This window comes from Pseudomonas sp. Irchel 3H7, from assembly GCF_900187605.1.
Lineage (GTDB): Bacteria > Pseudomonadota > Gammaproteobacteria > Pseudomonadales > Pseudomonadaceae > Aquipseudomonas.
In genome coordinates this window covers 255,674-371,016 of record NZ_FYEA01000004.1, presented here as the reverse complement: position 1 = coordinate 371,016, position 115,343 = coordinate 255,674, and the positions used below count along the sequence as shown (strand labels likewise).

The window sequence follows — 115,343 nt, the reverse complement described above, 5'->3', positions numbered from 1 at the left end:
GGTCATGCGGGTGCTGGTGATCAGAGTGCCGCGTTTTTTCTCATCGGTGCGCTGTACGCGTACCGAATCGATCAGTTCAACTTCGGTACCGCCCGAGTTCACTTCGCCGCGTTCGCTGGTCACGTGCCAAGGGAAGTCGGTGCCGCGATACATGTTCAGGTCCGGCTTTGTGACCAGGGTGACATCGGTAGCCTTGACGTGCTCGGCCTTGTCGGAGGTCATTTCATACTGCACTTTGCCGTCCGGCAGGTATTGCAGGGTGTGCGTGTTGGTTGCATACCAGTCGATAGGCGTTTCGACCGACGTCACCGGTGGCTTGTCGAGGAAGCGTTCCGGACTGATGTTCCAGTAGCCCACCGCGGCAAATATCGCCGCGATACAGCCGAACAGCAGGAAGTTGCGAAATTTTTTGCTAAACATGGTTTGGCTCACAGGTACGCGGCGTTGGCCGCATCGAGGCGGCCCTGGGCGCGCAGGATCAATTCGCAGAATTCGCGGGCGGCCCCTTCGCCACCACGGGCGTGGGTTACGCCATGGGCGTGTTCGCGGACGAAATCGGCGGCGTTGGCTACGGCCATGCCCAGACCAACACGGCGAATCACCGGCAGATCGGGCAGATCGTCACCGAGGTAAGCGACTTCTTCATAGCTTAGGCCCAGTTGCTCAAGCAGACCGTCGAGAACAACCAATTTGTCTTCGCGGCCCTGAAACAGGTGGGGAATCCCCAGGTTTTTCGCTCGACGTTCAACGACGGGTGTCTTGCGGCCGCTGATGATAGCGGTCTGCACGCCGGCGTTCATCAGCATTTTGATGCCTTGACCGTCGAGGGTGTTGAAGGTCTTGAACTCGCTGCCGTCTTCAAGGAAGTACAGGCGACCGTCGGTGAGAACGCCGTCGACGTCGAAAACCGCCAGTTTGATCGCTTTGCCGCGTTGCAGCAGATCGTTGCTCATTACATGACTCCTGCGCGCAGCAGATCGGAGAGGTTGAAGGCGCCGACCGGGCGATCTTCCTCGTCTACGACTACCAATGCGTTGATTCGGTGATCTTCCATGATTTTCAGGGCTTCGGCGGCCAGCATTTCCGGGCGGGCAGTCTTGCCGTGGGCCGTCATTACCTGGTCGATGGTGGCGCTGCGGATGTCGATGCTGCGATCCAGCGTGCGGCGCAAGTCGCCGTCGGTGAAGATCCCGGCGAGTTTACCGTCCGTTTCAAGGATAACGGTCATGCCCAGACCTTTACGGGTCATTTCCATCAATGCGTCTTTGAGCAGCGTGCCGCGTTGGACTTGCGGCAACTCTTGTCCGGCGTGCATGACGTTTTCCACTTTCAGCAGCAGGCGACGGCCGAGGGCGCCACCCGGGTGCGAGAAAGCGAAATCTTCGGCGGTGAAGCCGCGTGCTTCCAGCAGTGCCACGGCCAGCGCGTCGCCCATGACCAGTGCTGCGGTCGTCGACGAGGTCGGTGCCAGGTTCAGCGGGCAGGCTTCGTGTTCGACGTGAACGTTGAGATTGACTTCGGCCGCCTTGGCCAGCGGCGATTGCGGGTTGCCGGTGACGCTGATCAACTGGATGCCCAGACGTTTGATCAACGGCAGCAAAGTCACGATTTCATTGGTCGAGCCGGAGTTCGACAGGGCCAGGATCACGTCGTCGCGGGTGATCATGCCCATGTCGCCATGGCTGGCCTCGGCCGGGTGCACGAAAAATGCAGGGGTGCCGGTGCTGGCCAGGGTCGCGGCAATCTTGTTGCCGATGTGCCCGGATTTGCCCATGCCAACCACGACCACACGGCCTTTACTGGCCAGAATCATCTCGCAAGCACGTACGAAATCGGCGTCGATATGGGGCAGCAAGCCTTGTACGGCTTCCACTTCGAGTTGGATGGTGCGTTGTGCCGATTGAATCAGGTCGCTGGATTGGCTCATGTCAGAAATCGTATAGCCCGATGAAAAGGCGGCGATTATAGCGGTTATGTTGCAAAGGCTCACGCAAGTTCGTCGTGCTTTGTCATTCCTCGTTACCAAAAGCCGGCAAAAGAGCCTGCGCACCTGTCATATCGCCGAACACAGGCTGGTACAAGCCTTGGGCGCTTAGCCTTTGCAGTGATATAGTTCGCCGCCAGTTCGGCCTGCCCGGGATGTACGTGCTTTTTAAGTAAAGACAGGCGTCCGAGTGAGAGGCTGCATCGCAAGGAGTTTAGATGAGTGCCGATAACGCCTACGCGGTCGAGCTGAAGGGAGTCTCCTTCAAGCGCGGTGCGCGCAGCATTTTCAATAACGTCGATATTCGCATCCCGCGCGGCAAGGTCACCGGCATCATGGGACCTTCCGGGTGTGGCAAGACCACGCTGCTGCGATTGATGGGTGCACAATTGCGCCCTGCCAGCGGCGAAGTCTGGGTCAACGGCCAGAACCTGCCTGCGCTTTCGCGCAGCGATCTGTTCGATGCGCGAAAGCACATGGGTGTGCTGTTTCAAAGCGGCGCGCTGTTCACCGATCTCGATGTGTTCGAGAACGTCGCTTTCCCACTGCGTGTTCATACCGATTTGCCGGAAGAAATGATCCGCGACATCGTCCTGCTCAAATTGCAGGCGGTCGGTCTGCGCGGTGCCATCGAATTGATGCCGGATGAGCTGTCCGGTGGCATGAAGCGCCGTGTCGCACTGGCGCGGGCGATTGCGCTCGATCCGCAGATCCTCATGTACGACGAACCGTTCGTCGGGCAGGATCCGATCGCCATGGGCGTGTTGGTCCGTCTGATCCGTCTGCTCAATGATGCTCTGGGGATCACCAGTATCGTGGTGTCCCACGATCTGGCTGAAACCGCGAGCATCGCTGACTATATCTATGTCGTCGGTGATGGTCAGGTGCTGGGTCAGGGTACGCCGGACGAGTTGATGAACTCGGACGAGCCGCGGATCCGTCAGTTCATGACCGGCGATCCCGATGGCCCGGTGCCGTACCATTTTCCAGCGACGGATTACCGCGCAGATCTTCTGGGGAAGCGCTGATGCGCAGAATTTCATTAATAGAACGCGTGCGCCGGTTCGGCGAGGCGGCGATCGACGCCGTCGCGGTGTTCGGTCGTGCGACGCTGTTTCTGTTTCATGCCTTGCTGGGGCGTGGCGGGATCAGCGGTGGCTTCAGCCTTCTGGTCAAGCAACTGCATTCAGTCGGCGTGATGTCGCTGGTGATCATCGTCGTTTCCGGGATCTTCATCGGCATGGTGCTGGCGCTGCAGGGCTTCAGCATTCTGTCGAGCTATGGTTCGGAACAGGCCGTGGGGCAGATGGTTGCGCTGACCCTGTTGCGTGAACTCGGCCCGGTGGTGACAGCGTTGTTGTTCGCCGGTCGTGCCGGTTCGGCGTTGACGGCAGAGATCGGCAACATGAAGTCCACCGAACAGCTTTCCAGCCTGGAAATGATCGGCGTCGATCCGCTCAAGTACATCATTGCCCCGCGCCTGTGGGCCGGCTTCATTTCCCTGCCAGTGCTGGCGATGATTTTCAGCGTGGTGGGCATCTGGGGCGGTTCGTGGGTGGCTGTCGACTGGCTGGGTGTGTATGAAGGCTCTTATTGGGCAAACATGCAGAACAGCGTGAATTTCACCAGTGACGTGCTCAATGGCGTGATCAAAAGTATTGTTTTCGCCTTTGTAGTGACCTGGATCGCCGTATTCCAAGGCTACGACTGTGAGCCCACTTCCGAGGGGATCAGCCGTGCCACCACCAAGACCGTGGTGTTTGCCTCGCTGGCAGTGCTCGGCCTGGACTTTATTCTGACCGCTTTGATGTTTGGAGATTTCTGATGCAAAACCGCACCCTGGAAATCGGTGTCGGCCTGTTCCTGCTGGCAGGGATCCTGGCTTTGTTGCTGCTTGCTTTGCGGGTCAGTGGTCTGTCTCCGACGTCGACCACCGACACCTATAAACTGTATGCCTACTTTGACAATATCGCCGGTTTGACGGTCAGAGCCAAAGTGACCATGGCCGGTGTGACCATCGGCAAGGTCACGGCAATCGATCTGGATCGCGACAGCTTCACCGGTCGGGTCACCCTGCAAGTGGATAAAAAGGTCGACAACCTGCCGACCGACTCCACAGCGTCTATCCTGACCGCTGGTCTGCTGGGCGAGAAGTACATCGGTATCAGCGTAGGTGGTGAAGACAAGCCGCTGAAGGATGGCGGAACCATCCACGACACCCAGTCGTCACTGGTACTGGAAGACCTGATCGGTAAATTCCTGCTCAATACCGTTAGCAAAGACGCCAAATGAGGAGCTTTTGAATGATCTCTATCTTGCGACGCAGCCTGTTGGTGCTGTTGGCGGCCTTGCCGTTGATGGGTAACGCCGTGGCTGCTGCGACTTCGGCACATGATCTGGTTCAGGACACGACCACCCGGTTGCTGGCCGACCTGGCTGCCAACAAAGAGAAATACAGGCAGGACCCGACCGATTTCTACACGGCGCTTAACAACATCGTCGGGCCGGTAGTGGATGCCGAAGGCATTTCCAAGAGCATCATGACGGTCAAGTATTCGCGCAAGGCCACGCCGGCGCAGATGCAGACCTTCCAGGAAAACTTCAAAAAAGGCCTGTTTCAGTTCTACGGCAACGCCTTGCTTGAGTACAACAATCAGGGCATCACCGTTGATCCTGCCAAGGACGAATCGGGCGATCGCACCAGCGTCAACATGACCGTCAAGGGCAGCAGCGGCGCGATCTATCCTGTGCAGTACACGCTCGAGAAGATCAACGGCGAGTGGAAACTGCGCAACGTGATCATCAACGGCATCAACATCGGCAAGCTGTTCCGTGATCAGTTCGCCGACGCGATGCAGCGCAATGGCAACGATCTGGACAAGACCATCAATGGTTGGGCCGGGGAAGTGGCCAAGGCCAAGGAAGCCACCGAAAAGAACCCCGCGCAATGAATGAGGCCGCAGTTCGTATGAGTGATGTCGACGAGCTTCTGCTCAGTGGCGTGCTGGACTATCGCACCGGTGCCGACCTGCGCAAGGAAGGCCAGGCGCTAATCAAGTCCAGCAAGGCTGCTTCGCTGGTGATCGATTGCTCGGCGGTGAAGAAGTCCAGCAGCGTCGGTTTGTCGTTGCTGCTGTGCTTCATGCGCGATGCGAATGCGGCCGGCAAGGCTGTCAGCATCCGTGCGATGCCCGAAGACATGCGCGAAATTGCTCAGGTCAGTGAACTGACCGAACTGTTGGCGCACCCCTGAACCCACATCTATAAAGAAGCCCCCCGTCAGAGTCCTGCCATGCGGGGTTCGCAGGCGCGGGGCTTTTTTGTATGATGTCCGACCCGTGCGCACAGGGCGCCGATTGAGGTTGAGCATGCAGGCCGTAGAAGTGAAGAGCTTCCTTGAAGGAAAGCTGCCCGGAACGTTGGTAGAAGTTGAGGGCGAAGGCTGCAATTTCCAGCTGAACGTGATTAGCGATGAACTGGCGGCGTTGAGCCCGGTGAAGCGTCAGCAGCAGATCTATGCCCATTTGAACCCATGGATCACCGATGGCAGCATCCATGCGGTCACTATGAAATTTTTCAGCAGCGCGGCCTGGGCCGAGCGCACCTGAGCCTAAGGGCGTCGAGATTCTTATGGATAAATTGATTATTACCGGTGGCGCTCGTCTTGATGGCGAGATCCGCATTTCCGGCGCAAAAAACTCTGCCCTGCCGATCCTGGCTGCCACCCTGCTGTGCGATGGCCCGGTGACCGTTGGCAACCTGCCGCACCTGCACGACATCACCACCATGATCGAGCTGTTCGGTCGCATGGGCATTGAGCCGGTGATCGACGAGAAGCTCAGCGTCGAAATCGACCCGCGCACCATCAAGACCCTGATCGCGCCGTACGAACTGGTGAAAACCATGCGTGCCTCGATCCTGGTACTGGGCCCGATGGTTGCCCGTTTCGGTGAAGCCGAAGTGGCACTGCCTGGCGGTTGCGCCATCGGTTCGCGTCCGGTCGACCTGCACATCCGTGGCCTCGAAGCCATGGGCGCGGTCATCGACGTCGAAGGCGGCTACATCAAGGCCAAGGCCCCTGAAGGTGGCCTGCGCGGTGCGCACTTCTTCTTCGACACCGTCAGCGTGACCGGTACCGAGAACATCATGATGGCCGCTGCTCTGGCCAAGGGCCGCAGCGTGTTGCAGAACGCCGCACGTGAACCTGAAGTGGTTGACCTGGCGAACTTCCTCAACGCCATGGGCGCCAAGGTTTCCGGCGCCGGTACCGACACCATCACCATCGATGGCGTCGAGCGTCTGGGTTCGGCTTTCTATAAAGTCATGCCTGACCGTATCGAAACCGGTACCTACCTGGTCGCTGCCGCTGTGACCGGCGGCCGCGTCAAGGTCAAGGACACCGATCCGACCATCCTCGAAGCCGTTCTGGAAAAACTCCGTGAAGCCGGCGCAGAAATCACCTGCGGTGAAGACTGGATCGAGCTGAACATGCACGGCAAGCGTCCGAAAGCAGTCAACGTGCGCACCGCGCCGTACCCTGCATTCCCGACCGACATGCAGGCGCAGTTCATCTCGCTCAACGCCATTGCCGAAGGCACCGGTGCGGTAATCGAGACGATCTTCGAAAACCGTTTCATGCACGTGTACGAGTTGCACCGCATGGGCGCCAAGATTCAGGTCGAAGGCAACACTGCCATCGTTACCGGTACTGAAGTCCTCAAGGGCGCGCCAGTAATGGCCACCGACCTGCGTGCTTCGGCCAGCCTGGTGATCTCGGCACTGGTTGCCGAAGGTGACACGCTGATCGACCGCATCTACCACATCGACCGTGGTTACGAGTGCATCGAAGAAAAACTGCAGATGCTGGGCGCCAAGATCCGTCGCGTTCCGGGCTGATTGCTGGATTGGGACACAGGGACGTGTCCACTGATTTTAAGAGTCGAGCCGGTTTCCGGCTCGATGTGTGTCCGGCGCCGATTGCGACCGGACATGAGTACCTTGATAAGGACTGACGTTTCCCATGTTGACCATCGCACTGTCCAAGGGCCGCATCCTTGACGACACCCTGCCGCTTCTCGCCGAAGCGGGCATCGTGCCGACCGAGAATCCGGACAAGAGCCGCAAGCTGATCATCCCCACGACGCAAGACGACGTTCGTCTGCTGATCGTGCGTGCCACCGATGTGCCGACTTACGTCGAGCATGGCGCGGCAGACCTCGGCGTTGCCGGTAAAGACGTGTTGATGGAATACACCGGCCAGGGCCTGTACGAGCCACTGGATCTGCAGATCGCCCAGTGCAAGCTGATGACCGCCGGCAAGATCGGCGCGCCTGAGCCCAAGGGCCGTCTGCGCGTGGCGACCAAGTTCGTCAACGTCGCCAAGCGCTACTACGCCGAGCAGGGCCGTCAGGTCGACATCATCAAGCTGTACGGCTCGATGGAGCTGGCACCGCTGATCGGTCTCGCTGACAAGATCATCGACGTGGTCGACACCGGCAACACTCTGCGCGCCAACGGCCTGGAACCTCAGGAACTGATCGCCACGATCAGCTCGCGCCTGGTGGTCAACAAGGCTTCGATGAAAATGCAACACGCCCGAATCCAGGCGTTGATCGATACCCTGCGCAACGCAGTGGAATCGCGACACCGCGGCTGATTTACCTGCGCGACCCCAAGTCGCGCCGTCTATCCGCCTCATAGCCAGAATTCTCAGGTGCCCAAGCGGATCGAATGATAGTTTCGGGCGCCTGAGTTTTTGCCATTCCTATGAGGCTCTCGCTATGACCGCACCGACTGCAATTCGCCGACTCAACGCTGCTGACCCGGATTTCGCGCATCATCTGGATCATCTGCTGAGCTGGGAAAGTGTGTCTGACGACTCGGTCAATCAGCGCGTGCTGGACATCATCAAGGCTGTGCGCGAACGCGGTGACGCGGCGCTGGTCGAGTTCACCCAGAAGTTCGACGGCCTCGAAGTCGCTTCGATGGCCGATCTGATTCTGCCGCGTGAGCGCCTGGAACTGGCGCTCACGCGCATCACCGTGGCCCAGCGCGAAGCACTGGAAAAAGCCGCCGCTCGTGTGCGCAGCTACCACGAAAAACAGAAGCAGGATTCGTGGAGTTACACCGAAGCTGACGGCACTGTACTGGGCCAGAAGGTCACGCCGCTGGATCGCGCCGGTCTGTACGTGCCGGGGGGCAAGGCGTCGTATCCGTCGTCGGTATTGATGAACGCGATTCCGGCCAAGGTCGCCGGCGTGACCGAAGTGGTCATGGTGGTGCCGACGCCACGCGGTGAAATCAATGAGCTGGTGCTGGCGGCTGCGTGCATCGCCGGCGTCGACCGGGTGTTCACCATCGGCGGCGCGCAAGCCGTTGCGGCGCTGGCCTATGGCACCGAAAGCGTGCCGCAAGTCGACAAAGTCGTTGGCCCGGGCAACATCTATGTCGCCACGGCCAAGCGTCACGTATTCGGTCAGGTCGGCATCGACATGATCGCCGGCCCTTCGGAAATTCTCGTGGTCTGCGACGGTCAGACCGATCCGGACTGGATCGCCATGGACCTGTTCTCGCAAGCCGAGCACGACGAAGACGCCCAGGCGATTCTGGTCAGCCCGGACGCCGAGTTCCTCGACAAGGTCGCCGCGAGCATCGATAAACTGCTGCCGACCATGGACCGCGCGACCATCATCGAAACCTCGATCAATGGCCGCGGTGCGCTGATTCACGTGAAGGACATGGCGCAAGCGATCGAAGTCGCCAACCGTATTGCCCCGGAACACTTGGAGCTTTCGGTCGCTGACCCGCAAGCCTGGCTGCCGCAGATCCGCCATGCTGGCGCGATCTTCATGGGCCGTCACACTTCCGAAGCGCTGGGCGACTACTGCGCTGGCCCGAACCACGTGCTGCCGACCTCCGGCACCGCGCGCTTCTCCTCGCCGCTGGGTGTGTATGACTTCCAGAAGCGTTCGTCGATCATTTTCTGCTCCGAGGCCGGCGCTTCCGAGCTGGGTAAAACGGCATCGGTATTGGCCCGTGGAGAATCGCTGAGCGCCCACGCACGCAGTGCCGAATACCGCATCAAAGACGAAGACTTTCTAAAAGGGCAGGGGAACTGAGCGATGAGTAAATTCTGGAGCCCGTTCGTCAAGGATCTGGTGCCCTACGTGCCGGGCGAACAACCGAAGCTGACCAAACTGGTCAAGCTCAACACCAATGAAAACCCGTACGGCCCGTCGCCAAAAGCCTTGGCAGCGATGCAGACCGAACTGAATGACAACCTGCGTCTGTACCCGGACCCGAACAGCGACCTGCTGAAAACCGCCGTCGCCCAGTATTACGGTGTGCAGAGCAATCAGGTGTTCCTCGGCAACGGTTCGGATGAAGTGCTCGCGCACATTTTTCACGGCTTGCTGCAACACGATAAGCCGCTGTTGTTCCCCGACATCAGCTACAGCTTCTATCCGGTGTATTGCGGTTTGTACGGCATCGAGTTTGATGCGGTCCCGCTGGATGCGCAGTTCCAGATCGACCCGGCAGACTATGCCAAGCCAAATGGCGGGATCATCTTCCCTAACCCGAACGCGCCCACCGGATGCCTGCTGGCGCTGGACGCGGTCGAGCAAATCCTCAAGGCCAGCCCGGATTCGGTGGTGGTCGTAGACGAGGCCTATATCGACTTCGGCGGCGAAACCGCGATCAGTCTGGTGGACCGTTATCCGAACCTGCTGGTGACGCAAACCCTGTCCAAGTCGCGTTCGCTGGCGGGTTTGCGCGTTGGTCTGGCGGTTGGGCATCCGGATTTGATCGAGGCGTTAGAGCGGATCAAGAACAGCTTCAACTCTTATCCGCTGGATCGTCTGGCGATTGTCGGTGCGGCAGCGGCGTTCGAAGATCGCGAGCATTTCGGCAAGACTTGCCGTCTGGTGATCGAGAGCCGTGAGTGGGTGATTGCACAGTTGCAGGCCAAGGGTTTTGAAGTATTGCCGTCGGCGGCCAACTTCATCTTCGCCCGGCACCCGCAGCATGATGCGGCGGGGCTGGCGGCTAAATTGCGCGAGCAGGGTGTGATTGTGCGGCACTTCAAGCAGGAGCGGATTGCGCAGTTTTTGCGGATTTCGATTGGCACGCCGGAGCAGAATCAGGCGCTGATCGATGGGCTTGGCGATCTATAAAAGCAAGAGCCCCTCACCCTAGCCCTCTCCCAGAGGGAGAGGGGACTGATTGGGGGATATTGCAGAGCTTCGTCGACGTGAAAGTGCTGTACCGAATCCATAATCGACTCGGTCTTTCAGGTCGACGTACTTCGCAAGACAACTCGGTCGGCCCCCTCTCCCTCCGGGAGAGGGCTGGGGTGAGGGTGTGCTTTTATTCGTGATGCGGTTCGCCAAGGAATGTTAGCGAACTGAACAACCCACGACTATCCACATCCACACTGTCCTTCACCGGCACCTCAACCTGCGCCGCAATCACATTCAACCCTTCATTCCTCACCAACACCTGCGCCCGACCATCCTTGTCAGTCTCGGTGCTCAATGTGTTCGGCGCGCTGCGGTAATCACCAATCAACTTCACCCCAGCCGCCGGTTTGCCATCGAGCAACACCCGCACCGGTAATGACTTGCCCGGCCCAATCGTCAGCGGATCAACCTCCGGCAGAATCAGCAGTTTGATCTGATCGAGTTTCGGCAACTTCGCACCCGGCTGATAAATCGCCAGGCTGTACTTGAACGTCTCCGTTGCCCCGACAGCGCCCGGCACTTTGCTGCGGCCTTCGTTGACCCACTTCTTGTCGGCCGTTTGCGACCACATGCCATTGTTCAATGCCACGGCCATCACCGCCGGCGACTTCAAAGGTTCCAGGCGAGCATGATCCGCCAGGCGCTCGACGCTCACCGGAATCATCTTGCCGGCAACGTCGTAGGCCCAGGCACCTCTGATCTTCTGCGCTTTGAACGCGTTGTCCTCGGCACCATGACCGTAGACCACTTCGATATTGCCGCGACGCTCTTCGGTCCATAGGCCATGAGCCGAGACTTCGCCTGCGAACAGCGCGGCGATGAGCACAAGGGTTTTGTCGTATTGCATGGTGACGTCCTTTTACAGATTGAGTGTCAGGCTGACGGTGAAGTTGCGCGGCTCGCCGGGGTTGACCCAGTAGTTGCTGTAGGAGCGCTCGTAATACTTTTCGTCGAAAAGGTTGTTCAGATTGAGGCCGACGGTGACCTTGTCGCTGGCCTTGTAATGCGCGAGCAGGTCGACGGTGTGATACGCCGGAAGTTCGAAGTCGCTGCCGGACTCTCCCGAGCGGTCGCCGACATAGGTAAACGCTGCGCCGACGTCCGAGCCGCGCAAATGGCCATCCTGAAACTCGTAAACCCCAAGCAGGCTGCCGCTGCGCTTGGCCACGCCGAGGATGCGGCTGCCGGTGGGAATTGCCGCGTCACCCTGGGTCACTTCGGCGTCGATGTAAGCGAACGCGCCGATCACCCGCACTGCGTCAGTCACTTGCCCGGTGACTTGCAGGTCGAAACCGCGACTGCGCGCCTTGCCCATCGCGCGGCTGGTGTCGCTGGCCGGGTCGAGGGCGAGGACGTTTTCCTTGTCGATGTGGAAGAAGGCGAGGGTGCTGCTCAGGCGCTCGTCAAACAGCTCGTTCTTGATCCCGACTTCGTAACCGACGCCTTCTTCCGGATCGAAGGATTTGCCGGAGGCATCTAGGCCATTGTTCGGTTTGAACGAGGTCGAGGCGTTGGCGAACAGGCCGGTGTTCGGCGTCAGTTGATAGAGCAGGCCGGCGCGCTGGGTGAGGGCGTCATGGCGCTGACTGCTCTTGGCGTTACGGCTGTGATCGTCGATGTGCTGGTCGAAATGTTCGAAACGTGCGCCGATCATTCCGCGCAATTTGTCGGTGAAGACGATCTGATCCTGCAGGTTCAGCGCATGACTTTCGACCTGTTCGAAGAAGTCAGTGCCCGAGCGTGCGCCATTGGGTTTTGGCTGGCCGTAGATCGGCTTATAGATGTCGATGGCGTAAGGGCCGCCGGCAATGGTGGTGACGCGTTCGTTCTTGCGGAAGTTTTCATACTCGGTGCCGATCAGCAGTTCATGCTGCCAAGGACCGAGGTCGAACAGACCGCGCAATTCCAGTTGGGTGATGCTGTCGTGCCAACTTGTATCGCGTTCGCGCAAGCGACGGTTGACCGTGTGGCCGTCGGCGTTCAGTGCCCGTTGTTCCGAGGCGTCGCCCCAGAGTTTGCCTTCCTTGTAGTGGCTGGCCAGGCGCAGTTTCCAGCTGTCGTTGAGGTGATGCTCCAGCGTGGCTTGAAGAAGATTGTTGTGATTGTCGATGTTGCCGTCATTGGGTTCGCCGAGGAAAGTCGAACGCGAAACACCGCTCCATTTGTTGTTGGGCGCGACGATGCCGCGATCGAACGTCGAGCTGTGACGGACGATTTCGCTTTCCACCAATAGCGACGTGTCCGGGTTCAATTGCCAACTGATCGAGGGCGCAACGAACACGCGTTTGCTGTCGACGTGATCGCGAAAGCTATTGTTATCTTCGACCGCGAGATTGATCCGCGACAGCACATCACCCTGATCATCCAGCGGCGTGTTGACGTCCAGTGCGGTGCGATAACGGTCCCAACTGCCGGCGCTGGTTTGCAGGGTGGTGAACGCTTCGGGCTGCGGTTTCTTGGTGACGATGTTTACCGTGCCGCCGGGATCGCCTCGGCCATACAGACTGGCGGCGGGGCCTTTGAGCACTTCGATGCGCTCGATGCTGGCCGCGTCGGGTGTGCTCGGATAACCGCGATTGGCGCTGAAACCGTCCTTGTAGAGCTCCGAAGTGGTGAAGCCGCGCACGCTGTATTCGTATAGCGTCAGGCCACCGAAGTTGTTCTGCTTCGATACACCGCCGGCAAAATCCAGTGCGCGCTCGACACTGATGCTGCCCAGATCCTTGAGCACGCTGGCGGGCACCACGCTGATCGCCTGCGGGATATCGCGGATCGCCGTGTCGGTCTTGGTCGCGCTGGATGAGCGCGTAGCGCGGTATCCCTTGACCGGTCCGGTCGGCGATTCATAGTCGGAAATGACGCTGATGGCGTCGAGTTCAATCGGTTCGGGTTCTTCGGCGAAGGCGGGCTCGACCAGCAAGCCGAGGCTCAGGCCGAGCAGGGAAGCCTTTGTTCGAGACGACATGTTATGTTGTTCCAATTCTTAGAATTGAAACAATATAACATGTCTGTTGAGAATGTCTTTTATCCGCGCATTCCGCGCGAGCAAAGTTTTATTCTTCTTTTTCTTTCACCGGTGCCGGTGGCGGACGCAGGCCGATTTCAGCGGTGAGCTTGATCTCTTTGCCGTTGCGCATCACCTGAATCGTCACTTTGTCGGTCGGCTTGATCCGCGCGACCTGGTTCATCGAACGGCGACCATCGCCGGCCGGCTCGCCATCGATACTCAGAATCACGTCACCCAACTGCAGGCCTGCCTTCTGCGCCGGGCCATCGCGGAAGATCCCCGCGACGACAATCCCCGGGCGCCCGGACAAACCGAACGACTCGGCCAGTTCCTGCGTCAGCGGTTGCACTTCAATCCCCAGCCAGCCACGAATCACCTGACCGTGCTCAATGATCGACTTCATCACTTCCATCGCCAGTTTCACCGGGATCGCAAAGCCAATGCCTTGCGAGCCGCCGGACTTGGAGAAAATCGCCGTGTTGATGCCGGTGAGGTTGCCGTTGGCATCGACCAGTGCGCCGCCGGAGTTGCCCGGGTTGATCGCCGCGTCGGTCTGGATAAAGTCTTCGTAGTTGTTCAGGCCCAACTGATTACGCCCGGTGGCGCTGATGATGCCCATGGTCACGGTCTGGCCGACGCCAAACGGGTTACCGATGGCCAGCGCGACGTCGCCGATGCGGATGTTGTCGGAACGGCCGACCGTGATCGCCGGCAGGGTTTTCAGGTCGATCTTCAACACCGCGAGGTCGGTTTCCGGATCACTGCCGATCACGCGGGCGAGAGTTTCACGGCCGTCCTTCAGGGCGACCACAATCTGATCGGCGCCGCTGGTCACGTGGTTGTTGGTGAGGATGTAGCCTTCCGGGCTCATGATCACGCCGGAGCCGAGGCTCGATTCCATGCGTTTCTGCTTTGGCGAGTTATCACCAAAGAAGCGGCGGAACTGCGGATCTTCAAACAGCGGATGCGCCGGTTTGTTGATGACTTTGGTGGTGTACAGATTGACCACCGAGGGCGCTGCGATAGTTACCGCATCGGCATAGGACACCGGCCCCTGCTGCACGCTGGTGGTTTGCGGGGCCTGTTGCAGGTTGACGTCGAGGCTCGGCAGCCCGACCCACTGCGGGTAACGCTGAATAATCAACAGAGCGATAAGCACGCCGGCCAACAGTGGCCAGCCCATAAAACGCAGCGCCTTGAGCATTAAGCACGTCCTGGAAGAGTTGCAGGCGGGGTCAGACCGCCCATAATGTCGCGCATTATACGAGGCCGCGCGCGCCTCTGAACGGGATATTTAGGAGTCTTTCATGGCCGTTGCCCTCAGCACCCTCGTCGAAGAAGCCGACCGTTACCTCGGCAGTGCGAAAATTGCCGATTATTGCCCGAATGGATTGCAGGTCGAGGGCCGTCCGCAAGTGATGCGCATCGTCAGCGGCGTCACGGCCAGTCAGGCCTTGCTGGATGCCGCCGTCGAGGCCGGGGCCGATCTGGTGCTGGTGCACCACGGTTACTTCTGGAAGGGCGAGAACCCTTGCATCACTGGCATGAAGCAGCGTCGACTGAAGACCTTGCTCAAGCACGACATCAGTCTGCTCGCTTACCACTTGCCGCTGGATTTGCATCCTGATGTCGGCAATAACGTGCAGCTTGCTCGGCAATTGGACATCACTGTTGAAGGCCCGCTGGATCCGGATAATCTTAAAATCGTTGGTCTGGTCGGGTCTTTGAAAGAACCGATGACCGCGCGCGATTTCGCCCGCAAGGTGCAAGAAGTCATGGGCCGCGAACCATTGCTGATTGAAGGTAATCCGATGATCCGCCGGGTCGGCTGGTGCACCGGCGGCGGTCAGGGCTATATCGATCAAGCCGTCGCCGCAGGCGTCGATCTCTATCTGAGCGGTGAGGCTTCCGAACAGACCTTCCACAGCGCCCGCGAGAACGACATCAGCTTCATTGCCGCCGGCCACCACGCCACCGAGCGCTATGGCGTACAGGCGCTGGGCGACTACCTGGCAAAACGCTTTGCCGTCGAACACATCTTCATCGACTGCCCGAATCCGATCTGAATCCACCGCAAATCCCCTGTAGGAGTGAGCCTGCTCGCGATAGCGGAGTGTCAGTCACCGTTATGTCGAATGTGACAAAGCTATCGCGAGCAGGCTCACTCCTACAGGGGGGGCATCGGCCGAACTGGTAGGCATATTCATATACCCTTTCGATCTAGTTGGCGTCCTGATTAGAAGAGGCCGCTGTGCTAGGATTCCCCGCTCGAACACGGCCCGCTGGCCGTTCATAAGAAAGTTTTCGTGAGTAGCCATGGTCGACAAACTGACGCATCTGAAACAGCTGGAGGCGGAAAGCATCCACATCATCCGCGAGGTGGCCGCCGAGTTCGATAACCCGGTGATGCTGTACTCCATCGGTAAAGACTCCGCCGTGATGCTGCACCTGGCACGCAAGGCGTTCTTTCCGGGCAAACTGCCGTTTCCGGTGATGCACGTCGACACCCGCTGGAAATTCCAGGAGATGTACAAGTTCCGCGACAAGATGGTCGAAGAACTGGGCCTGGACCTGATCACCCACATCAACCCCGATGGCGTGGCGCAGAACATCAACCCGTTCACCCACGGCAGTGCCAAGCACACCGACATCATGAAAACCGAAGGCCTGAAACAGGCACTCGACAAGCATGGTTTCGACGCAGCCTTCGGCGGCGCCCGTCGCGATGAAGAGAAATCCCGTGCCAAAGAGCGCGTGTACTCGTTCCGCGACAGCAAGCACCGCTGGGACCCGAAAAATCAGCGTCCCGAGCTGTGGAACGTCTACAACGGCAAGGTCAACAAGGGCGAATCGATCCGCGTATTCCCGCTGTCGAACTGGACCGAACTGGACATCTGGCAGTACATCTACCTCGAAGGCATCCCGATTGTGCCGTTGTACTTCGCCGCCGAACGCGAAGTGATCGAGAAGAACGGCACGCTGATCATGATCGACGACGAGCGCATCCTCGAGCACCTGTCCGATGAAGACAAAGCGCGCATCGTCAAAAAGAAAGTGCGTTTCCGCACCCTTGGCTGCTACCCGTTGACGGGCGCCGTGGAGTCCGAGGCCGAAAGCCTCACGGACATCATTCAAGAAATGCTCCTGACGCGAACTTCCGAGCGCCAGGGCCGAGTCATCGACCACGATGGCGCCGGCTCGATGGAAGATAAAAAACGTCAAGGCTATTTCTAAGGGGCTGTCATGTCGCACGTATCTGATTTGATCAGCGAGGACATCCTCGCCTACCTGGGCCAGCACGAACGTAAGGAACTGCTGCGCTTTTTGACCTGCGGTAACGTCGATGACGGCAAGAGCACCCTGATCGGGCGCCTGCTGCACGACTCGAAGATGATCTACGAAGATCACCTCGAAGCGATTACCCGCGATTCGAAGAAAGTCGGCACCACCGGTGATGACATCGACCTGGCGTTGCTGGTTGACGGCCTGCAGGCCGAGCGTGAGCAGGGCATCACCATCGATGTCGCCTACCGCTATTTCTCCACCGCCAAACGCAAATTCATCATCGCCGACACGCCCGGCCATGAGCAGTACACCCGCAACATGGCCACCGGTGCCTCCACCTGTGACCTGGCGATCATTTTGGTCGACGCGCGTTACGGCGTGCAGACCCAGACCCGTCGCCACAGCTTTATCGCTTCGTTGCTGGGGATCAAACACATCGTCGTCGCCATCAACAAGATGGACTTGAAGGACTTCGATGAAGGCGTGTTCGAGTCGATCAAGGCTGACTACCTGAAGTTCGCCGAAGGCTTGAAGATGAAGCCGACCAGCATGCACTTCGTGCCGATGTCTGCCCTCAAGGGCGACAACGTGGTGAACAAGTCCGAGCGCTCGCCGTGGTACACCGGCCAGTCGCTGATGGAAATCCTCGAGACCGTGGAAGTCGCGGGCGACCGCAACTTCACCGATCTGCGTTTCCCGGTGCAGTACGTCAACCGTCCGAACCTGAACTTCCGTGGTTTCGCCGGCACCCTGGCCAGCGGCATCGTGCACAAGGGCGACGAAGTCGTGGTGCTGCCGTCGGGCAAGAGTAGCCGCGTGAAATCCATCGTTACCTTCGAAGGTGAGCTGGAACACGCAGGTCCAGGTCAGGCGGTAACGTTGACCATGGAAGACGAAATCGACATCTCCCGTGGCGACCTGCTGGTGCATGCCGACAACGTGCCGCCGGTCACCGACAGCTTCGAAGCGATGCTGGTGTGGATGGCTGAAGAGCCGATGCTGCCTGGCAAGAAATACGACATCAAACGCGCCACCAGTTACGTGCCGGGCTCGATCGCCAGCATCGTCAACAAGGTCGACGTCAACACCCTCGAAGAAGGCCCGGCGAGCGCGTTGCAGCTCAACGAAATCGGCAAGGTGAAGATCGCGCTCGACGCGCCGATCGCCCTCGACGGTTACGAAAGCAACCGCACCACCGGCGCGTTCATCATCATCGACCGTTTGACCAACGGTACCGTTGGCGCCGGCATGATCGTCGCGCAGCCAGTGACCCACGGTACCGCCACCCATCACGGCAAACTGGCGCATGTTGCCACTGAAGAACGCGCTCAGCGCTTCGGTCAGCAACCGGCCACTGTGCTGTTCAGCGGCCTGTCGGGGGCGGGCAAGAGCACGCTGGCTTACGCGGTCGAGCGCAAGCTGTTCGACATGGGCCGTGCGGTGTTTGTGCTGGATGGCCAGAACCTGCGTCAGGACCTGAACAAAGGCCTGCCACAGGATCGCGCCGGTCGCACCGAGAATTGGCGTCGTGCCGCGCACGTCGCGCGTCAGTTCAACGAAGCGGGTCTGCTGACCTTGGCCTCGTTCGTCGCGCCAAGCGCTGAAGGGCGTGAGCAAGCCAAGGATCTGATCGGCAAGGATCGTCTGCTGACGGTCTACGTACAGGCCTCGCCGGCCGTGTGCGCCGAGCGTGATCCGCAAGGTCTGTATGCCGCCGCTGGCGACAACATCCCGGGCGAATCCTTCCCGTACGACGTACCGCTGAATGCCGATCTGGTGATCGACACGCAGACGCTGAGTGTGGAAGAGAGCGTCAAGCAAGTGCTGGATCTGCTGCGCAAGCGTGGCGCGATCTAAGCACTGAAGCAGCGACTGGCTTCTAGCTTCAAGCTGCAAGAAAAAGCCCGCCGATGAGTGATCATCGGCGGGCTTTTTTGTCGCTTTGAGAGTGTCAAAAGATCGCAGCCTTCGGCAGCTCCTGCATTGGATCGGCGTACACCCTGTAGGAGCTGCCGAAGGCTGCGATCTTTTGATCTTTAATTCGCTGGATATTCGCGGTGCATCTGTTCCAGCAGCGCATCCTTGTCCAGCCACAGCTGATTGATCCAGCCCTGAAACTGCAATCGATATTCGCCGTCCTGATCGTAATTCTTGCCAATGAACTGCTGCGGAATCTTCAGCTCCTCAAAGTGCACCACTACATCGCGCACATTGCCGCACAGCAGGTCCCAGAACCCGGGACGCCCGGCCGGGTAGTGGATCGTCACGTTGACGATCGACTCCAGCTGTTCACCCATCGCATCCAGCACAAACGCAATTCCGCCAGCCTTGGGCTTGAGCAGGTATTTGAACGGCGACTGCTGCTGCGCATGCTTGCCTTCAGTGAACCGCGTACCTTCGACGAAGTTGAAAATTCCCACCGGGTTATTACGAAACTTCGCGCAAGTCTTACGGGTGGTTTCCAGGTCTTTGCCTTTCTTCTCCGGGTGCTTGGCCAGGTACGTCTTGGAGTAGCGTTTCATGAACGGAAAGCCCAGCGCCCACCAGGCCAGACCGATCACCGGTACCCAGATCAGTTCCTGTTTGAGGAAGAATTTCAGCGGCTGAATACGGCGGTTGAGCACGTATTGCAGCACCAGAATATCGACCCAGCTCTGGTGGTTGCTGGTGATCAGATATGAGTGTTGATAGTCGAGGCCTTGCAAACCGCTGATGTGCCAGCGCGTGCGGCGCACCAGGTTCATCCAGCCCTTGTTGTTGCTGATCCACGCTTCATGGGTATGGCTCATCAGCCAGAGCGAAGCTCGCCGGGCGAAATCGAACGGCAACACTTTGATCAGCGCCACGCAGAACAGAAACGAGCACAGCAGAATCGTATTAAGTGCCAACAGCAGCGAGGCAATCACGCCGCGCAACGGTGCAGGTAGAAAATCCAGCATTTACACATCCATAGGTCGGTTGGCGGCTTGAATCGCGGTGAGGGCGATGGTGTAGACGATGTCATCGACCTGCGCGCCGCGCGGCAAGTCATTCACTGGTTTGCGCAGGCCTTGCAGCATCGGCCCGAGGCTGACGCAATCGGCGCTGCGTTGCACGGCTTTGTGCGTGGTGTTGCCGGTGTTCAGATCGGGGAACACAAACACCGTGGCGCGGCCGGCCACCTGACTGTTCGGCGCCAGTTGCCGGGCCACGTCGGCGTTGGCAGCAGCGTCGTATTGCAGCGGGCCGTCGATCAGCAGTGAATGCTGTTGTTCGTGGGCGAGCAGGGTGGCTTCGCGGACTTTCTCGACTTCTTCGCCGGTGGCCGATTCGCCGCTGGAGTAGCTGATCATCGCCACACGCGGAGTGATGCCGAATGCCGCCGCCGAGTCAGCGCTTTGCAGGGCGATCTCGGCCAGTTCGCTGGCGCTCGGGTGCGGATTCATCACGCAGTCACCGTAAACCAGCACTTCCTCCGGGAAGAGCATGAAGAACACCGACGACACCAGCGTGCAGCCCGGGGCAGTCTTGATCAACTGCAGGGCCGGGCGGATGGTATTGGCGGTGGTGTTGATCACGCCCGAGACCAGGCCGTCGACTTCATCCAGTGCAAGCATCATGGTGCCGATCACCACGGTGTCTTCCAGCTGCTGCTCGGCCATTGGTGCATTGAGGCTTTTGGTTTTGCGCAGGGCGACCATCGGCTCGACGTAGCGCTCGCGGATCAAATCCGGATCGAGAATCTCCAGCCCCGGCGGCAGCACGATGCCTTGGGCGCGAGCGACCGCTTCGACGTCTGCAGGTTTGGCCAGCAACACGCAACGGGCAATCCCGCGTTCCTGACAGATCGCCGCCGCTTGCACGGTGAACGGCTCGCTGCCTTCGGGCAGGACTATGCGCTTGTTCGCCGCCTGCGCGCGCTGAATCAACTGATAGCGGAATACGGCGGGCGACAGGCGCATTTCCCGTGGCGTGCCGCAACGCTGGTGCAGCCACTTGGCGTCGAGATGGCTGGCGACAAAATCAGTGATGATTTCCGCACGCTCGCGGTCGTCGATGGGGATTTCCTTGTTCAGGCCGTTGAGCAGGTTGGCGGTATCGTAAGAGCCGGTGCTCACCGACAACACCGGCAAACCGGCCTGCAACGCGCCTTGGCACAAGTCCATGATGCGTGGATCAGGCAAGGTGTCGCTGGTCAGCAGCAGACCGGCCAGCGGCACGCCGTTGATCGCCGCCAGGCTGACGGCGAGGATGATGTCGTCGCGATCACCCGGTGTCACCACCAGCACGCCGGGCTTGAGCAGCTCGACTGTGTTGCGCATGGTCCGTGCGCAAATGATGATTTTGGTCATGCGCCGGGTTTCGTAGTCACCGGCATTGAGCACTTGCGCGCCCATCAGGTCGGCGACGTCACGGGTGCGTGGTGCGTTGAGTTCAGGCTGGAACGGAATGCAGCCAAGCAGACGGAAATCACCGCTGCGCAGCAACGGCGAATGCTCTTTCAGACGCGTGGCGAAGGCGTCCATGCTCTCGTCGGTCTTGACCTTGTTGAGGATCACGCCGAGGACTTTCGGGTCTTTCGGCCCACCGAACAATTGCGCCTGCAACTCGACGCGACCGGACAGCTCGGCAAGTACTTCGTTTTCCGGCGCCGAAACCAGAATCACCTCGGCATCGAGGCTCTTGGCCAGGTGCAGGTTGACTCGCGCGGCGTAGCTGGCGCTGCGGGTCGGCACCATGCCTTCGACGACCAGCACGTCTTTGCCGATGGCGGCTTGCTGATACAGGGTGATGATTTCTTCGAGCAACTCATCGAGCTGACCGTCGCCAAGCATCCGCTCGACGTGGGCCAGGCCCAGCGGCTGCGGTGGTTTCAGGCCATGTGTGCGCGCCACCAGTTCGGTGGAACGTTCAGGGCCGGTGTCGCCGGGGTGCGGCTGCGCAATCGGTTTGAAGAAGCCGACTTTCAGGCCCGCTCGCTCCAGCGTACGCACCAGCCCGAGGCTGATGGAGGTCAGACCCACGCCAAAATCGGTGGGCGCGATAAAAAAAGTTTGCATGCGAATTCTCTAAGGGTGCATGGCAATGGCGATCATCTTTTACTGACAATCTGCCGAAATTCAGTCGCCAAGGTTATCGCTAACCGAGCCTTGTGCGCACCAACCGCAGGCAAAGGGTTGGCCTATTTTTTCAATACGTTGCGCCGGGTCGAGCACCCAGGCACGTGATTGCCAGGGCGGCTGATGGCGCAGGTGTTGGGTGTGGCCACAGGAAAGCTCGGCCACCCAATGGCCTTCTTCGTCTTGATGGAAGCCTGCGATCGTCGAAACCCGTTTGTCCGGGTTGTGTTCGCTTTCGCGCGTTTGCTTCGCTAAACTTGGCCTTTCTATATTCTTATGCAAAAGGTCTCGCCCCATGCTGATCGCCGCCAATAAGGCTGTCTCCATCGACTATACCCTGACCAACGACGCTGGTGAGGTCATCGACAGCTCCGCCGGCGGCGCTCCGCTGGTCTACCTGCAAGGCGCAGGTAACATCATTCCAGGCTTGGAAAAAGCGCTGGAAGGCAAAGCTGTTGGTGACGAGCTGGAAGTTTCCGTTGAGCCGGAAGACGCTTACGGTGAATACGCTGCTGAGCTGGTCAGCACCCTGAGCCGCAGCATGTTCGAAGGCGTTGACGAGCTGGAAGTCGGCATGCAGTTCCACGCTTCGGCGCCGGACGGCCAGATGCAAATCGTCACCATCCGTGACCTCGACGGCGACGACGTGACTGTCGACGGTAACCACCCACTGGCCGGTCAGCGCCTGAACTTCAAAGTGAAGATCGTTGACATCCGTGACGCCAGCCAGGAAGAAATCGCTCATGGCCACGTCCATGGCGAAGGTGGCCATCACCACTGATTTTCTGCGCTAAGCTTCGAGTACTGGAGAGGCGCCTGCGGGCGCCTTTTTAGTCCGCGGCTGTCCTTGGTGGCCTCGCCAAGTGGCTGTTTCGAGTAGAACATGGGAATCCTGGAGTTCGTCATGAGTGCTTTTCACGACCTTAAGTTGACAGCCCTGGATGGCCAGGAGCTACCGCTGGCGCCGTTCAAGGGCCAAGTCGTGCTGGTGGTCAACGTCGCCTCCAAGTGCGGCTTGACCCCACAGTACGCGGCGCTGGAAAACCTCCATCAGCAATTCAAAGGCAAAGGCTTCAGTGTGCTGGGCCTGCCGTGCAACCAGTTTGCCGGTCAGGAACCCGGTTCTGAAAAAGAAATTCAGGACTTCTGCAGCCTTAACTATGGCGTGACGTTTCCGTTGTCGAGCAAGCTCGAAGTCAACGGCCACGAGCGTCATCAGCTCTACCGTCTGTTGGCGGGCGAGGGCGCGGAGTTTCCCGGTGACATTACCTGGAATTTCGAAAAGTTTTTGCTCGGCAAGGACGGCCGGGTGTTGGCGCGGTTCTCGCCGCGTACGGCGCCGGATGATCCGACCATTGTGCATGCGATTGAAAAAGCGCTGAGCTGAAACAGCAAGATCAAAAGATCGCAGCCTTCGGCAGCTCCTGCAGGAGACCTCAAAACCCCATGTAGGAGCTGCCGAAGGCTGCGATCTTTTGCTTTGCGTCTTTTAATCCTTAATCACCCAAATCAATAGTGCTGTTCAAAGGGTTCGCGTCTCCATATTATCGCCGTCATAAAGCCTTCTCTGTGGAGCCCATCGATGCCCGTTCAAGCCTTGTTCAAACCGTTCCACCTCGGTGCCCTCGAACTGCCGACCCGCGTGGTCATGGCGCCGATGACTCGCTCCTTCTCCCCGGGCGGCGTGCCTAATTCGAAAGTCATCGAGTACTACCGTCGTCGCGCAGCGGCCGGTGTCGGCCTGATCATCACCGAAGGCACCACCGTCGGCCACATCGCCTCCAACGGTTACCCGAACGTGCCGCAGTTCTTTGGTGACGCGCCATTGGCTGGCTGGAAGAAAGTCGTCGACGCCGTTCACGCTGAAGGCGGCAAGATTGTTCCGCAGTTGTGGCATGTGGGCAGCGTGCGTCGCATCGGCACCGAGCCGGACGCCAGCGTGCCGGCTTACGGCCCGTCGGAAAAACTCAAGGACGGTCAGGTCGTGGTGCACGGCATGACCCAACAGGACATCAAGGACGTAATCGCCGCCTTCGCTCAAGCGGCCAAAGACGCACAAAGCATCGGCATGGACGGCGTGGAAATCCACGGTGCGCACGGTTACCTGATCGACCAGTTTTTCTGGGAAGGCAGCAACCAGCGCAGCGACGAATACGGCGGCAGCCTGGCCAACCGTTCGCGCTTCGCCATCGAACTGATTCAAGCGGTGCGTGCGGCCGTTGGCGAAGGTTTCCCGATCATCTTCCGTTTCTCGCAGTGGAAGCAGCAGGATTACACCGCGCGTCTGGTGCAAACCCCAGAAGCACTGGGCGAATTCCTCAAGCCGTTGTCCGACGCCGGTGTGGATATTTTCCACTGCTCGACGCGGCGTTTCTGGGAGCCGGAGTTCGATGGTTCCGAGCTGAACCTGGCAGGCTGGACCCGCAAGCTCACCGGCAAGCCGACCATCACCGTCGGTAGCGTCGGTCTCGATGGCGAGTTCCTGCAGTTCATGGTCAACACCGACAAGGTCGCGCAACCGGCCAGTCTGGAGAACCTGCTGGAGCGTTTGAACAAAGAGGAATTCGATCTGGTCGCGGTGGGGCGTGCGCTGTTGGTCGATCCGGATTGGGCGCAAAAAGTCCGCGAAGGGCGTGAACAGGATATTTTGCCGTTCAGCCGTGAGGCGTTGATGACGCTGGTTTAACCAGCGCCCTTACTGACGCCATCGCGAGCAGGCACACTCCTACAATTGGAATGCATTTCCCCTGTAGGAGTGAGCCTGCTCGCGATGGCGGTCTCCAAGTCGCCTGGATTCAAGGCAATGTCTGCGCATTCGGCACCACTTGCTCCCCCACACAAGCCCCGCGCAAATGCTTTTCAAACTGCTCGATAACAGCCGGCCATCCCTGGCGGCTCGCATGCTGCCGCGCATTCAAACGCACGCAGCGCAACGCCTCATCCTCTTCCAGCAACCACGCCGCCGCCTCGCAGAACGCCTGTTCATCACCGGGCATCGCCAGCACGCCGTTGTAACCATGGCGAATATGCTGCGCCGCTGCAGCTTGATCGTAAGCCACCACACCAAGTCCCGAGGCCAGTGCCTCCAGCACGACATTGCCGAAGGTTTCGGTCAGGCTGGGAAACAGAAATATATCGCCGGACGCGTAGTGCGCCGCCAACGCTTCACCACGCTGTGAGCCGCAGAAAATCGCCTCGGGCAAATCCTTTTCCAGCGCTAGCCGTTGCGGCCCGTCGCCGACCACGATCAGTTTCAGATTGCGCTGTGGATAAGTGTCCCGCAGTTTTTCGAAGCAGCGTTTGAGCAGGCCAAGGTTCTTCTCCGGCGCGAGTCGTCCTACGTGAATCACCGCAATGTCCTGCTCGGACAGGCCCCATTGCTCACGCAAGGCATTCAGCCGTTTGCTTGGATGAAATAGCTGGCTGTCGACACCGCGCGACAACAGCGCCAAGCGCTCGAAATGGCGTCGCTCCAGTTCCAGTCGCTGGCTGACGCTCGGCACCAGAGTCATGGCCGAGCGATTGTGAAACCAGCGCAAATAATGCGTCAGCATTCGCGTCAGCAGTCCGAGGCCGTACTGACTGGTGTATTGCTGAAAGTTGGTGTGAAACCCGCTGACCACCGAAATGCCCAAACGCCGCGCCGCACGCAGGGCCGATAAGCCGAGTGGGCCTTCCGTGGCGATGTACAGCACATCGGGACGCTGACGTTTCCAGCGTCGCAGCAGCTTGTGCATCGACGACTGACCCCATTGCAGCCCCGGATACCCCGGCAGTGGCCAGCCGCGACACAACAGCAACGCGTCATCTTCACTGCGCTGTGGATCACCGGCCTGACGCGGGCGCACCAGTTCCACTTGGTGGCCACGCGCGCGCAGCCCATCGCACAAGCGGCCAAGAGTATTGGCCACCCCGTTGATTTCCGGTGGAAAGGTTTCGCTGATCAGGGTGATGTGTAGAGCTGTCGTCATGGCCTCAGTGTCGACTGAGGCCATGTCGTGCTTGTGACGTTCGGATGATGGATTTGTGACGTGCTCAGCGTTGAGTGACGAGATTCTCAGCACCGCGTTCACGCACCCAAAACAACGTCGCCCCGGCCACCGCCGCCGGCATCATCAGAATGTTGACCACCGGAATCAGCAGCACCAGATAGACGATCCCGCCAAAACTCATGCTCTGCCAGCGCTTCTGCCGCAGCCAGGCGAGCATCTCGTTCCAGCCCAGTTTGTGGTTGTCCGCCGGGTAGTCGATGTACTGGATCGCCATCATCCACACGCCGAACAACAACCACAGCGGTGCGGCGATGATGTTTACCACCGGGATGAACGAGAGGATGAACAGACCGATCGCGCGGGGCAAGAAATAGCCGAGCTTGCGCATTTCCCGGGCGAGGGTGCGCGGGACCATCGCAATCAGTTCACCCCAGCTGAACGCCGGGAAATCATCAGTGCCGCGCACTACTACTTCGACTTTTTCCGCGAGGAAACCGTTGAACGGTGCGGCGATCACGTTGGCCAGCATGGTGAAGGTAAAAAACACCATCAGCGCCACCAGCACGACAAACAGTGGCCAGAGGATGTAGCTGAGGAAATTCAGCCATTCCGGCAGCGACGGCATCAGCGTATCGACCCACAGGCTGAACTGGTGGCCGGCCAGATAGATCAATCCGACGAACAGCACCAGGTTGATCACCAGCGGCAACAATACGAACAGGCGCAGGCCTGGGCTGAGGACCAGTTTCAGGCCTTCGCGCAGGTATTGCGGGCCGGACAGAACAGGGGCGGGCATAAGGTGCTCCGAGCAAGGGAAAACGCGCCGACCTTACCGACTTTGCAACGCCTGTGAAAGCGCGGCAGAGCGATCGACATTCACTGTAACAAAGACGTCCATCTCGTCAGTGTGTCGGCATAGAGACCACCTATGAGCTGGATTGTTAAACCGTATTTCCTTAATCTTGCCCCCCTCGATACGCTGCACCCAACTTTTTACAGGACTGTCGAGCTCAAGCCTTCCCCAAGGTTTTCCACGGTCCTTTTTTATTCCCGCCGGCAGTCCGGCGATCCGTGCCCGTTTTTCGGCCCGGTCAACAGGAGCAGGTCATGTCTGAAGTCCGTCATTCGCGAGTGATTATTCTCGGTTCCGGCCCTGCCGGTTACAGCGCTGCGGTATACGCGGCCCGTGCCAACCTCAAGCCACTGCTGATCACCGGCATGCAGGCTGGCGGTCAACTGACCACCACCACCGAAGTCGACAACTGGCCGGGCGATGTCCACGGTCTGACCGGTCCAGCCCTGATGGAACGCATGCGCGAGCACGCCGAGCGTTTTGAAACCGAGATCGTTTTCGATCACATCAACGCCGTCGACTTCGCTGCCAAGCCTTACACTCTGACCGGCGACAGCGCGACCTACACCTGCGACGCCCTGATCATCGCCACCGGCGCCAGCGCTCGTTACCTGGGCCTGCCTTCGGAAGAAGCGTTCATGGGCAAAGGCGTTTCGGCCTGCGCGACCTGCGACGGTTTCTTCTACCGCAACAAGCCTGTTGCAGTGGTCGGCGGCGGCAACACCGCTGTTGAAGAGGCACTGTACCTGGCCAATATCGCCAGCACCGTAACCCTGATCCACCGTCGCGAAACCTTCCGCGCCGAGAAAATCCTGATCGACAAGCTCAACGCTCGCGTCGCCGAAGGCAAGATCATCCTCAAGTTGAACGCCAACCTCGACGAAGTCCTGGGCGACAACATGGGCGTGACCGGTGCGCGTCTGAAGAACAACGACGGCAGTTTCGATGAAATCACCGTTGACGGCGTGTTCATTGCCATCGGCCACACTCCGAACACTTCGCTGTTCGAAGGCCAGTTGACCCTCAAAGACGGTTATCTGGTGGTGCACGGCGGCCGTGAAGGCAATGCGACTGCGACCAGCGTCGAAGGCATCTTTGCCGCCGGTGACGTGGCTGACCACGTTTACCGTCAGGCGATCACTTCGGCCGGCGCCGGCTGCATGGCGGCACTGGACACCGAGCGTTACCTGGACGGTCTGCAGAACGCTTCGTTCTAAGATCGCAGGCATAAAAAAACCGGCTTCGGCCGGTTTTTTTGTGCCCGTTACTCCTGCTCCAACGCAATTCATTGTAGGAGTGAGCCTGCTCGCGATAGCGGTGTACCGGTCAACATATGAGTCGACTGATACACCGCTATCGCGAGCAGGCTCACTCCTACAGGGGGGGCGTTGCAGCTGGAATCAGCGGCGAGTCAGGGGCTGTGCGGTGAATTTGACGCCGGCCAGGCCGTGTTTGATCAATGCACGGATATTGCCGTGATCACTGCCCTCAGGCGTCGCCACCACCGAACGGTAATGCTCGCCGAACGCCAACAGCGCTTCTTCATCGCTCAGACCTTCGAGCAACGCCAGACCCAAAGTCTTGCACGAACCTTCGTTCTGCCCGGCGGCGTTTTCCACACCACCGTTGTTGAAGGCTTGCGGCTGATAATCGTAACCGGCGGCGATGAACGCCAGGGTGTCGGCGAAAGCGTGTTCGCCGCTTTTGAGGCTGGTGCGCAGGGTGTTCAGGTCACTCATGGGTTTTTCCTTTGGCGAACGCCGCTTGCTGGTCGGCGTTGGCTTCTTGCTGATATTGGGCTTTCCACTCGGCGTATGGCATGCCGTAAACCACTTCGCGAGCATCGTCGAGGCTGACCTCGATCTGGCGCTCGTCGGCTTCGGCCTTGTACCACTTCGACAGGCAGTTGCGGCAGAACCCGGCGAGGTTCATCAGGTCGATGTTCTGTACGTCCTTGCGGCTGTCCAGGTGGGCGACCAGCCGGCGGAAGGCGGCGGCTTCGAGTTCGAGGCGTTGTTGCTCGGTCATGATGGGCTCTGTGCAGTCAAATCGTGGCGCGGATGATAAAAGTCTGACGGCCAATGCGCCAGACGCACTCAGCGGCTGGCGGCGAGTGTGATCGAAACCGACTCGGCAAATCGCAACGCATGGGGCTTGTCGACTTCGACTTCGGCGTACAGCACCGAACCGTTGCTCATCACCAGATCGAGCAATTCCTGAGTCAGGCGTTCAAGCAGCGCAAAGCGATTGCCCTCGACGTGGGCGATGATCGCTTTGGTGATCGTGCGGTAATTCAGTGCGTGATCAATGTCGTTGTCACGCACCGCTTCCTGCGCGGCATACAGAATGGTCAGGTTGATCAGCACATCCTGCTTGTTGAGGATTTCGTCCTCGTTGATCCCGATAAAGGTGCGCAAGCGCAGATCCTTGACCCGGATGCGCGCCATTCCCGGCTGAAGTTGTGGCATTTACTTGCTCCGTCCAATCAATTGCAGGAACTCCTGGCGGGTGTTGCTCGACTCGCGGAACGCGCCGAGCATGACCGAGGTGTTCATGGTCGAATTCTGTTTTTCGACACCGCGCATCATCATGCACATGTGTCTGGCCTCAATGACGACGGCGACGCCGGCAGCATCGGTGACCTGTTGCACCGCATCGGCAATTTGCCGGGTGAGGTTTTCCTGAATCTGCAGGCGCCGGGCGAACATGTCCACCAGTCGCGCGATTTTCGACAGGCCCAGCACCTTGCCTGTCGGAATATAAGCCACATGGGCCTTGCCGATGAAGGGCAACAGGTGATGTTCGCACAACGAGTACAACTCGATGTCGGCGACGATGATCATTTCGTCACTGTCCGAGGCAAACAGCGCGCCGTTAACAATCTCATCGACGCTCTGTTCGTAACCGTGACACAGGTATTGCATGGCCTTGGCCGCGCGCACTGGCGTATCGAGCAGTCCTTCGCGGTCGGGATCTTCACCGAGGCCGATGAGGATTTCGCGGTAGTTCTCGGGCAGTGAGCGGCTCATGGGCAGCCTCGCAGGCAGGTGTTATTTGACGTGCCTTCCGCCGTTGACGGTCAGGGTCGTACCGGTGACATAAGGGTTGTCGAGCAGATAGCGCAGGCTCTGATAGATCACTTCGCTGCCGGGCTCGATGCCCAGCGCGGATTTTGCCAGGGCCTTGGCGCGGTACGCCGCGTCGTCGTCGGGATTGAACAATAGCAGGGCTGGCGCGATGCCGTTGACCTTGATGGCCGGCGCATAGCGGGCGGCGAAGGACAGGGTCAGGCTGTCGAGCCCGGTCTTGGTCGCGCAATAGCCGATGTGCTTGCTGCTGCCTTTGCGGGTGACATCGTCGCTGATGTGGATGATGTCGGCGGGCGTCGAGCGTTGCAGCAATTCGCCACAGTGCAGGTTGATCAGATACGGTGCGAGCATGTGCAGATTGAACATGCGCGTGAAGGCTTCGGCCTCGCTGCCCGGAGTTTCGGCCAGCCATTCGGAAGCGTTGTGCACGATGGCGCGCAGGCTCTCGGTGTGGGTTTTCAGTGCTTCGATAAAGGCGAGAATCGCGGCCTCGCTGGAAAAGTCGGCGAACAGGCCGATGGCGCCCAGATCACGCAGCGTTTGCACGCCGGGGCGTTCGCTGCGGTAGGTGAAGATGACGCGATGGCCGTCTTCGAGTAACCGCTGCGCGCAATGCAGGCCGACACGCTGGCCGGCACCGGTGATGAGGATCGGAGCGGAAGAAAGGGTCATGAACGGCTCGCGTCGCGGCTGGAGCAAAAACTATAACAGCGACGAGCCTGAAAAGATCGCAGCCTTCGGCAGCTCCTACTCTGGTCTGTATTCAGTCCTGTAGGAGCTGTCGAGTGCAACGAGGCTGCGATCTTTAATGTTTCTGAGGTGCTGCCGAAACAGGCAGTCGCACCGGCGTGCTGTTCAGCCAGTTCGCCAGCAAGCGGGTCGACAATGGAATAAAGAAGTAAACCATCAGCGGCGTCAGGCACGCCGTGCTGATCAGCACGCGCGGCAACAAACTCATGTCGGCAAGCAACGGGCCGAGGACAAAGTTGAACAGCAGTGACACTGGAAAGAACGCCAGCCAGATCGCGACGGCCTGCTTCCAGCGCGGTGGACGCTGACCGACCGCGCCGAACCAACCTTCGATACCGCTGACCCGATGCTCTTTCGGGTGGGCAAACAGATCGCTGCCACGGCTCAACCACGCGGTGCGGGACGCCGAATGTTCCCACGCATGCAGCGTGTGTTCGTCGGCAAAGCGGAAAATGATCTGGAATTCGTTGTCGCCGGGGGGCGGAGCGAGCACGCCAGAGCCCAGGTAACCGGGGAAATCAGTGGCCAGTTGTTCGCCTTCGCGCAGCCAGGCGATCAAATCATGATAACGGCCGTCGGCGACGCGACGGGCAACCATCAGCGTGACGGGGGAAGTAGACATTTTGTATCTCCGTATTTCTAGTGCGTCACTCCGGGTAGGAATTTCGCCTGACGCAGGACCGGGGTAGAGGCCTGCGTTTTTCAGCAAGCAAGGATTATTCCGTTTTTTCGCGAATAAACCAGCGACTTTCGTCGCATTTCATCACTTGAAACCCAATGGGACATAAGCGTTAGAATGGGATCCAATTGAACCGACATGGAAGTTGAGCGCCATATGCCTGTGATCACCGACGCAAGCCCTGCTTTGGAGGCATCTGTTGCGCTCGAGCGCGCCGATCTGTTCCCGATCCGCGAGGTTGCGCGCCTCACCGGTGTCAACCCGGTGACCTTGCGCGCCTGGGAGCGGCGCTATGGTTTGATTCAGCCGACACGCACCGAAAGCGGGCACCGGCTCTACTCGATGACCGATATCGAGCGCGTGCGCGGCATCGTTGACTGGATTGATCGTGGTGTTGCCGTGAGTAAAGTCGGCAAGATCCTGGCTAAAACCGAACCGAAGAAAGTGCTGGCGCACATCATCCCCGATGATTTGGTGCAAGCCGATTACCTGCAATGGCAGGAGCAGATCCAGCAGGCGGTGAGTGCGTTCGACGACCAGCAACTGGACCGCGTCTATGGTCAGATTTTCTCTTCATACTCATTGCCGGTGGTGTTTCAGGACATCCTCATGCCGCTGTGGCTGCAATTGCTGCAGCGCCAAGACGCTTTCGGGCAGACCAGCGAGTGGCTGTTCTTCGACGGGTTCCTGCGGGCGCGGGTGTTGCAACGGATCGTCATGTTGCGTGGCACTCAACCGCGCCGGGTGATCGTCAGCGCGTTGGCCGGGCAATGTCGAGAGCTGGAATTGCTGGTGGCGGCGCTGTTTCTCAGCGATAGCAATTCCGGTGTTCGCGTGCTGACGACAGGTCAGCCGTTCGATGAGCTGACGTTGGTGTGCGAAAAGATCAAACCTGATGCACTCGTGCTGTTTTCCAATCACGCGCCCAGCACCGAATTGCCTCGACGTCTGAACCGGTTGGCATTGAGTCTCGATTGTCAGTTGATGCTGGCGGGCGATGCTTCAGATCTGGCGCAGGACAGCCTGGCCGGATCCTCTGTTGCTTGTCTGGGCAATGAAGGCGCAAACATGCGTCAACGCATGCTGCAGTTTCTGGCCGGCAATCTGGATACCTGAAACTCAGGTGTGAAGGGCAGGATGCGTGAGGCGGTGTTGCTGCAGGATGAACTGGCGCAGACGTTCGGTTTCGTCGGTATCGGTCTGGCTCAACTCGTAGGCGTAGAACCCGCTTTCGGTTTCCCGTTCGAAATTACCGCGCAATGAAATCCGCTCGTAACCCGAAGGGCTGAACCACAACGCGAAATGCTTGGGCGGTTTGGTCTTGTTGCGCACTTCCAGCAGCACACCTTTGTGCGAAACCTCGTGTACCCACAACATTCCTGGCTGACCTTTGGCGTTTTCCAGGGCTACCGGCTCTTCGAGCGTCAAGCGCCATGGCCGTACCATCGGGCCGTCTTCGTAAATACTCGGCACGCCGAGGCGCAGATGCAGTGCGTGAAACTCATCTTCCACCAGGTGCAACGGGAAGGTCATCTGCTGGTTTTCGAAGTTGGCCTGAATGGTCACTTGCTCGTGCGCGGCCAGGCGCGTGAGCAAATCGCGGATCTGTGAACCGCCGTTAACCAGCAGACTCGACGTCGCATCCCGCACGTTCAGTTGCGGGTTGTGCTGCATGGTCTGGATGAAATCCAGCTCATCCTGAGTGAGGAGGGCGTCGCGCTGCATGGCTAACTCGAAAGATATAGATACAAAGTCATTGGTGATTGTAGTTAATGACACTTAGTTCGCGATTTTGTTTTGACCGTTTGTCGCTTTCAGTGCAGCCAATTCTGCTTTGAGGGCAGCGACTTCAGCTTCCAGTTGAACAACGCGCTGTTGCGCCTTGACCTGAACGGTGACGTCCTTCTGCACGCCAACGAAATATGTTTGCCCGTCTTCGACGTTTTTCACCGTCGAAATCGACAGTTCATTCCAGAACGGCGTACCGTCCTTGCGATAGTTGCGCAGGATTTCCCGGCACGAGCCGCCGTTATCCAGCGTTTCGCGAATCAGTTTCAGGCTGTCCTGATCTCGGTCTCCAGACTGCAGAAAGCGGCAGTCCTGATAGAGGATTTCCTCACTGGTGTAGCCGGTCAGTCGTTCAAAGGCCGGGTTCACATAGATCAGGATATCGTTCTGTTCACCTTCCTTTTCGGCGACCACGATGCCGTCGTTCGACGCGTTGATTACCATTTGCAGCAGGCTGGCGTTGATCATCTTTGAATCCTTTCAGAGTTGTCAGTGGCACGCATTCTAGAAGAACCGTAGGCGCTGTCTACTGGCCATTACCGCCAATTGAGATCCAGTCGCAGCTTTGCATTGGAGGCTGTTACTATCGCCGCTCTTTTTTTCAGTTTCAGGATCAGATTGATGAAAGTCGCCATCCTCTCCGGTTCGGTCTACGGCACCGCCGAAGAAGTCGCCCGCCACGCCCAGAACCTGTTGAAAGACGCTGGCTTTGAAACCTTCTACAACTCGCGCGCCAGCCTCGCCGACATTCAGGCGTTCGGCCCCGAAGCATTGCTCGCGGTGACCTCGACCACCGGCATGGGCGAATTGCCCGACAACCTGCAACCGCTGTATTCGGCGATTCGCGACCAGTTGCCAGCCGCATGGCGCGGTTTGCCGGGCGCAGTGATTGCCTTGGGCGACGCCAGTTACGGCGACACCTTCTGCGGCGGTGGCGAGCAAATGCGGGAACTGTTTGGCGAACTCGGCGTACGTGAAGTGCAAGAAATGCTGCGCATCGACGCCAGCGAAAGCGTCACCCCGGAAACCGACGCCGAGCCTTGGCTGGCGCAGTTGATCGACACGCTCAAGGGTTGATCGCCCGCTCGCGCAGCAGGCTCAGCCACGCCTGTGCGGCTTTCGACAGATACGCACCGCGACGCCAGATAAACGCGATATCCCAACGCAGATAATCCGGCGCTCGCAAGGTCAGACGCACCACGCCTGGCCGCACCAGGCCGCGTGCAACCACGCTGGGCAACAGCACCACGCCTTGCCCGGCGGCCACCAGCGCCGCAAGAAAATCCGCCTGACCGCTGCGTCCGCCTTCCTTCGGCGTGAAGCCCAATTGCTGGCATGCCTGCAGCAAGCGGTCGTTGAGCACGAAGCTGCGTTGATAGAGCAGGAATGGCGTCTCGGCCAATTCTTCCAGGCCGATCTCACCCCGACCTGCCAGCGGATGATCTGCCGGCAGCAGGGCGTCGAGAGGCTCATCACAGAACGGCTGACAGTCGAATTGCGGATCCTTCGGTAACAGACTGCCGCCCAACTCCAGTTCACCGCTGAGCACCGCTTGTTCAACATTGCGGCTGCCACCCTCAAGCAACTGAATGTTGATATTCGGATAGCGTCGTCGGTATTCGGCAAACAGCCCGGCGAACAGCGCGTCACTGCCCAGCAGTGGCAGTCCGAGGCGCAGTTCTCCACGCACCAGATGACTCAGATCATCCAGTTCTGCGAGCAATTCATTGCGCAAGCGCAGCATGCTCTCGGCCCGTTGCAGCACCACGCCGCCCGCGGCGGTCAGGCGCAGTTGCGAACCGAGCCGTTCGAGCAATGGCGTGCCGAGGCTCTGTTCCAGTTGCGCGATTTGTTTGCTCACCGCTGACTGGCTGATGTGCAGGGTTTTTGCGGCTTGGGTGAAGCCGCCCTGATGCATGACTTCGACAAAACTGCGCAGCTGTTTGAGTTCCATAGCCTGATTCCATTTTGGAATGGCATTGAGTCTAACAATTCGCTTCGGGGATGGCAGCGCGCTTCGTAAAATATGCCCCTGTCAGGAGCAAAATCATGAACGTCGTCACCCTCAAACATCTGTCTCGTCTTCTCGCCGAACTCGCGGTATTGCTCGGCCTTTACCTGCTCGGTTGCCAAGTGGCGGCCTGGCTGGCGTGGCCGATTCCCGGTGGCGTAGTCGGCATGGCGCTGTTGCTGCTGGCATTTGCCTTTGGCTGGGTGAAACCGGCGGCGCTGCAATTGGGCGCGGGCTTGCTGATGGCCGAGATGTTGTTGTTTTTCATTCCGGCGCTGATGAGTCTGCTCGACTACGGCGCGCTGTTGCGCAATGACGGCTGGCGGATCTTGTTGGTGATTGCCGCCAGCACCTTGATGGTGATGCTGGTAACGGCTTTCACAGTCGAGCTTGCCGTGCGCATGAGGCGGTCCCATGAAGCTTGAATGGATGCCGATGTTCTGGCTGGCCTTCACCCTGTTGGCGTACCTGTTCAGCCGCTGGTTGTATCGGCGCACCGGGCGCTACGTTTTGTCGCCACTGATTCTGGTGCCGGCGTTACTGCTGGCGCTCGCGGTGCCGTTGCACACGGCTTATGCCGAATACTCCAGCAATACCCACTGGCTGATGCTGGTGCTGGGCCCGGTCACCGTGGCTTTCGCCGTGCCGATCTGGCAGCAACGGCGCTTGCTGATGCGGCACTGGTCGGCACTGCTGTTGGGCATGGTTGCCGGCAGTGCTGCCTCGATCGGCACCTCGTTCGGACTGGCCGGGGCGCTGGCGCTCGACAGTTCGGTGACGATGTCGCTGGTGCCGCGTTCGATCACCACACCGTTCGCCATGCCGCTGGCACAGAACCTGGGGGGCGTGCCGGAGTTGACGGCGGTTTTTGTAATGTTCACCGGGGTGTTTGGCGCGATGCTTGGCGGCGTGTTGTTGAAGTGGTTGCCGTTGCGCAGTGCTTTGGCGCGGGGTGCGTTGTTCGGGGTTGGCGCGCACGGTGCCGGGGTCAGCCGGGCCCATGAAGTCGGCGGCGAAGAAGGCTCTGTTGCCGGGCTGGTGATGGTGCTGACCGGATTGCTCAATCTGTTTGCCGCGCCTTTGTTGGCGTCGTTGCTTTGACATGGATCCAAGGAGTTTGCCTGGCTGACCCGCTCAGTCATCAAGCTGGCTGCCAATGCAACTACGCGATGCTCTGCGCCTGACTAGACTGCTGACACGTGCAGAACAATAAGAACGCAGAGGTGCATACAGTGAGCGTAGCCCCCGTCCAATCGTCCCTTAATGTCAAAGACCAGGTCAGTGCTGCGGAATGGCAGACCCGAGTCGATCTCGCCGCTTGTTATCGTCTGGTCGCCGCCCATGGCTGGGACGATCTGATCTTCACGCATATTTCCGCCAAGGTGCCGGGCACCGAAGATTTCCTGATCAACCCGTTCGGTCTGATGTTCCATGAGATCACCGCGTCGAGCCTGGTGAAAGTCGATCAGGCCGGCAACAAACTCATGGACAGCCCTTACGAGATCAACCCCGCCGGCTACACCATCCACAGCGCCGTGCACGAAGTGCGGCACGATGTGGTTTGCGTGCTGCATACGCACACCGCCTCAGGTGTCGCGGTGTCGGCGCAAAAGCAGGGCGTGTTGCCAATCAGCCAGCAGTCGCTGTTCGTGCTGTCGAGCCTGGCGTATCACGCCTATGAAGGCGTGGCGCTGAACCATGAAGAGAAGGCGCGCCTTCAGGCGGATCTGGGCGAGAACAATTTCCTGATGCTGCACAACCACGGTCTGCTGACCTGTGGCGGCACCATCGCCGATACCTTTCTGATGATGTTTACCTTCCAGCGCGCGTGCGACATTCAGGTCATGGCGCAAACCGGTGGCGCGGAACTCATCGCTATCGAACCGCAGATTCTGGCAGGCGCCAAAGCGATGATCGCTGGCGTCACCAAAAGTGCTCAAGGCATGGGTGGCGCGCTGGCCTGGCCGGCGTTGCTGCGCAAACTCGATAAACAAGACCCCGGATATAAACTCTAATGCCTCTTGCCGAGATTCCTCTGTGTGTCTGGCGTAAACGCAGCCAGACGTTTGTTTTTCGTGGTCAGCCGATTCGCTATTGGGCGGCGGGGCAGGGTGAGCCGCTGTTGCTGATCCACGGCTTTCCGACTGCCAGTTGGGATTGGCACTACCTGTGGCAGCCACTGGCCCAGCGTTATCGGGTGATTGCCTGCGACATGCTCGGTTTTGGCGATTCGGCCAAACCGCTCAATCACACCTACAGCCTGCTGGAACAGGCTGACCTGCAACAGGCCTTGCTCGCGCATTTACAGGTCGAACAACCGGTGCATGTGCTGGCGCATGATTACGGTGACAGCGTTGCGCAAGAACTGCTTGCCCGACACTACGAAGACAAGATCGAGATCGCCAGTTGCGTGTTTCTCAACGGCGGATTGTTTCCGGAAACCCATCGCCCGGTGCTGATGCAGAAACTGCTGCTCAGTCCACTGGGCTGGATGATTGGCCGCGCGTTTACACGCGATGCTCTGGTGAAAAGCTTCCGGCAGATCTTCGGTCCGCAAACGCGGCCGAGCGAAAGCGAGCTGGACGATTTCTGGAGCCTGGTCGACAGCAATCGCGGGCCACGGATCATGCACAAATTGATCAGCTACATTCCCGAGCGCCGGGTGCAGCGTGATCGTTGGGTGAGCGCGATGCAGCGTGGCGAAATCCCCCTGCGGGTGATCGATGGCGAAGTCGATCCGATTTCCGGGGCGCACATGGTCGAGCGCTATCGCGAGTTGATCCCGGACGCGGACACGGTGCTGTTGCCGGGGATCGGTCACTATCCCCAGACCGAGGCGCCGGTGCAGGTGCTCAAGCACTATCTGGCGTTTCGCGATCGTTTTGTGCTGCCGCCGCGCAAAGTCGCCTGCTCCTGACAGATCAAAAGATCGCAGCCTTCGGCAGCTCCTACACAGATCCAATGTAGGAGCTGCCGAAGGCTGCGATCTTTTGATCTTTTGTTTCTTTGACGCCCTCATCATCCCCCAACCTTATCGCGCACCATTCAGCCTCAGCCGTGTTCGTTGTGACCCAAAGCCCTGTGCCTGACACTCAGGATCAATACTGGCCTGCTGGAGTTGCTGCGATGAATGAGTCTGTGCGTTTCGAAGATAAAGTCGTCATCGTCACCGGAGCCGGTGGCGGCCTCGGACGCGCCCACGCATTGTTGTTTGCCAAACAGGGCGCCAAAGTGCTGGTCAATGATCTTGGCGGCTCGACTCAGGGCGAAGGCGCCAATGCCTCCGCCGCTGATCGCGTGGTTGCGGAAATTCGTGGGGCTGGCGGTATCGCCGAAGCCAACCACGACTCGGTCACCGACGGCGACAAACTGGTACAAAACGCCCTCGACGTCTTCGGCCGGGTCGATGTCGTCGTCAACAACGCCGGAATCCTGCGCGACAAGACCTTCCACAAAATGGACGACGCCGACTGGGATCTGGTTTACCGCGTCCACGTCGAAGGCGCCTACAAAGTCACCCGCGCCGCGTGGCCGCACCTGCGCGAGCAAAACTACGGCCGGGTGATCTTCACTGCCTCGACTTCAGGTATCTACGGCAACTTCGGCCAGTCCAACTACGGCATGGCCAAACTCGGCCTTTACGGTCTGACCCGCACCTTGGCCATAGAAGGTCGCAAGAACAACATCCTCGTCAACGCCATCGCGCCTACCGGCGGCACGCGCATGACCGAGGGCCTCATTCCGCCGCAAGTGTTCGAGCAACTCAAACCGGAACTGGTCAGCCCGTTGGTGGTGTATCTGGCCAGTGAACAATGCCAGGAAACCTCCGGGCTGTTCGAGGTCGGTGGCGGCTGGATGGGCAAGGTGCGTTGGGAACGCAGCCTCGGCGCTGGGTTCGACCCGCGCGTAGGCTTCTCGCCGGAAGATGTCGCGGCGCACTGGCAGCAGATCTGTGATTTCGAAGGGGCGGCGCATCCGAAGGACAATATTGAGGCGTTGAAGGAAATGATGGCGAATTTGCAGAAGTATTCGCTTTAAGTACTTAAGCCACCCGACCAATGCAAGTGATGGTCGGGTGGCTTTTTGTGTTTTAGTCGTAGCGTTTTTCTGTCATGAACGCTGGCGGTGTCCAATTGGGACCTTTAATGGTTTTTCCATTTTCGTCGTAGGACAACACCCCCTCTCTGAACAGCGAGTTGTATGTGTCGATGAAGACACTGTGGGGGATTGTATCCTTGCGATAACGTGCATACATTTGATCGAGGCGCATGGGATGAAAACAAAGTGCTAAGAGTGAAATGACGTCCGCAATCGGTTCGTTTTTTATGATTTTCTCGACAGTAGTCATTGGGCGAAACTCCGCATGTCGTTTTGATATTCCCGTTCATCTTGAGCATTCATTGCGTTGACTGCCTCTTCGTTGTAGAGCAGAGTCAATTCGCTACCGAGTTTGTAGTCCTCAAGGGTCGCAGTATGGGCATTGTTCCATATCGTGGATTCCTCAGAGGGCGATGTGTCGTCGCTATAGCCAAAATTTCTGTATCGCTCCAGCTCTCTCAATTCGTGAGTGTAGTAACGCAGGTCAGTGTCAGTAAAATTCAGATCACCTTTTAAAATTCTCTCTAATCGCTGATTCATGATGTCGTTAGCGTCTGATTGGTTGAATCTCGCTACGTGTAATTTCACGTTGGTGACTCCAGCTTGCGTGATTACAGCCGTTCGCCAATCCAGATCAAGTATTGGTCCACCAGACTGCTCTGGGTTGTAGGTCCGACCGCTGTATTTCCCTTTTACATAACCTCCCGCGTACGGACTGCTAAACACCACATAAAGCGGCGCAATCCCCGAGTCATCGGGAAACACGATGATGAATCGTTCCCAGCCTTCGACCAGAATCGGATTCAGGTCCAGCCGTCCTTCAATCGGAACAATCGGAGCGCCCGTATACGCAGGGGAGTCGGTATCTACCATGGGCGACTCAGTCGAGCTGTCACCCGGCGAGATAGCGGGCGTCCACGTCAGAAAGTCCGTCGGCGAATCTGGCAGCGCTACTTCATAAACATCATTCAGCAAGTCATAGGCCGCATTCAGAACCAGCACACTCGAGCGGATATGGAAGTCATCGCTTGTGGCGACGAAGATTTCCGCGCCAGCCCCGAGCCGCCTTACGCCCAATCCCACGGGCAGCTCTAATGTGCCTTGCCGATCCGCTATTTCGCGCAATGTCTGAGGAGACTCCGGCGACAACTCCGCAAGTGGAACGCTCATGGAAAAGCGTTCGCCGTTGCCCAAGCGTGATGGCATTAACAGTGCCGCGAAACCTACCAGCACCGGACCGCTCATCAGCGCAGCGCCTGCCGCCCTCACGGCCAGTAATCCTGTGCGCATTGCGCTGAGAATCCCGGACGACGATGCCGGCGGAAGACGAATGGTTTTGGAGGCAAAAGACAAAACCGGACTAGTTGAAGCCACGGCTCCTGAAGCCGGATATACATGCTGGATCTCTGCTGAATGACCTTCCTGCTGGTTCGCTTCTACACGCTGCTCCATTTGCGCTTGAAGACGAGCCTGCTCGGCAGCAAACGCCTGTGCGGCTGCTTCAGCTTTTGCTTGTGCTTCGGCTAAAGCGCTCTTCAATGCCGCGATTCGCGCTTGTTCCTGAGCTTCAGCTCTCATTTCAGCAAGAATGCGTGCCAACTGGGCGGAGTATTTTGCCAGGTATGCATCCAGATCCTGCTTTTTCGCCAGCGTGGCAAGTCGCGCCTGTTCACGGGCACGAATTTGCTCCTGCTCTTGACGTGCAGCTTCAGCAATTTCTCTTTGACGTTGCTGTTCTGCGGCAATCCGTGCGTGTTCTGCAGCCAAACGCTGGGCCTCAGCCGCTGCCGCTTGAGCTTGATCCTGAGCCTGCACGGTGGCCAGCCAATTGAGTACGTCGGCCTGTTGCTGGTTGAGAAGCGCCAGTGTCTGGCCAAGCAAACGCGCTTCGTGAGCCGCTCGGAAGGACTCGCTCCACAACGCTCTACTCCTCGCCCCCGCGCCGCTGATTCGGCGGATAGCGGAGGCCTGATTCAGGTAATCCTGGAAGGTTTTCCCCAGCGGATCGCTGCCAAAAAAGCGGTTTGCGATCGCGGTCTGCCTCTGAAACTCTGCGCTCTTACGGTGAATCAGCGTATTCCTGACGCCCACTTCGCGGGCCAGTGCAGCAGCGGGCGGAAGAGGATTTGTCGGGCCTTCCAGTCTGATTGCCGCCAGTTCCACTTCGATGGACTGAGGTATTGAGACGGATTTTGCGTTGAACTCTTGTTCAACGGTGGTTTGCGTCTCGAACATCAATTGGCGGGTTTGCGCATTGGCGCCGGCAGGTCCGAACGTTCCACTGTAGGTGTAACCCACATTGCTTTCTTTGAATGGCTCGTAATTATCGGGGGCGGGTGCCTCGATACGTGTTTCATCCAGTTCTAAGAATGGAGGTCTTTGCATATTCATGTCCTTTTGAATGTGCGTGATAGCTCGCTGGCAAGTTAGCGCGGCCGATAGTGACGTCCGTGTCACCAGCGAGGGGTTGAGGTGTTTCAAGTTACATCAGACTTGCGGTTACAAAATCTGAGAAACCCGTAAGTAACAGGGCGTTGTTTCGAGAGGGGTTTCGCAGGCTAATAACAAAGCAGGGAGAATTCTTCTGCGCCGCAGGAAAGGTCCTACGTTGTTCTCGGAAAGTGTTTGCAGGCAGTAGGGAATACATTTTCAACGCCCATAAAAAAGGCCGCTGCAAACGCAGCGGCCAAGGTAAGACGTTGGATCAAGGAGCTACAAATCAACGTCAGTGAACACCGGGGCGATAAACCGAAGTCTTCGATTCATCTGAAATCTGTCAGCAATGGCCTGAGTCGCTCAAAGGCCAGTGCTTCGTGCTTTGCGGCGTGTCCCGTGAAAGCGCGTTCAGAATAAGGTGTTGAACACGTAGGAAAAATACCGATTCCGGACATGCACTGTTGCGGGGCACGTAACAGTCCCATGTGCTGATGTGCACCATGCGCGGCACTGATGATCTTCCATCCAGCCGATCCATGAACGGCGCAAAGCTCCGTCGTTCAAGGCCATTCATCCTTTCGAGCGACAACACGAATACCTCCTTGGTGCGCTTATCGACGCGGTTGCCCGGCAGTAGGGTGGGGCCTTCTGTCACTCACCGGGGAAGACGCATGACAAAAACAACAATGCGCGCCATCTTCACACCGCAGGCGCTGGCAGCCGCGGTAGCTCTGGGTTGCTGCGCCCAGGCGCAAGCGGTTGCGTTCAACATTGGCGAGATTGAAGGCACCTTCGACTCGTCGTTGTCGATCGGTGCGAGTTGGGGCATGCGCGATGCCGACAAGTCGCTGGTCGGCACGGTCAATGGGGGGACCGGGCAATCCTCGACCGGTGATGACGGGCGTCTGAATTTCAAGAAGGGCGAGACCTTCTCGAAAATCTTCAAAGGCATTCACGACCTTGAACTCAAGTACGGCGACACTGGTGTCTTCGTGCGCGGTAAGTACTGGTACGACTTCGAGCTGAAGGACGAAGACCGCGAGTTCAAGCCGATCAGCGACAGCGGGCGCAAGGAAGGGGCGAAATCCTCCGGCGCACAAATTCTCGATGCGTTCGTCTATCACAACTATTCCATCGCCGACCTGCCGGGCACCGTGCGTGCCGGCAAGCAAGTGGTGAGCTGGGGCGAAAGTACCTTCATCGGTAACTCGATCAACAGCATCAACCCGATCGACGTCTCGGCGTTTCGCCGCCCCGGTGCCGAGATCAAGGAAGGTCTGATTCCGGTCAACATGCTGTTTGGCTCGCAAGGCCTGACCGATCAACTGACCGTTGAAGGTTTCTATCAACTGGAATGGGACCAGACCGTTCTCGACAACTGCGGCACCTTCTTCGGTGTCGATGTGGCGGCGGACGGTTGCAACAACGGCTACACCGTCGGCAACCCGGCGATCGCGCCGTTTGTGCCGCTGACCCAGGCCTTTGGCCAAGGGATTCAGGTGACCCGTGAGGGTGTGGTGATTCCTCGTGGTGGTGACCGTGATGCGCGGGATTCCGGGCAGTGGGGGACGGCGTTGCGCTGGCTCGGCGACGACACCGAGTACGGTCTCTATTTCATGAACTACCACAGCCGTACGCCGACCGTCGGCACCACCACGGCCGGCCTGTCGACGCTGGCGGCATTGCCGGGCATGGTCGGCATCGCCAATGGCCTGGCCCCCGGCAGTGGTTCCGGTCTGGCGCAGAGCGTGATGCTCGGACGCGGTGGGTATTACCTTGAATACCCGGAAGACATTCGCCTCTACGGCGCGAGTTTCTCCACCACATTGCCCACCGGTACCGCGTGGACCGGCGAGATCAGCTACCGTCCGAACGCTCCGGTGCAGGTCAACACCAACGACCTGACACTGGCGCTGCTCAACCCGATTGCGGGTGGCACGGCGTCTCCACTTGCGACGTCACCGGGAGCGGACAACAAAGGCTATCGGCGCAAAGAAGTCACGCAAATCCAGAGCACCCTCACACACTTCTTCGATCAGGTCTGGGGCGCTCAGCGCTTGACCCTGGTCGGAGAAGCAGCCGTGGTCAGGGTTGGCGGCCTGGAGTCGCGCAACAAGCTGCGTTATGGCCGCGATTCGGTTTACGGGCAGTACGGTTTTGGCGGCGACACCGACGGTTTCGTGACCTCGACCTCGTGGGGCTATCGCGCCCGGGCGATCCTCGATTACGCCAACGTGATCGGCGGTATCAACCTCAAACCCAACCTGTCGTGGTCGCATGACGTCGCCGGTTACGGCCCCAACGGCCTGTTCAACGAAGGCGCGAAAGCGATCAGCGTCGGCGTCGATGCCGACTACCGCAACACCTACACCGCGAGCCTCAGTTACACCGACTTTTTCGGTGGCGATTACAACGTCCTCGAAGACCGTGACTTCGTGGCTCTGAGCTTCGGCGTGAACTTCTGATCTGCCCGAGAAGGATGACTGCAATGCGCAAAACGATTCTGCAATGTGGTGTGCTGGCGCTGAGTCTGCTGGCGGCCAATGTGATGGCGGCGGTGTCGCCGGATGAAGCCAACAAACTTGGCACCAGCCTGACGCCACTCGGCGCCGAGAAGGCTGGCAACGCTGACGGTTCGATTCCGGCATGGACCGGTGGCATCCCGAAAAACGCCGGTGCGGTGGACAGCAAAGGCTTCCTCGCCGACCCGTTCGCCAACGAGAAACCGCTGTTCACGATCACCGCGGCCAACGTCGACAAGTACAAGGACAAGCTGTCCGACGGTCAGGTGGCGATGTTCAAACGTTACCCCGAAACCTACAAAATCCCGGTTTACCCGACCCATCGCACCGTCGCCGTGCCAGCGGAGATCTATGAGTCGGCCAAACGCAGCGCGCTGAATGTCACCAGTATCAACGATGGTAATGGCCTGGCCAACTTCACAGGCAACCGCTACTACGCATTCCCGATTCCGAAGAACGGTGTGGAGGTGTTGTGGAACCACATCACCCGATATCACGGCGGTAACCTGCGGCGCATCATCACCCAGGTGACGCCGCAGACTAACGGCAGCTACACGCCGATCCGCTTTGAAGAAGAGATCGCCGTGCCGCAACTGATGAAGGATCTCGATCCGGAAAAAGCCGCCAACGTGTTGACCTTTTTCAAACAGTCGGTGACCGCGCCGGCGCGGCTGGCCGGTAACGTGCTGCTGGTGCATGAAACGCTCGATCAGGTGAAAGAGCCGCGTCTGGCCTGGATCTACAACGCCGGCCAGCGTCGGGTGCGTCGTGCGCCGCAAGTGGCCTATGACGGCCCGGGTACCGCCGCCGATGGTCTGCGCACCTCGGACAACTTCGACATGTTCTCCGGTGCACCGGATCGCTATGACTGGAAACTGGTCGGCAAGAAGGAAATGTACATTCCTTACAACAGCTACAAACTCGATTCGCCGAGCCTGAAATACGACGACATCGTCAAGGCTGGCCACATCAATCAGGACCTTACCCGCTATGAACTGCACCGCGTCTGGGAAGTGATCGGCACGGTGAAACCGAGCGAGCGGCACATCTACGCCAAGCGCCACATGTACATCGACGAGGACAGCTGGCAGGTGGCGCTCGCCGATCACTACGACGGTCGCGGGCAACTGTGGCGTGTCGCCGAAGGGCATGCTCAGTACTACTACGATCACCAGGCGCAGGCCTATACCCTCGAAGCGCTCTACGACATCATCGCCGGTCGCTACATTGCCCTGGGAATGAAGAACGAAGAGAAGCACAGTTTCGAGTTCGGCTTCGAAGCCAAGGCAGCTGACTACACGCCATCGGCCTTGCGCGCAGAGGGCGTGCGGTAACGGTTCTGATACATCGGCAGCGCAAAAGGCGACCGCACGGTCGCCTTTTTTATGGTCGTCAATCAGCGTGCTGAATACTCGTCAACAAGCGCACGGGAGAGGGCTAGGGTGAGCGCACAACGATAAGAAGGCTCACCCGATGACCGCCATGACCCCGTGCCTGGATCGACCCGGATTTCTGCCCAGACTTTCTTCACATCACCAGCCTCGCCCTCGCTTGATTGCGCCTCTTCTGGCTTCGAACGCGCGGGTCAGGCTGTTGTGCGCACCCGCTGGCAGTGGCAAAACCGCACTGCTCAGCGAATGTCTTCTGCAGGTGCGTGCAGACTGCGAGACGATTTGGCTGCCGCTGGCGGGAGCAGCGCTCAGCTGCGAGGAGTTTTGCCTGCGTCTGACTCAGGTGCTCGGGCTGGTCGAGGACCTTGACGTTGCGCAACTGATGGCGGAGTTGGCACGTTGGCCCAGGACAACTTCGCTGTTTATCGACGATTACAGCCGTCTGCCGGATCCGGCTCTGGATGCTTTACTGGATCGTTTGTTGGCGGTCAGCAGCCCGGCGCTCACCTGGTGGATCAGCACTCGCCGCCGGCCACAGTGCAACTGGCCGCGCCTGTTGCTCGATGACGAACTCTACGAATCCGATCGCGCCAGCCTGGCACTGACCCGCGATGAGCTTGTACCGGTGTTGCGCCATTTGCCGCCAGACCAGGCGGACCGTGTCGCCGCCGGTATCATCCAGCGTACTGGCGGCTGGTGCGCGGGTGCGCGTATGGCGCTCCTGCAAAAGTGCGACTGGTCGCAAAAGCTGCAGCCACAACAGCGTGTCGACACCCTGCTCGATTATCTGCAGCACGAACTCTTCAGCAACCTGACGCCAGAGCAGGATGAGGCATGGCGTGTTCTGGCCCAATTGCCGCGGTTCAACGCGCCATTATGCGAGCATTTATTTGGCCCCGGCGAAGGCGCACAGCTGTTGCATGACCTGCAAGTGCTGGGCTGCTTTATCGAGCCTTGGCAGGAATCCGTCGATTGGCTGCAGGTTTTTCGCCCGCTGTCGCGAATCATGCAGGAGTCGCATTGGCCGTGTGCGCGTTCGTGGCATCGGCGCGCCTGTCAGTGGTTCACTGCGGTGCAGGATTGGCGAGCAGCGTTCGAGCAAGCGTTGTTGGCCGAAGAGTACGAAACGGCCGTAAGCCTGTTGCAGCATTTGAGCTTCGAGGATCTGCTGGAAGACCAGACGGTCGTCCTGCTGTTGCGCTTGCATGAGCAGCAAAGTCGCGAGCTGACCTTGATGACACCGCAATTGATCGGGCTGGTCACGGGGGCATTGCTGTTCGCCGGCCGATTCGAACAGGCCGCGCAATGCATGGCTCATCTCGTCCGCTTCATGCCGCAGCCGACGAAGCATCTGGAGCAGCAACTGCTGGCACGTTGGCAGGCGCAACAAGGTTGGCTCTGCCACTTGCAGGGGCAAATGGAGCCGGCGCGCGCCTGTTTCCAGGAGGCATTGTCAGCGTTGACCGACGATGCCTGGCAAGCCCGTCTGATGTGTCTGTCGGGACTGACGCAACAGGCGTTACTGTGCGGTGAACTCGATCAGGCCCATGCTCTCAACCGCGAGGCGCTGTGCCTGGCGCGCGCGCATGGCTCCCTGTTGCTCGAAGGGTTGCTGGAGCTTGATCATGCGCAATGGCTCGAGCAGCGAGGAGCGCCCGCGCGTGCCGAAAGTCTGCTGGTGGACATTGAGCATTTGCTGCGTCAGCGCACCCTGGTGCCCACGCCGCTGCTGGGCCGAATTGCCCTGCGACGAGGTCGGCTGGCGCTGTGCATGGGTCTGGAAGAGCAGGCTGCGGATCTGTTCAGCCGAGGTCTTGAAGATTGTTTGCGCAGTGAAGACAAGCGGGTCTTGTATGGCTACCTCGGGCAGGCTCAACTGGCCGGCAATCGAGGCGATTATGCCTGCGCTTTCGAGCGCCTGCGCGAGGCCGAAAGGGTCATGCAGCAGCGGCAGATTCCCGATACGGTCTATCGCGGTGTCGTGCTTCAGGTCAGCAGCCAGTTCTGGTTGCAGCAGGGGCGACCGCAATTGGTGCAAGAGGCGTTGGGCCGGCTGTTAAGGCATTACCGTGGACCCTCTGCACTCCAGGCGCCGCCCGCCACTTTCGAGCTGATTATCCGCATTGAATACCTGCTGGCCTGCGCGCATACGCAGTTGAATCCGGATGAAAACTGTCTGCCAACCATTGAACGATTGCTCAATCAGGCGCAGGCCAGAGGCATGTTGACGGCGGAAACGGAGTTGCTGCTGGCCTTCGCCCAGTTGGCCGAATCGAACGGTGACACAGAGGCGGCGCAGCAAGCTTTCCAGCGTGCCGGAATGCTGGTGGAGCGCTGTCAATTGCAGCACGCCATGCGGGAGTGGGAATTACGCCGGGGCAGTCTCGGAACAGTGTCTGCCAAGCAGATTCCTGCCAGGCAATGCGATAACCCTGATCTGGCGTCGGGCCTCAGTCGGCGTGAGCGCGAAGTGCTGATGTTGATTGCTCAAGGTGCTTCGAATCAGCAAGTTGCAGAACAACTTTTTATTTCGTTACATACAGTAAAAACACATGCGAGACGGATTAATGGGAAGTTGGGGGTGGAGCGCAGAACTCAGGCAGTGGCGAAAGCAAAGTTGATAGGGATATTGGCTTAGTGTTTTAATTTTTTTTGCTGGTGAAAATGATTTTGGTTGTTTGTTGGCATGTTTTGTAAATTGTTCGAACTTCATGTTGATTGAAAAAGAAACTACCTTGCGACCCTCTGCATAGCTGCACTCGCAGCTCTGAATAGTCAAGTAAGGAAGTGTTGTGGCCAAGTTATTTAAAAGTTTGATGCGTGGTTCATTGGGTGAGCAAGTTACGTGGGCTGAAGAGTGGAAAAAGGCCAGCCAGGCAAAAGCAGGTCTATTCAAGATCATCGACGCCATGCCAAGCGTGCTGGATATTCTTCGCAACTTGCTTGGGAGTGAGTTAAAGCGCTTGGGTAAAACGGTCGATATCGACAAAGTCTATATCAATACGGATCCTGCTTTTCCCGCCAATGAAAACCGGCCTTCAGGCACTCTTTGGGACGTCACAGTTCATTGTCTGGATAACAACGTCAGCCCCGCTTACATAGTGGGCGGCGATGGTGTGTTTTTTCTGCCGGACACGTTCAGTGAGCAATTCAAAGTCAATGTTCTGAATACGTTTATTGTCGAGGATCTGATCGCGGCTGTAGCTGCAGGACTGGAAAAAACGTTGCGAACCGAGATCGCAAAGTTCTGGGCGGCGCCAGCGAAAACCATTCGCCCGGACACTGCACCTCTGTCGAATAAGCAGACTTTCATCGAAGCGTACGCCGTGGTCACGAGTGCAGAGCTGTCCCTGTCGGTCATGGCCAACAATTTTGATGCCCTGTTGGGTGAGAGATTCGCTCATCTTCTTGACGCAGACTCCGGTCGCGCAGCGTTTGAAGTCAACCTGCGCCCGACGCAGGATTACCTTCTGTCACGTCAGCCCTGTTTCGTTCTGGACAACGCCGAGCGTCCGGATGCAGAAATGCCGCTGCTCAACGAGTCGACGTCCTATCTCGTGCACACGCCGGAATACGGCTTTGAGTTTTTTGAAAAAAATACCGATTTGCACAGCAAACTTCAGCAGCGATTGTCCTTGGGTAGTGACCAGATCAGATACCTGAAGGGTACGCGAAGTCCTCACGCCTTTTGTGTAGAGACTCATCTCAAAGGCCAGCTTGAAAGCGTGTCATCCTTGTTCAGTGGTCGGGAACAACTGGAAAATCCGCTTACCTCGGTGTTGCAGGACAATCAAGGCCTGCATGTTCTGCGCTACGGTATCAACACCCGCTTCTATCTGCTTCGGACTGCGTTGAAACGCACCGACTGGCCGGTTTGGCTCCATGGCGCTGGTAGCGATATTCAACAACGATATAACGAGCTTGAAGAATCCAAGGATCAATACCAGGCTGCGTTTTCAAGCGCGTTCGATGCGTGTTTTTCGTTTAAGGATTATGTGGTGCGTACGTTCGCTGAATGGGCGGACAGGGTTCTCGGTGAGCACCTGGATCCAGAAGCGATAAGTGTCCAGAGCTCGTACACTCTGCAAGTTGCCGGGCGTACTATCGAACAGGAAGAAACCCGCACGCTGACAGAATTTATCGTTTTCGGTCTGCATGACAATGGTTATAAAGCCGCCCTGACTATCATCGGCGTTCCCGACGCAAGTCGGCTGACGACGGTGGCGCTTGAGCAGTGGTTGGAGAGTCGCAACCTGCGACTGGAATTTACCAGCAGCCTTGCATCCTCGCCCTCGGTTGATTACCAAGAGGCTTATCGCAACTACCTCTTCAGCCAGATGGCGTTTGCAGTTTTTGTTGCTCGCCACTCTGGAAAGCTGGACTCCACCGATGCGAATATCATCGCGCGAGCCATGGCCAATGACGCCACGGTGACTATTCAGGGATTGGGAATCAAATCACAAGTACCAGCGTTGAAAGATGTCCTGATCATTTCGGCCAGAGAATATGTACCGTCGCTGATGTTGGTCAAAACGCCTGGCGGTGAATTTGAACTGCAAAAATTTTCCGATGTTTATGCGGCGAACGTCTGGCTGGAGTCGGCATTGTCCGCAGATCGTGAATACGCTGCATTGCTGATCCATCCAGACTACCTGCACGAAGCAGGTAAGTTGCTCGGCAGCGCTCCCACAAAACTGAGCTACCGCTACACGCTCGATGGCCGGCCGGTCGATCTTGGCCTGAATCTCAAGGCACCGTTGGCAGACTACGTAAATATCGCTTACCGAGCCGAGGTTGCCCTGCACAAGGCCATTGCTCCGGCTGGTTATCGAGCACTGGGCATCGAAGGCCGCAAGCGCTATTCGCGTCTGACCACCGAACTCAAGGCACTGTCTACAGTTGATGCACGAGACAATGGTTTTCCGACGTTCGAGCAGTTCACTTATGACTCGGTGAAAGCTCAGATAGAAGACATTTTGCGTGCTCGTGGCAGCAAGGTTTCGGTCAATCCCGACAAGATCATTATTCAAACCGAAGAGTTTCGTAAGAGCGTTACTGACGTTTTGCTTGAGGGACTCGCCTTTGAGGCCGTGCATCCGGGCTACGAAACGAAATTCAGCCCGAAATACTATTTGGTGAATGGCCATCCCAGCATTGAAAAACTGGATATCCGAGACCTGTCCTCACTGTCGAAAACTTTCCGTCCCGGCGACAGATATACCGCCATGCTGAAAGCGCAATATCAGAACAGCGCTCATCCTGACTACGCGTTCAAGCGCGCGGTACACGCCCGAAGAATCCGCTGTGAAATGTACCGCAATGCTTTTGCCGACTTTACCAATGGCAGACTGTCAGTAGAGTCTTTCTCTGCTATCCAGCGGACTATCGATAATCTGAAAGAAAGTGGCGGTTATCAGTCAGTTGTGAATAGCGTCGCCGAAGGTGACGTCGGATTGTATAAGTTCAACATCGTCGAGCCGGGTTTGACGGCTGCCTGGGACCGCACGGTTGGCGGCGTTTATATTTTCCGACTGAAGATGTCTTCAGGGTTGCTCGATTTGCTCTATACGCCTGACGCGCCGGATCTGGTCAGCTTCCGGCCCATCGCTGATTTCATTCCTTCGATTCGTTTTCGATACGGCCCGTTCAGGAATTACTACAGCCAGCGGATATTGCTGGTCGACCAAAAGGTGATCAACGACTATTTCGACAATCTGGTTGCAACCGCCGATACCAAACCGGTCATTCGCACCCAGCAGCGTTCGTTATTGCCTGATCTGTTCACTTTCCATGACGAGCGAGTGCGCCGTGTATTGAGCGATATCGACGAACGCACCACCAGTCTCAATGAAATAATCACCGGTATTATTTACGACAACCTGTTGAAGGCCGCGAACATCGTGAGCCTGCTGGTGCCTCCCGTGGGCACTGTCGTGGTGGCTGTGCAGATGATGAAAAGCATCTACGACGCCTCACAGTCGGACAAGCGAGGTGACTACCGCGCTGCCCTGGGACATGTCCAGGAAGCGCTGACCGGGCTGATGACGTTGGGCCAGGCCGCAGCTGCGGGTGCTCCCGTCAAGGAAATCACCCATGCACAACGGTCCTTGCTCAGTTTGTTCGAAGATGCGCGGACGGTCGCGGAGCTGGTCACTTACTACACAGGCCAGGAAGAGTTGAAAGAGATGCTGGTCGAGTTCTTCAACACATTGATGGAAAGTGCCAGTTCCGGACTGAGTAAAACAACCGTTCATTGACCGCTTTTGAGCACTTGCTGCTCGCTCAATGCGTAAAGCGTTTATCGTTCATAACCCATCCGCCAACTCACGGCCCGCGTCGCCGCCAGCAACCGCTGCGCCGCCGGGCCGTTTTCGTCGGCGTGGAACAGCGAGGTCGGGCCGACAATGGTCAGCACGGCGGCGACCTGGCCGACAGCGTTGAACACCGGTGCGGACAACGCATCCACACCCGGCATCAGCAAACCATGCACATGATGCAGACCGCGTTCGCGGATCTGTTCACACAGTGATACGTAAGTCTTCTCGTCCTTCAGCGGATGATCGGCAGCGGCAATCTCCTGAACGCGCAAATCATCGGTTTCGCGATGTGGCAGATAAGCGCTGAATACCAGCCCGGTTGATGAACTGAGCAACGGCAATACCGAACCCAATTGCGTCACCACCGTCACTGCACGCACCGCCGGCTCGATGTGCACAACGGTTGCGCCTTGGTTGCCCCACACCGCCAGAAAGCAGGTTTCGTTGAGTTCGTCGCGCAGTTCGGCCAACGGCAGGGCGGCGACTTTCAGCACGTCCATACTGTTGAGTGCGGCGAGGCCTACACGCAAGGCTTCGCGGCCGAGGCCGTAATGGTTGGTCGCGGTGTTCTGCTCGGCAAATCCTGAGGCGATCAACGCCTGCAGATAGCGGTGAACCTTGCTCGCCGGCATTTGCACATGTTCGGCCAGTCGCGACAACGAAGTGGACGGCGACAACTCGGCCAGGGCCTTGAGGATGTCGGTGCCGACTTCGGCGGAGCGGACTTTCTGTTTGCCGTTGCTGTCGCTGGTTTTTTCCATGGTGCGGCCGGGTTCCGAAACGAATGGGCGTCTTTATAGCTTGACGCTGGATAGCGAGCAAATTACGTTATGCGTAATCGAATTACGATAATAACAACCCCGGCGTGCCGAAACCTCTGAGCCAGAGCGATGGGCCACTGCCGACTCCCTGTTCAGGAGGCTCCATGAACCTCGATTCAACCGCTCAGGCGCTGGCGTATCAGTCCGGTTTCGGCAACGAATTCAGCTCTGAAGCGTTGCCCGGCGCGCTACCCGTCGGCCAGAATTCTCCGCAAAAAGCGCCGTACGGTCTCTACACCGAATTGTTCTCCGGCACCGCGTTCACCATGACCCGCAGTGAAGCGCGGCGCACCTGGATGTACCGGATTCAGCCTTCGGCCAATCACCCGGCCTTCGTCAAACTGGAAAGACAACTGGCCGGCGGTCCTTTGGGCGAAGTGACGCCCAATCGCCTGCGCTGGAATCCGCTGGAGATCCCGGCCGAGCCAACCGATTTCATCGACGGTCTGGTGAGCATGGTCGCCAACGCTGGCGCGGAAAAGCCGTCCGGCATCAGCATCTACAACTACGTCGCCAACCGTTCGATGGAACGCGTGTTTTTCAACGCCGACGGCGAACTGCTGCTGGTGCCGCAACTCGGTCGATTGCGCATCGCCACCGAACTCGGTGTGCTGGAAGTGGCGCCGCTGGAAATCGTCGTGCTGCCGCGCGGCCTCAAATTCCGTGTCGAATTGCTCGACCCGCAAGCACGCGGCTACGTCGCCGAGAACCATGGCGCGCCGTTGCGCCTGCCGGATCTGGGGCCGATCGGCAGCAACGGTCTGGCCAATCCGCGTGACTTCCTCACCCCGGTCGCCGCTTACGAGAACCTCCAGCAGCCGACCACGCTGGTGCAGAAATTCCTCGGCCAGCTATGGGCCACCGAACTCAATCACTCGCCGCTGAACGTGGTCGCCTGGCACGGCAACAACGTGCCGTACAAATACGACCTGCGCCGTTTCAACACCATCGGCACCGTCAGCTTCGATCACCCCGATCCGTCGATCTTCACCGTGCTGACCTCGCCGACCAGCGTGCACGGTCTGGCCAACCTCGACTTCGTGATCTTCCCGCCACGCTGGATGGTCGCCGAGAACACCTTCCGTCCGCCGTGGTTCCACCGCAATCTGATGAACGAATTCATGGGCCTGATCCAGGGCGAATACGACGCCAAGGCCGAAGGTTTTGTGCCCGGCGGTGCGTCGCTGCACAGCTGCATGAGCGCCCACGGCCCGGATGGCGAGACCTGCACCAAAGCGATCAACGCCGAACTCAAACCGGCAAAAATCGACAACACCATGGCCTTCATGTTCGAGACCAGCCAGGTGCTGCGCCCAAGCCGCTTCGCCCTCGACTGCCCGCAACTGCAATCCACTTACGACGCCTGCTGGGCCACGCTGCCCGCGACGTTCGACCCGACCCGGAGATAATCCATGACGCAGAATTCCATCACCCGCAGTTGGGTTGCCTCGGCCAACGGCCACGCTGATTTTCCGTTGCAGAACCTGCCGCTGGGTGTGTTCAGCAGCAACGGTTCGGCGCCGCGCGCAGGCGTGGCGATTGGCGAGCACATCTTCGATCTGCAAGTAGCGCTGGAGGCGGGGCTGTTTGACGGCGTCGCGCGCAGTGCGGTCGAAGCCATGCACGGCGGCCAATTGAACGCGTTCTTCGATCTCGGTCGCGAGGCGCGTGTGGCTCTGCGTACGCGCCTGCTGGAACTGTTCAGCGAAGGCAGCACCCTGCGCGGCAACATCGAAGCCCAGGGCGCGAAACTGCTGCCTTTGGCCGCCGATTGCCAACTGCACCTGCCGGCGCGCATCAGCGATTACACCGACTTCTACGTCGGCATCGAGCACGCGCAGAACGTCGGCAAACTGTTCCGTCCGGATAATCCGCTGCTGCCGAACTACAAGCACGTGCCGATCGGTTATCACGGTCGCGCTTCCACCGTGCGTGCCTCCGGCACCGACGTACGGCGTCCGAAAGGCCAGACCTTGCCGGCCGGTCAGACCGAGCCGACGTTCGGCCCGTGCGCACGCCTGGACTATGAGCTGGAGCTGGGCATCTGGATCGGTCAGGGCAACGAGATGGGCGATTCGATCGCCATCGCTGACGCGGCTGATCACATCGCCGGTTTCTGCCTGCTCAACGACTGGTCGGCCCGCGATATCCAGGCTTGGGAATACCAGCCGCTGGGTCCGTTCCTGTCGAAAAGTTTTATCACCAGCGTCTCGCCGTGGGTGGTTACCGCAGAAGCGCTGGAGCCATTTCGCACCGCGCAACCGAAGCGTCCTGAAGGTGATCCGCAGCCGCTGCCGTACCTGTTCGACAAGCGCGATCAGGACGGCGGTGCCTTCGACATCGAACTGGAAGTGTTGCTGCTCACCGAAGCCATGCGCGAGCAGAACCTGCCGGCTCATCGCCTGACGCTGAGCAACACCCGTTACATGTACTGGACCGTCGCGCAAATGGTCGCGCACCACAGCGTCAACGGCTGCCAGTTGCAGGCCGGTGACCTGTTCGGTTCGGGCACCTTGTCCGGCCCTGAGAGCGGTCAGTTCGGTAGCCTGCTGGAAATCACCGAGGGCGGTAAAAAGCCGATTGAACTGGCGTCTGGCGAGGTGCGTAAATTCCTTGAGGACGGTGACGAAATCATTCTGCGCGCTCGTTGCGCTCGCGATGGTTTTGCTTCGATCGGCTTCGGCGAGTGCCGCGGCAAAGTGTTGCCGGCGCGCTGACAGGAGCGGCATATGGATCTCTATACCTATTACCGTTCGACCTCGTCGTACCGGGTGCGAATCGCGCTGGCGCTGAAGGGTCTCGACTATCAGGCGTTGCCGGTCAATCTGATCGCACCGCCGGGTGGCGAGCATCGCCAAGCGGCGTATCTGGCGATCAATCCACAGGGCCGGGTGCCGGCCTTGCGCACTGACGAAGGCGGTTTGCTGATTCAGTCGCCGGCCATCATTGAGTACCTCGAAGAACGTTATCCACAGGTGCCGTTGCTGCCTGAAGATCTGCTTGCCCGTGCGCAGGTGCGGGGTGTGGCGGCGGTGATCGGCTGCGATGTGCATCCGCTGCACAACGTCAGTGTGCTCAATCGCCTGCGTCAGTTGGGGTACGATGAGGCGCAGGTGGTGGAGTGGATCAGTCACTGGATCAGCCAAGGGCTGGCGACAGTGGAGCAGTTGATTGGCGATGAGGGTTTCTGTTTCGGCGAGTGGCCGTGCGTGGCTGATGTGTACCTGATTCCGCAGTTGTATGCGGCTGAGCGGTTCAATGTCAGCCTTGAGGCGTATCCGAACATTCGTCGGGTCGCCGCACTGGCGGCTGAACATCCCGCGTTCATCAAGGCGCATCCTGGCAATCAACCAGACACCCCATAACCCTGTAGGAGTGAGCCTGCTCGCGATGAGGGAGTGTCAGTCACTCAGTTTCTGACTGACCCACCGCTATCGCGAGCAGGCTCACTCCTACAAGGGAATATCGCCATTCGCATAATCATAAAAACAAAACAGGTACCTTGCGATGCACAACCAGATTGCCAGCTTCCGGGCGGCACTCGACGCCCGTCCTGTGTCCCGCTATCAGTGGTTGCTCTTGATCCTGCTCGCCTTGCTGCTGGTCACCGACGGTTATGACGCTCAGGTGCTCGGTTACGTGGTGCCTGCGCTGGCGCAGGACTGGGGCCTGGAAAAGTCTGCGTTCGGGCCTGTGTTCAGTGCCAACCTGCTAGGCCTTACCCTCGGTTCCTTGGCGGTCACGCCGCTGGCTGACCGCTTTGGCGTGCGCCGGATTCTGCTCGCCTGCGTGCTGATCTACGCCACGCTGACGGTGCTGATGGTCTTCGCCGACTCGCTGAACACACTGATGATCGCGCGCTTCATCTGCGGTATCGGCATGGGCGGGGCGATGCCCAGTGCCATGGCATTGATGTCGGAATATTCGCCACCGCGTTTGCGCACCTTGATGGTAACGCTGGCGGCGTGTGGTTTTTCGTTCGGTGGCGCGGCGGGTGGTTTCGTCGCCGCCGGGTTCATCGACCAGTTCGGCTGGCAAGCAGTGTTTCTCGCCGGTGGCGTTACGCCGTTGCTGTTGTTTCCGTTTCTCTGGTGGATGCTGCCGGAGTCGCTGCCACGTTTGCTGCGTGATGAACCGCCGTATACGCGGCTGCGCAAAGTCACCGCGCGCATGCTGCCGGACTGGCAACCACCGCTGGCGACTGCCGAGCAGAACGAACGTGAGCAGGGCAGCAAACTGACCGTGGTCGAATTGTTCCGTAATGGCTACGCGCGGCCGACCTTGCTGATCTGGGCAACGTTTTTCGTCAGCCTGATTCTGTTGTATTTCATGATCAGCTGGCTGCCGACGTTGCTGCTGGAAAGCGGCCTGAAACTCAACGAAGCCAATCTGGTGACGTCGATGTTTCTGTTCGCCGGCACCTTGGGCGCGATCTGCATGGCCTGGTTCGCTGACCGCTTGAAGCGCAAGGTGCGATTGTTGTCCGCAGTGTTGGCCGGTGCGGCGCTGTGCACGATTCTGCTCGGGCTCAATCACGACAACCCGCGTTATCTGGTCGCCTGCGTGTTCGCCGCCGGGTTCTGCATCATCGGCGGGCAACTGACGCTGAATGCGTTTGCCAGCAATTTCTACCCGGCGCATGTGCGTGCGACCGGCACCGGTTGGGCATTGGGCGTGGGTCGCTTCGGTTCGATTCTCGGGCCGCTGTTTGGCAGCCTGCTGCTGGCGATGCACATTCCAGTGACGCAGATTTTCTTCTTCTGTGCGATCCCGGCGGTCATCGCCGCGCTGCTGATTATTCAGGTGCGTTCGCCTTCCGAAGGAAATTCGGCAGTTGGAGTGGGGATATCTGTCAAATCCTGAAGAGCAAAAGATCGCAGCCTTCGGCAGCTCCTACATGGGAATGCATATTTCAATGTAGGAGCTGCCGAAGGCTGCGATCTTTTGCTTTTAATGGACGACTGAGTTGGGCGGAAGGTGTCCGAGGCGTTCAGTCAGCCGCAGGCGCTGAATCGGGTCGTCGCTGAGCATCAGCGCGTGTTCCAGATCAAAGCGCTCGGCATTCGGGCAGTCGAGCCGCTGATAAAGACTGGCTCGGGCCAGGTAATCAGCGGCGCCAGCGTCACCCAGTTCGAGCACGCGTTCGGCGTCGATCAGTGCGGCAATGAAGTCATCATGTGTCAGGTGCAACTGCCGCAGGTTGCGCGACAGGCGCTGAAGCATTTGCACCGGCGAGGCGGTCAACAGATGCTCGGCGTTGAGCTTCATATTCGGCCCATACTGGCGCTGCAACAGTTCGCGACAATCATTGGGGTACAAGCGCCGGCCGCCGCACGGATCAAGCAGGTGATCGGCGCCGGGCACGCGCAGCAGGAAGTGTCCGGGGAAGTTGACCCCGACCAGAGGAATCTCCAGCCCTCGCGCCAGCTCCAGGGCAATCAGCGCCAATGCCAACGGTTGGCCGCGACGGGTCTGCATCACTTTGTGCAACAGCGCCGCCTGCGGGCGCAGCGGCAGGAAGTCGTCCTGGGCAAAGCCCAGATCAGTCATGCGGCGCAACAGGGGCTGCGCCAGTTCACTGACCGGCAGCATCGGCAAGCCGTAACTGACGCGTTGTTGCAGGTCTTTGAATTCTAGTAACAGCGCTTCGGGATCGACCGCTTTTTCGTGCTCGGCCGCCATCCACAGCGCGGCTTCGAACAGCGCGGGCGGTGAACGGTGCAGGCATTCGAAAAAACGTTGACGCGCACTCATCGAAATCTCCGGGGAATGCCTCGTTTTAGCCCGGTCCGGGTCATTCGTCCAGTGCCTCGCAGCACAGCTGTCGGGTTATGCCGCAAAGCTGTTGTCGGCGCGGGCGCTTATTCCGGTGTGCTCCAGCAATTTTCAGGCGCAGGCCTATACTGGCGTTCTACAAGAAGTGATTCGGGAGCCCAACGATGTTTGCGCTCATGCAAAGCACTCGCCTGGAATCGCTGCACCTTAGCGTTGACCCGGTCTCCGGGTTGAAGGCGGTCATTGCCATCCATAACAGTCGCCTCGGGCCAGCCTTGGGTGGATGTCGTTATCTTGCCTATCCCAATGACGAATCTGCCGTCGAAGATGCCATTCGCCTCGCTCAGGGCATGAGCTACAAAGCCGCGCTGGCGGGGCTGCCGCAAGGCGGTGGCGTTGCAGTGATCGTGCGTCCGGTACACGTGGAAAACCGTGGTGCACTGTTCGAAGCGTTTGGCCGTTGCATCAATCAGCTTGATGGTCGCTACATCACCGCCATCGACAGCGGTACCTCGGTGGCGGACATGGACTGCATCGCTCAGCAGACCCAGCATGTCACCAGCACCACGTCGGCCGGTGATCCCGCACCACACGCAGCGATGGGCGTGTTTGCCGGAATTCGGGCGACCGCCATGGCACGGCTGGGGAGCGACAATCTCGAAGGTTTGCGCATCGCGGTTCAGGGCTTGGGCAATGTCGGTTACGCGTTGGCCGAGCAACTCCACGCCGCCGGGGCAGAACTGCTGGTCAGCGACATTGACCATGGCAAAGTGCAACTGGCGATGGAACAACTCAACGCTCACCCGATCGCTAACGACGCGTTGCTCAGTACGCCGTGTGACATCCTCGCGCCGTGCGGTCTGGGCGGGGTTTTGAACAGCCACACGGTCACGCAACTGCGTTGCTCGGCCGTGGCCGGTTCGGCAAACAACCAACTGACGCACCTGGATGTCGCCGATCAACTGGAACGGCGCGGGATTCTGTATGCGCCGGACTATGTGATCAATGCCGGAGGCTTGATCTACGTCTCGCTCAAGCATCGCGGCGAAGAACTGACCACCATTACCGCGCATCTGTCGAAGATCAGCTCTCGACTCACCGAAGTATTTGCCCATGCACAGGCGGAAAAACGTTCGCCGGCGCGGGTGGCGGATGAGTTGGCGGAAAAAGTTTTGTATCGCTGAAAAAGCAAAAGATCGTCCGATCGCGGCCCGAGCCTTCGGACGATCTTTTAGGGCGTTGCTTACTTCGCCGCTTTTGCTGCTTTGGCTGGCTTCGCCGGCGTTTCAGCGGGTTCCGCTGCTTGCGCATTATCGACCGGCTCGGCCGGTGCGTTGAGCAGCTCGGACAGTGCATCCGGCTGGCTCTTGAACGCCCGGGCGAACACATCGCGATTCTTCGCCATGTAGATCCCGGCTTCTTCCACTTGCTGTTCAGTCAGCGACGGAACGGCTTTTTGCAGCACATCGGCCAGATATTCGGCCAGTTCGAGCATTTTGTCATGACGGTCAGCTTCGGCTTTATCCATGAACAAGCGCTCCAGATCTCGGCTGCTGCGGTATACCACTTCGACGGCCATTCACCACCTCACATGCCTTCACATTAAGTTGTCTTGACGACTACTGTATCCATATACAGCGAAAAGGATAAGCGAATCCCTGCGCCATGGGTAGTGGCTTTTCAATGTAGACCGGATTTCGGGTTTGTCAGATGGACCTTATCGTCTGCATTCGCGAGCAGGCTCGCTCCCACAGGGATTGTGCATAACCCTGGGCCTGCGACCAAACGCCACGGCGCGGGTTTGGCGGCGTCTCGCCATGATGGCGTGGCCTCTTTTCTGCATGAAAACCGTTACGTGCAGAAAACCGTCACGTCCAACACGCATCATCCGCTCGCATTCGAGCTAAGGAACATCATCGTGAAAATCAACTGGGCCGAGAAACTGCGGCAAAACGTGCATCAACTGGCCGAGTCCCTGGGTAACCTCTTCGTCGAGACCTTCCACTATCTGGCGCTGTTCGCCATCGGCGCGGTGACGGCGTGGGCGGCGGTGATGGAGTTTCTCGGGATGCTCGAGGAAGGCCACATCAAGATCGATGACATTCTGCTGCTGTTCATCTATCTGGAATTGGGGGCGATGGTCGGGATCTACTTCAAGACCAACCACATGCCGGTGCGCTTCCTGATCTACGTGGCGATCACCGCGCTGACCCGCTTGCTGATCTCCAACGTCTCGCACCACAACCCGCCGGACATGGGCATCATCTACCTGTGCGGCGGGATTCTGCTGCTGGCGTTCTCGATTCTGGTGGTGCGTTACGCCTCGTCACAATTTCCTTCGGTGAAGATCGAGAAACCGCAGCGCAAACTTGGCGCCGGCTCCAGCGAGCATCCGGAAGTAGAGAAGGGCGAGCTTTAAAGCCCGGCCGCTTGCCCTGGCCGGCCGCTGACACGTGGCGGTGGCGGGATTATCCCGCTACCGCTGGTCATGGCTTCGAGGATCGCCATGGCGCTGTGGCCTTGTTCGATGGCGATGCCGAATTGAATGCTTTGCACCAGACGCTTGAGGCGCACGGGGTCGTTGCGCTGCTCGGCGCTGATCATGCGCTTGGCCACGATTCGGCCGCTGTTGGACAGGGTCAGCATGATGCTGCCGTCCAGGCCCTGAATGCTCAGGTTGATCTGATAGTCCGGCGCGAAGGCATCGGTAATGATCTGAAAAGGATTGTCCATGATGCGTCACCGCCTGATTGAACGTGCAGTTGTTGACCGGCCGTGATCGGGTTGGTTCGCCCAACCGGATCATCGGCGATTCCGTGGCCTGTATTTGTTGCTTCATTAAGGAGTTGTCGAGTGAAACGAGGCTGCGATCTTTTGATCTTCGGTGTTTTGATTTCGATCATGAAGATCAAAAGATCGCAGCCTGCGACAGCTCTCACAGGGGAGTAGCAAGGGCTGTGCCGGGAAAATTGTCGAACAATGAACACGGGCATAAAAAAGGCGAGCCACGTGGCTCGCCTTTTTTAATGGCGCGTTTTCAGGGCAGAACCGAGTAGATGATCGCTGACAGTGCAATCAGACCGATCAACACCACAAACACGTTGGACACCTGGCCCGAATACTGGCGCAACGCTGGCACGCGACGGATGGCGTACATCGGCATCAGGAACAACAGGCAGGCAATCACCGGCCCGCCGAGGGTTTCGATCATGCCGAGGATGCTCGGGTTGAAAGTCGCCACGGCCCAGCAGCTGAGGATCATGAACACGGCGGTCGCGCGGTTCAGCCAGCTCGCCGACATGACCCGGCCACGGCTGCGCAGGCTTTTCACGATCATGCCCTGAAAACCTTCGCTGGCCCCGATGTAGTGGCCGAGAAAGGATTTGGTGATCGCCACCAGCGCAATCAGCGGCGCGGCGTAAGCGATCACTGGCGTCTGGAAATGGTTGGCCAGATACGACAGGATCGAAATGTTCTGCGCCTTCGCTGCCGCAAGATCCGCCGGCGACAGCGCCAGCACACAACTGAAGCAGAAGAACATCACCGTCACCACCATCATGCCGTGGGCCATGGCGAGGATGCCGCTGCTTGTGCGTTCGGCCTGCTCGCCGTAGCGTTGTTTCTGATCAACCGCGAACGCGGAGATGATCGGCGAATGGTTGAACGAGAACACCATCACCGGAATCGCCAGCCACATTGTCTTGAAGAAAACAGACATCGGCATGGCCTCTTGAGCGCTGGCGAAAAACGCGCCGTTCCAGTTCGGGATCAGGCTGAGCGCGAGCAGCAGCAACGCCGCAACAAAGGGATAAACCAGCACGCTCATGGCTTTGACGATGACGCTTTGCCCACAGCGCACAATCGCCATCAAACCGAGGATCAACACCAGTGAGAGGATCGCCCGTGGCGGCGGGGCGATGTGCAATTGGTGTTCAAGAAAGCTGCTCAGGGTGTTGGTCAGCGCCACGCTGTATACCAGCAGGATCGGGAAGATCGCAAAGAAATACAGCAGCGTGATCAGCTTGCCGGCACCGATGCCGAAGTGTTCTTCGACCACTTCGGTGATGTCCCCGGAGCGCCCGGACAAGACAAAACGGGTCAGGCCACGGTGAGCAAAAAACGTCATCGGGAAGGCCAGTACAGCCAGAATCAGCAACGGCCAGAAACCACCGACGCCGGCGTTGATAGGCAGGAACAAGGTACCGGCACCGATCGCGGTGCCGTACAGGCCGAGCATCCAGGTGGTGTCGAATTTGTTCCAGCCCTTGTGGGCCGTTTCTGCATTGCGTGTGCGATCTACAGCGGGATTTTCGGCAGCAGGTGTACGTACATCGGTCATCGGTATCGCCTCGTTATTATTTTTGCTCGGGCTCACGGTTGGCAGACCGTCGGGTGCGGTCTGCCGGGGCGGTCAGGGAGTGCGCCTCAGCATTCCACCCAGCTCACGGCAAGGCCGCCCCGTGAAGTCTCTTTGTATTTGTCGTGCATGTCGGCGCCGGTGTCGCGCATGGTGCGGATCACCCGGTCGAGGGAAATGAAGTGCTTGCCGTCGCCGCGCAGGGCCATTTGCGTGGCGTTGATCGCTTTCACGGCAGCGATGGCATTGCGCTCGATGCATGGCACTTGCACGAGGCCGCCGACCGGGTCGCAGGTCAGGCCGAGGTTGTGTTCCAGGCCGATTTCGGCGGCGTTTTCCAGTTGCTCCGGGGTGGCGCCGAGCACATCGGCCAGGCCGGCAGCGGCCATCGCGCAAGCCGAACCGACTTCACCCTGGCAGCCCACTTCGGCGCCGGAGATCGAGGCATTCTTCTTACAGAGAATGCCGACGGCGGCCGCGCCCAGGAAGAAAGCGACGACATCATCGTCAGACGCGTCCGGGTTGAATTTCATGTAGTAGTGCAGAACCGCCGGAATGATCCCCGCTGCACCATTGGTCGGCGCGGTGACCATGCGCCCGCCGGCGGCGTTTTCTTCGTTGACGGCGAGGGCGAACAGGTTGACCCATTCCATTGCCGATAGCGTCGAACTGATCACGTTGGGCTTGCCGATCTCCAGCAGGCTGCGGTGCAGTTTCGCCGCACGGCGCGGCACATTCAGACCGCCGGGCAGGATGCCTTCATGGCGCAGGCCTTGTTCAACGCATTCACGCATCACCGACCAGATGTGCAGCAGACCCTGACGGATTTCGGCGTCGCTACGCCAGGCGCGCTCGTTGGCCATCATCAGTTCAGAGACGCGCAGGTTGTGCTGCTTGCACAGCGCCAGCAGTTCGGCGGCGCTGGAGAAATCGTACGGCAACACCACGTCACCGGCCGGGGCTACGCCGGACTCGGCTTCGGCCGCTTCGATGATAAAACCGCCGCCAACTGAGTAGTACGTTTGCTCGAACAGTTCGGCCGTTTCGCCAAAGGCTGTCAGGGACATGGCGTTGGGGTGGTAGGGCAGGCTCTCGTCAAGCAGCAGGAGATCGCGCTGCCAGTCGAAGGCAATTTCTCTCTGACCGGCGAGGGACAGTTGGCCTGTCTCACGCAGTTGCTGGATGCGGGGATCGATGGTCGACGGATCGATGCTGTCCGGCCATTCGCCCATCAGGCCCATCACCGTGGCGCGGTCAGTGGCGTGACCGACGCCGGTGGCCGACAGCGAACCGTACAAACGGATTTCCACACGACGCACATCGTTCAACAGATGTTGATCGATCAGCGCCTGAGCGAAGGTTGCTGCCGCCCGCATCGGGCCGACAGTGTGGGAGCTGGACGGGCCGATGCCGACTTTGAATAGATCGAAAACACTGATAGCCATGCTAAACCCTTACAAGCAATGGAGTAGGAATCGCTGCCATTTTTTGTAGGACAAGCGCAATGTCGGCGATACTGCCTACCTCGGTCCTACGTGACTAACGAAACTTCCTAAGTAAGCCTTTAGCAGGACTAAACGATGAGTCGTCAATTGCATGCCCAGACCTATGTCTGGCTGCAGGTGTTTTCCTGTGCCGCGCGGCACCTGTCGTTCACCCGTTGCGCCGAAGAACTGCACATCACCCCGGGGGCGGTCAGTCAGCAGATTCGTCAGTTGGAAGAGCGCCTGGGTTTTCGTTTGTTTCATCGGCGTGCGCGCGGTGTCGAGCTGAGCGCGGAGGGTCAGCGGCTGGCGATTACCGTCAACGAGGCGTACGGCAGCATCGATGCCGAATTGCGTCGGCTCGACGCCGGAATGATCAGCGGAATTTTGCGCGTGCGCTCGATTCCGTCGTTCCTCAGCAAGTGGCTGACACCGCGCTTGCCACGCCTGCAGCAGCGCTATCCGGACATTCAACTGCGGCTGGTCGCCGAGGACAGCAGCGTACCGTTACACGAGGGTGACTTTGATCTGGCGATCGATCTGAACGACGGCAGTTACCCGGGATTGTTATCCACAGCCTTGCTCGACGAGCAGATTTTCCCCGTGTGTGCACCGAGCCTGTTGCGTGGGCGTCCGCCGCTGCATGGGCCGGCGGATCTGGTGCATTTTCCGTTATTGCACGACATCACTGCCTGGCGTGGCAGCTATGAATACGCAGAGTGGGAGTTTTATTTAAACGCGATCGGCTTTGAAGGCGCCGACGTACGGCGCGGGCATACCTTCAATCGCAATCACCTGACCATCGAAGCGGCGATCGCCGGCATGGGCGTGGCGATTGCCCGCCGCACTTTGCTTAACGATGAGTTGGAACGAGGCACGTTGATTGTGCCGTTCGGCCTGTCGGTACCGAATCACAAACGTTACGTGTTGCTGTATGCGCCGGGGGCGTTGAGCCATCCGGGCGTGCGTGCGGTGCATGATTGGCTGGTCGAGGAGGCGGGGATATTTCGCAGTTTGCACCCGTTGAATGACGGGCAATTGTGAGCGAATTTTGCAGGGTTGCGAGGCGACCCAACTCCCGACCTTACCAGTGCTTTGCCCGGTTGTCCGGCTTTTTTTGCGAATGAATATTTATCTTTTTTCAGGGGTTGAAATGTTCGGCAGTCGGGCCGATTGTTGTAACCAGGAGGTCAGGAAATTCAACTCAAGGCCTCTCACGAGCTAGCTGAAATAAGGGATGAACTATGCAAATCCAAGTCAACAGCGATAACCATATTCAAAGTAGTCAACGACTGGAGGAGTGGGTACGTACAACCATTGAGAGCACGCTCGAACGTTATGAAGAAGACCTGACCCGTGTCGAAGTCCACCTGAGCGACGAGAACGGTGACAAACCAGGTCCCCATGACTTGCGCTGCCAACTGGAAGCGCGGCCAAAAGGCCATCAACCGATTTCCGTGACCCACAAGGCCGATTCGCTGGAACAGGCGATCGACGGCGCTGCCGAAAAACTCGAGCACGCCCTGGAGCACCTTTTCGGCAAACTGCGAGGTAAGCCACGTGCCGCTGTGGTGCCACTCACCGGCAAGGCCAACGACAAGCTGTTGGCGGAAGAGTTTGACGAGAATGAACAGGCAGCGATCAACAGTTGATACGCTGATTTAATAAGCCAACCAATGAGAACGGGCCTGCGAAAGCAGGCCCGTTTTTTGTTTGTAAGCAGAAAAGCCCCTCACCCCAGCCCTCTCCCGGAGGGAGAGGGAGCCTACCGAGGTGTCTGAAGAGGTACGTCGACTTGGAATACCGAGTCGATTATGGATTCAGCAAAGCAATTTCAGGTCGACGGAAATTACGAGCATCTCCCGGTCAGTCCCCTCTCCCTCTGGGAGAGGGTTAGGGTGAGGGCAATCTTCGAACTGCCGCAATTCGTATGATCTGCTCCAGTACTTCATCCATCTGCTGAAGTACCTCCAGATCACTGAAACGCACGACTTCAATAGCCTTTTGATTCAGATAGCGTGTCCGGCGTTGGTCATGAATCACTTCTCGCGTTTCATAGTGCTGCCCACCATCCAGTTCAATCGCCAATTTCAGCTCGGCACAGTAAAAATCCAGCACGTAAGGCGGGCACGGAAACTGCCGACGAAATTTCAGATTGGCGATTTGGCGGGAGCGGATTTTTTGCCAGAGCAGGTGTTCGCAGTCGGTTTGGTTAACGCGTAGATGGCGGGCGAACTGGGCGAGGGTGGGGCGAGTTTGCATGCTTCACGATCCTTGTGAAGTTGGTTGGATATTTCACTGTAGCTGAGAACCCTCACCCCAGCCCTCTCCCTGAGGGAGAGGGGGCCGACCGAGGTGTCTGGCGTGGTACATCGACCTGACAGACCGAGTCGATTATGGATTCGGCAAAGCGGTTTCAGGTCGAGTCGATTATGGATTCGGCACAGTACGTTCAGGTCGGCGTACCTCGCAAGCATCCCCCCAATCAGTCCCCTCTCCCTCTGGGCGGTCCGACGTTTCGGGAGGGTTAGGGTGAGGGGCTCTTCAACCCTCAGAACGCTACAGAAGTCTGCACATAAACCGTGCGCGGCTCCCCCACATACTTGCCCTTGTTGTTGTCATCAAACGACCGCGTGAAGTACTGCGTGTTGAAGATGTTCTTCACCCCCACCGCCACATTCAGATCCGACAACTGCGGCCCGAAGTCATACCCCGCGCGGCTGCTGAACAGCATGTAACCCGGGATCTTCCCGGTACTGCCATCGGCACTTTCCTTCGAAGTGTTGGCGTTGTCGGCGAACTGATCGCTCTGGAAGCTGCTGTCCAGATTCAGCTTCCATGGCCCCTCGGTGTAACCGACGCCAATCGTGCCCTTGTGTTTCGACGAGAACGGTACGCGGTTGCCCTTGTTCGGTCCGTCTTCGCGGATGGTCGCGTCAACGTAGGCGTAGCTGGCATAGACATCAAAACCGGCGAGCGCAGGGCTCAAGTCATCCAGCGCGTAGTTGATGCTAGTTTCTATACCCTGATGGCGGGTTTCACCACGGGCGATTACCGAGTCGTTGGTCTGGTTGCTTTCGTACTGGTTATCGAAGTTGATCAGGAACGCGCCGATCTCCGCGCGTAACGCACCGTTGTCATAGCGCGTGCCGACTTCCCAGGTGCGCGCCTTTTCCGGTTTCACTTCGCCGCTGGTCACGCGGTTTGGCATCTGGCTGTATTGCACACTGCCGAACGAGCCTTCGGTGTTGGCGTACAGGTTCCAGCTGTCGGTCAGGTGATAAAGCACGTTCAACGCCGGCAGTGCGGTGTTGTAGTCGCCCTTGTATTTGACGTTGGTCAGGTTGTTGGTCTGCTGCGATTCGATCATCTCGTAGCGCACGCCCGGGGTGATCGTCCATTTGCCGATGTCGATGCGGTCGTCGACGAAGAACGCATTGGCCTCGGTGCCGCCACGGGTGTCGCGGTCATTGCGGCTGCTGGTGGTCGGGTATTCGTTGCTGCTGATCGGCGTGCGATAGCGCAATTCGTGGCCGGCCTCGTTGATATAACGGTAGCCGACGCCGACTTCATGGCTGGTCGGGCCGAGGTCGAAGCCTTGGGCGAAACGGGTTTCCAGGCCGCGAACCCAATACTCTCGCGGCGACAGCGAAAGGAATGTGCCCTGATCCAGATAGCCGCTGCGCAAGGTCTTGGTGAAAAAGGTGTTGGCGGTGAATTCGCGGCGATCTTCCTGATAGCGATAGCCGAAGTTGAACATCGTCCGACGGCCCCAGAACTGGTCTTTCGGACGCGTCGATTGATACGGATCGGCGTCGTAATCAGCGACGTTCAGACCGCCGGGCATGTCGGCTTTCCCTTCGTAATATTGCGCCATGGCGTTGAAGCTGTTGGCCTCGTCGAGCTGGTATTTGCCCTTGAGGATCAGGTCGTCGATCTCGGTGTCGCTGTGTTCGCGCCAGTCACCACCACGGGTGCCGGAGTAGAGCAACGCGCCACCGAGGCCATTGGCATTAGTGCCGCCGGCCAGCAGGTTGGCGCTGGTCTTGAAGCCGTCATGGCTCGACGATGGGCTGGTTTCCGTCTGGAAGCCGCCCTTGACCGTTGGCTCGTCGGGAATCGCCCGGGTCACGAAGTTGACCACGCCGCCGACGTTCTGCGGGCCGTAACGCACGGCGCCACCGCCGCGTACCACGTCCACGGCATCCATGTTGCCCATGCTGATCGGCGCGAACGACAGTTGTGGCTGGCCATAAGGCGCAAACGGCACCGGAATGCCGTCCATCAACACCGTCGAGCGCGCGGCCAGGCGTGGATTCAAACCACGAATGCCGAAGTTCAGCGCCATGTCGTGGCTGCCGGTGCCGTTGTTTTCCGGGGCGTTGACGCCGGGGATACGGTTGAGCACATCACGCGCCTGAGTTGCACCCTGACGTTCGAACTCTTCGCGGCGGATCACGTCGCGAGCACCGGGATGTTCGAACACGTTGATTTGCGCGGCGTCACCCAGCCAGTCGCCGACGACTTTCGAAGTGTCCAGCTCCAGCGCGGCATCCGCCACCGGTTGCAGGCTGAACGCGTTGTTGCCTTCGGTGCGCGCTTGCAGGCCGGTGCCTTCGAGCAGCGCATTCAAACCCTGCTCAGGTGTGTAACTGCCTTCCAGGCCACGGCTTTGCACACCGCTGGTGACTTGCGAACCGAATGAAATCAACACGCCTGCTTCACGACCAAACTGGTTGAGAGCGTTTTCCAGCGACGACGGCGCGATGTGATAAGCCTTGGCTTCAGCAGCCATCGCAACGGGCAGGGCACTGAAACTCAGGCTGGCGCCGAGGACAAGATTGCGCAGGCTGCGAGCCAGTGGTGTGAGGCGGGTGGAGTGCATGTCGGATGATCCTGAGAAGGTTGAATCAAGGGGGCTTTCCTTCTCTGTCACGCCAGATCTGAAAAACGGCTCATTTATTTTTCAAGATCAAAGGATCGTCCGATCGCGGCCCGAGCCTTCGGACGATCTTTTGATTCTGCTGCTTTAAACCCGCGCTTCGACGCTCACCCAGTAACGGGTAAAGCGCTTCACCTTTACCGGCAAACTGATTTCCAGCAGATCGAGAATCCGCTCGCTGTCGTCCAGTGGATACGTCCCGGAGATCAACAGATCGGCGACGTTCTTGGCGCAATTGAGTTGGCCGCGACGGTAACGGCCAAGCTCATCGAGGAAGTCGCCCAATCGCATATGCGCGGCCACCAGCATGCCGTCGGCCCAAGCGCCGCTGTTGGCATCCAACCGTTTGGCTGCGCTGACGGAGGTCGAGGTGAAACTCAGTTGCCGTGCAAGCGGCAACAGCATCGGCGCGCGTCCATTGCTGCTCAGTTCGACGCGACCTTCGAACAAGGCAACCTGCGTGCGATCGGCAAACTGACGCACATTGAGACGTGCGCCGTGAGTTTCAAGAATGCCCTGAGCGGTGCGCACTTCGAACGATTGTTTGGCCGTCAGGAGGATTTCGCCTTCGAGCAAGCGTATCAGTCGCGCCGAGGCATCGACATCGGCGGCACTGGCGGTATTGAGTTGCAACTGATCGCCGGCACCCAGCGCCACCTTGCGCCGTTGCCCGATCGGGCTGCGGTAGTCGGCGAGGAACGACGGCAGTGGATTGTGCTCGCGCATGCCCCACGTGACGGCTGAGCCCGCGCCAAGAATCAGCAACAGTTTCAGTGCCTGACGACGACTGCCGGACTTCGCCCCGTTCAATGCCGCATGCGCCAGTGGTGAAGACACGCCGCGCAGACGCTGATTGACTCGTTGAATATGCTCCCACGCCCGCCGGTGTTCGCTGTGCGCCTCCAGCCATTGTTGCCAGGCGTGTTGCTGGCGCGGGGAGAGCGCGCCTTGCTGCATTTCCATCAACCAGTGCACGGCCTGTTCCGCCACCTGAGAGGAGAAGTCTGGTGTGCGGTTCATAGCGCGAAGTAGCAGCGCATTGCCGCTTTGTTCAGATGACGTTTGACCGTGGCCACGGAAATGCCGAGTTCGGCGGCAATCTGTGGATAAGTCAGGCCATCCACCTGCGCCAGTAGAAATGCGCGTTTGACCTGACGCGGCAAACCGTCGAGCAACTCATCCAGCTCCATCAGGGTTTGCAGGATGATCGCCTTGTCTTCTTCCGACGGCGCGACCATGTCCGGCATCTGCGCCAGGGTGTCGAGGTAAGCGCGTTCGACATCCTGACGGCGGTAATGATTGAACAGGACGCGCTTGGCCAACGTTGTGAGAAAGGCGCGCGGTTCGATGATCACCGGCGGCTCGCGGGCGGTCAGCACCTTGATGAACGTGTCCTGCGCCAGGTCTGCCGCGCTGTCCGGGCAACCGAGTTTGCGCCGCAACCAGCCTGTGAGCCAGCCGTGATGGGCCTGATAGAGCGATTCGACGGGATGGGCGGACGACAACGGTGAACTCCGGGCGCTTTCTTGACGCGGTAGAGAGTGTGCGTTAGAGAACAAGAACTGTTCGCATTGTAGGGGGTGAAGCGCTCAACCGGCAATCAGATGCTTTTGCGTATGAGAATATTTATCATTAATATTGCTCGCCTATAGGTCCGGCTGATCGGCCGGACGTTTTTCGTTTCAGGGTCGAAACATGAAAGGCAAACTCGCCACACTTCCCATGTCCTATCGTCTGGCCGTCACCTCACGGGTGTTGGCCGCGGTGTTTGGCGGTTATCTCGTTGCGGCGCTGGCCAGTGTCACCCTGACACTGTGGCTGCCGCTGAGCCGTGCCGAAGCGGTGGTGACCGGCATGACCATTTCCTTTCTGGTCTACCTGGTGGCGGTGCTCTGGTGTTTTGCCTGTCGTACGGCATGGTCGGCCTGGGTCGGTTTGCTGGTACCGAGTGTGATTCTGGCAACTGTCTCTGGCGCGGCACGCGGATTGGGCCTGGCATGAAAGAGGGCTTTCGTCAGGCGATGGCCTGGCTGCACACCTGGGCCGGGCTGCTGTTCGGCTGGTTGCTGTTCGCGATTTTCCTGACCGGGACGCTGGCGTATTTCAAAGATGAAATCAGCCACTGGATGCAGCCGGAAATCCCTGCGCGATCGGTGAGTGCCGAGACCAGCCTGGCGCTGGCCCAGGATTATCTGCAGCAACACGCGGCTGGCGCCTCACGTTGGCTGATCGATCTGCCAGATGCCCGTGATCCCGGTCTTACCGTGCGCTGGCAGGCCGCGCCGGCGAAGCCCGGCGAGCGCGGGCGCTTCGAATCGAAAACCCTTGATGCGCAAACCGGCGCAGAAGTGCAGGGCCGCGACAGCATGGGCGGCGAGTTCTTCTACCGTTTCCACTTCCAGTTGCAAATGCCTTATCCGTGGGGCCGTTGGCTGGCGACCATTGCCGCGATGGTGATGTTCGTTGCGCTGATCACCGGGATCATCACCCACAAAAAAATCTTCAAGGACTTCTTCACCTTCCGCCCGCGCAAGGGCCAGCGCTCCTGGCTCGACGGGCATAACGCGGTGGGTGTGCTGGTGTTGCCGTTTCACCTGATGATCACCTACAGCAGCCTGGTGATTTTCATGTCGATGGTCATGCCGGCGAGCATCGTTGCGTCTTACGGCAGTGACGTGCGCACGTTTTATGACGAGGTTTTCCCGGCCTCGAAAACACCCGAGCGCGCCGCTATCGCTGCGCCGTTGGCGGCCATGGCGCCGCTGTTGAGCAAGGCCCGCGAGCAATGGTCGGGCGGCCACACGGCGCGCCTTTCCGTGAGCAATCCGGGCGATGCCAATGCGACGGTGGTGCTGTCCCGTGCCGGCGACCGTGTGGTGCATGATTTCGGCCGCGCCGTGACCTTCAACGGTGTGACCGGGCAGATGCTCGGCAGCACACCGGACCAGCCGCTGGCGATGGCGGTGGGTGGCGCGTTCTATGGTTTGCACATGGGCCACTTCGCCGGGCCGGTCTTGCGCTGGCTGTACTTCATCTGCGGGCTGGCCGGCACGGCAATGATTGGCACCGGGCTAGTGATCTGGCTGGGCAAGCGTCAACTCAAACACGCCAAGAGCGGTGTGATGCCGTTCGAGTTGCGGCTGGTGGAAGTGCTGAATATCGCCAGCATGGCCGGGCTGGTGTCTGCGGTGGCGGTGTTTTTCCTGGCCAATCGTCTGTTGCCGGTGAGCCTTGCCGAACGTGCAGATTGGGAGGTGAACGCGTTCTTCATGGCCTGGGGCTTGAGCGTGCTGCACGCGATGTTGCGACCGGGGCGCAAAGCCTGGGTTGAGCAGCTTGTTTTCGGTGCTGCGCTGTTTGTTGCGGTGCCGCTGATCAATGCGCTGACCACCCCTTGGAATCTCGGCGTCGCGTTGATGCGGGGTGACTGGGCGTTGGCCGGTTTTGATCTGACGTGCCTCGCAACCGGTGTGTTTCTGGCGTGGGCCGCGTGGAAAATGCAGCGTGCTGGCAACACCGTCAGCATTAAAAAGCCCCGCCGCGAACAGGCCCGGCCGATCACCCTTGAACAAGGGGCGAACTGATGCTCTTGCCCTTGTTGCTCACCTACACCGGATTCACCGCGTTGTGCCTGTCGATGCCTCGTCACCACGATGAATTGCTCGGTCACAAACCGTCCACGCGTCGCCGCCAGGGCCTGAAAGTCGGCGGATGGTTATTGCTGTGTTTGTCGCTTTGGGCGGCGGTGAAGGCCAATGGCTGGAGCTTCGGTCTGGTCGACTGGTTCGCCGTGCTGATGCTCAGTGCCCTGGCGTTGGTATTGTTGCTGCCGTATCGCCCGCGTTTCGCATTGGCGCTGGCCGGGTTCAGTCTGCTGGCCAGCCCGGTCGCCGCATGGGCGCAGTGCTGAAGTGCTGATCGATCTGCCACCGGAATCCCGCGACGACGAGCCGCGTGGGGCGCGTGCGCATTTTCTTCAGGTGTTCCTGTCCCAGCGTTCGCAAATGGAAGCGCTGGTGAACCGGCGCGTCGGTTGCCGGGCGACGGCGGCGGATCTGGTCCAAGATCTGTTTCTGCGTTTCTGGCGGCGACCGCTGGTGCAGGTCGAAGAACTCAGCACCTATCTGCTGCGCTGCGCCGGCAACATCGCCATCGATCATCTGCGCAGCGAAGGCACACGCACGCGCGTCAACGAAGGCTGGCAACCGGAGGCGCCGGACAGCCACGGCAGCGAACCGCAAGCGGCGCTGGAAGCGGGCAATGATCTGAAGCATGTCGAAGCGGCGTTGCGCGCCTTGCCCGAGCGCACCCGGCAAATCTTTTTGCTCAATCGCATCCACGGTCGCAAATACGCGGACATCGCCAAAGCCATGGGCCTGTCCCAAAGTGCCGTGGAAAAACATATGATGCGCGCCCTCGAGGCCTGCAAGGCCAGCCTGCGCGAACCCGCGCCACGCCTGCCAGGGAAAGCACCGTGAAGCCATCCGACTCCGTCATCCCCACGCCCGCGCAAGAGCAGGCCGCGTTTGCCTGGCTGAGCCTGTTGCATGATCGGCCGAGTGCCGGCGATCAACTGACCTTCAGCCAATGGCTGCGCGCTGATCCGGCGCATGCCGAAGCGTATGCGCAGGCGCAAGTGCTCTGGGAATTGAGCGAAGGCCCGGCGCGAACGCTGGCCGATGAAGAAGCCTCGGCGTTGCAGGGCTACCTCGATGCAATGGATCGCCCACGTCGTCCAGCGCTGTTGCGTTGGTCGGGCGCGCTGGCGATGGCGGCATGCCTGTTGCTGATGGTCAGCCTCGGTACAGGCTGGCAGCCGCAGCGCTGGATCGATGATCTGGGCGCCGATTACGTTTCGGCGCCGGGTGAAATTCGCACCGTGACACTGGCCGATCAATCGCAAGTTACGCTGGATGGCGACAGTGCGATTGCTGTGGATTTCAGCCGTGGCGAGCGGCATGTCCAGCTACGCCGTGGTGCCGGTTTTTTCACGGTTACGCACACCGGCGAGCCGTTTGTGGTCGAGGCCGAGAAAGGTCAGGCGCGGGTGCTCGGCACGCAATTCGAAGTGCGACTGCAACCGCATGGCGCGCAGGTCACGGTGTTGTCCGGGCGCGTTGGTGTGACGGCGGATCGCGATGGCGAACAACAGATTCTCACCGCCGGCCAGCAAGTTGCTTACTCTGAAGGCTCGGCAGAAAAACTTCATGCGGTGGACAGTGAGGCGCAGTTGGCATGGCGTCAGGGCTGGCTGACGTATTACAAGTCGACGCTGGCCGATGTGGTCGAGGATCTGCGGCGTTATTACCCGGGACGGATTGTGTTGCTCAACGATGAGCTGGCGGCGCGCAAGGTCAGTGGCAGTTTTCCGAGCAAGGATCCGCAGGCGGTGCTCAGTTCACTGCAAGGGGTGTTGGGGTTTGAGCAGCATCAGGTGTTGGGGCATCTGATTATTTTGCGTTGAGGCAAAGTCAAAAGATCGCAGCCTTCGGCAGCTCCTACATTGGAATGCGATCTCCTGTAGGAGCTGCCGAAGGCTGCGATCTTTTGATCTGCAAAAATATTTTCGGATTTGTGGTGAGGTAAACCCGAGCCCCATCCGTGTAGTGACTGAAACTGCGATTCATTCGCATCCGTTGCGGTTCTACACAGGTCATTGAGCAATGAAGTCCAGGGCAAAATCGGGTTCGGTCAAACAATGGTTAGGCGTGTCGGCACTGAGCTTTTCGGCATTGGCATTGTTGCCGATGAGCGTGGCGCTCGCCGCTGAAACCGTCAGCAACCAAGCGCAAAAGCAGTTCAACTTTTCCCTGGCCGCCAAACCACTGCCGCAAGCCTTGAGCGATTTCAGCCGCGTCACCGGGCAGAGCGTGGTCTACACCGACGAAGCGCCTTACGGCCTCACCGCGCCGGCAGTCAATGGCCAGATGAGTGCCGAACAAGCGCTGCAACGTCTGCTCAGTGGCTCCGGCCTGAGTTTCCGCCGCACCGATAGCCACACGCTGGCACTGGAGCCCAAACCCACCGAAGGCGCGTTGAACCTCGGCGCCACGACCATCACTTCGATGCGCGACGAGTCGATGAGCTACCAGCCGCCGGAAACCAGTTCGGTGATGCGCTCTTCGGCGTCGTTGCAGGAAGTCCCGCAGACCGTCAACGTCATCCCGGCGCAAGTCATCCGCGATCAGGCGCCGCGCAATCTGGATGACGCGCTGGCCAATGTCAGCGGCATCACCCAGGGCAACACCTTGGGCAGCACTCAGGATTCGGTGATGACCCGCGGTTTCGGTGACAACCGTAACGGCTCGATCATGCGCGACGGCATGCCGATCGTGCAGGGGCGTGGCATGAACGCCACGGTGGATCGCGTCGAAGTGCTCAAAGGCCCGGCCTCGTTGCTGTACGGCATTCAAGACCCCGGTGGCGTGGTCAACCTGGTCAGCAAGAAACCTGAACTGACTCAATACAATGCCCTGACCTTGCGCGGTTCGACCTACGGCGACGGCAAGAATGGCAGCGGCGGCACCTTCGACAGCACCGGCCCGTTGGGCGATTCCGGGCTGGCCTATCGCATGGTGCTCGACCACGAAGATGAAGATTACTGGCGCAACTTCGGTACCCACCGTGAAACCCTGATCGCGCCGTCGCTGGCCTGGTTTGGCGAGAGCACCAAGCTGCTGTTTGCCTACGAGCATCGCGAATTTCTCACGCCGTTCGACCGTGGCACGCTGATCGATCCACGCACCAATCACCCGCTGGATATCTCGCGCAAGGAGCGTCTGGACGAGCCGTTCAACAACATGGAAGGCCGCTCGGACCTGTATCACTTTGAAGCTGATCACGAGCTCAACGACGACTGGAAAGCGCACTTCGGTTACAGCTGGAACCGCGAAACCTACGACGCCAGCCAAGTCCGCGTGACGGCCATCGACACCAACAAGGGCACGCTGACCCGCAGCATGGACGGCACACAGAACGCGATCAGCACTGACCGTTTCACCACCGCCAGTCTTGAAGGCAAGGTCAAAGTGCTGGGCATGCAGCATGATCTGGTGTTCGGCGTTGATGACGAGTACCGCAAGATCTACCGCGAGGACTTGATCCGGCAGAAAAGCCTGACCACGTTCAGCTACCTCAATCCGGTGTACGGCCGCGAAGTCGCCGGCACCACCGTCAGCGCCCCCGACAGCGCGCAGACCGATGAACTGCGCAGTGATTCGGTGTTCATGCAGGACTCGATTCACCTCAACGACCAGTGGATTCTGGTCGCCGGCGGGCGTTTCCAGGAATACGACCAGTACGCCGGCAAAGGCGTGCCGTTCAAGGCCAACACCGACAGCAACGGCCAGAAGTTCGTCCCGCGCGCAGGTCTGGTGTATCGCTACACCGACGCCTTGTCGTTCTACGGCAGCTACACCGAATCGTTCAAGCCCAACTCAACCATCGCCCCGCTGAGCGGCAGCAGCACCGTGCTCGACGGCAGCATCGCGCCGGAAGAAGCCAAGTCGTGGGAGCTGGGCGCGCGCCTGGACATGCCGGGGCGTGTGACCGGTAACATCGCGTTGTTCGACATCAAGAAGCGCAACGTGCTGGTGGCCAATTCCGAAGGCCCGACGACGATTTACAGCGCCGCCGGCGAGGTGCGTTCGCGCGGTCTGGAAATGGACCTGACCGGTCAGCTAAGTGACCATTGGAGCATGATCGGCAGCTACGCCTACACCGATGCCGAAGTGACCGAAGACCCGGATTACAAAGGCAAGCGCCTGCAAAACGTGGCGAAGAACTCCGGTTCGTTGTCGGCGGTGTATGACTTCGGCAGCGTGATTGGCGGCGATCAATTGCGCGTCGGTGCGGGCGCTCGTTATGTCGGGGAACGTGCGGGTAACGCGGTGAATGATTTTGATCTGCCGAGCTACACCGTGGCCGATGCGTTTGCCACTTACGACACCAAGGTTGAAGGGCAGAAGGTCAAGTTTCAGCTGAATGTGAAGAACCTGTTTGATCGCACGTACTACACCTCGGCGGCGAGCCGGTTCTTTGTGTCGATGGGGGATGCGCGGCAGGTTTCGCTGTCTAGCACTTTGGAGTTTTAGGGCAAGATCAAAAGCCCCTCACCCTAACCCTCTCCCTGAGGGAGAGGGGACTGACCCGAGGTGTCTTGCGCGATACATCGACCTGAGATATCGATTCGAATATGGATTCAGAAGAGCACTTTCAGGTCGGTGTAAAGCTCGAGCATCCCCCAATCGGCTCCCTCTCCCTCCGGGAGAGGGCTGGGGTGAGGGGGAGAGGGGCTCAACGCAAAAACGCCTGCCGATACTCCCCCGGCGTCCCGCCCAAAACCTGCTTGAACCGATTAGTGAAATGACTGGCACTGGCAAACCCGCACGCCAGTGCAATCTCACCCAACGGCAACGCCGTCCCGCGCAACAACTCCCGCGCCCGGCTCAAGCGTCGCGCCAGCACGTATTGGTGCGGCGGCAGGCCGAAACTCGTGCGAAACATCCGCGCAAAGTGGTATTCCGACAGGGCACACAACCCGGCCAATTGTCCGAGGCTGATCGGCTCGGCCAACTGAGTGTCGATAAGATCCACCAGTTGCCGACGCTGGTGCGGCGCCAATCCGCCCTTCAAACGCAGACCCTGACGCGCGCCAACCTGACTGAGCAAGGTATGGGTGATCAATTCATGGGCGAGGCTGCTGGTCAGCAAGCGTTCGGCAGGTTCGTCCCAATTCAGCGTCAGCAACTGCCGGAAGCGCTGCGCCTGTTGTGGATCTTCGAGAAACGTCTGCTCGCGCAACTGCATCTCACGCGGTTCGCGATCGAGCAACGTGACGCAACCGAGGGCAAATTGTTCGGCGCTGAAATACAGATGCGCCAAGCGGATATCACCGTTGATCACCCAGCCTGACTCGTGATCGGCCGGGAGGATGCACAGCTTGTCCGGCCCGCCTTTCTGACCGGGTTGATCGCGACGAAAGGTACCGGTGCCACCGGCGATGTAGCAGGACAGGGTGTGATGGCTCGGCGCTTCATAATCCTGCGCATCGTGGTGGTTGGTCCACAAAGCGGCAGACAAGCCGTCGCCGAGCTCGGCGCTGTGCACAAGACGTGCGTTCGGCGAGCTGTTTAGCGCTTGAAAGACTTGCAGGGTATCGATGGCGGCCATGATCGGTTCTCTTCAACGCCTTGCATCCTACTCCGTAGACGTCTTGCTGCCAGCCTGCCGCCAGACAAAAGCGCAAGATTCTGCAAGCGCGCAAACCGGGCTCGGGCAGACACTCAAGGCCTATCGAGGAGTGTCTGCCATGAACCTGTCGTTGTATTTGTTGACCGTGCTGATCTGGGGCACCACCTGGATTGCCCTGAAATGGCAACTGGGCGTGGTGGCGATTCCCGTATCGATCGTCTATCGCTTCGGCCTCGCCGCGCTGGTGCTGTTTGCGCTGTTGCTGCTCAGCCGTCGCCTGCAACCGATGAACCGTCGCGGGCATCTGATCTGCGTGGCTCAGGGCTTGTGTCTGTTCTGCGTCAACTTCATGTGCTTCCTGACCGCCAGTCAGTGGATTCCCAGTGGTCTGGTCGCGGTAGTATTTTCGACCGCAACGTTGTGGAACGCGCTGAATGCGCGGGTGTTCTTCGGCCAGCGCATTGCGCGCAATGTGCTGATGGGCGGTGCGTTGGGCCTGTTTGGCCTGGGCATGCTGTTCTGGCCGGAACTGGCGGGGCATCAGGCTAGTCCGCAAACCTTGCTCGGTCTCGGCCTGGCGTTGTGCGGCACGTTGTGTTTTTCGGCTGGCAACATGCTCTCGAGCCTGCAGCAGAAGGCCGGCCTCAAACCGCTGACCACCAATGCCTGGGGTATGGCCTACGGCGCGGCGATGCTGTCGGTGTGGTGTCTGGTCAAAGGTATTCCGTTCGATATGGATTGGAGTCCGCGTTACGTCGGTGCGCTGCTCTATCTGGTGATTCCCGGTTCGGTCATCGGCTTCACCGCGTATCTCACGCTGGTCGGGCGCATGGGTCCGGAGCGTGCGGCTTACTGCACCGTGCTGTTTCCGGTCGTGGCGCTGAACGTCTCGGCTTTTGCTGAAGGTTATCAGTGGACAGCGCCGGCGCTGGTCGGTCTGGTGTTAGTGATGCTGGGCAATGTGTTGGTGTTCCGCAAACCCAAGGTGGTCGTGGCGCCAGTGCAGGGAAAGTTGGCTTGAAATAAACGAGCGCTGAACTTCAGCGCTCTACTTTCAAGGTGATGTAAATCATTACCGGGAAGATGAAATCAACGATATGTCGCGCCCAGTCCTTGGCATTCCATGATTGCGAAGTGTCCATGTCGAACCATTCCACACCCACGGTTTGCAAACAGACGTAATAAATGAAGATTGCCGCCAGTATGCCCATGATCGAGAACTTTTTTGCCTCGTGGAATACTTCTGCGGACGCATTTATGTGGCGATATAGCTGATACGTGCCTATCAGGCACAGCACGGTATACGTGACTTCCAGCGTGATGATGAACCAGTAGATCCGGTGATGGATCATCGGTGATTCAATGGCTCGGTACTTGATGGTTTCACTGGCCGTGGTGGTGTCCATACTCAGGATATGCGCCACGTAGGTGTAGTTTGAATTGTAGTCGGTAAAGTTGTGGATCATTACCAGTACGCCAAAGAAGCTGATGTAAGCCATTAATATGACTTTGCTGTAACGAATGAGTCTGTCGGTTGTCAGGGTGTTCAAGGTATTGGCTCTCCATAGCGTTTGTCGATTATTCGACAGGCAGGCAGAGCTTATAATGCTGTTGTTTGATTGGCTTTTTTGTTCAATTTCAAGTTGTGTAACGCGTAACTAACGGGCAAGTGCGATAACGCACTTGCCCGTGTTTTTTTATCCGCGCCAGACTTGCGGGTTGACCAGATCCTGCGGGCGTTCGCCGAGCAGGGCACTACGCAGATTGGCCAGCGCACGATTGGCCATGGCTTCGCGGGTTTCATTCGTCGCCGAGCCGATGTGCGGCAATGTCACGGCGTTTTTCAGCTGGAACAGAGGCGATTCGGCTAGCGGTTCTTTTTCGTAGACATCCAGGCCAGCGCCACGAATGCGCTTGTTTTGCAGGGCTTCGATCAACGCCGGTTCATCGACGACCGGGCCACGTGAGATGTTCACCAGGATGGCGTCGGGTTTCATCAGCGCCAGTTCGCGATGGCTGATCAGGTGGCGGGTTTTGTCGCTGAGCGGCACCACCAGGCAGACGAAATCGGCTTCGGCGAGCAGTTGATCGAGGCTGCGAAATTGCGCGCCGAGTTCCTGTTCCAGTTCGGTCTTGCGGCTGTTGCCGCTGTAGATAATCGGCATGTTGAAACCGAAGCGGCCACGGCGGGCGACGGCGGCGCCGATGTTGCCCATGCCGACGATGCCGAGGGTTTTGCCGTGGACGTCACAGCCGAACAGCGGGGCGCCGACGCTGGCTTGCCATTGGCCGGCCTTGGTCCAGGCGTCGAGTTCGGCGACGCGGCGGGCGCTGCTCATGATCAGGGCGAAGGCGAGGTCGGCGGTGCTTTCGGTGAGCACGTCGGGGGTGTTGGTGAGCATGATCCCGCGTTGGTTGAAGTAGTCGAGGTCGTAGTTGTCGTAGCCGACGGAGACGCTTGAGACCACTTCGAGTTTTGCGGCGTTTTCCAGTTGTGCGCGGCCGAGTTTGCGGCCGACGCCGATGAGGCCGTGGGCGTGGGGCAGGGCTTCGTTGAATTGGGCGTTGATGTCGCCGTTCTTTGGATTTGGGACGATGACGTCGAACTCCTGTTGCAGGTGTTCGATCATGGGCGGGGTGATGCGGCTGAAGGCCAGGACAGTCTTTTTCATCGTTGTTGGCTCTTGTTCGGGCTTGATACCAAGCACGCTAACATTTCTGGCTTGGGGTTGTCTTGGCGGCCTCTGGGCCGACCATGTTGTGGGTGTGCTTGGTGAATATCCGTTGCTGCGGTAACGGCGGCTTAGGGTTCCGCCCTGACGGCGGGTCACCTTTTCCAAACGCCGAAAAGGTAACCGAAAAGGCTTGCTCCTACGTGCGGCCCGCTCGCTGGGGCTCGGGGTTCCTTCGCTCCGGGATCGATCCGGGCGCAGCGCCTACGGTTTGCTTCGCTGCACCTCCTCTCGCTGTGTTTGGCTTCGCCAAACGGTCGCTGCGCTCCCACGCCCGGATCAATCCCTCCACTCAGCCTTCCGACGTCGCCCGTGGATCAAGAGCAAGATCAAGAGCAGGCGAGCTGACACTCGGCCTATTGAGTGGTGAAGAGCGGGGCGTGGTCGGCTTTGGATTTGTGGGCATTTCAAAATTTGAGTTCGACTCGGTATTTCACGTCGGTGTAACTCGCCCAAACACCTCGGTCAGTCCCCTCTCCCTTTGGGAGAGGGTTAGGGTGAGGGGCTCTTAGTTGTGTGCCGGGGATTTCGGGATTTCGTGGTTATCCAGCACGCGATTCACCGCCAGTTCGGCGAGCATGATGATCTGCTGAATCGCCAGGATCGTCCGTCGTTGCGGCAGGTCGATGTAGGCGGCGATGTCGCTGGTCATCAGGCTGGCTTGTGCCAGTGATTCGCAGGCGTGGACCAGCAGGCTTTCGCTGTACTGTTCGGGGGAGATCTGAAACACGGTGGCTTTGGGGAAGCGGTATCAACATTGGCTGATACCTGCTTGTGTCTGCACTTGTGTCAGACTTTGCGATCTACCTTTACACCTCGATAGTTTCAAGGCCTTTGACATCAATCTGACCATCATGAACTTGATGCAGCTCATTTGTGTCGAAATCTACAAAACTGAAGTTGAAGGCTGCCTTGAAAATGCCTTTGGCAATGTTGAACTCTTCTACAACAATGAACCCTGCATTTTTAGCGCTTGTATAGCCTTTTGTATGTGAGTCTGACGTATATGAAAATCTGAACGGAGAGGGAAAGTGCTCCGTGCTGAATTCATTCCTCCCAAGCTTAATATTTGCGTCAAAAGTGAGGTTGATAGTGAATGAGGTGGTAGAGGATTTTTGATAAGTTGCTTTTAGCGCGACTATCTTGTTATCGGTAATAAAATGGTCGGGTTTTCCTTCGAACTTGTCGGTGATATAGTCTTTGTTTAGTTTGGCAATTACAGTGCCTTCACCTGATTTCTTAAGTTTGTCGAGTTCCAGATCTTTAATGGACATGTCTTGCTCCTTCAAGGTTGGGTTGGTGTGACGACATCCATTGTTCGGCTAAAGCGATAAAATGGGCACTGTCAGATCTGACAGGTCTCCTATATCGATTGGCTATTAAAAATTAATCTGAAGATGATTTTTGGAACTTGATTGCCCACTTCAGGTTTGCGGCCATTGGACAATGCTTAATTGTGTCAGGCCGTCATCCGGCATCATTCAAGGGAGAGGGAGCCGATTTCTGAGCCTTTCAGAGTTTGAATTCGACTCGGTATTTCACGTCGGTGTAACTCGCCCAAACACCTCACCCTAACCCTCTCCCTCCGGGAGAGGGTTAGGGTGAGGGGCTTTTAGCTGTGTGCCGGGGATTGCGGGATTTCGTGGTTATCCAGCACTCGATTCACCGCCAGTTCAGCCAGCATGATGATCTGCTGAATCGCCAGAATCGTCCGTCGTTGCGGCAGGTCGATGTAGGCGGCGATGTCGCTGGTCATCAGGCTGGCCTGTGCCAGTGATTCGCAGGCGTGGACCAGCAGGCTTTCGCTGTCCTGTTCGGGGGCGACCTGGAACATGGTGCTGGGTTTGTGGAAGCGCAGGGTGAGGGCGTTGGGTTTGAGGTAGTGGTCGAGGGCGCGTTCGGCGGCTTCGTGGAATTTCTTCGAACCGGGGAATTCGTAGGGGGTGGTGTCTTCCGCTACAGGCGGATTGGGACTGTGTTTGATCATGGCAATATCCTTTTAAAGAGATGGAGCTGCCATGTTTCGTTTTCCAGGCGAAAGGGGTGGCAGCTGTACGCGGACTGGAAAAACCGGCAAAGGATCAAACCCGGCAGACCCGGAGGTCTCCCACGTACAGCCGCCATAACAAAACTTCGGCGCCGAAAAAGCGCGGCATTATGTCATGTGCTGTGATCCTGCGGGTTTTCCAGACCCGGTCGCTGATGCGTCAGCGACACCCAAATCCTAGCCAGCGCACTTCCCACGGACAACCGTCAAAACCTGTCGGAAAGATCCGTGAAATACCCGTTTCTGTAGGCTCTGCCGTAGGCTGCGATTAAACAGCAAGATCAAAAGATCGCAGCCTGCGGCAGCTCCTACAGGTTTCGTGGTGTGTTGAAAATCAGTTGGCGACGCGCGCGCCGGCGAGGCTGCCGCTTAATTCGTAAGCGGCCAATTCCGCCTGATGCGCCGCGAGAATTTCCGGCAACGACCCACGCAAATACTCAACCCACGTCTTGATCTTCGCATCCAGATATTGCCGCGACGGGTAGATCGCATACAGGTTCAGTTCTTGCGAGCGATAGTTCGGCATGACCCGCACCAGCGTGCCGTTGCGCAAGCCTTCGATCGCCGCATACACCGGCAACACACCCACACCCATGCCGCTGGTGATCGCGGTTTTCATCGCGTCGGCAGAGTTCACCAGAAACGGCGAGCTGTTGATGGTGACCATTTCCTGGCCTTCCGGGCCGTCGAAGGCCCACTTCTCCAACGGAATCACCGGGCTGACCAGGCGCAGGCAGGCGTGGTTGAGCAGGTCGCTGGGTTTTTGCGCGGCGCCGTTGGCTTTCACGTAGGCCGGTGAGGCGCAGACGATGCTGTAGGTGATGCCCAGCCGTTGCGAAACAAAACCCGAATCCGGCAATTCGCTGGCGAGCACGATGGACACGTCGTAGCCCTCGTCGAGCAGGTCCGGCACGCGGTTGGCCAGGGTCAGGTCGAAGGTGACGTCGGGGTGAGTCTTGCGGTAGCGGGCGATGGCGTCGATGACGAAGTGCTGGCCGATGCCGGTCATGGTGTGCACTTTCAATTGCCCGGCCGGGCGCGCGTGGGCGTCGCTGGCCTCGGCTTCGGCTTCTTCGACGTAGGCGAGGATCTGCTCGCAGCGCAGCAGGTAGCGTTTGCCCGCTTCGGTCAGGGCGATGCGCCGCGTGGTGCGGTTGAGCAAGCGGGTTTGCAGGTGGGCTTCCAGGTTGGAGACCGCGCGCGAGACGTTGGCGGTGGTGGTGTCGAGTTGCACGGCGGCGGCGGTGAAGCTGCCGGCTTCGGCGACACAACTGAAGGCGCGCATGTTTTGCAAAGTGTCCATGGGGTGCTCTCAAGGGAGATGGCAAATTGTGACACGAAGTTTCGGGGGCTGAGACCCCAGACTTAAGGATTATCTCGTTAACCGTAACAAAGATTCACAGAAATCCCAGCTTATCGCCGTACAGGGCGTTCCATAGAATTGCGCCGATCCCTGTAGGAGCTGCCGCAGGCTGCGATCTTTTGGTTTTGTTTTAAGGGAATCAAGATCAAAAGATCGCAGCCTGCGGCAGCTCCTACATGGGTCCTCGATCTACCCCCTTCTCAGGAATTCGCAGCTGTGCCGCGTCGCATCAACAGAGCGCTTTTGCCGCTCAGTGTTCTGGCTTTTACCCTGGGTCTTGGCGGCTGCATCTCAACGGACGGAATTGCTCCACAAGGCATGGCAATGGAGGCCAACTCGCTGGCCACCGACGATGCCATTGCTCACGCCGCCCGTGACGCCAACTGGCCCACCGCGCAATGGTGGCAAGCCTACGGCGACCCGCAACTCAATCGCTGGATCGACCTCGCCGTGCAGGGCAGCCCGAGCATGGCCATCGCCGCTGCGCGGGTGCGTCAGGCCAAAGCCTTGGCCGGTGTCGCCGAATCCGCCGAGTCATTGCAAATCAATGGCGAGTCGACCCTCAAACGCCACAACTGGCCGACCGATCAGTTCTACGGCCCCGGCGATCTGGCCAACACCACCACTTGGGACAACAACGCCGCGTTGGGTTTCAGCTACGCCCTCGACCTCTGGGGTCGCGAAAGCAACGCCAGCGAACGTGCGGTGGATCTGGCGCATATGAGCGCGGCCGAGGCGCGGTTGGCGCAGCTTGAATTGCAGAACAACATCGTCCGCGCCTACATCGAACTGTCGCTGCATTACGCCCAACGCGACATCGTTGCGGCGACGCTTAAGCAGCAACAGCAGATTCTCGATCTGGCGCAAAAACGTCTGAATGGTGGGATCGGCACACATTTCGAAGTCAGCCAGGCCGAAACGCCGTTGCCGGAAACCCACCGCCAGATCGATGCGCTGGACGAAGAAATCGCCCTGAGCCGCAACCAGATTGCCGCGCTCGCCGGCAAAGGTCCGGGGGCGGGCGCGCAGTTGCAGCGTCCGACGCTGTCGCTCGCTGCTGCGTTGAAACTACCGTCGGCTCTGCCCGCCGAATTGCTCGGTCAGCGGCCGGACGTGGTCGCCAGTCGCTGGCAAGTGGCGGCGCAGGCGCGTGGGATTGATGTGGCGCATGCCGGGTTTTACCCCAACGTCGATCTGGTCGGCAGCCTCGGCTACATGGCGACCGGCGGTGGCGCGCTGGAGTTTTTGACCGGCAAGAAACTCAACTACAACGTCGGCCCGGCGATCTCTTTGCCGATCTTCGACGGTGGCCGACTGCGTGCCGAACTCGGTGAAGCCTCCGCTGGTTACGACATCGCCGTGGCGCACTACAACCAGACGCTGGTGAATGCGCTGAAGAATATTTCCGATCAGTTGATCCGCCGCGAGTCGATGGACAAGCAGCAAGGCTTCGCCGCCGAATCGGTTGCCACGGCGCAGAAGACTTACGACATCGCGATGATCGCTTATCAGCGCGGCCTCACCGATTACCTCAACGTGCTCAATGCGCAGACGTTGCTGTTCAAACAGCAGCAGGTGCAGCAGCAGGTGCAGGCGGCGCGGTTGACTGCGCATGCCGAGTTGGTGACTGCGCTGGGTGGTGGCCTCGGGGCTGGCAACGACGTGCCGACTGCTGAGAAAACCCTAGCGCCGAAAACCCCGGTTCTCCTGCATTGAACACACATCAAATTGTAGGAGTGAGCCTGCTCGCGATAGCGGTGTATCAGTCAACAGAAATGTTGGATGTAAAATCGCCATCGCGAGCAGGCTCACTCCTACAGGGATCGCGTCTTGCCTGAATTCTTGAGCACAATTAAATGACCCCCTTGCCCGCAACACTGCGCTGGCTCTACTCCCTGGAATGGCGCCGTGGTTTTTTCGACTGGGCGCGCAGCGATGGCGTGACCTGGGTCTACATCTTCAAGGTGTTGATCGCCGCATTCCTCACGCTGTGGCTGGCCATGCGTCTGGAATTGCCGCAACCGCGCACGGCGATGATCACTGTGTTTATCGTCATGCAACCGCAGAGCGGCCAGGTGTTTGCCAAGAGTTTCTATCGCTTCCTCGGCACACTGGCCGGGTCGGCGATGATGGTCACGCTGATCGCGTTGTTCGCGCAGAACACCGAGCTGTTTCTTGGCTCGTTGGCGATCTGGGTCGGTATCTGCTCGGCCGGTGCCGCGCGGTGCCGCAATTTCCGCGCCTACGGTTTTGTCCTCGCCGGCTATACAGCTGCGATGGTCGGATTACCGGCGTTGGCGCACCCGGACGGAGCGTTCATGGCTGCCGTGTGGCGGGTGCTGGAAATCTCGCTGGGGACCCTCTGCTCGACCCTGATCAGCGCCGCGATCCTGCCGCAAACCGCCAGCGCGGCGATGCGCAACGCCTTGTATCAGCGTTTCGGTGTGTTCGCGTTGTTCGTCACCGATGGCTTGCGCGGGCGCAGCAAGGCCGAGTCTTTCGAGGCGAGTAATGTGCGCTTCATTGCTGAAGCCGTGGGGCTGGAAGGGCTGCGCAGCGTGACCGTGTTCGAAGACCCGCACATGCGTCGGCGTAACGGTCGACTAAGTCGGTTGAACAGCGAATTCATGGGCATCACCACGCGGTTCAATGCCCTGCATCAATTGCTCGAGCGCTTGCGCGGCAATGGCGAAGAACACGTTGTCGCCGCGATCAAACCGGGCCTGCAGGATCTCGCCGAAGTGCTCGACGGCTTCAGTGGCCGCGCCCTGACCAGCCCCGATGCCGGCCGTTTGGCGACTGCATTGGCGAGCTATAAGGAAGGCCTGCCGGCCCGCGTGCGCAGCCTGCGCGCGATCTTTCAGGACACCGAGCCGAGCGAGGCCGAACAACTGGATTTCCACACCGCTTACGAACTGCTTTATCGCTTCGTCGACGACTTGCACAGTTATGCACAGACCCACGCGTCATTGGCCGATCACCGCCACGAACGTGAGCGTTGGGACGAGCCGTTCACCCCGCAAACCAACTGGTGGGCCGCCGCTGCGTCGGGCATTCGCGCCTCGTTCATTCTCATCGTGCTGGGCAGTTACTGGGTCGCCACCGCTTGGCCAAGCGGCGCGACGATGACGCTGATCGCTGCCGCCACCGTGGGCCTCTCGGCTGCTACGCCGAACCCGAAACGCATGGCGTTCCAGATGGCGTGCGGAACCTTCCTCGGTGCCCTGATCGGCTTCGTCGAGATGTTTTTCATCTTCCCGTGGATCGATGGTTTCCCGCTGCTGTGCGTGATGCTCGCGCCGGTGATCGTGCTCGGCTCGTTCCTCACCTCGCGGCCGCAATACGCCGGCGTCGGCCTCGGTTTGCTGATCTTCTTCAGCACCGGTTCGGTGCCGGACAACCTGACCATCTACAACCCTTACACCTTTATCAACGACTACATCGCCATGGTCATGGGCATGCTGGTCTGTGCCGCTGCCGGTGCAATTATTCTGCCGCCGAACAGCCGCTGGTTGTGGAAGCGCCTGGAACAGGATCTGCGCGGGCAAGTGGTCTACGCGATCAGCGGCAAACTGAAAGGTCTGGCCTCGAGTTTCGAGAGCCGCACACGTGATCTGTTGCATCAGGCTTACGGCCTCGCGGCGGGTCAGCCGAAGGTGCAAAAGAACTTGCTGCGCTGGATGTTCGTCGTACTGGAAGTCGGCCACGCGATCATCGAGTTGCGCAAGGAACAGGCGATCCTGCCGGTGCACCCGGCCTATGCCGAGTCGCAGCCGTGGCGCCAGGCGATCCGCGTGATGGGCCGGGCGCTGGTGCGACTGTTCCTGCAACCGAACTCCAGCAATCTCGAGCGCGCACTGGTCGCCGTCGATCACGCAATCAGCCGCGTCGCGGCGACCGATGAACCGTTCGCGCCGCACTTCGATACCTCGGCATTACGGCGGGTGAAGAGCTATCTGCACTTCATCCGTACCTCGCTGCTCGACCCGCAATCACCGCTCGCTGCCTACGCCATCGCCAAGCCCGAAGGACTTGCCCATGCCTCGTGAAATCGCCTTCCACGGCGTGTACATGCCGACCATGACCTTGATGTTTTTTATCGCCGCGGCACTGGCCTGGGCGGTGGACCGGTTCCTGTCCGGGTTCGATCTGTACCGTTTTTTCTGGCACCCGGCGCTGCTGCGTCTGAGTCTGTTTACCTGTCTGTTCGGCGCCATGGCGCTGACTGTCTACCGTTGAGAACGTTCTGATGAAAAAGTTTTTCAGCCTGCTCGCGACCCTGCTGGTGCTGGCCCTGGCGTTGTGGATCGGCCGCACGTTGTGGGAGCACTACATGAACACGCCGTGGACCCGTGACGGTCGCGTGCGTGCCGACATCATCAACGTCGCCGCCGACGTCACCGGTGAAGTGGTCGACGTGCCGGTGCGCGACAACCAACTGGTGAAGAAGGGTGATCTGTTGATGCAGATCGACCCGGAGCACTACCGCATCGCGGTGAAACAGGCGCAGTCGCTGGTCGCCTCGCGCAAGTCGACGTGGGAGATGCGCAAGGTCAACGCCCATCGCCGCGCCGATCTGGACAACCTGGTGATCTCCAAGGAAAACCGTGACGACGCCAGCAACATCGCCGATGCCGCGCTCGCCGATTACCAACACGCGCAGGCGCAACTGGAAGCTGCCGAACTCAACCTCAAACGCACCGAAGTGCGCGCGGCGGTCGACGGTTACGTGACCAACCTCAACGTGCATCGCGGTGACTACGCGCGCATCGGTGAGGCGAAAATGGCCGTGGTCGACATGAACTCGTTCTGGGTTTACGGCTTCTTCGAAGAGACCAAACTGCCCCACGTGAAAGTCGGTGACAAGGCCGACATGCAGTTGATGAGCGGCGAAGTCTTGAAGGGCCACGTGGAAAGCATTTCCCGCGGCATCTATGACCGCGACAACCCGGAAAGCCGCGAACTGATCGCCGATGTGAACCCGACGTTCAACTGGGTGCGGTTGGCGCAGCGGGTGCCGGTGCGGATTCACATTGATGAAGTACCGGAGGGTGTTCTGTTGGCGGCGGGGATTACGTGCACGGTGGTGGTGCGGCAGGATGCTGTGGATAACTGACCGACCGCGTTGACTGAATCGCGAGCAGGCTCACTCCTACACTGGATCTGCGTTACACCGAAGATCCCCTGTAGGAGTGAGCCTGCTCGCGATGGCGTCGACCCGGTCTCAGAGTTTGCCGCGCAAACCGAAACGCCTCATCAACGTCGACTCCAGCAACCCCTTTGGCAGCAACGCCGCCAACAACGGCAACGCGCGACTGCCATTGCCGAGGCGGATCAACCGTGGTGGTTTGTTCTGCTGCACAGCCTTCAACAGTTCAGCCGCAAACTCACTGGCCGGCGTCGGCTTGTCCTGCGACGCCTTGGCCCGCGCGCGAATACCTTCGCGCAGGGGAAACCACGGTGATTGTTCATTGATCAATTGCTCGGCCTCGTGCCCGGCGTTTTTGGCAAAACTCGATTGAATCGCCCCCGGCTGCACTTCCATCACGCGAATGCCGAACGGCGCCAGTTCCATGCGCAGTGCATCGCTCAAGGCATGCACCGCCGCTTTCGAGGCGCAGTAAGCACCGGCAAACGGCGTGACCAAAACCCCTGAAACACTGCCGATATTTACCACCAATCCTTTGGCCCGGCGCAGCACCGGGAACAGTGCGCGCGTAACGCCAACAATCGAAAATACATTGGTCTCGAACTGGCGCTGCATGGCCGCCACACCGCCATCGAGCAGCGGCCCCATGGCGCCGTACCCCGCGTTGTTGATCAGCACATCAAGGCCGCCGTGTTGCTGGTTGATCCGCTCGCCAAGTTGCTCCAGCGCCGCGCTGTCATTGACATCGAGTTGCACGGCGGTGAACCCGGCAGACGCCAGCAACGCCACATCTTCAGCCTTGCGCGCACTGGCCCAGACTTCGTACCCGGCAGCTTTGAACGCATCGGCGAGGGCGCGGCCGATGCCGCTGGAACAACCGGTAATCAACGCAACGGGCATGGCGCATTCCTTGTGCAGCAAGTGAGAGAAAGGGGATCAGTCGGAGAAACTACCCTGCAATCGCTCGGCGCGAAACTCCAGGGTTTGCGGGCGATAACCGGGACGCAGCGGCGGCATCGGCAGGCAGTCTTCCCAGTCGCCACCGGCCTGCAATTCGCCGGGACCGCGATAGCGCGGGGCAGTGTATTGGTTGTCGGCCAGATTCACCGTGTCACCCGGCGCATAGGCAGCGATGCGCCAGCGCAGTTCGGTCAGGGGCACGTCGTTGGCGTTTTTCATTTTCAGTTGCAGCGGACGATCCGCCGGGCATTGTTCGGGAGCGTAGGCGATACGCATCTCAAGACGCGCCAGTTGCTTGACCTCGCGGTTGTCCAGCCACACCACCCACATGGCCACGAAACCCAGGCCAATCGCCGCCGCCACGGAAACCGGCAAGGCCTTGGCCGGATAGCGCAGCAGGAGGATCAGCCAGGTGATGACCAGCAAGATGCCGATGAACATGTGGGAACGCTCCGTGAGTTTGTGCGCACCATCCTACCGAAGGCTCAGCGCAATGGACATTTGTTGCGCACGGGATTTAACCGTTGGTCGGAACTGTAATTTCTGACAGTAGGCGCATCGCCAAGCGTCTGCTCAGATCATTGCAGGCGCAGAGGACGCAGTTATCGAGCGGGGTGAGCTACATGGACATGTTCAGCAAAACACCGGTGCTGGCAGTGAACGACCCACGCGGGCTGGCCGTTCGCAGGGTCGATTACTGGCGTTGCGACGTTAATCAAGCACTTGAACCGCGCATCCATCGCACGGCCCACGATGCGGCGGGTCGCGCGGTGACGCAGTGGGACCCGCGATTGTGGGCGCTACAAAGCGATGATCCGCTAGCGCCGGCCAACCTAAGCACCGTTTACTTGTTGAACGGGCAGATTCTGCGCTCGAACAGCGTCGACGCCGGGGTGCAGCTCAGTCTGTTCGGTCTGGGCTCAGAGACATTGACGGATTGGGACAGCCGAGGCACCCGCCGGGACATTGAGCATGACCTGTTACTGCGGCCGACGGCAGTGTTCGAAGCTGGTGAGCTGCAACCACGCCGTTGCGCCGAGCGTTTTGGATATGGTCAGCCGGGTGATGCCGATCAGGCGCGTAATCAGCTTGGCCAACTGATTCGTCACGAAGACCCGGCGGGAAGCGTGCTGTTCGAGGTCTTCGCGATCACCGGGGAGAACGTTGAAAGTACCCGGCATTTCACCCTTGAACCCGTCTCCCCGGATTGGCCTGAGCCAATCGATGAGCGCCAGCGTTTGCTCGAGCCCGGTGAGGGCGCAATGACCCATTGGCGTTTCGGGCCCCTCGGGGCGGTGCTCGAGCAGATCGATGCGAAGGGTAACCGGCATGTCAGTGAGTTGACCCTCGATGGAGGCTTGCGCGCCCGCCGTCTGCAGTTGAGCCATCAGACTGAGTGGCGGGCGGTGGTCAGCGATATTCACTACAACGCAGAAGGGCTGGTCACGCAGGAACTGGCAGGCAATGGCGTGCTGACAACGCTGACCTACCGTGAAGAGGATGGACGTCTGATGACGCGTCACGCCGAAACCGGTCAGGGTGTGGTCTTGCAGAATCTGCTGTACCAATACGACCGGACAGGCAATGTGCTGAGCATCGAAGACCGGGCGCTGCCCGTGCGCTACTTCGCCAACCAGCGCATCGAACCGATCAGCCGCTTCACCTACGACAGCCTCTACCAATTGTGTGAGGCCCGCGGATGGGAGGCAGGGCCGGGCGATGGCGGCCCGACAGCGATCGCCAACTATTTGCAAACCTATGGTTATGACGCTGGCGGCAATCTGCTCAAGCTGACCCACGTCGGTGCACAGAGTCCAGGTCATGATCTGCAGGCTGCCCGCTACAGCAATCGCTGCCTGCCCTGGTGCAATGGCGTGCCCCCCGACGAGGCAGAGATCGCCGCAGCGTTCGACGCTCGCGGTAACTTGCTGCTGCTGGATCAAGGCCGGCAGTTGCAGTGGAATCTGCGCAATCAACTGGATGCGTTCGTGGCGGTGCAACGCGATTGCGCTGCGGATGATCACGAAGTCTATCTCTACGACGGCGCTGGTCAGCGTGTACGCAAGATTCGGTCGCTGCAGACCAGGGTTCGTGCTGTCGTTACGCAGGTACGCTACCTCCCTGAACTGGAATTGCGCACCGATGCCGGCACCGGCGAGGTGCTGCAAGTCATCACGGTGCAGACCGCCCTGAACAGTGTTCGTGTTCTGCACTGGGAGAGTCCGCCGCCAGCAGGCGTTAACGATCAGTATCGCTACAGTTTCAATGATCATCTGGGATCGATCAGTCTGGAACTGGCGGCAGATGCGCAACTGATCAGCCGCGAGCATTTCTATCCATTCGGGGCGACCGCGTGGAGTGAGGAAAGCGACATCAGTTACAAAACCGTGCGTTATTCGGGCAAGGAGCGTGATGCCACGGGTCTGTACTACTATGGTTTTCGTTATTACATGCCGTGGTTGCAGCGCTGGCTCAACCCTGACCCGAAAGGTTTTATCGACGGGCCGAATCTGTACCAGATGGTCGGTAACTCACCGATGCGGCATGCCGACAGCGACGGCGGTAAAAAGACCGATACGTCAGAGTTGGCTAACAGTGCACAAGAGCAGAAGGCATTGCTGGATTCGATGACTTCGGCTGCTGCGGATGTCAGAAATTCGTTACTCAATCACACGCAGGCGCGGCACCGCTTTCAGGCGCTGGTCAGGCGGGTGACGACGCAACTGAGCAGCAGTCTGGTCAGAACTGGAGCTAAGGCTTTGGGGGGCGCGGCAGGCACAGCGTTGGGGGGAACATTGGGGCCGGTAGTGGGTGCACTCGGGGGGCAGGTGGGTGAGAAGGCCGGCACCGCGCTGGCGAACGTCGTCATCGAAAAGGTCGTGGACACCTTTCAGTTGAACCGTCCTATCAACTTCAAGGGCAGCGAGATGAATCCGAAGGCGTTCGTTGAAAGCGTGGCACCAAAAACGAAACCCAGTCTCGCCAAGGTAAAACTGGAGTTGGCCGCCCATGATCCGCGCACTGCCGACGGTCGATCACGTCTGGTGAAAATGGCTGGCACCAAGGCGGAGGACAAAGTAATCGAGATAATCGCCGACAAACTGGGACCGGAGGCACCGGGTCTGGTCCAGACGGTACGGGAGTTCGCCCATGCTTCGCGAGGTTTGAATGCCGAGGCGTTAAGTGAAGCTTACGAACATATTCCGGTAGACATCGACATGGCAACGTTCAGGATGTCAGCCATCTTGAACGAGTTGGCGACTGCCGGCAGTTCAGATCCTGAGCTTTTCGAAACGGTTGCAGGGCTTTCAATGCAAACATCGAACACTGTTCAAACGCTGGAACGGACTCAGGACTTCATTGGATTTATTGCACCGACGCCATACGCCGGGAGGCAGCAATCGCTGGGAGGAAGTTCCCGGCCAAAACTGATCCGACAACATTCGCTCGGCTGAAAAAAAGCCCCCGCCCAACCCGCTGCGGATAGGGGACGCAGCGGGCTGGACGGGGGCTTCTTGTTTTATCGATCAGTTACTGCGCGATGGTTTTCACCGACACGCCGCGTTCGATCGGGGTGGAGCGGCCGTAGATATCTTCGAAGCGTTCGATATCGTCTTCACCCAAGTACGAACCCGATTGTACTTCGATGATTTCCAGCGGGATCTTGCCCGGGTTGCGCAGACGATGCACCGAGGCGATCGGGATGTAGGTCGACTGGTTTTCGCAGAGCAGGAACACGTTTTCGTCGCAGGTCACTTCGGCGGTGCCGCTGACCACGATCCAGTGCTCGGCGCGGTGGTGGTGCATCTGCAGCGACAGGCACGCGCCCGGTTTCACCGAGATGTGCTTGACCTGGAAACGCCCGCCCATGTCCACCGAGTCGTACGAGCCCCACGGACGATAGACTTCGCAGTGGTTCTGGGTTTCGCTGCGGCCCTGCTCGTTGAGCGTGTTGACCATCTGCTTGACGCCCTGAACCTTGTCTTTGTGGGCGATCATCATGGCGTCTTTGGTTTCGACCACGACAATGTTTTCCAGACCGATCACCGACACCAGTTTGCCGTTGCCGTGGATCATGCAGTTCTTGCTGTCCTGAATGACCACATCGCCTTTGGTGACGTTGCCGTTGGCGTCCTTCTCGTTGACTTCCCACAGCGACGACCAGCAACCAACATCGCTCCAGCCTGCGGTCAGCGGCACCACGCAGGCGCGCTGGGTTTTTTCCATGACGGAGTAGTCAATGGAGTTGTCCGGGCAGCAGGCGAAGGTGGCTTCGTCGAAGGTGATGGTGTCGGCGTCCTGCTGGCTGCGCTCGAGGGTCAGCAGGCAGGTGTCGTAGATGTCCGGATCGTGTTTTTTCAGTTCTTCGAGGAAGCGGCTGGCGCGGAACAGGAACATGCCGCTGTTCCAGTAGTAACCGCCGGACTCGACGTACTCGGTGGCACGTTTGACGTCAGGTTTTTCAACGAAATGCGAAACGCGGCTGACGCCTTCGGGCAGCAGCGAGTCGCCGGTGGATTTGATGTAGCCGTAACCGGTTTCCGGTTTGGTTGCCGGCACGCCGAACAGGACCATTTCGCCGTTTTCGGCAGCAACGGTGGCGAGGGCGAGGGCGCGTTGCAGGGCTTTCTGATCTTCCAGCACGTGGTCGGCCGGCAACACCAGCATCAACTCGTCACGACCTTCATTGACCAGCATCATCGCGGTCAGCGCCACGGCCGGCGCGGTGTTGCGGCCGAACGGTTCCATGAGGATGCGCTGGCATTCCAGCTTACGGTTGACCAACTGCTCGTTGACGATGAAGCGGTGATCCTTGTTGCAGACCACGATCGGGGTGTCCATGCCTTCGAACACCAGACGCTCGAGGGTCTGCTGGAATAGAGTGTGTTCGCCGGTCAGGGCGAGGAACTGTTTAGGGAACTGCTTACGCGAAAGCGGCCAGAGACGCGAACCGCTACCACCTGACAAGATCACCGGAATCATATTGTTTACTCCATAAAATCGATTGGTTAGAGGCACGAACGCTGTGTCGTTTCACTCTTGTTTTTGTCTCGTGTCCGAACTCTCACCTCGGTCCCTGTGGGAGCCTGGCTTGCCAGCGATGGCATCACCTCGGTGTATCTGCAGAACAGAGGTGTCTGCATCGCTGGCAAGCCAGCTCCCACAGGGAGCCGGGTCAGTTCGGAAAATTCGTTAGCGAGTCGATACCGGGCGTTTCACCCAGACTGGCGACAGGCTGCTGCCGCTGCCGGTGACGTACAGCACCGCAGCTTCACCGCGCTCAAGGGCGACCGGCTTCACGTCGCCGACTTTCTTGTCACCTTCGTACAGCGCCAGGCTGACTTTCACCGGGTTGATTTCACGTTCGCCACGGCCCTTGGCGGCCACGTTCGGCACCACGTCGGTCTTGCCGTCGGCGGTCTTCAGGGTCAGCGGCTTGTCGCTGAGGTTCTGTACGCGCACCAGGGATTTCTGCTTGTTCTTGAACGGCGGCTCTTCGATCAGTTGCGGTGCGCCGGAAGCGTTGTTGACCAGGGTGTAGTAGTGGTCACCAGCGAGTTTCACCGGCAGGGTCTGGCTGCCGACCTTGGCGCTGTAATCACCGCCCGGCATGAAGCTGAAGTCGCTGCTGGCCAGTGGCGCAACGTCGCTCAGGTTGGTGCTGCCGACAGTCGCGCTGACTTCAGCGTTGCTGGCGTTGTAGACACGCACAAAGGTCGAACCTTTCGGTGCGGTCGGGCCGTACAGGGCGGCGTCGCCACCGGCAAAGGCTGGGACGGAAAGCACGCTGAGGCCAGCAACCAGTGCGAAGCTTTTAGCGAGACGACGAGGAGTAGTAGTGAAAGTCATGGTGTACCTCTCTTTCAGTTTTGCGCCCGATCGGGCGTCTCGGATTTAGTGTTGATTGCTACGTTTTGTTGGCGCGCGCCGGCTTGTTTAAGCTCTGCGACCCACTGCGGGTCGGCGTCACCGATTTCGTTGTTCACAGGCAGATAACGTTCAGGAAACTCCCAGATCAGCACCTGCGGCGGGCTGTTCTTGAAGTCATCGCTTTTCAGGTAGCTGAGCATCGGCAGGATCGGGCCGTGGCCGTCTTCGGCGTAGCTCACCACGTCGCTGTGCAGCGCTTGTTTCAGTGCACCGACGAAGTTCCAGTTCGGGTTGGCGCTGTAGCTGGTGCCGACCAGTGCCACTGGCACTTCATTGCTGGCGAACAGCGCGTCGTCACCGGCAGGCTGATCGCCGGCCGCGACGGTGTTGCGCTTTTGCAGCGGCTCTTGCGCCGGCATCAGGTTTTCAAACAGCGGATCGAGCGGCAGGAACAATCGCAGATCGCCCTTGTGTGTAACCTTCTCGGCCGGTGTGGTGACGAAGCGTTGCGGCTCGCCGCTGAGCGGGAACTTGTCAGCGATGGTTTTTGCCAGGGTGTTCGCGGCAATCTCGGCGCCTTCCGGCGTCCAGTGCGTGTCGGTGCGCAGGAACACTTGCTGACCGTTCTGCTTGGCCTGTTGCAATGGCTTGAGCAGGTCAGGGGCGAGGATCTTGTCCGCCGCGACGCGGTGGTGGAAATCCTCATAGAGGTTTTCGTGAATGCTCGCCGGCTTCACTTCACCCAGGTGCTCCGGGTACAGACGAACCTTGGCCGGCACGATCGCCATCACCAGTTTCACGCCTTTCTCTTTCAGGGTCTGGCGCACGCCTTCGACCAGCGCGTAGTTGCCTTGCAGGTTCAGCTCTTCGTTGACGATCGGGTTGAATTCCTCATCGCTGTACAACCACTGATCGCGACCGAGCACCACGCCCGGACGACCTTCGTTGAACAGTTTGAAATCCAGCGCGGCCCAGAGGTTGGTGCCCAGACGCTTGATCGGGAATTCTTCGTCGTAATGGGTTTCCACAGCCTTGGTCCAGCGGCCGTTAAGCACCGTCGCATCGGCGTTGGTGCTGAAGCCGAAGAAGCTGCGTACCGACCACAGACCCAAGACCAACAGGGTCACCAGGAACAGGGCGATGTAGAAGATGCGTAATGAGCGGGTCATGTCAGATCCCTCAGAACTGGAAGTAAAGGAACGGCGAGAAGCTTTGCGCCGAAAGTTTGAGAATCGAGGCGATGAACAGCAGCAGGATCAGGCCGCGCATCACGTAACGCGACCAGTCCGCGCTCCAGTAGGCCGGTTGTACCTGGGCTTCGACGCCGACGGTGTAGCCAGGCTCGTGGATGCTTGCCGGGTTTTCGCCGGGTGCGGCTTTGATCATTCCCGGCGTCGCGGTGGCAGGGCCGTTGGCCTCGACGTTGACTTCAGGTTTGCTCTTGGCTGGCGGCTGATTGGTGTACAGATCGCGCAGACCGAAGAACGCCAGCGTCACGTACGCAACAACCAAAGTCGCCACTTGCAGACCGGTGAGGCTGGCCTGATTAAGTTCCGACAACGACCATTCACCGAAGCTGAACATTGCGCCGTACATACGACCGGCGACGTGCAGGTTCTCGGCGCGGAAGATCACCCAGCCCATGACCACGAGCAGGAAGGTCAGCGCCCAGCGGATCGGGTTGAGGCTGCGCGGCGATGTGTTCAGACCCAGCGCTTTTTCAATCGCCAGCCACATGCCGTGCCAGGCGCCCCAGACGATGTAGGTGATGTTCGCGCCGTGCCACAGGCCACCGAGGAGCATGGTCAGGAACAGGTTGCGGTAAGTCATCAGCGTGCCTTTACGGTTACCGCCGAGAGTGATGTACAGATAGTCACGCAGCCAGGTCGACAGGCTGATGTGCCAGCGGCGCCAGAACTCGGTGATCGACTGGCTGATGTATGGCTGTTTGAAGTTTTCCATGAAGCGGAAACCCATCATCAAGCCCAGACCGATGGCCATGTCGCTGTAACCGGAAAAGTCGAAATACAGCTGTGCGGTGTACGCCAGCGCGCCGAGCCAGGCATCACCCGTGGTCGGGTTTTGCAGGGCGAAGCAATGGTCGGCGACCACCGCGAGGGTGTCGGCGATAAAGACCTTCTTGATGAAACCCTGCATGAACCGCGTGCAGCCCTCGGAGAACTTGTCGAGGGTGTGCGTGCGGTTGTTGAACTGGTCGGCGAGGTCGCGGAAACGCAGGACCGGGCCGGCAATCAGGTGCGGGAAGATCGCTACGAATGCGGCGAAGTCGATCAGGTTGCGCGTGGCCGGGGTATCGCCGCGATACACGTCGATGATGTAGCTGATCGACTCGAAGATGTAGAACGAGATACCGATCGGCAGCAGCACGTGGGTGAGGATGAACGGCTCAAGACCGACCGAAGTCATCATCGCATTGATGCTGTCGACGCCGAAGTTGGCGTACTTGAAGTAGCCGAGGATGCACAGGTCGACTGCTACGCCGAGCAGCAGCCAGCGCTGCGCCGGTTTGGTTCTGACGCCGGCGGCACCGACTTTGAGGCCGATCCAGTAGTTCCACAGCGTGACGGCGGCGAACAGCGCGAGGAAGTCCACACGCCACCAGGCGTAGAACACGTAGCTGGCGATCAGCAGCAGCAGGTTGCGATAGCGTTGCCCGCTCAAGTAGTACAAGCCGAGAAAGATCGGCAAGAACAGAAACAGGAACACGTTGGATGAAAATACCATCCCGATCTCTCCATGTTTGAACCAACAGTCAAGGGCCAAAGCCCCCCCAAACCCCCCGTGGTAGTGGAGGGGTGAAACGGTGTTTCTGTCAGGGTTGTGCAGGGCCTTGAAAACTTGCCCTCACCCCCCGCCCTCTCCCGTAGGGAGAGGGAGCCTGATCTCCATGGTTTTCAGAAAAGGAGATCGGCTCGATATTTCTTTGCAGCCTGATCTCGATTGTTTTTCAACACCTGAGATCGGCTCGGTATTTCATTTCGGTGTAACTCGCACAGCCACCTCGGTCAGTCCCCTCTCCCTCCGGGAGAGGGTTAGGGTGAGGGGCTTTTAGCCCTTTTCATGGGACGGGTCGTAGACCTTGGTCAGGTCGCCGCCGAGGCGGAAAGTCTTGAACGGTTGCATGCCATGCTTCTTCTCGATGACATCCGGCGCACAGGTGTAGAGCGTGCAGAACGGTTCGAGCCAGGCGAATTTCATGTCCTCTTTCAAGTCGGTCATGTCCTGCTCTTTACCGTTCTTCTTCTCGAATTCGTCGGGGTCTTTCACCCCAGACAACACCCGATCACCCAGACGCTTCAGCGCACCGTTGTTCTCCTGGCGCAAATCAACGCCGTTGACCTGGGCGAAACTGGCGATCATCGCCAGCGGCGGCAGGGCGTAGTTGTGATAGGCGAGGGCGCGTTGCTGGCGCTTGAGTTCGTTGGGCAGGAAGCCGTCGGCATCGACTTGATTGACGCCAACCTTGTATTCCTTCACCGCCCAGTCAAACAGGTCGCGGCGGTTGGTCGCGACCGAGGTAGCCATCACCGACCATGCAGCCCAGTAGGAATGGTTGTTGGTTTTTTCCAGCGGCAGGTTGTCCCAATCGCTGACCACCTGATCAGCCATTTTGCTGAACCACGCCTCAATCAACTGCGCTTCCTGTTGATGCTGGGCCAGCGGATGCGAGTCGGAGAACTTCAGGCGAATGTACGAAGAGGCCATGCTGCCCAGCGCCCATTTGCGCATCGACTTGCCGGTGTGGTTGAAGTCTTTCGACATCAACGCATCGGCCTTGGCCCACGCGGTCAGCCAGTTCAGCGTGCATTCGAGCTGCTCCGGACGCCCGTCGCGCATGAACTGCATCACCCGTTTGGCGGTGCCGCGTTCCAGCGTGGTGATGTCTTTGGTGGTGTCGCGAAAGGCTTTTTCCGACTGCACGTTCAGTGTCGCGCGGGCCTTGTCCGAACCTTCGTATTTGCTGCGAAATTGCAGCGGCCCGGTGTAGGGCGTCGGCATCGCATCGCAGCCTTCGCTTTTGTCACCGGTCTTGAATTTATCCACAGGCGCGAAATAGCCCTGAGGTGGACGCAGTGGTGCGGCGGCCTGCGCGTTGCCGGCGAAGATCGCCAGCCCGAGCAGCGTCGGCGCTAAAAGAGTTTTCAGTTTCGAGTTTCGCATAGCAGACCTCATTGCCCGACCTGAGCGGTTTGTTGCCCAGCGCCCGGGAATACGTTGCGTTTGCAGATTTTCGCTTCGACTTTCTGCGGCGCGGTGCCCGCTTCCGGGCCCTGGACTTCGACTGCCAGCAGGTTTTGCGAGGCCCAGTCTTCGTCCGTGCGCAGCTCAAAGGCGAAACGACCGTCGGTGTCGGAGGTTTCCGGTTTCTCGATCTTGATGTCCTCGTGGCGACCGTTCATGTACCAGAGGGTGGCTTGCAGGGTTTTCACCGAAGGGTCGGCGAAGCGGATGTCGACCTGATGGCTGCTGTTCTGCAGGTTCAGGTTCTTGCTGTTGACCAGCAGTTCTTGTTTGCTGCCCGGCTTGAGCGTGGTGCTCGCGGACATTTGCGCGTCTTTGCCTTCGCAGCCGTTGTCGAGAAGAGACATCATCTGGCGATAGATGGTTTCCTGGTCGAGGCGGTACAGCGGCGAGAATTCCCAGATGAGAATTTTCGGCGGGGTCTTCTGGAATTCGTCGCTGCCGAGGTACTGCAACATCGAACCTTCCAGGCCACCGCCAGGGAACGCGACGTTGAGAATATCGGCGCCGATGGCTTCTTCGAGGAAGCCGGCGAAGTTGTAGTTCTTGCCGCTGTGCGAGGTGCCGACCAAGGTGATTTGTGGATTGCCGGAATCACCGAACAGGTCGCCGTCACCGGCCTCGCCCTTCGGCTCGGTGGTGAATTGATCCATGTACTGGATCGCGTAACTGGTGCCGCACAGTTGCCCGGCCATGTTGTGCAGGGTGCCGGTCTTGCCCATGCGCCCGGAGCGTTTGGTTTCGAATTCACGCTTGGGAATGTCGGCGAAGGCCGGAATCTGCTTGACCTTTTCGGCGACGATTTTCGCTGTGCGCTGAGCACCGTATGGCGTCCAGTGCTGGTCGCCGCGGAAGTAGAAATCGTGGGCGGGCAGGGTGTCCGGCAGCGATTCGTTGGTCAGCGGCGACAGGTCTGGCACCACGTAACCCATCTTGGCGAAACGGCCGAGCATGGTCTTGTAGTTGCCCAGCGCTTTCTCGTAATCGAACGCGGCTTTTTCCTGCGGGTTGAGCTTGTTGCGATTCACCAGACCACGGGTCGGCTGGTAAACGATCACCAGCTCAACGCCTTTGGCTTTGAACGCATCGTGCAGTTGTTGCAGGCGTTTGTAGCCGGCCGGGGTGGTGTTGAACTCGGTACGCAGGTCTTCCTGCGTCCGGAACAGCCAGTCACCTTGCGCCTGCACCAGGGTGGTGAAGTTCTGCTGATAGCGCGTGGTGTAGTTCTTCGCGTCATGGGCGGCCGGGCACAGGTTGCAGCACGGTTCAGCGCTGAACTTCGGCGGTGTGGCAGCCGGGTTTTCATCGGCGCGTGCGCCGTTGCTGGCCGCGAGAATGCCCACGGTCAGGGCCGACAGGCTGAGTAATCTGATCAAGTGTGGGTGCATAAAATTATCCTCAGTCCCGCATTTCGGTCTGGCGTTCGACAGGGTCGATCAGCACGGCTTTCTGCTGGCGCACCAGCAGGTCGAGAATTTCATCCTGGCGCTCGCCGAGGATGCCGTTGAAGCTGATGCCGCTGGATTTGGTCGGCGCCAGCATCGACACGCGATACAGCTCGACACTCAACGGTGAATCGATCGACAGCGGGCCGCTGCCATTGGCCGCCAGTTCACCGCCAACGACGATCAGCGACACCTGGGCATCGAACGGGTCGAGCTTGATGTCACGGTCGGTGTCGGTGAGGTCCTTGATGTGGCCGTAGACGCCGGTCAAACCGTTGGCCATGGCGACGTTTTCGTAGAGGCGGATATTCACGCTGTTACGAATGCGGATGCCGTGGCGCTTGTTGCTGATGACCTTGTTGCCCCACAGCAGGTTGTCGGCGGACTCGTAGAGGGTGATGCCGTCGGTGTGGTTCTTGTAGATCTCGTTGTAGGCAATGATGTTGTTGACGCTGTTACGGTCGATCACCAGGCCGGAGAGGTGGTTATCGAAGCTCTTGTTGTTGAAGATGAAGCTGTCGTTGACCTCACGGGAAATAATGATCCCGTGCTTCTTCTTCGTACCGTAAACGGTGTTCTCCGCGATGATCAGACCGTGCGAGCGGTCGTGCGGGTCGATGCCGTAGACGATGTTGTCTTTGTAGGTGTTGCCCTTGACCACAAAGTCGCGGGTCTCGTAGCAGTAGAAGCCGTACCACATGTCGGAGAACTCGGAGCCGACGATCCAGCCAGTCGGTTCAGGACGCTTGAGGACCTTGGCCATGTTCGGCGTGTACTGGGAAATACTCACGCCGTACGACTTACTGTTGGCGTAACCGAAACTGGCCATCTTGCTGTTGACGATGTAGGTCTCGGTGCCGCCCCAGGCGAGCAGGAACGGTCGGAATTCCTTCGGCGAACGGAAGGTTGCCGGGCCGTTGTCCTTTTCGCGCCAGCCAGTGACTTTGGTGTCACGCACGAACAACTGACCGTCGTTGACCATGAACGCACCGGCTTCTTGCGACAGGCGCAGTTCCTGGGTCTGACCGTCGATTTCGAGGATGCCTTTACGGCCAACCACGATCGGCAGCTTCGACAGGTACACGCCCGGCGCGGTCTCGCTGAAATACTGCTTGGGCAGTTTCTGCGCCAGATCCTTGAGGTTCATGTAGCCGTCGTCGACGAAGATCGCCTGCGGGATACCGTGCTGACGCACCACCCATTCGGCCATCTTGTTGTCGCCGCCGATAAAGTCCTTCAGCGCGTCTTCCTGCATCATCCGGCGCACGCTGATCTTGCCCGCTTTGCTGCGGTTGATCTTCGCGGCGGCGGCTTCGGCGGTGTAGCCGGAAATGTCCGGCAGTTTCGGCGCGGCCAGGTTCAGCGCTTCGGTCGGCGCGCTGCTGACGGTGTAGGTCTTGGCTTGTTGCAGCTCTTTGGCGGTGGTCACCGGCTTAACCGGCTCCACAGTCGCGAAGGCGCTGGCGCTGGCCAGCAGCATCGCGCCGGCCAGCAGGCTGAGTGAGCCTGTCCTGGTGCTGATCATGTCGGGCACTCCCTTGGCGGTTTGCATCAGAAGCGCCAGATCACGTCGATGAACGCGCGGTGCATGTACGAATCAACCTGCTTGCCATAGGCATCGCCCGGTTTGAACACACCGCCACGGAAACGCACGAGGGCCGAAGGCTCGTCGATCGACTGGCTCAGCGCCGCCGGCAACAGGCCTTGCTTGAAGTACTTGGTGACGACCAGATCCATCTCCTGACCGAGATCCTTGTTGCCGTCTTCAAGCGGCAGCGAAGTACTGGAGAGGATCGCGCCGGTGGCGTCGTCGGTGTTGTTTTCCACCGCGTTGATGCCGTTGCTGCCCACTGGCTTGTTGCCGTCGACGCGCCAGAACTTGTGGTAGATCAGGCTGGCGTCGTACTCGTCGTTGACCATCCACGAACCGAACAGGGTCGCGGTCTGCATGTTGTTCATTTCGCCACGGAAGGCTTCACCGAAACGGTGAACCCGCGAGCGCGTACCGGTGTAGTTGGAGCGGTTGCTCTCCAGACCGGTCTGCTCGTAATCGGCGCTGGCGCGGGCGTAGGCACCGCCGACTTGCCATTGCGGATCAAGGCGCAGGCGCACACCGATGTCGGTGGCCCAGCCGTTGACGTCTTCGCTGCGCTTGGCTTGTGCCGGGCGCGAACCATCGGCGTTGAGGGCGTTGACCGAGTCGCGGTCGCCGCTCATGCCGGTGATGCTGCCCCAGTAGTTGACGGTGTTGGTGTTGCGCCAGTTGTAGGCGTCGCTGTCGGCGGTCAGGCCGATCCAGCTGATGTCGCCGTTCTCGGTTTTATCCAGCGAATCGCGCGGCACGCCCGGCTCGGCGTAATCGAGTTTGCCGTCATCGTGGGTGTGATGACCACGAATGCCGACCCAGTTGCCCGGCGTCCACTGATAGGCCGCATCGGCGTAGGCGTGCAGGCGATCCTTGTCTTTCGGCGCCAGCTCTTTGAGGTCGGTGCGGTATTCGCTGAAGCGTTCGGCGACACCGGCGTTGGCGCGCAACAGGGTGGTATCGAAGGTCCAGTTCAGCGCTTCGATGTTGGTGTCGCGCCATTGGCCGTCGTCATTGCGCAAACGTTGACGACCGAACTTGAGCATCTCGCCCGGGTACGGGGTGAGGCCGCTGTAGCCGACCCAGAACTCGCGCATCGCCAAGTAGTTTTTCTTGGTTTTGCGATCACTGTTGTCGGTGGCTTGTTCACCGTCGGATTGTTGCAGGGTGTCGGTTTCGATGATGTCGGTCGAGGTCACGGCCTGGCCCATGGCGTAGGCGCTCCACGCGCCGCTTTCGCCGTAGATCCACGGACGCAGGTCGAGGCCGACGCCGTTGACGTCGCCGCCGCTGGCAGTGCCGAGGTCACGGTCGTCTTCGGACTGGCCGGTGACTTTCACTTCGAGGCCGAAGTTCTTGGTTTCAGTCATCGCGGCCAGTGTCGGGCAAGACCAGATCAGCGCGAACGAAAGGCCAATGCCGGCCTTCACGAATGGATTCAACTTCATAATTTTTCCTCGCCGTCTTCTTCTTGCAGGGCGTGCAGTTGCAGCGTGTTCGGGTTCAGAGCGCCACGGCTGGCTTGCTCTTGTTGCAGCAGACGTTGGGCTTCGGCCAGACGCTCGGGCGGCAGTTGCGCGGCGAGGGTGGTCGCCAGCTCATCGGCTTGCGGAGTGTTTTGCGCCTTGGCCAATTGGCTGAACACGTAGGCGTTGAGCGGGTCGGGCTTGGTGCCCTTGCCTTGGGAGAACAGTTGGGCGATGGCGAAGTCGGCGCTGTTCTGGCCGTTGCGCGCAGCCGTCAGCAAGTGGTCGAGAGCCTTCTGCGGGTAGACCTTGCCGAGGTAGCCACGGCGATAGATCTGGCCGAGGTAGTAGTCGGCGGCGACCTCACGGCCAACGGCTTTCTGGAAATGTTCTTCGGCGACTTTGGCGTCGGCCGGGACCATTTTCCCTTCGTAGTAGAGCTTGCCCAGCAACAGCTCGGCGCGCGGCTGGTCGGCGGCACGGCCGTTATCGAGGTACTTCATCATCTGGTCGACGTCACCCAGTTCCGGGTAGTCGTAAAGCAATTGCGCGAGGGTCACCCACGACGCCGGGTAGCCTGGAGCGATCGGCTCAAGCAGCGACTGCGCGGTTTTTTCGTCGGGCTTGCCGAGGGTCGAATCGGCCAATACACGGGCCACCGAATCGACGCGCTGCGCGGTGACGGTGCCACGGCTGTAACCGGCCTGCATCTGCTTGATCAGCTCAGCTTGTTGCTCTGGCTGCGCGCGTTTCTGGTAAACGGTGGCCAGTTCGACGTAGCAGATGTCGGTGGTGTTGAGCGCGGCTTTGCAGATCTTTTCCACATCATCCAGGTGCTGGTCGTAGGTGCCTTGGGTGCGATACAGCAGCACCTGCGCCAGACCTGCTTCCGGATAACCGGATTTGCGCCATTGATCGATCTGCTGCTGTGCGTTGATATTCGGGAAGCTGTGCGGGTATTGCAGATACAGCATCGCCAGCGGGATCAACGTGTTGCCTTCGCCATTGGCAGCGGCTTTTTTCAGCAGGCTTTCGGCTTCGTGGTGCTCGGCTTCAGTGGAGCCTGGTTTGGCTACCAGCAAGCGGCCCAGACGCGCCTGAGCACGCGGCGAAACACTGGCGGCGGCGCGGTAAGTTGCTTCGGCCTGTTTCATCTGCTCGGGGTCGCGGCTGTCAACCTGGATGTCGGCGAGGCCGACTTGCGCTTCGCTGTAACCCAGATCAGCCAGTTGCTGGTAGTTCTGCGCGGCGGTGGCGGTGTCGCCACGCTTGAGCGCTTCGTTGGCCAGACGCTGATCGGGCAGGCCGGCGCAACCGGCGAGACTGACTGCCAATGCCAGCGAGCACACCACTAGTCCCATGTGGGAGCCAGCCTGCTGGCGATGCAGGCAACGCGGTGTTCCAGCTGTACCGAGCTGATCCAATCGCTGGCAAGCCAGCTCCCACAGGGATCGCGGTGTTTTCAGGATGGGTGGAGTAGTCACAGGCATGTCCTCGACTTAAAGACCGGCAGCCATGGCTTTCTCGATCAGCCAGTTCAGGTTCGGGCCACGGTCGCTGTTCACTTCCACCGGGCGGCCGGCGAGGCTGCTGTCGAGCGGCTCGTCAGGCTGGATCTGCACGCGGATATCGGAAGACAGGTCGGCGCTCTTCAGGCTGGTGCTGCTGACGATCTTGCCGGTGCGGGTCTTGTCTTCGCCGGCAATCTGGAAGCTCACCGGGGTGCCTGGACGCACGTCGCCGAACTGGCGATAGGAGAAGCGCGCATCGACGGTGGCCTGGGTGTTGCGCGGCACCAGTTGGAAGATCACATCGCCCTTGCTCGCGTATTGACCGTCGGCGACCAGTTGCTGGGCCACGGTGCAATCGCATGGCGAAGTCAGGGTGCCGGTCATTTGCTTGCCGAACAGTTCTTCAACCTTGGCCGGCGACAGTTGATCTTCTTCCAGATGGCCCTTGAGCACATCGAGCATGCTGGTGCTGAAGGTCGCCAGTGGCGCGCCTTTGGCCGCGACGCCGTCGGACTTGACCAGGCTCTGCACGGTGCCGTCACGCGGCATGGTGATGTTCATCCCCGGCACGCTGACCAGACCGGCCTGCGCGTGGCTGACGAAGTACATGCCGTACACCGATTTGAAAATGAAACCCGCCGCGACCAGACCGACCGCGAAGATACCGGCGCTGAATGTCACCGCTTTCAGGCGACCGAACGGGGTCATGCCGGAGCCGCCGTCCTTGACCTTGCGCGCCTTGGTGAAGTTGTCGCGCTGCAAGGTCGCCAGCACTTCACCGATGCTGACGATGTCGCCGGCCAGGTGCGAAGTGATCAAGTGGCGCAGAGTGGAAATGTCCTGCGGCTCCAGATTCTGGAACTGGCAGCCGGCGCGGCCGGTCTGGCGATCGAAGGAACGTACTTGCAGTTCAACGTCCATGGCGATGCCGAGGTTGTCGATGACGAATTGCAGACGCGCCTTGTACACCTGGCCAATGGTCAGCGGCAGCTGCCCGGCGTTGAACGCCAGACCACCGGCAGACAGGTCGATGACCCGCGCTTCGACTGGTGTCCGGTCAGGACCGAAGAAGCGCAGTTTGGCCGGGATTTTCACGCGGGCGTGTTGGCGCTGGGCTTCGGATTCATGCACTACGTTGGCGTTGACGGCGGTATTCATAGGGGCGATTTCCTTGTTAATTCAATAGGGGCGGGTCAGACCATCATCAGCAGCACGGCGACAAAAATGCTGCCGGCGGAGAAGGTCATGGTCCGAGACGACCAGGTGTTGAACCAACGTTGAAAGCTGGCGAGATCACGGGTCAGGGATGTCGGTTGGCGAGTCCAGGATTGTTGGTCGAGGCGGAAGAACACGTAGATCTTCACCAGCGCACCGACGATCTGGTTGTAATACAGAATCGCTGGGTAAGCCGGGCCGATGCGGTGACCGGAACACGACAACAGCAACGTCAGGATCAGGCGGGTGATGCCGATCCACAGCAGGTAAACGAGGATGAACGCGGTGCCGTATTTGAAGCTGGCGATGAGCGCCACGGTCAGGCCGAGCAAGGAGGTCCACATCGACACGCGTTGGTCGAACAGCACCACCGAGGTGAACGCGCCGAGACGTTTCACACCCAGGCCCAGCGCTCGTGAGTTCTGGCGCAGGTTGTTGCCGTACCAGCGGAACATCAGTTTGCGGCTGGCCTTGATGAAGCTCTTTTCCGGCGGGTGTTCAACGGTGTTGATCGCCGCGTCAGGCACGTAAAAGGTGTCGTAGCCGAGGCGCATCAGGCTGAACCAGCTCGACTTGTCGTCGCCGGTCAAAAACTTGAAGCGGCCCAGACGCCAGTGTTGCAGCGAGTCGCTTTCAACGTCGGCGATGAATTCCGGGTTGGTCACCACAGTGGCGCGGAACACCGACATACGACCGGTCATGGTCAGTACGCGTTTGGACAGGGCCATCGAGCACATGTTGATGTGGCGCTGGGCGAAACGCAGCTTGTGCCATTCGCTCATGATGTAGCCGCCGCGCACTTCGCAGAACTCGTTGGTGGTCAGGCCGCCGACGTTGCCGAACAGCTGGAACCACGGCACGGTCTTGCGCACGGTGCCTTCGCCGAGCACGGTGTCGCCATCGATCACGGCCACCACGGCGCGGTCGTCCGGCAGGTGACGGGAGATCGCGCGGAAACCATAGGCCAGGCCATCACGTTTGCCGGTGCCGGGAATGCGCACGAAGTCGAGCTTGACGCGGTCGGGCGGATTCATCCGTGCCCACAGTGCCTTGACCAGCAGCTCATCGGACATTTCGACGATCGAGCAGACCACGGTGGTCGGCAGTTCGCAGTCGATGGCTTCGCGGATCACCGAGCTGTAGACCTGCGCGGTGGTGAGCGCGTCGATCCGGAAACTGGTGACCATCAGGAACACATGCGACGGGTCCGCCGCCTTACCCAGCTTGCGCACTTTGCGGCGCAGGTGCGGGTAAACGATGTAGAGAAAAATCATGCCGCGCACAAAGTGCGTTGCACCCATCGAGTAGCGCCAGATACCCACGGCGCCAATCAGGAAAATGAAGTCCTTCGACTCGGAGTCGAATGTGGACGTGGGCAGCATCAAGGCCAGGCCCATCAACAAACTTAGGTAAAACAGCCAACCGGCGGCCTGAAGTAGGCCGTGCTTTAGCCTGTGCATAATCTGCATCCGTCTGTATCTCGGGCCGAGCCCGATGGGGTTAAGGCAGGCTTACAAAAACTTGCAAGGACATGTAGGAGCTGCCGAAGGCTGCGATCTTTTGATCTTTCGCTTGGGATTTTGGTGTTCCCGAAAAGATCGCAGCCTCGTTTCACTCGACAGCTCCTACAGGGCTGCTTTACCAGCAGATACCTTCGGTGCGAGTACCGGCGTCAGTGGCTTTGGCCATGAAGCCGACCAGGTCGATGACCTGTTTGCCGTGCGGCGCTTGCTGGGCCAACGGGCGGAACTTCTCGTCGCGGTTACCAAGGATGATCACGTCGGAGTTGTCGATCACCGAATCGAAGTCCGCGTTGAGCAGGGACGAAACGTGCGGGATCTTCGACTCGATGTAGTCCTTGTTCGCGCCGTGAACTCGGGCGTACTCGACGTTGCTGTCGTAGATGCTCAGGTCGTAACCCTTGCCGATCAGCATCTCGGCCAGTTCCACCAGCGGGCTTTCGCGCAGATCGTCGGTGCCGGCCTTGAAGCTCAGGCCGAGCAGGGCGACTTTGCGTTTGTCGTGGCTTTCAACGATGTCGAAGGCGTTCTGCACTTGCGATTCGTTGCTGCGCATCAGCGAGTTGAGCAGCGGCGCTTCGACGTCCAGCGAGCCGGCGCGGTAGGTCAGGGCGCGCACGTCTTTTGGCAGGCACGAACCGCCGAAGGCGAAGCCTGGGCGCATGTAGTACTGGGACAGGTTGAGGGTCTTGTCCTGGCAGACCACTTCCATCACTTCACGGCCATCGACGCCGACCGCTTTGGCGATGTTGCCGATCTCGTTGGCGAAGGTCACTTTGGTTGCGTGCCAGACGTTGCAGGTGTACTTGATCATCTCGGCGACGGCGATGTCCTTGCGGATGATCGGTGCGTCGAGTTCTTCGTACAGCGATTGCAGAACGTCGCCCGAGGCCTTGTCGAACTCGCCGATGACGGTCATCGGTGGCAGGTCGTAGTCGGCGATCGCGGTGGATTCACGCAGGAACTCAGGGTTGACCGCAACGCCGAAGTCGACGCCGGCTTTCTTGCCCGAGCAGTCTTCGAGAATCGGGATCACCACGTTGGCAACAGTGCCCGGCAGTACGGTGCTGCGCACGACGATGGTGTGGCGAGTGGTTTTTTCACGCAGGACAAAACCGATCTCGCGGCATACCGCTTCGATGTAGTTCAGTTCGAGGTCGCCGTTCTTCTTGCTCGGCGTACCGACGCAGATCATCGACAGGTCGGTGTCGCGAATCGCCTCGGCGAAGTTGGTCGTGCCACGCAGACGACCGGTCTGGATACCCTGTTGCAGAAGTTCGCCCAGGCCCGGTTCAACAATCGGCGATTTGCCGGCATTGATCATGTCGATCTTGTCTTTGGCAACATCGACGCCAACTACGTCATGGCCCCGTGCAGACAGGCAACCGGCACATACTGCGCCAACGTAACCCAAACCAAATATGCTGATGCGCATCGCAATTACCTCTGTATATATCAGGCCTTAGAGGGCCGGAGTTAATGGTGTTCAGCGTTCATTAGTGCACTCGAAAGTGCGGCATACAGGCGCCACAATGCCGTGTGCAGGCATACTAAGTTTCGAGTGTCTAAATAAGTGCACTCAAGATGTGCGTAACCAGGCCTTGTTGTTATGACGTGCCCTGTTATGCATCCGATCTTCTTTGGAGAAGACTCTTGTGCAATCGTCTTGCGCGCTCGATGTCGGGATGAAAGTCCCGTAAATCAAGCGGTTGGGTGCTCAGGCGAGCACGTTTATAAGGGCGCGGCCATGGCCTTTGTAGGGGATATTAATGGTGCGTATCTCCTGTCCATCGTCTGTTTTGAGACTAGTTAGTCATCTAGGCAAGTTGCTGTGACAACTTGGTTACATGGCCATCTGCTCCGCGTAAGTTATCTCGTACAAACTCGGCGAGAATCGTTACCGGTGGTATGAGCTATGCATTCGGACGAAGTTCCTGTCCGCTCATCGCGAAATCTGAAATTTCTTGAAATATTGTCAGAGATGGCACTAGTCTCAATTTGATAGCACTTTCGTTTTCGACCTTTAATAACAGGCGAAAAATCACGTTAGATAGTTTTGTGCCACTACAGTGAAAAAATTTAGGTGCCACTACTGAAAAAAATGATCAGTGTCGAGTGAAACTAATCTTAGAAAAGACAGGGAGGTTTTTCTGGCGCCATTAAAATGGCGAAATGTGGCGAGGGTTTTTTGACATCGTGCGAGCTGCACGACTCTTGATATTAAGAGTCGTGCATTAGGCATGCTTTATTCGGGGGCATGGTCGCGCAGAAATACCAGATTGTCCGGTTTCGAATGCTCGGCGCTGTAGCGATAACCCTGCACATCGAATTGCTTGAGCAGGGCAGGATCGTTGATCTTTTCCTGAATCACGAAACGGCTCATCAGGCCCCGCGCTTTCTTCGCGTAGAAGCTGATGATCTTGTACTGGCCGTTCTTCTGGTCCTTGAACTCGGTGTTGATGATCCGCGCGTTCAGGGCCGTGCGTTTGACTGCCGAGAAGTACTCGTTGGACGCCAGGTTGAGCAGCACATCGTCGCCCTGATCGACCAGCGCTTCGTTCAGCCATTCGCTGATGCGCGTGCCCCAGAAAGCGTACAAGTCCTTGCCCCGGGCGTTGGCCAGTTTGGTGCCCATTTCCAGGCGATACGGTTGCATCAGGTCGAGCGGGCGCAGCAAGCCATAGAGGCCGGAGAGCATGCGCAGGTGTTTTTGCGCGTAATCGAAATTGGCTTCACTGAAGGATTGCGCGTCGAGACCGGTGTAGACGTCACCCTTGAACGCGAGCAGCGCCTGCTTGGCGTTTTCCGGAGTGAACGCGGGTGTCCAGCTGCCGAAACGCGCGGCATTGAGCCCGCCGATCTTGTCGGACACATGCATCAGCTCGCTGATTTGTGCAGGCGTCAGGTCGCGCAGTTGCTGGATCAGTTCCTGCGAGTGGTCAAGGTATTGCGGCTGGGTGAAGCGCTGGGTCGCCGGCGGTGTTTCGTAATCGAGGGTCTTGGCGGGGGAAATCACCATCAGCATGAAGTCGTCTCCTTTAATCGTGGGGGCGATTCTAGGGGGTTGTCCGAGTTGACTCCAGCTATGGGGGCAATAGGTGTGGGGAAGCTTGGGCATTTGCGACGGCTGGTGGATGTTTCCCTCACCCCAGCCCTCTCCCAGAGGGAGAGGGAACCGATCTCACTGATTTCAAAATTTGAGTGCGACTCGGTAGTTCCGATTGGCGGATATCGAAAGCGATACTCGGTCAGCTCCCTCTCCCCCCGGGCGGTCCGACGTTTCGGGAGGGCTGGGGTGAGGGCGGCGTCCTTCAGCCTTGCACATCAGCTATAGTGCCGCGCGGGTTTTGTTATGGAGACATCCCTTTTGCGCATTGTTCTTTTATTCACCGCGTGGCTGTTGAGCGTCGGTGCCGTCGCGGCGCCGGGCGATGTGGCGACGCTGGATCGCAGCACATGGCCAGAGCAGCTCAGCAACCCGACGCTGTTTGACGTGGCCTCACGGGCGGAAATCCTCATGTTCGCCCGTGTCCTGCTGGGCACTGAGTCGATGGACGAGGCTGCTCTGGGTCCGCGTCTGGGCTTGCGCACGGTCAACATCGATGCGGTCAATATTCTGCGTCAACGCCTCTGGCAGCGTCTGCTGGCCAACTACAACTACGCCCAGCAAAGCTGTGATCAGGACGCCTCGTTCTGTTTCCTTGTCGAAGACCTGCCGACGCTGCGCGAGCAAGCCGCCAAGTTCGTGGTCAGCGACGACAGTTATTACACCAAGTGGGCCGAACCGAGCCGGATCTTCCATGTGCAATATCTCGACGAGTTGCTGCGCAAGGCCGCTCTGTCCCCACAGACCAGCAACGAATTCGATCGTTTCGGTGACTACGAGCGCAACGGCGACGAGATGCACGACCGCCTGTTTCTGCTGACGTTCGACAGCGCCGCCAACCTGCAACCGGACAACACCGGTTGGCTCACCGAATACCTGCGCAAGGCAAACCTGAGCGGCACATTCTTTGTCTTGGGCAAGGATATTCAGGCGCGGCTGGCTGATCGCTCGGTCAGCAGCCTGCAAGCAGAGTTCTCGAAACAGTGCGTCGGCGTTCAAGGTTGGGAGTTCCGCTCCCACAGCCACTGGCAGGACTGGCAGGATTCGGTGCGGCGCAGCGCTGATCTGGTGAAGAACAAGTTGCCGGAAAACTACGTGCCGCTGTTCCGTCCGCCGGAAGGGCAGCGCCGCAGCGATGCGCAAGGTTTCTTCAACACCCAGGGCCTGCAAGTGGCGCTGTGGGACATCGATGCCCAGGACGGCGCGGGCAAACTCAAGGGCGCGCCGAGTGCGCAGCGGGTGCTGACCCTGATGCTGTTGTGGCGCCACGGGGTAATCAATTTCAACATGAAACAAGACGCGGTGAAGACCTCGTTGCCGTGGCTGATCACGCAAACCGCGCAAAGCGGCATCGGTTGGGAGGACTGTCAGGACGCGTTTCGCTGAGAAACGGCAAAAGCCCGGAAACATTGGGCTTGGGGCGATTTTTTACGGAATTTCGGTGCAGGCGGACTTCCGACTTTAGCGGGCTATGGACAGTCCGCCAAGGGCTTTTCGTCACTCTGCAAAATAAACTTAAAAAAACCGTCAAAGTACTTTTTTATGTCATCGGTTTTGGAGTATTACGAAGACAGACCGCCGAAACCTGCAACACAGGTGGCGTCTTCCAAGACCCGTTTGTTTGCAGTCACTTGAATCTCCGCAGGTGAGATTTCGGCAGTCACTTCGAGGCGCAGCACCGCTCAGGTATTGCGTCTACTGGCTCTGACAAAGGTGACCGAGTATGGATGATCACGGACGTAGCCCTTCCTCCAACCAGCCAATCCTTTATGTACTCGATACCAACGTATTGATTCACGATCCAAACGCCCTGCTGAATTTCGAAGAACACCACGTCGCGATCCCGATGACCGTGCTTGAAGAGCTGGACAAGCTCAAGAGCGGGCATCACAGCGTGGCCGCTGAATGCCGTCAGGCCATCCGGCTGATCGACAAGACCCTGGGCGATGCGTCCCCGGAAGACGTCGAACTGGGTGTGCCGATCCAGCGCGGCAAAGGCGGGCCGAAGGGCTTGCTGTCAATTCTGATGAGTAAGCAGGCCGAATCGAACCTGATTCTGCCCGAGCATCTGAACGACAACAAAATCATCAACCAACTGATCGACCTGCACACCCGCGACCCGAAAAAACCGGTGGTGCTGGTCACCAAAGACATCAACATGCGCCTCAAGGCGCGCGCCTGTGGCATCGATGCCGAGGATTACAGCACCGACCAACTGGTCGATGATGTGTCCCTACTGCCCAACGGCTACCACAACATGACCGGCTCCTTCTGGGACCGCGTGAGCAAGGTCGACACCCGTCAGGATCACGGCCGCACCTGGCATCAAGTGCAACTGATCGACAACCTGCCGGCAGTGCATATCAACGAGTTCATCATTGACGAACAGGGCTTTGTCGGCTGGATCAAGGAGATCGATGAGGCCAAGCTGCTGATCCTCGACCTGCATCAGGAACCGCTGCTGCATCAAGAGGCCTGGGGGCTCAAGCCGCGCGACATTTATCAGAGTCTGGCGCTGTACGCGTTGCTGGATCCGGACATTCATCTGGTCAATCTATCGGGGGCCGCAGGCTCCGGTAAAACCATTCTGGCGCTGGCCGCGGCGATCGAGCAGACCATGGTCAGCAAGCGTTATCGCCGCATCATTGCCACCCGCAGCGTGCAGGGTCTGGACCAGGAAATCGGCTTCCTGCCCGGCACCGAAGCGGAAAAAATGGAGCCTTGGCTGGGCGCCATCACCGACAACCTCGAAGCCTTGCACATGGATGACGAAAACACCCATGGCAGCGTCGATTACATCCTCAGCAAAGTGCCGTTGCAGTTCAAATCGCTCAACTACATTCGCGGTCGCAGCTTCCAGCAGAGCCTGATCCTGATCGACGAATGCCAGAACCTCACGCCGCACCAGATGAAAACCATCATCACCCGTGCCGGCGCCGGTTCCAAAGTGGTGTGCCTGGGCAACCTCGCACAGATCGACACCCCTTACCTGTCCGCG

General features: G+C 59.1%; 102 protein-coding genes and 2 pseudogenes (1 of these 104 cut by a window edge). 50 read left to right on the top strand and 54 right to left on the bottom strand.

What is annotated here, in order from left to right:
* The 3 genes in view from lptC to CKW38_RS10200 are tightly spaced (at most 8 nt apart) and all read right to left on the bottom strand, a layout consistent with a single transcriptional unit that may run on beyond the window.
* Nucleotides 1-420, bottom strand: partial view of an LPS export ABC transporter periplasmic protein LptC gene (gene lptC, locus CKW38_RS10210; RefSeq protein WP_007912413.1) — the 5' portion only. 153 nt of this gene lie to the left of the window's left edge; only the first 420 of its 573 coding nucleotides appear in the window; it begins with the start codon at nt 418-420; its stop codon lies off the left edge, out of view.
* 8 nt (nt 421-428) lie between these two features.
* Nucleotides 429-953 carry an HAD family hydrolase gene (locus CKW38_RS10205; protein ID WP_095112675.1) on the bottom strand — a complete coding sequence of 175 codons (525 nt, stop codon included), beginning with the start codon at nt 951-953 and terminating at the stop codon, nt 429-431.
* A complete protein-coding gene (locus tag CKW38_RS10200; RefSeq protein ID WP_007912405.1) occupies nt 953-1,927 on the bottom strand; it encodes a KpsF/GutQ family sugar-phosphate isomerase in 975 nt (324 codons plus the stop codon). The genes CKW38_RS10205 and CKW38_RS10200 overlap by 1 nt, the downstream gene beginning before the upstream one ends.
* A 275-nt stretch (nt 1,928-2,202) precedes the next feature.
* Between CKW38_RS10200 and CKW38_RS10195 the strand changes: the two genes are divergently transcribed.
* From CKW38_RS10195 to hisC, 10 genes are all read left to right on the top strand, one after another.
* Nucleotides 2,203-3,012, top strand: coding sequence for an ATP-binding cassette domain-containing protein (locus CKW38_RS10195; RefSeq protein WP_007912403.1), 810 nt, complete (start codon nt 2,203-2,205; stop codon nt 3,010-3,012).
* Nucleotides 3,012-3,809, top strand: a complete 798-nt coding sequence (gene mlaE / locus CKW38_RS10190) for a lipid asymmetry maintenance ABC transporter permease subunit MlaE (protein WP_007912402.1) — start codon at nt 3,012-3,014, stop codon at nt 3,807-3,809. Before CKW38_RS10195 ends, mlaE begins: the two co-directional genes overlap by 1 nt.
* On the top strand, nt 3,809-4,276 hold the full coding sequence (gene mlaD / locus CKW38_RS10185; RefSeq protein WP_007912400.1) for an outer membrane lipid asymmetry maintenance protein MlaD: 468 nt from the start codon (nt 3,809-3,811) through the stop codon (nt 4,274-4,276). The genes mlaE and mlaD overlap by 1 nt, the downstream gene beginning before the upstream one ends.
* Nucleotides 4,277-4,287: 11 nt before the next feature.
* Nucleotides 4,288-4,935, top strand: a complete 648-nt coding sequence (locus tag CKW38_RS10180) for a phospholipid-binding protein MlaC (RefSeq protein WP_095112674.1) — start codon at nt 4,288-4,290, stop codon at nt 4,933-4,935.
* A complete protein-coding gene (locus tag CKW38_RS10175; RefSeq protein ID WP_042704933.1) occupies nt 4,932-5,237 on the top strand; it encodes a lipid asymmetry maintenance protein MlaB in 306 nt (101 codons plus the stop codon). The genes CKW38_RS10180 and CKW38_RS10175 overlap by 4 nt, the downstream gene beginning before the upstream one ends.
* Nucleotides 5,238-5,352: 115 nt before the next feature.
* Complete coding sequence (locus CKW38_RS10170; protein WP_007912386.1) at nt 5,353-5,592, top strand: BolA family protein; 240 nt, start codon at nt 5,353-5,355, stop codon at nt 5,590-5,592.
* 22 nt (nt 5,593-5,614) lie between these two features.
* Entirely contained in the window at nt 5,615-6,880 is a 1,266-nt protein-coding gene (murA, locus tag CKW38_RS10165; RefSeq protein WP_007912385.1) for a UDP-N-acetylglucosamine 1-carboxyvinyltransferase, read from the top strand.
* A gap of 124 nt (nt 6,881-7,004) precedes the next feature.
* The gene (gene hisG / locus CKW38_RS10160) at nt 7,005-7,640 is read left to right on the top strand and encodes an ATP phosphoribosyltransferase (protein ID WP_007912384.1); all 636 of its coding nucleotides are present in this window, start codon (nt 7,005-7,007) and stop codon (nt 7,638-7,640) included.
* 124 nt (nt 7,641-7,764) lie between these two features.
* Entirely contained in the window at nt 7,765-9,102 is a 1,338-nt protein-coding gene (gene hisD, locus CKW38_RS10155) for a histidinol dehydrogenase (protein ID WP_007912383.1), read from the top strand.
* Nucleotides 9,103-9,105: 3 nt separating this feature from the next.
* Nucleotides 9,106-10,158, top strand: coding sequence for a histidinol-phosphate transaminase (gene hisC, locus CKW38_RS10150; RefSeq protein WP_095112673.1), 1,053 nt, complete (start codon nt 9,106-9,108; stop codon nt 10,156-10,158).
* Nucleotides 10,159-10,351: 193 nt separating this feature from the next.
* On the opposite strand, the gene CKW38_RS10145 is transcribed toward hisC, so the two are convergent.
* From CKW38_RS10145 to algW, 3 genes are all read right to left on the bottom strand, one after another.
* Nucleotides 10,352-11,071: a DUF4198 domain-containing protein gene (locus CKW38_RS10145; protein WP_095112672.1), complete on the bottom strand. Its 720-nt coding sequence runs from the start codon at nt 11,069-11,071 to the stop codon at nt 10,352-10,354.
* A 12-nt stretch (nt 11,072-11,083) separates the two neighbouring features.
* Nucleotides 11,084-13,189 (bottom strand): TonB-dependent siderophore receptor, encoded by a 2,106-nt coding sequence (locus CKW38_RS10140; RefSeq protein ID WP_095112671.1) that lies wholly within the window; start codon nt 13,187-13,189, stop codon nt 11,084-11,086.
* Between the two features lie 88 nt (nt 13,190-13,277).
* The gene (gene algW / locus CKW38_RS10135; RefSeq protein WP_007912377.1) at nt 13,278-14,435 is read right to left on the bottom strand and encodes a Do family serine endopeptidase AlgW; all 1,158 of its coding nucleotides are present in this window, start codon (nt 14,433-14,435) and stop codon (nt 13,278-13,280) included.
* Nucleotides 14,436-14,538: 103 nt separating this feature from the next.
* Here algW and CKW38_RS10130 point away from each other — a divergent pair, with 103 nt between their 5' ends.
* The 3 genes from CKW38_RS10130 to cysN all read left to right on the top strand — a co-directional run bounded on the left by CKW38_RS10130 (nt 14,539) and on the right by cysN (nt 18,373).
* The gene (locus CKW38_RS10130; protein ID WP_095112670.1) at nt 14,539-15,297 is read left to right on the top strand and encodes a Nif3-like dinuclear metal center hexameric protein; all 759 of its coding nucleotides are present in this window, start codon (nt 14,539-14,541) and stop codon (nt 15,295-15,297) included.
* Nucleotides 15,298-15,547: 250 nt separating this feature from the next.
* Entirely contained in the window at nt 15,548-16,465 is a 918-nt protein-coding gene (gene cysD / locus CKW38_RS10125; RefSeq protein ID WP_007912374.1) for a sulfate adenylyltransferase subunit CysD, read from the top strand.
* A gap of 9 nt (nt 16,466-16,474) precedes the next feature.
* Complete coding sequence (gene cysN, locus CKW38_RS10120) at nt 16,475-18,373, top strand: sulfate adenylyltransferase subunit CysN (RefSeq protein ID WP_095112669.1); 1,899 nt, start codon at nt 16,475-16,477, stop codon at nt 18,371-18,373.
* A gap of 179 nt (nt 18,374-18,552) precedes the next feature.
* Here cysN and CKW38_RS10115 read toward each other — a convergent pair whose 3' ends face one another.
* Genes CKW38_RS10115 through CKW38_RS10105 form a run of 3 tightly spaced genes read right to left on the bottom strand, consistent with a single transcriptional unit; the run spans nt 18,553 to nt 21,942 of the window.
* On the bottom strand, nt 18,553-19,455 hold the full coding sequence (locus tag CKW38_RS10115) for an acyltransferase (RefSeq protein ID WP_095112668.1): 903 nt from the start codon (nt 19,453-19,455) through the stop codon (nt 18,553-18,555).
* On the bottom strand, nt 19,456-21,555 hold the full coding sequence (gene pta / locus CKW38_RS10110) for a phosphate acetyltransferase (RefSeq protein WP_007912369.1): 2,100 nt from the start codon (nt 21,553-21,555) through the stop codon (nt 19,456-19,458).
* Between the two features lie 60 nt (nt 21,556-21,615).
* Nucleotides 21,616-21,942, bottom strand: a complete 327-nt coding sequence (locus CKW38_RS10105) for a DUF3565 domain-containing protein (RefSeq protein WP_081498742.1) — start codon at nt 21,940-21,942, stop codon at nt 21,616-21,618.
* On the opposite strand from CKW38_RS10105, the gene CKW38_RS10100 reads away from it, so the two are divergent.
* From CKW38_RS10100 to CKW38_RS10090, 3 genes are all read left to right on the top strand, one after another.
* On the top strand, nt 21,911-22,396 hold the full coding sequence (locus CKW38_RS10100) for a peptidylprolyl isomerase (protein WP_007912368.1): 486 nt from the start codon (nt 21,911-21,913) through the stop codon (nt 22,394-22,396). The genes CKW38_RS10105 and CKW38_RS10100 overlap by 32 nt on opposite strands.
* A gap of 123 nt (nt 22,397-22,519) precedes the next feature.
* Nucleotides 22,520-23,002, top strand: coding sequence for a glutathione peroxidase (locus CKW38_RS10095; protein ID WP_007912363.1), 483 nt, complete (start codon nt 22,520-22,522; stop codon nt 23,000-23,002).
* Nucleotides 23,003-23,197: 195 nt separating this feature from the next.
* Entirely contained in the window at nt 23,198-24,301 is a 1,104-nt protein-coding gene (locus CKW38_RS10090; RefSeq protein WP_095112667.1) for an NADH:flavin oxidoreductase, read from the top strand.
* A gap of 109 nt (nt 24,302-24,410) precedes the next feature.
* Here CKW38_RS10090 and CKW38_RS10085 read toward each other — a convergent pair whose 3' ends face one another.
* A complete protein-coding gene (locus CKW38_RS10085; protein WP_095112666.1) occupies nt 24,411-25,610 on the bottom strand; it encodes a glycosyltransferase family 1 protein in 1,200 nt (399 codons plus the stop codon).
* Between the two features lie 40 nt (nt 25,611-25,650).
* Nucleotides 25,651-26,403 carry a sulfate transporter CysZ gene (cysZ, locus tag CKW38_RS10080; RefSeq protein WP_095112665.1) on the bottom strand — a complete coding sequence of 251 codons (753 nt, stop codon included), beginning with the start codon at nt 26,401-26,403 and terminating at the stop codon, nt 25,651-25,653.
* A 311-nt stretch (nt 26,404-26,714) separates the two neighbouring features.
* Between cysZ and trxB the strand changes: the two genes are divergently transcribed.
* Complete coding sequence (gene trxB, locus CKW38_RS10070; protein ID WP_007912350.1) at nt 26,715-27,677, top strand: thioredoxin-disulfide reductase; 963 nt, start codon at nt 26,715-26,717, stop codon at nt 27,675-27,677.
* Nucleotides 27,678-27,860: 183 nt separating this feature from the next.
* Here the strand turns inward: trxB and CKW38_RS10065 are convergent, their stop codons facing one another.
* From CKW38_RS10065 to CKW38_RS10040, 6 genes are all read right to left on the bottom strand, one after another.
* Nucleotides 27,861-28,199, bottom strand: a complete 339-nt coding sequence (locus CKW38_RS10065) for a HopJ type III effector protein (protein ID WP_007914278.1) — start codon at nt 28,197-28,199, stop codon at nt 27,861-27,863.
* The gene (locus CKW38_RS10060; protein WP_007914276.1) at nt 28,192-28,488 is read right to left on the bottom strand and encodes a DUF1244 domain-containing protein; all 297 of its coding nucleotides are present in this window, start codon (nt 28,486-28,488) and stop codon (nt 28,192-28,194) included. Before CKW38_RS10060 ends, CKW38_RS10065 begins: the two co-directional genes overlap by 8 nt.
* 68 nt (nt 28,489-28,556) lie before the next feature.
* Nucleotides 28,557-28,928 (bottom strand): dihydroneopterin triphosphate 2'-epimerase, encoded by a 372-nt coding sequence (gene folX / locus CKW38_RS10055; protein WP_007914273.1) that lies wholly within the window; start codon nt 28,926-28,928, stop codon nt 28,557-28,559.
* Nucleotides 28,929-29,489 carry a GTP cyclohydrolase I FolE gene (gene folE, locus CKW38_RS10050; RefSeq protein ID WP_007914261.1) on the bottom strand — a complete coding sequence of 187 codons (561 nt, stop codon included), beginning with the start codon at nt 29,487-29,489 and terminating at the stop codon, nt 28,929-28,931.
* A 21-nt stretch (nt 29,490-29,510) separates the two neighbouring features.
* On the bottom strand, nt 29,511-30,221 hold the full coding sequence (folM, locus tag CKW38_RS10045) for a dihydromonapterin reductase (RefSeq protein ID WP_095112664.1): 711 nt from the start codon (nt 30,219-30,221) through the stop codon (nt 29,511-29,513).
* Between the two features lie 133 nt (nt 30,222-30,354).
* Entirely contained in the window at nt 30,355-30,921 is a 567-nt protein-coding gene (locus CKW38_RS10040; protein WP_095112663.1) for an antibiotic biosynthesis monooxygenase, read from the bottom strand.
* A 213-nt stretch (nt 30,922-31,134) separates the two neighbouring features.
* Here CKW38_RS10040 and CKW38_RS10035 point away from each other — a divergent pair, with 213 nt between their 5' ends.
* Nucleotides 31,135-32,094 (top strand): MerR family transcriptional regulator, encoded by a 960-nt coding sequence (locus tag CKW38_RS10035; RefSeq protein ID WP_007914252.1) that lies wholly within the window; start codon nt 31,135-31,137, stop codon nt 32,092-32,094.
* Nucleotides 32,095-32,097: 3 nt separating this feature from the next.
* Here the strand turns inward: CKW38_RS10035 and CKW38_RS10030 are convergent, their stop codons facing one another.
* Both CKW38_RS10030 and CKW38_RS10025 read right to left on the bottom strand, forming a co-directional pair.
* Nucleotides 32,098-32,703 (bottom strand): hypothetical protein, encoded by a 606-nt coding sequence (locus CKW38_RS10030; protein ID WP_007914250.1) that lies wholly within the window; start codon nt 32,701-32,703, stop codon nt 32,098-32,100.
* Nucleotides 32,704-32,757: 54 nt separating this feature from the next.
* Nucleotides 32,758-33,234 carry a PAS domain-containing protein gene (locus tag CKW38_RS10025; RefSeq protein WP_095112662.1) on the bottom strand — a complete coding sequence of 159 codons (477 nt, stop codon included), beginning with the start codon at nt 33,232-33,234 and terminating at the stop codon, nt 32,758-32,760.
* 153 nt (nt 33,235-33,387) lie between these two features.
* Between CKW38_RS10025 and CKW38_RS10020 the strand changes: the two genes are divergently transcribed.
* A complete protein-coding gene (locus tag CKW38_RS10020) occupies nt 33,388-33,843 on the top strand; it encodes a flavodoxin (RefSeq protein WP_095112661.1) in 456 nt (151 codons plus the stop codon).
* Here CKW38_RS10020 and CKW38_RS10015 read toward each other — a convergent pair.
* Nucleotides 33,833-34,720 (bottom strand): LysR substrate-binding domain-containing protein, encoded by an 888-nt coding sequence (locus CKW38_RS10015; protein WP_007914245.1) that lies wholly within the window; start codon nt 34,718-34,720, stop codon nt 33,833-33,835. The genes CKW38_RS10020 and CKW38_RS10015 overlap by 11 nt on opposite strands.
* 95 nt (nt 34,721-34,815) lie before the next feature.
* Between CKW38_RS10015 and CKW38_RS10010 the strand changes: the two genes are divergently transcribed.
* The 5 genes from CKW38_RS10010 to CKW38_RS09990 all read left to right on the top strand — a co-directional run bounded on the left by CKW38_RS10010 (nt 34,816) and on the right by CKW38_RS09990 (nt 38,815).
* On the top strand, nt 34,816-35,202 hold the full coding sequence (locus CKW38_RS10010) for a CidA/LrgA family protein (RefSeq protein ID WP_007914242.1): 387 nt from the start codon (nt 34,816-34,818) through the stop codon (nt 35,200-35,202).
* The gene (locus CKW38_RS10005) at nt 35,192-35,878 is read left to right on the top strand and encodes an LrgB family protein (RefSeq protein WP_095112660.1); all 687 of its coding nucleotides are present in this window, start codon (nt 35,192-35,194) and stop codon (nt 35,876-35,878) included. Before CKW38_RS10010 ends, CKW38_RS10005 begins: the two co-directional genes overlap by 11 nt.
* A gap of 131 nt (nt 35,879-36,009) precedes the next feature.
* The gene (locus CKW38_RS10000; protein WP_007950070.1) at nt 36,010-36,792 is read left to right on the top strand and encodes a class II aldolase/adducin family protein; all 783 of its coding nucleotides are present in this window, start codon (nt 36,010-36,012) and stop codon (nt 36,790-36,792) included.
* The gene (locus tag CKW38_RS09995; RefSeq protein WP_095112659.1) at nt 36,792-37,694 is read left to right on the top strand and encodes an alpha/beta fold hydrolase; all 903 of its coding nucleotides are present in this window, start codon (nt 36,792-36,794) and stop codon (nt 37,692-37,694) included. The genes CKW38_RS10000 and CKW38_RS09995 overlap by 1 nt, the downstream gene beginning before the upstream one ends.
* A gap of 209 nt (nt 37,695-37,903) precedes the next feature.
* The gene (locus tag CKW38_RS09990) at nt 37,904-38,815 is read left to right on the top strand and encodes an SDR family oxidoreductase (RefSeq protein ID WP_095112658.1); all 912 of its coding nucleotides are present in this window, start codon (nt 37,904-37,906) and stop codon (nt 38,813-38,815) included.
* Nucleotides 38,816-38,867: 52 nt separating this feature from the next.
* On the opposite strand, the gene CKW38_RS09985 is transcribed toward CKW38_RS09990, so the two are convergent.
* Nucleotides 38,868-39,125 carry an immunity protein gene (locus CKW38_RS09985; RefSeq protein ID WP_077571171.1) on the bottom strand — a complete coding sequence of 86 codons (258 nt, stop codon included), beginning with the start codon at nt 39,123-39,125 and terminating at the stop codon, nt 38,868-38,870.
* Nucleotides 39,122-41,260 (bottom strand): S-type pyocin domain-containing protein, encoded by a 2,139-nt coding sequence (locus CKW38_RS09980; protein WP_095112657.1) that lies wholly within the window; start codon nt 41,258-41,260, stop codon nt 39,122-39,124. Before CKW38_RS09980 ends, CKW38_RS09985 begins: the two co-directional genes overlap by 4 nt.
* 722 nt (nt 41,261-41,982) lie before the next feature.
* On the opposite strand from CKW38_RS09980, the gene CKW38_RS09975 reads away from it, so the two are divergent.
* The 4 genes from CKW38_RS09975 to CKW38_RS09960 all read left to right on the top strand — a co-directional run bounded on the left by CKW38_RS09975 (nt 41,983) and on the right by CKW38_RS09960 (nt 51,481).
* Nucleotides 41,983-43,776, top strand: coding sequence for a DUF1302 domain-containing protein (locus CKW38_RS09975; protein ID WP_095112656.1), 1,794 nt, complete (start codon nt 41,983-41,985; stop codon nt 43,774-43,776).
* Nucleotides 43,777-43,799: 23 nt separating this feature from the next.
* On the top strand, nt 43,800-45,167 hold the full coding sequence (locus CKW38_RS09970) for a DUF1329 domain-containing protein (protein WP_007914212.1): 1,368 nt from the start codon (nt 43,800-43,802) through the stop codon (nt 45,165-45,167).
* Nucleotides 45,168-45,306: 139 nt separating this feature from the next.
* Nucleotides 45,307-47,862, top strand: a complete 2,556-nt coding sequence (locus CKW38_RS09965) for a LuxR C-terminal-related transcriptional regulator (RefSeq protein ID WP_095112655.1) — start codon at nt 45,307-45,309, stop codon at nt 47,860-47,862.
* Nucleotides 47,863-48,016: 154 nt separating this feature from the next.
* On the top strand, nt 48,017-51,481 hold the full coding sequence (locus CKW38_RS09960; RefSeq protein WP_095112654.1) for a dermonecrotic toxin domain-containing protein: 3,465 nt from the start codon (nt 48,017-48,019) through the stop codon (nt 51,479-51,481).
* Nucleotides 51,482-51,522: 41 nt separating this feature from the next.
* On the opposite strand, the gene CKW38_RS09955 is transcribed toward CKW38_RS09960, so the two are convergent.
* Complete coding sequence (locus CKW38_RS09955; RefSeq protein WP_007914208.1) at nt 51,523-52,302, bottom strand: IclR family transcriptional regulator; 780 nt, start codon at nt 52,300-52,302, stop codon at nt 51,523-51,525.
* Between the two features lie 164 nt (nt 52,303-52,466).
* Between CKW38_RS09955 and hmgA the strand changes: the two genes are divergently transcribed.
* The 4 genes from hmgA (at nt 52,467) to CKW38_RS09935 (ending at nt 57,225) form a co-directional block, all read left to right on the top strand.
* Entirely contained in the window at nt 52,467-53,771 is a 1,305-nt protein-coding gene (hmgA, locus tag CKW38_RS09950; protein ID WP_095112653.1) for a homogentisate 1,2-dioxygenase, read from the top strand.
* A gap of 3 nt (nt 53,772-53,774) precedes the next feature.
* Nucleotides 53,775-55,079 carry a fumarylacetoacetase gene (gene fahA, locus CKW38_RS09945; protein WP_095112652.1) on the top strand — a complete coding sequence of 435 codons (1,305 nt, stop codon included), beginning with the start codon at nt 53,775-53,777 and terminating at the stop codon, nt 55,077-55,079.
* 12 nt (nt 55,080-55,091) lie between these two features.
* Nucleotides 55,092-55,727 carry a maleylacetoacetate isomerase gene (gene maiA, locus CKW38_RS09940; protein WP_095112651.1) on the top strand — a complete coding sequence of 212 codons (636 nt, stop codon included), beginning with the start codon at nt 55,092-55,094 and terminating at the stop codon, nt 55,725-55,727.
* A 142-nt stretch (nt 55,728-55,869) separates the two neighbouring features.
* On the top strand, nt 55,870-57,225 hold the full coding sequence (locus tag CKW38_RS09935; RefSeq protein WP_007914203.1) for an aromatic acid/H+ symport family MFS transporter: 1,356 nt from the start codon (nt 55,870-55,872) through the stop codon (nt 57,223-57,225).
* Nucleotides 57,226-57,312: 87 nt separating this feature from the next.
* On the opposite strand, the gene CKW38_RS09930 is transcribed toward CKW38_RS09935, so the two are convergent.
* Nucleotides 57,313-58,116: a SirB1 family protein gene (locus CKW38_RS09930; protein ID WP_007950287.1), complete on the bottom strand. Its 804-nt coding sequence runs from the start codon at nt 58,114-58,116 to the stop codon at nt 57,313-57,315.
* 185 nt (nt 58,117-58,301) lie between these two features.
* On the opposite strand from CKW38_RS09930, the gene CKW38_RS09925 reads away from it, so the two are divergent.
* Nucleotides 58,302-59,321, top strand: a complete 1,020-nt coding sequence (locus tag CKW38_RS09925; RefSeq protein ID WP_007914197.1) for a Glu/Leu/Phe/Val dehydrogenase dimerization domain-containing protein — start codon at nt 58,302-58,304, stop codon at nt 59,319-59,321.
* Nucleotides 59,322-59,461: 140 nt separating this feature from the next.
* On the opposite strand, the pseudogene CKW38_RS09920 reads toward CKW38_RS09925, so the two are convergent.
* Nucleotides 59,462-59,716 (bottom strand): annotated as a pseudogene (locus tag CKW38_RS09920) (YebG family protein); the annotation flags it as partial.
* A gap of 339 nt (nt 59,717-60,055) precedes the next feature.
* On the opposite strand from CKW38_RS09920, the gene CKW38_RS09915 reads away from it, so the two are divergent.
* Entirely contained in the window at nt 60,056-60,556 is a 501-nt protein-coding gene (locus CKW38_RS09915) for a phosphate-starvation-inducible protein PsiE (RefSeq protein ID WP_026000737.1), read from the top strand.
* Here CKW38_RS09915 and CKW38_RS09910 read toward each other — a convergent pair.
* From CKW38_RS09910 to CKW38_RS09900, 3 genes are all read right to left on the bottom strand, one after another.
* Nucleotides 60,553-60,870, bottom strand: a complete 318-nt coding sequence (locus tag CKW38_RS09910; RefSeq protein WP_007914191.1) for a DUF3509 domain-containing protein — start codon at nt 60,868-60,870, stop codon at nt 60,553-60,555. The two genes, CKW38_RS09915 and CKW38_RS09910, sit on opposite strands and share 4 nt — an antisense overlap.
* Before the next feature lie 304 nt (nt 60,871-61,174).
* On the bottom strand, nt 61,175-62,476 hold the full coding sequence (locus CKW38_RS09905) for a serine/threonine transporter (protein WP_095112650.1): 1,302 nt from the start codon (nt 62,474-62,476) through the stop codon (nt 61,175-61,177).
* An 86-nt stretch (nt 62,477-62,562) separates the two neighbouring features.
* The gene (locus tag CKW38_RS09900; RefSeq protein WP_095112649.1) at nt 62,563-63,939 is read right to left on the bottom strand and encodes an L-serine ammonia-lyase; all 1,377 of its coding nucleotides are present in this window, start codon (nt 63,937-63,939) and stop codon (nt 62,563-62,565) included.
* A 135-nt stretch (nt 63,940-64,074) separates the two neighbouring features.
* Between CKW38_RS09900 and CKW38_RS09895 the strand changes: the two genes are divergently transcribed.
* Both CKW38_RS09895 and CKW38_RS09890 read left to right on the top strand, forming a co-directional pair.
* On the top strand, nt 64,075-65,022 hold the full coding sequence (locus CKW38_RS09895; protein WP_007914183.1) for a LysR substrate-binding domain-containing protein: 948 nt from the start codon (nt 64,075-64,077) through the stop codon (nt 65,020-65,022).
* A gap of 200 nt (nt 65,023-65,222) precedes the next feature.
* Nucleotides 65,223-65,630 carry an HPF/RaiA family ribosome-associated protein gene (locus CKW38_RS09890; RefSeq protein WP_007914181.1) on the top strand — a complete coding sequence of 136 codons (408 nt, stop codon included), beginning with the start codon at nt 65,223-65,225 and terminating at the stop codon, nt 65,628-65,630.
* Nucleotides 65,631-65,871: 241 nt separating this feature from the next.
* Here the strand turns inward: CKW38_RS09890 and CKW38_RS09885 are convergent, their stop codons facing one another.
* From CKW38_RS09885 to CKW38_RS09870, 4 genes are all read right to left on the bottom strand, one after another.
* Nucleotides 65,872-66,240, bottom strand: coding sequence for an endonuclease domain-containing protein (locus CKW38_RS09885; protein ID WP_095112648.1), 369 nt, complete (start codon nt 66,238-66,240; stop codon nt 65,872-65,874).
* Nucleotides 66,241-66,529: 289 nt separating this feature from the next.
* Nucleotides 66,530-68,863, bottom strand: coding sequence for a TonB-dependent Fe(3+) dicitrate receptor FecA (fecA, locus tag CKW38_RS09880; protein ID WP_095112647.1), 2,334 nt, complete (start codon nt 68,861-68,863; stop codon nt 66,530-66,532).
* 144 nt (nt 68,864-69,007) lie between these two features.
* Entirely contained in the window at nt 69,008-69,940 is a 933-nt protein-coding gene (locus CKW38_RS09875) for a DUF4880 domain-containing protein (RefSeq protein WP_095112646.1), read from the bottom strand.
* Nucleotides 69,937-70,425: a sigma-70 family RNA polymerase sigma factor gene (locus CKW38_RS09870; protein WP_007914173.1), complete on the bottom strand. Its 489-nt coding sequence runs from the start codon at nt 70,423-70,425 to the stop codon at nt 69,937-69,939. The genes CKW38_RS09875 and CKW38_RS09870 overlap by 4 nt, the downstream gene beginning before the upstream one ends.
* Before the next feature lie 190 nt (nt 70,426-70,615).
* Between CKW38_RS09870 and CKW38_RS09865 the strand changes: the two genes are divergently transcribed.
* The 6 genes from CKW38_RS09865 (at nt 70,616) to CKW38_RS09840 (ending at nt 77,013) form a co-directional block, all read left to right on the top strand.
* Nucleotides 70,616-70,921 (top strand): DUF3649 domain-containing protein, encoded by a 306-nt coding sequence (locus CKW38_RS09865; protein ID WP_095112645.1) that lies wholly within the window; start codon nt 70,616-70,618, stop codon nt 70,919-70,921.
* Nucleotides 70,918-72,504, top strand: coding sequence for a PepSY domain-containing protein (locus CKW38_RS09860; protein ID WP_095112644.1), 1,587 nt, complete (start codon nt 70,918-70,920; stop codon nt 72,502-72,504). The genes CKW38_RS09865 and CKW38_RS09860 overlap by 4 nt, the downstream gene beginning before the upstream one ends.
* Complete coding sequence (locus tag CKW38_RS09855; RefSeq protein WP_007914161.1) at nt 72,504-72,830, top strand: DUF3325 domain-containing protein; 327 nt, start codon at nt 72,504-72,506, stop codon at nt 72,828-72,830. The genes CKW38_RS09860 and CKW38_RS09855 overlap by 1 nt, the downstream gene beginning before the upstream one ends.
* Nucleotide 72,831: 1 nt before the next feature.
* Nucleotides 72,832-73,398 (top strand): RNA polymerase sigma factor, encoded by a 567-nt coding sequence (locus CKW38_RS09850; protein ID WP_095112643.1) that lies wholly within the window; start codon nt 72,832-72,834, stop codon nt 73,396-73,398.
* Complete coding sequence (locus tag CKW38_RS09845) at nt 73,395-74,384, top strand: FecR family protein (RefSeq protein WP_095112642.1); 990 nt, start codon at nt 73,395-73,397, stop codon at nt 74,382-74,384. Before CKW38_RS09850 ends, CKW38_RS09845 begins: the two co-directional genes overlap by 4 nt.
* 199 nt (nt 74,385-74,583) lie before the next feature.
* Nucleotides 74,584-77,013: a TonB-dependent receptor gene (locus CKW38_RS09840; protein WP_095112641.1), complete on the top strand. Its 2,430-nt coding sequence runs from the start codon at nt 74,584-74,586 to the stop codon at nt 77,011-77,013.
* A gap of 202 nt (nt 77,014-77,215) precedes the next feature.
* Here the strand turns inward: CKW38_RS09840 and CKW38_RS09835 are convergent, their stop codons facing one another.
* On the bottom strand, nt 77,216-78,091 hold the full coding sequence (locus CKW38_RS09835; RefSeq protein ID WP_095112640.1) for an AraC family transcriptional regulator: 876 nt from the start codon (nt 78,089-78,091) through the stop codon (nt 77,216-77,218).
* Between the two features lie 139 nt (nt 78,092-78,230).
* Between CKW38_RS09835 and CKW38_RS09830 the strand changes: the two genes are divergently transcribed.
* Entirely contained in the window at nt 78,231-79,133 is a 903-nt protein-coding gene (locus CKW38_RS09830) for a DMT family transporter (protein WP_007914130.1), read from the top strand.
* A 19-nt stretch (nt 79,134-79,152) separates the two neighbouring features.
* Here CKW38_RS09830 and CKW38_RS09825 read toward each other — a convergent pair whose 3' ends face one another.
* The 6 genes and pseudogenes from CKW38_RS09825 to CKW38_RS09800 form a co-directional block, all read right to left on the bottom strand.
* Nucleotides 79,153-79,662 carry a DUF2165 family protein gene (locus CKW38_RS09825; RefSeq protein WP_007914127.1) on the bottom strand — a complete coding sequence of 170 codons (510 nt, stop codon included), beginning with the start codon at nt 79,660-79,662 and terminating at the stop codon, nt 79,153-79,155.
* A 147-nt stretch (nt 79,663-79,809) separates the two neighbouring features.
* The gene (locus CKW38_RS09820; protein ID WP_095112639.1) at nt 79,810-80,784 is read right to left on the bottom strand and encodes a D-glycerate dehydrogenase; all 975 of its coding nucleotides are present in this window, start codon (nt 80,782-80,784) and stop codon (nt 79,810-79,812) included.
* 568 nt (nt 80,785-81,352) lie between these two features.
* Nucleotides 81,353-81,592: pseudogene (locus CKW38_RS09815) on the bottom strand (DUF6124 family protein); the annotation flags it as partial.
* Between the two features lie 61 nt (nt 81,593-81,653).
* Complete coding sequence (locus CKW38_RS09810; protein WP_095112638.1) at nt 81,654-82,118, bottom strand: hypothetical protein; 465 nt, start codon at nt 82,116-82,118, stop codon at nt 81,654-81,656.
* Nucleotides 82,119-82,456: 338 nt separating this feature from the next.
* Nucleotides 82,457-82,831 (bottom strand): DUF6124 family protein, encoded by a 375-nt coding sequence (locus CKW38_RS09805; protein WP_095112637.1) that lies wholly within the window; start codon nt 82,829-82,831, stop codon nt 82,457-82,459.
* Nucleotides 82,832-83,225: 394 nt separating this feature from the next.
* Entirely contained in the window at nt 83,226-84,194 is a 969-nt protein-coding gene (locus CKW38_RS09800) for a LysR family transcriptional regulator (protein WP_007914118.1), read from the bottom strand.
* Between the two features lie 276 nt (nt 84,195-84,470).
* On the opposite strand from CKW38_RS09800, the gene CKW38_RS09795 reads away from it, so the two are divergent.
* The 4 genes from CKW38_RS09795 (at nt 84,471) to CKW38_RS09780 (ending at nt 89,370) form a co-directional block, all read left to right on the top strand.
* Entirely contained in the window at nt 84,471-85,970 is a 1,500-nt protein-coding gene (locus tag CKW38_RS09795; RefSeq protein WP_095112636.1) for an efflux transporter outer membrane subunit, read from the top strand.
* Nucleotides 85,971-86,110: 140 nt separating this feature from the next.
* On the top strand, nt 86,111-88,303 hold the full coding sequence (locus tag CKW38_RS09790; protein ID WP_095112635.1) for an FUSC family protein: 2,193 nt from the start codon (nt 86,111-86,113) through the stop codon (nt 88,301-88,303).
* The gene (locus tag CKW38_RS09785) at nt 88,293-88,493 is read left to right on the top strand and encodes a DUF1656 domain-containing protein (RefSeq protein ID WP_007914106.1); all 201 of its coding nucleotides are present in this window, start codon (nt 88,293-88,295) and stop codon (nt 88,491-88,493) included. The genes CKW38_RS09790 and CKW38_RS09785 overlap by 11 nt, the downstream gene beginning before the upstream one ends.
* Nucleotides 88,494-88,503: 10 nt before the next feature.
* Nucleotides 88,504-89,370 (top strand): HlyD family secretion protein, encoded by an 867-nt coding sequence (locus tag CKW38_RS09780; RefSeq protein WP_095112634.1) that lies wholly within the window; start codon nt 88,504-88,506, stop codon nt 89,368-89,370.
* Between the two features lie 108 nt (nt 89,371-89,478).
* On the opposite strand, the gene CKW38_RS09775 is transcribed toward CKW38_RS09780, so the two are convergent.
* Entirely contained in the window at nt 89,479-90,303 is an 825-nt protein-coding gene (locus tag CKW38_RS09775; RefSeq protein ID WP_095112633.1) for an SDR family oxidoreductase, read from the bottom strand.
* 36 nt (nt 90,304-90,339) lie between these two features.
* A complete protein-coding gene (locus CKW38_RS09770) occupies nt 90,340-90,804 on the bottom strand; it encodes a multidrug transporter (RefSeq protein ID WP_095112632.1) in 465 nt (154 codons plus the stop codon).
* 182 nt (nt 90,805-90,986) lie between these two features.
* Here CKW38_RS09770 and CKW38_RS09765 point away from each other — a divergent pair, with 182 nt between their 5' ends.
* Nucleotides 90,987-93,818: an RHS repeat domain-containing protein gene (locus CKW38_RS09765; RefSeq protein WP_256588359.1), complete on the top strand. Its 2,832-nt coding sequence runs from the start codon at nt 90,987-90,989 to the stop codon at nt 93,816-93,818.
* Between the two features lie 76 nt (nt 93,819-93,894).
* On the opposite strand, the gene CKW38_RS09760 is transcribed toward CKW38_RS09765, so the two are convergent.
* The 13 genes from CKW38_RS09760 to yaaA form a co-directional block, all read right to left on the bottom strand.
* Nucleotides 93,895-95,346 (bottom strand): mannose-1-phosphate guanylyltransferase/mannose-6-phosphate isomerase, encoded by a 1,452-nt coding sequence (locus CKW38_RS09760; protein WP_095112631.1) that lies wholly within the window; start codon nt 95,344-95,346, stop codon nt 93,895-93,897.
* A 210-nt stretch (nt 95,347-95,556) separates the two neighbouring features.
* A complete protein-coding gene (locus CKW38_RS09755) occupies nt 95,557-96,213 on the bottom strand; it encodes an alginate O-acetyltransferase AlgF (protein ID WP_007914291.1) in 657 nt (218 codons plus the stop codon).
* Nucleotides 96,214-96,227: 14 nt separating this feature from the next.
* On the bottom strand, nt 96,228-97,403 hold the full coding sequence (locus CKW38_RS09750; protein WP_007914293.1) for an alginate O-acetyltransferase: 1,176 nt from the start codon (nt 97,401-97,403) through the stop codon (nt 96,228-96,230).
* 10 nt (nt 97,404-97,413) lie between these two features.
* On the bottom strand, nt 97,414-98,979 hold the full coding sequence (locus CKW38_RS09745) for an MBOAT family protein (RefSeq protein WP_007914295.1): 1,566 nt from the start codon (nt 98,977-98,979) through the stop codon (nt 97,414-97,416).
* A gap of 324 nt (nt 98,980-99,303) precedes the next feature.
* Nucleotides 99,304-100,416 (bottom strand): mannuronate-specific alginate lyase, encoded by a 1,113-nt coding sequence (locus CKW38_RS09740; RefSeq protein WP_095112630.1) that lies wholly within the window; start codon nt 100,414-100,416, stop codon nt 99,304-99,306.
* A gap of 8 nt (nt 100,417-100,424) precedes the next feature.
* Nucleotides 100,425-101,885 (bottom strand): alginate O-acetyltransferase, encoded by a 1,461-nt coding sequence (locus tag CKW38_RS09735; RefSeq protein WP_095112629.1) that lies wholly within the window; start codon nt 101,883-101,885, stop codon nt 100,425-100,427.
* 10 nt (nt 101,886-101,895) lie between these two features.
* A complete protein-coding gene (algG, locus tag CKW38_RS09730) occupies nt 101,896-103,467 on the bottom strand; it encodes a mannuronan 5-epimerase AlgG (protein WP_095112692.1) in 1,572 nt (523 codons plus the stop codon).
* 26 nt (nt 103,468-103,493) lie between these two features.
* Nucleotides 103,494-104,975: an alginate export family protein gene (locus CKW38_RS09725; RefSeq protein ID WP_095112628.1), complete on the bottom strand. Its 1,482-nt coding sequence runs from the start codon at nt 104,973-104,975 to the stop codon at nt 103,494-103,496.
* On the bottom strand, nt 104,972-106,483 hold the full coding sequence (gene algK, locus CKW38_RS09720; RefSeq protein WP_305887117.1) for an alginate biosynthesis TPR repeat lipoprotein AlgK: 1,512 nt from the start codon (nt 106,481-106,483) through the stop codon (nt 104,972-104,974). The genes CKW38_RS09725 and algK overlap by 4 nt, the downstream gene beginning before the upstream one ends.
* Before the next feature lie 9 nt (nt 106,484-106,492).
* Entirely contained in the window at nt 106,493-107,662 is a 1,170-nt protein-coding gene (locus CKW38_RS09715) for an alginate biosynthesis protein Alg44 (RefSeq protein ID WP_095112626.1), read from the bottom strand.
* A 35-nt stretch (nt 107,663-107,697) separates the two neighbouring features.
* Nucleotides 107,698-109,179, bottom strand: a complete 1,482-nt coding sequence (gene alg8, locus CKW38_RS09710) for a mannuronan synthase (protein ID WP_371857959.1) — start codon at nt 109,177-109,179, stop codon at nt 107,698-107,700.
* 178 nt (nt 109,180-109,357) lie between these two features.
* On the bottom strand, nt 109,358-110,674 hold the full coding sequence (locus CKW38_RS09705; protein ID WP_007914305.1) for a nucleotide sugar dehydrogenase: 1,317 nt from the start codon (nt 110,672-110,674) through the stop codon (nt 109,358-109,360).
* 810 nt (nt 110,675-111,484) lie between these two features.
* Nucleotides 111,485-112,264 carry a peroxide stress protein YaaA gene (yaaA, locus tag CKW38_RS09700; protein WP_095112624.1) on the bottom strand — a complete coding sequence of 260 codons (780 nt, stop codon included), beginning with the start codon at nt 112,262-112,264 and terminating at the stop codon, nt 111,485-111,487.
* A gap of 342 nt (nt 112,265-112,606) precedes the next feature.
* On the opposite strand from yaaA, the gene CKW38_RS09695 reads away from it, so the two are divergent.
* Together CKW38_RS09695 and CKW38_RS09690 are read left to right on the top strand one after the other, a co-directional pair.
* Nucleotides 112,607-113,731, top strand: coding sequence for a polysaccharide deacetylase family protein (locus tag CKW38_RS09695; protein ID WP_095112623.1), 1,125 nt, complete (start codon nt 112,607-112,609; stop codon nt 113,729-113,731).
* A 337-nt stretch (nt 113,732-114,068) separates the two neighbouring features.
* Nucleotides 114,069-115,343 (top strand): PhoH family protein (locus CKW38_RS09690; RefSeq protein ID WP_095112622.1); only part of this gene is annotated, 1,275 nt, incomplete at its 3' end.

Bases quoted from the DNA above. Each gene is read 5' to 3' on its own strand.
- CKW38_RS10205 (WP_095112675.1), bottom strand. From the start codon at position 953: ATGAGCAACGATCTGCTGCAACGCGGCAAAGCGATCAAACTGGCGGTT.
- CKW38_RS10200 (WP_007912405.1), bottom strand. From the start codon at position 1,927: ATGAGCCAATCCAGCGACCTGATTCAATCGGCACAACGCACCATCCAA.
- CKW38_RS10195 (WP_007912403.1), top strand. From the start codon at position 2,203: ATGAGTGCCGATAACGCCTACGCGGTCGAGCTGAAGGGAGTCTCCTTC.
- mlaE (WP_007912402.1), top strand. From the start codon at position 3,012: ATGCGCAGAATTTCATTAATAGAACGCGTGCGCCGGTTCGGCGAGGCG.
- mlaD (WP_007912400.1), top strand. From the start codon at position 3,809: ATGCAAAACCGCACCCTGGAAATCGGTGTCGGCCTGTTCCTGCTGGCA.
- CKW38_RS10180 (WP_095112674.1), top strand. From the start codon at position 4,288: ATGATCTCTATCTTGCGACGCAGCCTGTTGGTGCTGTTGGCGGCCTTG.
- CKW38_RS10175 (WP_042704933.1), top strand. From the start codon at position 4,932: ATGAATGAGGCCGCAGTTCGTATGAGTGATGTCGACGAGCTTCTGCTC.
- CKW38_RS10170 (WP_007912386.1), top strand. From the start codon at position 5,353: ATGCAGGCCGTAGAAGTGAAGAGCTTCCTTGAAGGAAAGCTGCCCGGA.
- murA (WP_007912385.1), top strand. From the start codon at position 5,615: ATGGATAAATTGATTATTACCGGTGGCGCTCGTCTTGATGGCGAGATC.
- hisG (WP_007912384.1), top strand. From the start codon at position 7,005: ATGTTGACCATCGCACTGTCCAAGGGCCGCATCCTTGACGACACCCTG.
- hisD (WP_007912383.1), top strand. From the start codon at position 7,765: ATGACCGCACCGACTGCAATTCGCCGACTCAACGCTGCTGACCCGGAT.
- hisC (WP_095112673.1), top strand. From the start codon at position 9,106: ATGAGTAAATTCTGGAGCCCGTTCGTCAAGGATCTGGTGCCCTACGTG.
- CKW38_RS10145 (WP_095112672.1), bottom strand. From the start codon at position 11,071: ATGCAATACGACAAAACCCTTGTGCTCATCGCCGCGCTGTTCGCAGGC.
- CKW38_RS10140 (WP_095112671.1), bottom strand. From the start codon at position 13,189: ATGTCGTCTCGAACAAAGGCTTCCCTGCTCGGCCTGAGCCTCGGCTTG.
- algW (WP_007912377.1), bottom strand. From the start codon at position 14,435: ATGCTCAAGGCGCTGCGTTTTATGGGCTGGCCACTGTTGGCCGGCGTG.
- CKW38_RS10130 (WP_095112670.1), top strand. From the start codon at position 14,539: ATGGCCGTTGCCCTCAGCACCCTCGTCGAAGAAGCCGACCGTTACCTC.
- cysD (WP_007912374.1), top strand. From the start codon at position 15,548: ATGGTCGACAAACTGACGCATCTGAAACAGCTGGAGGCGGAAAGCATC.
- cysN (WP_095112669.1), top strand. From the start codon at position 16,475: ATGTCGCACGTATCTGATTTGATCAGCGAGGACATCCTCGCCTACCTG.
- CKW38_RS10115 (WP_095112668.1), bottom strand. From the start codon at position 19,455: ATGCTGGATTTTCTACCTGCACCGTTGCGCGGCGTGATTGCCTCGCTG.
- pta (WP_007912369.1), bottom strand. From the start codon at position 21,555: ATGCAAACTTTTTTTATCGCGCCCACCGATTTTGGCGTGGGTCTGACC.
- CKW38_RS10100 (WP_007912368.1), top strand. From the start codon at position 21,911: ATGCTGATCGCCGCCAATAAGGCTGTCTCCATCGACTATACCCTGACC.
- CKW38_RS10105 (WP_081498742.1), bottom strand. From the start codon at position 21,942: ATGGAGACAGCCTTATTGGCGGCGATCAGCATGGGGCGAGACCTTTTG.
- CKW38_RS10095 (WP_007912363.1), top strand. From the start codon at position 22,520: ATGAGTGCTTTTCACGACCTTAAGTTGACAGCCCTGGATGGCCAGGAG.
- CKW38_RS10090 (WP_095112667.1), top strand. From the start codon at position 23,198: ATGCCCGTTCAAGCCTTGTTCAAACCGTTCCACCTCGGTGCCCTCGAA.
- CKW38_RS10085 (WP_095112666.1), bottom strand. From the start codon at position 25,610: ATGGCCTCAGTCGACACTGAGGCCATGACGACAGCTCTACACATCACC.
- cysZ (WP_095112665.1), bottom strand. From the start codon at position 26,403: ATGCCCGCCCCTGTTCTGTCCGGCCCGCAATACCTGCGCGAAGGCCTG.
- trxB (WP_007912350.1), top strand. From the start codon at position 26,715: ATGTCTGAAGTCCGTCATTCGCGAGTGATTATTCTCGGTTCCGGCCCT.
- CKW38_RS10065 (WP_007914278.1), bottom strand. From the start codon at position 28,199: ATGAGTGACCTGAACACCCTGCGCACCAGCCTCAAAAGCGGCGAACAC.
- CKW38_RS10060 (WP_007914276.1), bottom strand. From the start codon at position 28,488: ATGACCGAGCAACAACGCCTCGAACTCGAAGCCGCCGCCTTCCGCCGG.
- folX (WP_007914273.1), bottom strand. From the start codon at position 28,928: ATGCCACAACTTCAGCCGGGAATGGCGCGCATCCGGGTCAAGGATCTG.
- folE (WP_007914261.1), bottom strand. From the start codon at position 29,489: ATGAGCCGCTCACTGCCCGAGAACTACCGCGAAATCCTCATCGGCCTC.
- folM (WP_095112664.1), bottom strand. From the start codon at position 30,221: ATGACCCTTTCTTCCGCTCCGATCCTCATCACCGGTGCCGGCCAGCGT.
- CKW38_RS10040 (WP_095112663.1), bottom strand. From the start codon at position 30,921: ATGTCTACTTCCCCCGTCACGCTGATGGTTGCCCGTCGCGTCGCCGAC.
- CKW38_RS10035 (WP_007914252.1), top strand. From the start codon at position 31,135: ATGCCTGTGATCACCGACGCAAGCCCTGCTTTGGAGGCATCTGTTGCG.
- CKW38_RS10030 (WP_007914250.1), bottom strand. From the start codon at position 32,703: ATGCAGCGCGACGCCCTCCTCACTCAGGATGAGCTGGATTTCATCCAG.
- CKW38_RS10025 (WP_095112662.1), bottom strand. From the start codon at position 33,234: ATGATCAACGCCAGCCTGCTGCAAATGGTAATCAACGCGTCGAACGAC.
- CKW38_RS10020 (WP_095112661.1), top strand. From the start codon at position 33,388: ATGAAAGTCGCCATCCTCTCCGGTTCGGTCTACGGCACCGCCGAAGAA.
- CKW38_RS10015 (WP_007914245.1), bottom strand. From the start codon at position 34,720: ATGGAACTCAAACAGCTGCGCAGTTTTGTCGAAGTCATGCATCAGGGC.
- CKW38_RS10010 (WP_007914242.1), top strand. From the start codon at position 34,816: ATGAACGTCGTCACCCTCAAACATCTGTCTCGTCTTCTCGCCGAACTC.
- CKW38_RS10005 (WP_095112660.1), top strand. From the start codon at position 35,192: ATGAAGCTTGAATGGATGCCGATGTTCTGGCTGGCCTTCACCCTGTTG.
- CKW38_RS09995 (WP_095112659.1), top strand. From the start codon at position 36,792: ATGCCTCTTGCCGAGATTCCTCTGTGTGTCTGGCGTAAACGCAGCCAG.
- CKW38_RS09990 (WP_095112658.1), top strand. From the start codon at position 37,904: ATGAATGAGTCTGTGCGTTTCGAAGATAAAGTCGTCATCGTCACCGGA.
- CKW38_RS09985 (WP_077571171.1), bottom strand. From the start codon at position 39,125: ATGACTACTGTCGAGAAAATCATAAAAAACGAACCGATTGCGGACGTC.
- CKW38_RS09980 (WP_095112657.1), bottom strand. From the start codon at position 41,260: ATGCAAAGACCTCCATTCTTAGAACTGGATGAAACACGTATCGAGGCA.
- CKW38_RS09975 (WP_095112656.1), top strand. From the start codon at position 41,983: ATGACAAAAACAACAATGCGCGCCATCTTCACACCGCAGGCGCTGGCA.
- CKW38_RS09970 (WP_007914212.1), top strand. From the start codon at position 43,800: ATGCGCAAAACGATTCTGCAATGTGGTGTGCTGGCGCTGAGTCTGCTG.
- CKW38_RS09965 (WP_095112655.1), top strand. From the start codon at position 45,307: ATGACCGCCATGACCCCGTGCCTGGATCGACCCGGATTTCTGCCCAGA.
- CKW38_RS09955 (WP_007914208.1), bottom strand. From the start codon at position 52,302: ATGGAAAAAACCAGCGACAGCAACGGCAAACAGAAAGTCCGCTCCGCC.
- hmgA (WP_095112653.1), top strand. From the start codon at position 52,467: ATGAACCTCGATTCAACCGCTCAGGCGCTGGCGTATCAGTCCGGTTTC.
- fahA (WP_095112652.1), top strand. From the start codon at position 53,775: ATGACGCAGAATTCCATCACCCGCAGTTGGGTTGCCTCGGCCAACGGC.
- maiA (WP_095112651.1), top strand. From the start codon at position 55,092: ATGGATCTCTATACCTATTACCGTTCGACCTCGTCGTACCGGGTGCGA.
- CKW38_RS09935 (WP_007914203.1), top strand. From the start codon at position 55,870: ATGCACAACCAGATTGCCAGCTTCCGGGCGGCACTCGACGCCCGTCCT.
- CKW38_RS09930 (WP_007950287.1), bottom strand. From the start codon at position 58,116: ATGAGTGCGCGTCAACGTTTTTTCGAATGCCTGCACCGTTCACCGCCC.
- CKW38_RS09925 (WP_007914197.1), top strand. From the start codon at position 58,302: ATGTTTGCGCTCATGCAAAGCACTCGCCTGGAATCGCTGCACCTTAGC.
- CKW38_RS09910 (WP_007914191.1), bottom strand. From the start codon at position 60,870: ATGGACAATCCTTTTCAGATCATTACCGATGCCTTCGCGCCGGACTAT.
- CKW38_RS09905 (WP_095112650.1), bottom strand. From the start codon at position 62,476: ATGACCGATGTACGTACACCTGCTGCCGAAAATCCCGCTGTAGATCGC.
- CKW38_RS09900 (WP_095112649.1), bottom strand. From the start codon at position 63,939: ATGGCTATCAGTGTTTTCGATCTATTCAAAGTCGGCATCGGCCCGTCC.
- CKW38_RS09895 (WP_007914183.1), top strand. From the start codon at position 64,075: ATGAGTCGTCAATTGCATGCCCAGACCTATGTCTGGCTGCAGGTGTTT.
- CKW38_RS09890 (WP_007914181.1), top strand. From the start codon at position 65,223: ATGCAAATCCAAGTCAACAGCGATAACCATATTCAAAGTAGTCAACGA.
- CKW38_RS09885 (WP_095112648.1), bottom strand. From the start codon at position 66,240: ATGCAAACTCGCCCCACCCTCGCCCAGTTCGCCCGCCATCTACGCGTT.
- fecA (WP_095112647.1), bottom strand. From the start codon at position 68,863: ATGCACTCCACCCGCCTCACACCACTGGCTCGCAGCCTGCGCAATCTT.
- CKW38_RS09875 (WP_095112646.1), bottom strand. From the start codon at position 69,940: ATGAACCGCACACCAGACTTCTCCTCTCAGGTGGCGGAACAGGCCGTG.
- CKW38_RS09865 (WP_095112645.1), top strand. From the start codon at position 70,616: ATGAAAGGCAAACTCGCCACACTTCCCATGTCCTATCGTCTGGCCGTC.
- CKW38_RS09860 (WP_095112644.1), top strand. From the start codon at position 70,918: ATGAAAGAGGGCTTTCGTCAGGCGATGGCCTGGCTGCACACCTGGGCC.
- CKW38_RS09855 (WP_007914161.1), top strand. From the start codon at position 72,504: ATGCTCTTGCCCTTGTTGCTCACCTACACCGGATTCACCGCGTTGTGC.
- CKW38_RS09840 (WP_095112641.1), top strand. From the start codon at position 74,584: ATGAAGTCCAGGGCAAAATCGGGTTCGGTCAAACAATGGTTAGGCGTG.
- CKW38_RS09835 (WP_095112640.1), bottom strand. From the start codon at position 78,091: ATGGCCGCCATCGATACCCTGCAAGTCTTTCAAGCGCTAAACAGCTCG.
- CKW38_RS09830 (WP_007914130.1), top strand. From the start codon at position 78,231: ATGAACCTGTCGTTGTATTTGTTGACCGTGCTGATCTGGGGCACCACC.
- CKW38_RS09820 (WP_095112639.1), bottom strand. From the start codon at position 80,784: ATGAAAAAGACTGTCCTGGCCTTCAGCCGCATCACCCCGCCCATGATC.
- CKW38_RS09810 (WP_095112638.1), bottom strand. From the start codon at position 82,118: ATGTCCATTAAAGATCTGGAACTCGACAAACTTAAGAAATCAGGTGAA.
- CKW38_RS09805 (WP_095112637.1), bottom strand. From the start codon at position 82,831: ATGATCAAACACAGTCCCAATCCGCCTGTAGCGGAAGACACCACCCCC.
- CKW38_RS09800 (WP_007914118.1), bottom strand. From the start codon at position 84,194: ATGGACACTTTGCAAAACATGCGCGCCTTCAGTTGTGTCGCCGAAGCC.
- CKW38_RS09790 (WP_095112635.1), top strand. From the start codon at position 86,111: ATGACCCCCTTGCCCGCAACACTGCGCTGGCTCTACTCCCTGGAATGG.
- CKW38_RS09785 (WP_007914106.1), top strand. From the start codon at position 88,293: ATGCCTCGTGAAATCGCCTTCCACGGCGTGTACATGCCGACCATGACC.
- CKW38_RS09780 (WP_095112634.1), top strand. From the start codon at position 88,504: ATGAAAAAGTTTTTCAGCCTGCTCGCGACCCTGCTGGTGCTGGCCCTG.
- CKW38_RS09775 (WP_095112633.1), bottom strand. From the start codon at position 90,303: ATGCCCGTTGCGTTGATTACCGGTTGTTCCAGCGGCATCGGCCGCGCC.
- CKW38_RS09770 (WP_095112632.1), bottom strand. From the start codon at position 90,804: ATGTTCATCGGCATCTTGCTGGTCATCACCTGGCTGATCCTCCTGCTG.
- CKW38_RS09765 (WP_256588359.1), top strand. From the start codon at position 90,987: ATGGACATGTTCAGCAAAACACCGGTGCTGGCAGTGAACGACCCACGC.
- CKW38_RS09760 (WP_095112631.1), bottom strand. From the start codon at position 95,346: ATGATTCCGGTGATCTTGTCAGGTGGTAGCGGTTCGCGTCTCTGGCCG.
- CKW38_RS09755 (WP_007914291.1), bottom strand. From the start codon at position 96,213: ATGACTTTCACTACTACTCCTCGTCGTCTCGCTAAAAGCTTCGCACTG.
- CKW38_RS09750 (WP_007914293.1), bottom strand. From the start codon at position 97,403: ATGACCCGCTCATTACGCATCTTCTACATCGCCCTGTTCCTGGTGACC.
- CKW38_RS09745 (WP_007914295.1), bottom strand. From the start codon at position 98,979: ATGGTATTTTCATCCAACGTGTTCCTGTTTCTGTTCTTGCCGATCTTT.
- CKW38_RS09740 (WP_095112630.1), bottom strand. From the start codon at position 100,416: ATGCGAAACTCGAAACTGAAAACTCTTTTAGCGCCGACGCTGCTCGGG.
- CKW38_RS09735 (WP_095112629.1), bottom strand. From the start codon at position 101,885: ATGCACCCACACTTGATCAGATTACTCAGCCTGTCGGCCCTGACCGTG.
- algG (WP_095112692.1), bottom strand. From the start codon at position 103,467: ATGATCAGCACCAGGACAGGCTCACTCAGCCTGCTGGCCGGCGCGATG.
- CKW38_RS09725 (WP_095112628.1), bottom strand. From the start codon at position 104,975: ATGAAGTTGAATCCATTCGTGAAGGCCGGCATTGGCCTTTCGTTCGCG.
- algK (WP_305887117.1), bottom strand. From the start codon at position 106,483: ATGCCTGTGACTACTCCACCCATCCTGAAAACACCGCGATCCCTGTGG.
- CKW38_RS09715 (WP_095112626.1), bottom strand. From the start codon at position 107,662: ATGAATACCGCCGTCAACGCCAACGTAGTGCATGAATCCGAAGCCCAG.
- alg8 (WP_371857959.1), bottom strand. From the start codon at position 109,179: ATGCACAGGCTAAAGCACGGCCTACTTCAGGCCGCCGGTTGGCTGTTT.
- CKW38_RS09705 (WP_007914305.1), bottom strand. From the start codon at position 110,674: ATGCGCATCAGCATATTTGGTTTGGGTTACGTTGGCGCAGTATGTGCC.
- yaaA (WP_095112624.1), bottom strand. From the start codon at position 112,264: ATGCTGATGGTGATTTCCCCCGCCAAGACCCTCGATTACGAAACACCG.